Here is a 112,744-nt window from a genome sequence, read left to right on the forward strand (position 1 = left end):
GAGGTACAGTTTCAGGCTTTTGGATTCGACTAGCCAGGGACCCGGCGCATAATCGATTACCAGATGCGCAAAGTCCGGCTGCCCGGTAACCGGACAAAGCGAAGTAAATTCCGGCGCCACAAACCGCGTAAGGTACAGCGTCCCGGAATGCGGGTTTTCCACCCGCTCCAGCTGCGCCTCTTCGGGGCTCGCTGGCTGAACGGTGTGTTGGCCAAGCTGGCCAAGTTTTTGATAGATCGGATTGTCAGCCATTGGGGAATATCGCCGGTACAGGAATGAGATCGAACGTCAGGCCCATATAGAGCACGTACCCCAGGAGCAACACTGCGCCTTCCCAGCGCGCCAGCTTGCGGCCAGTCAGGGCGAACAGGAACAGCAGCGCCACTGACAAGACCAGCGCGCCTATATCCACCGAGCTGATGAGGCTGACCGGCTCACCGCCCGCCATCGCTTCTGCGCTGGCGTCGCCCCGCACGCTGAAGGGTTGAACCAACGCGGTAATCCCCAAAATACCCAATATATTGAATAGGTTAGATCCGATCACATTGCCCAGCGCCACATCGGCCTTCTTGCGGAAAGCCGCCACAACAGACGTCGCCAATTCCGGAAGGCTCGTGCCGATCGCAACAATTGTGAGGCCGATAACCGTCTCACTGATGCCGATTTGTCGGGCGAGTGTCACAGATCCCTCAACCAGCAGGTTGGCGCCCAGAACAACCCCGGCAAGACCCGCAATGGCAATGACAATGCCAACGACCAGTCCGTACTGAGCATCGACCACCTCCCCCTCTTCCTTGTGCATCTGAGCCGTTCCGTCCTGTCGGCGCTGATCCAGAACAATCGAAAGCACCAGATAGCCGATAAGCACCGCCAACATCAGGAAGCCGGATATCCGGCTGAACTGGTCAAACCAGATCAGCGCGCACAGCAACCCTGTAGCCCCAAGCATGAACAAGCCATCGCGCATGATCACATTAGGGTGAACGATGATGGGAGAGAGGATAACCGCAATCGCCAGCACCAACAGCACATTGGCGATGTTGGAGCCCACGACGTTGCCGATGGAAATACCCACGGCCCCCTGCCCCACAGCCTGCAAACTTGTAACGAGTTCAGGTACGGAGGTGCCGAAGCCGACGAGGGTGAGGCCGATAACCAGCTCTGAAATATTGAGCTTCCGCGCCACGCTGACCGACCCGCGCACGAGGGCTTCTCCCCCCACAAAAAGGAGGAACAACCCCGCTGCGATCATAAGATACATCATATGAATTTAATCCCACTGAAATCCGGACCTTATAAGAGCCCCCATATACGAGTTACATCTCCCCCCGGAAACTCGCCTCAAAGGATCGTAAACCTGAGCTTCATGCTTCCTTTAGGATGAATGGGCCAGTTCTTGCAGGGAAATAAATCAGCAGAAAGCTGAATATTGGTAACCATGATACGCGTCACCTCAAACTCTGGATTTGCTCGGCTCCGGCCGATCGCTGGCGCCTGTCTTCTTGGCGCTACGGCCGCCTGCGCGTCCTTCAATGGCACGCCGCGCGGCGCAGAGACGCCTACTGGAACCGTATCGCAGGGACACTTTCATCTGCAGGGCACACCGCCAGCACTCGCCTCACGCGCGAATGCACTTCTGAACACCGGCGACCCGGCCCCGAGAAGTGTGCTGGAGAAACGCAACCGCGCTCAGGCTTTGGCCCGCAGCGTTGAAGACCTTCTGGCCTCCGAGGGCTACCTGGCGGCCGAAGTTCGCCCCGAAGACATGACCACGCTGGAATCCAGCTCCGTTCTGACTGTTGATCCGGGACCGCGGTTCACGGTCGCATCGGTCCGCCTCGCTGGCGCAGATGCGCTTGATGCTGACACGCGCAAGCTGGTTGATGGCCATCTGGCAGAGCTCCCAGTCGGTTCGCCCGTCAGAACGGCCAATGTTGAACAAATTGAAGCAGAGCTGATCACGACCCTCCAGGCCCGTGGTTTCGCTTTCGCCTCAAGTCCCGGTATCGATGCTCTGGCATCCAGAGAGGATGCCAACGTAGAGATCACCTACACAATAGATACCGGCCCCCTCGTGCGCCTGGGCGACCTTGTCAGCGATGAAACAGACCCGCGGTCCCAAAAAGCCATTCAAGTGCTCAAAACCTGGCGGGAGGGTGCCACCTACAATCCGCGCACCATCGACCGCCTGCGCGGCCGCTTGCGGTCCAGCGGCCTTTACGAAGGCATTGGTGTCGTCGTCTCCGACCAGCCCGACGCAGACGGCTATCACACGGTTTCCCTTACGCTTGCAGAAGCCGACCCTCGGTCCGTTAGTTTTGGTGTCACGGCCTCAACCACCGAAGGCGTTGGTGCAGACGCGCTTTGGGAGCGGCGCAATGTCACCGGCCGCGCAGACAAGGTATCCGTTCTCGTGGAAGCCGCCACGCTCGCAAGAAGCGTGACTGTAGGTTACGAACGCCCAAACATCGGGCGCTTCGGTCGAACGCTTCTTACAGAGGTTGGCGTTCGTCAGGAAGAAACCCAGGCCTATGATCTGGACGGTGCCAAGATAGGGGCGACCCTTGCACAACCCTTCTCGCGCCAGCTGACATTGTCCGTCGGCGCAGAAATAGACGCGACCCGGATTACAGACCAGCGAACCCGTATTTACCTTGGTGAGCGCGAACAGGTCACCTTCTCCATCCCGGTCACAGCGACCTATACCGATGTTCGCGATCCCCTCGACCCGCAAGAAGGCATTCGGGCATTTGCGGCGGTAGAAAACGGCATCTCGCTCGGCGAAAGCACGCCGGGCTATACGCGCATGCAAATCTCTGGCGCGACCTATCGCAAGATTGCAGATGACCTCGTTGCCGCGGTACGCGCTGAGTACGGAGCTTTTTCAGGCTCCAATTCTGTGCCGACCGATCGTCTGTTCTTTGCCGGTGGCGGCGGCACAGTGCGCGGTTACGAATATCAATCGCTGTCACCCACTGATGAGTTTGGAGAGTTCCTGGGCGGGCGCAGCCTGTTCTCCGCATCGGCAGAGTTGCGCTGGCGCCGGTCCGAGCGGTTCGGTTACGCCGCATTTGTAGACATCGGCGCCGCAAGTGACGATGTCGGCTCGGTCTTTGGAGAATCGAAAGCCTCAGCCGGCCTCGGCATTCGCTACTATCCGGGTTTTGGTCCGATCAGATTTGATATTGCAGCACCACTGAATAAACGGGATGGGGATGCGCCGCTGCAGATCTATGTCTCTATTGGGCAAGCCTTCTGATGAAAGTGCCCGTTCTTCCCTTCAAGGATTGGCGCCGGCGTCATCCCTGGCTGACGGGCGCCATCATCGCTGCCGCTGGCGGCGCCGCAGTTATTGGCTCTCTCCGCATCTGGATCACGACTGACAGTGGACGGAATTTTATCGTCTCGCAGATTGATGGACTGGACCTGGCCGGATATGGCCAACTGCACATCGAAGGCCTGAAAGGCGACCCCCTGTCGGACCTGCGGGTCTCCAAGATCCAAGTGGTAAACGAAGGAGGCGTCTGGGCTGAAGCCCATAATCTGAGGCTTCGCTGGTCACCCCTTTCACTTCTATCGCGTTCAGTCGATATTTCGGAGCTGGATGTCGACACAGTTTCGATCTTTTCGCGCCCCGAACGAGCCCCCCAACCGCCGCCTGAAGGCGGTGGCGGCAATTGGCGGGTCAATCTCAACGCCCTCACCCTGGACCGGCTCGTGCTTGCCGATGGCGTGGCCGGCCCACAATCTGCCTCCGAAATAAGCGCCCGCTTTGTACAGCAGGCAAACGGCGCGCTGGACGCAGCGCTCCGTCTACGCCCCCTCGAAGGCCGCGGCGACCGGGTCGACCTGCTGATAGTCATGACTGCCTCCAATCGCTTTGACATCACAGTCATCGCCGACGCGCCTGCTGACGGCATGTTCGCCCATATGCTCGAATTGGAGCCTGGCTCGGCAGCGCGGCTGGAAGCCAATGGCGCGGGAGATTTGCGCAATGGGGTTGGTGAAGCCCGCTTTTCAATTGACCGCGAAGACAAAGCCTATCTGTCCGGCAAAATGGAAAATGGCCGCCTAAGCGCATCTGCAAAGCTGGATGCAACTTCCCTTCCGCTCCCGGATGATATTGTTGATCTTCTGGGCAACTCCGCTGAAGCTTCCCTCTCTGCCCGGCTCGACAACGAAGAGGCCCATTTCGAATTTGATGCGCTCGTGGCCGAGGGTGAAGTTCATCTCGCCGGCCTTGCAGACCTCGAGAACAACGAACTTATCGGCCCGGCCCATCTCAGCGCCGATCTAGCCTCCCTGCGCCCCTTTTGGGAGAACGGCGCTGGCATCTGGTTGAACGGCGAATTGACTTACGCCGACGGCAATCCGGGCTATTCGGGTGATATTCGTCTGGTTGCGGAAGAAGGTTCGGTTCTTCCGTTCGAAGCCGCATCCGGACAGGTGGCAGTCGGCCTGAAGGGCGCGGAGGTCCCGTTCTCTGGGAAGCTCGAATTCCTTGGTCCCTTCCCTATTGGCGATCTCGCCAGCACAGCGCTGGGGCCCGCCCCTACTGCGGAAATCAACGGGCGTTTCGACATCGCCTCGGGCGCACTCCTGGTTGATGGCGCTGAAGTTCGCCATGAAACAGGATCCATCAGCCTGGCTGGCCAGGTGGAAGCAGCCGGCGGGCACATGTCATTGGCAGGGCGCTTGAACCAATCCATCGCCCCCTTCGTTCCGGGTTTTGCTGGTTCGGCCAGCGGTATCATCAGCGTGGAGGGGCCATTCTCCTCCATTGATGTGGCGACCAACCTTTCGCTCCGCAATCTTTCCGGGCCGGATGCCGCGGCGGCGCTCATTGACGGAAATGGCAACGCTGCCGCCTCTCTGCGCATTGAAGGCGGCGACGTCACGGCACGGATGATCCGGCTGCGCCTTGCCGGCATCAATGCAGACGCTGTGGGCTCGCTGGCTGGCGCAGGAGGTCTGAACCTCGACGTCACCGCTGAGCAGACGGCAGATATTGTGGTCGGCGGAACGACGCTTAATCTCGGCGCACTGGACGGCAGTATTTCCCAACCCGGCGATACCCTGCTCATTACCGCCGATAGCGCGGACGGCCGCATCGTCAGCGGCACCAACACCATAAGCAACGTGGCAATTTCGACCTCGCTCGCACAATCTGGTGACAATATCGATGGACCGATCAGGGTCACCGGCGCTTATGGCGAAGAAGCAATTGAACTTTCCGCCCTTCTTCAACGCCGCGCAGGGAGCACACGGATCGATGATCTCGCCGGCTTCCTCGGGAAATTACAGGTTGGCGGCTATGGAGAGTTCAGCGATGACGGAGATCTCGACGCATTCGGCCGGTTGACTGGGAGTGACTTTATCGTCAGCGGCGTAAGCTTTGGTGGCGTCGCCGTCGAAGCCGCTATTCAACAGGAATCTGGCGATCCCCTCTCCGTCGTATTAGACGCAGATGTTCGTGATACCGTTCTGTCGGAAGACCTTCGCTTCGAGCGCATCAGCGCAAACATCCTTACCACGCAGAGCGGATACCAGTTTTCGGCACAGCTTGAAGATCCAACACGCAACCGCGAAACAAACATGATGGTTTCCGGCACCGCGTCTCTTTCGGAAGGCGCTCCGGAGGGAACGCTTGCCCTCGGCGGAATGATCTTTGGCCAGAATGTTTCAACGCGGCGCGATACCCGCTGGCGGCTTGGCGAAACGCCTGAAGTTGACGCTGACCTGGGCATATTTGGAGGTGGCCTCAAATTCTCGCTGGCCATGGCTGGCGCCTCTCCGCAGTTGAAGTTTGAACTCGACGATGTCGATGCCGGCCCCGTTCTTGCCTCTTTCGGCGCGCCCGTTTCTGCCGCGCGCATGGATGGCAGCGGAACATTCCGGCCGTATGGCATAGCCCCGAGCGGAACCTTCGACATCAGAACCAGCAGCCCGGTGGCGGGACTGGACGGCGCTGTTGACCTGGACATCGCCGGAAAGCTTGACGCGCGAATGCTCTCTGTTGAAGGTAACGCCAAATATGGACCGGCACTGGGCGGTACGTTCGCCATGGCGCTTCCGGTGACCGCCCAGGAAGGTGAGTTGGTAAGCCTGAACCGGCAAGCGGCGCTCCTCGGCCAGGCAAAGCTGAGCGGTGATCTCGAAGAATTGCGCCAGGTCGCGCTGGCCTATGGCCATGATATTGGCGGAAACATTGACGCCGGCATGCGAATTGGCGGAACGCTGGAAGCCCCGAAAATTGATGCGCATGCTGATATTTCTGATGGGCTGTATGAATACGGCGCCATGGGATTTCGCATTGCCCGGTTTGACATGAACGCCGGGCTTTCCGATGGCGCCATAACTGTCGATGCAACCGGCCAAGGCCCGGATGGCGGCACTTTGAAAGCTTCAGGCCGCCTGGATGAGGCGGGCGCCGCGAGGGTGGACATCGATCTCAACCGCCTGCTCGTCTACGACCGCAACTCTGACAATATGCGCTTGACTGGAAACGCGGCATTGACGGAGACGGAAACAGCACGCGTGGTCTCCGGTAGGCTGAATGTCGATGAAGCGAATTTCTCGCTGGATAACCTCCCGGCCTCAGGCGCCCGCCGACTCGATGTGCGTTGGCGTGAAGACCTGACGGATGAGCCGGTAGACCCAGTTCTGGAGAAGCCCATTCAGTTGGATTTTTCCATTCACTCAGATCGCCGCATATTCATTGATGGCCGTGGCCTGGAATCGGAATGGGGCGTCAATATCGACATTACCGGCTCACCCGCGGCCCCGCTCCTGAATGGACGGGCCACTTTGGTCCGCGGTGAACTTGAGCTTGCCCGCCGTCCGTTCGTTTTCGATACCGGCATCGTTACGTTCGATGGTCCCCTTGATTCCGCCCGCGTTGCGATTGGAGCTGCGCGCCAGGTGGATGGGTTTACAGCCCGGATCGACGTCACCGGCTCGCCCACAAACCCCCGCATAGAACTGACGAGCACGCCAGACCTTCCGCAGGACGAAATCCTGGCCCGCATGCTCTTTGGTCGCTCGGCAATGGACCTTTCCGCCCTTGAGGCGGCCGAACTGGCTGGCTCCATCGCGCGCCTCAGCGGCCAGGGAGGCGGGCTCGACCCTCTGGGTCAGATACAGGCCGGCCTTGGGCTCGACCGTTTGCGGCTCGGAACCAGCGTAGAGGGCAATACCGAGCTAGGCGTTGGGCAATACCTCGCTCCAGACGTCTATCTGGAGGTGACGACTGCTGGAGCTGCTGGTAATTCAGTTGAAGTTGAATGGCAGCCCCGCCCTCAGATTTCTGTGACCTCTGAAGCGCGCTCTACAGGTGAATCAAGGGTTTCCGTTCGTTGGAAACGAGATTACTAGTAATTAAAGGGAATTCTGCGTCGCAGGGTTATAAGGTCAGCGCTGTATAGGTCCTGTGCGTTAAACGGGGCCCCCTCGGCGTTTCAAATATTTGACAAGCGTTTCATAAATTTATGCACCGCATAACTTGCTACAACGCTTGTCAATTAGGAGACATAATAAAACCTAAAGGTGGAAAATGATGCAAGAAGAAATTCGGGCTGCCGGCTCCCGTTCTCCCACAAAGGTTGACCAACAGGTCGGCGAAAAAATCCGCGAACTCCGTATAGCCCAAAACTTCACGCTTTCTGAACTCGGTCAGGAGCTGGGTATCAGCCATCAACAGCTCCAGAAATACGAAACCGGTACCAACCGCCTCAGCGCCGGCATGTTGTCCAGCGTCGCTCGGGCGCTTCGGGTACCTATTGCCGAACTTTTCCAGACATCGGACGCGACCTCACAGGAAGCAAGGGACCCGGTGAGCGAATCGCGCGCCCGTTGCCACGCCCTGATCGATCGCACCAGCTCAGTCGGCAAGCTCGAAACGATGGCGAAGGTTTTGCGCGCTCTTTCGGCGGATTGAGTCGCCGCCGCAGACAAAAAAGAGCCGGAGCAGCGATGCTCCGGCTCTTTTTATGTTGGCACTAAGGCCGCCTTCAGTTCACACGAACATAAGGGCCGCGAAGGGTGTAAACGTCCATCCCCATGGCAACATCCAGATCCAGATACCCTTCAATCCCTGCCCCGTGCGGATCGCGAATACGCTCACCCGATCCCCGCAGCAGAGTTGCGCCCGATCCATCACTTACGGACCAGCTGACGGGAGTCATCCCCGGCTCCGCAAAGTCCACCCGGAGGCTGTCTGCCGCGCCGGCGTTTACCGGTAGGGGCTGCTCAAGCTGGCCTTCGACACGCGCAAAGAGCTGCACCACATACAGCCGCCCATCCTGCTCGACAGCGCCGATGCCGACATGATCAAAACCCGGCCGGAGAACGTTCTCGGCATTGAACGGATCAGACATAAGGGCAGCCAGAACGTCTGCGGCGCTGGTCTCAGCATCCACTATGGCAATCGCCGTCCCAAACGAGCTGTAAAGCGTCTGGCGGTCAGCCTGGCGCACAAAGTCCATCAATGTCAGCCCCTCGGGGGACACATCTGCCGCATAGTTCCGGCGCGCCATGTCGCGGGCATGCATCTCTGCCACCAAAGACAATGTCTGATGTTCGCTCAATGGGGAAACCCCTGCCCCCTGCCGCTCAGCGGTGACCGCGCGCAAAAGTAACGAGCTGACCTTTGACGCCTCTGGAGAGACGGTGGTCGCACTCGATTCGCCGGGCGACATCCGCGCCGTTGAGCTGGGTTCCGAAAGGGCCACTCCTGGCGCCGCAATCGCCAGAACGAGGAGTGACAATACTCTGTATTTCGCCTGTAACATAATTGTCACAATACATATTTTACAGTTTTGCGTCAAGGACATCCACGTATTTGTATATTCCGTGTAGGACCAGTTTTATTCCGTGCACGTCTTTGCTTCCCGCTTTGATTCCGGCGTCATTTGATCGTCACATCCCTGCACTATTCAGGTCACAAGGATGGTGCCGCAATGATGAAGACAACAGTGAGCGAGGAATGGCTAACCTACACTTGGGTTCGCCTGCGGTCAGGCGTGGAACCTCATGAGGTAAAGCGCCAGCTGATACAAAACGGATTTGATGACCAGGCGATCCGTTCACTCATGCGGGACGCATATAATGGCCGCCGCCCGATTTCAGATGTCGATCACGCAGCGCTGGCCAGGGCGCCCCTCACGCTTCGGGCAAAGTCGCACCCCCAGCTCCGCCGCATCCCCGCCCCAAAGGCCCAACTTTATGTCTGGCCAAATTTCCTGGCCCCGGAAACCTGCGACGCCTTGATCGCTCTCACGGATGAGCGCCTGCGGGCGTCCACAACTACCGACGCTTTTGCAGACCCGAAGATCCGCACATCCCGCTCCTCAGACATCGGCACGATGGGGCATAATCTGGTCATGCAACTCGACGAACTGATCGCTGAAGCACTTGGCATTCACTGGTCCTATTCAGATGCCACACAGACACAGCGTTATGACGTCAACCAGGAATACAAAGCCCACTACGACTACTTCACCCCCGGCACGCGGGATTATCAGGTTCATTGCCAGTTCACCGGCCAGCGCACCTGGACCTTCATGATCTACCTGAATGATGTCGAGGAAGGCGGCGGCACGCGTTTCCGGCGGCTAGAGAAAACGATCATGCCTGAAAAGGGAAAGGCCGTAATCTGGAACAATCTGAACCCGGACGGCAGCGTAAATCCGTATACGATCCATCATGGCATGAAAGTTCGATCCGGCGCTAAATATGTGATCACGAAATGGTTCCGCGAACGTGGCTGGGGAGAGATGTTTCCTGAGGACTACTCCAGAATTTCGTAATGTTGCCAAGGGGTCACACACGCACCGGCGAACGCTGGCTTCACATAAGCGTCATCTAAACTTCCCGTAAGTGTTGCAATCAAATCTTAAGGGTTCGCGCTGCGGGCAGATGACAAACATCGTCTGGAAAGCGCGGCGGGGGGAACCGTCTGCGCGCCCGCTCAGGGTTCATGACGGAGAGACTATATGTTGACCAATAACAAATTCCGCGCGGTGCTTCTCGGCTGCGCTGCAGTTGCGCTTCTCGGCGCATGCAGCGGCTCCGATGGCGTCGCCTCGCCTGGCGTTGGCGCGTTTGTCCCGCCGCCTTCCGCGCCGCCACCAGCCCCGCCCCCGCCGCCACCAGCGCCGCCTCCGGCGACCGGCGGCCCGGCGGCTGACTGCCCCGCTGATTTCTCAAACGTTGGTGTCATCTCTGACAACCGCATCTGCCAACTTCCCAGCAGGATTGAAGGCAACCTCGTCGTTCCTAAACGCGATGGCACCGTCTATTCCATCAGCGGCCGTACAGAAGTTGGCCGTGACCTCGGCGCTGATCCAAACGCGCCAGATCCAAACGGTGTCGCTGGCGTCCTGACCATCGAGCCCGGCGTAACCATTTTTGGCGACGTTGGCCTGAACTACATTCTCGTGAACCGCGGCTCCCAGATCTTTGCCGAGGGCACAGCTGATGAGCCGATCATCATGACCAGCCGCGAGCGCGTTGAAGGCACGGCGACTGAGAACACGATCGGTCGCTGGGGCGGTCTCGTCATCAACGGCCGCGCTCCGACAACGGATGGCTGCGCGGCTCTCCCGCCGCCGGATGCCTCCTGCGAAGCGCAGGTCGAAGGTTCCAACGCGTTCTTTGGTGGTAATTCGCCTTCAGACTCCAGCGGGCGCATTCGCTATCTTCAGCTCTCCTATTCCGGCTGGCGCATTGCACCGGACAACGAGCTGAACGGCATCACCTTTGCCGGCGTCGGCAACGGTACGACGGTCGACCACGTCCAGGTCCACAACAGCTCGGATGACGGCATCGAAATCTTCGGTGGCAACCTCAATCTCAGCCACCTCGTCCTGACCGGTAACGACGACGAAAGCTTCGACACCGACTCCGGTTGGCGCGGCGCTGCCCAGTTCGGTATCGTTTACCAGCGCGCCGATGGCGGTGACTACGGATGGGAAACCTCCTCTGCCGGCACCAATACGGCGACCTATTTCAGCCGCCCGACATATGCCAACTGGACCGTTGTAATGCGTGACGCCTCCACCCGCGACGGTATCATCCACAACTCTGGCCACACGGCTCGCGTTTATAACTCGGTGATCCGTAATCCGAGTGCGAACCAGTGCCTCCAGATTTCCGGCGCTGACACGATGGCGAACCCGAACGGCGTTGCCGGCAACGGCCCACTTTACAACTCGGTGTTCTTCTCCTGTGAAGGCGGCAACGTCGAGGGCTCCAACGGCACAACCACGCCAGATGTTGAAACGCTCATCAATGCCGGCGCCAACAACGTGCTGGACGGGGTCTCAACCCTCATCAATGGCTTCATCAACGGTGACAACGAGAACGCTGTAACTGCTTCGGCCTTCCCGGACGCTCTGAACGACGGTGACGGCCTGCCTGCAAACAGCTTCATCACCGACTTCCTGGAGCCGGTGGATTATATCGGTGCTGTCCGCGATGAAACGGACAACTGGTACGAAGGCTGGACCTGCAGCCTGCCCGGCCAGGCCACCTGCCACTAACGCATGATTTGGCGGAGGCCGCGGTTTCCGTGGCCTCCGCCTCAATCATATCTGCAGCATCCATTCAGGATCTCGTCACATGAAATTCAGCTCGCTGTCTCTCCGGGCACTGTTGATCGCCTCCACGGCAGTCCTTTCGCCCACTCTCGCATCGGCTCAGACCGAGACTACCTCTGACACTTCTGCGGAGGCGGCGGCTCCCGAAGCAGAAGATCTTAAACTCAATGAGGTTGTCGTCCTTGGCCGGTATATTCCAGAAGTGCTGCGCAGCACCTCGGAAGTCGCCGCGTTTCTGGCGCCCGAAGACCTTGCACGTCAGGGCGATTCCGACGCTGCCGCCGCTTTGGCGCGCGTGACCGGCATCAACATCGCGGAAGGCCGCTTTGTTTATGTCCGTGGCCTTGGGGAGCGCTATTCCGCTGCCCGGCTCAATGGCTCGCCGCTCCCCAGCCCCGAGCCACTCCAACGCGTAGTTCCACTTGACCTCTTCCCGACAAACATTCTCGAGAACGTACTCGTTCAGAAGACATATTCGGTGGAATATCCCGGCGAGTTCGGCGGCGGCATAATTGATCTCCGCACCCTGAACATCCCGCAGGAAAGCTTCCTCGATCTCAGCGTGTCCGGCAGCTACAATACGGAAACCACCGGCAAGAACGGCCTCACCTATTACGGTTCTGACACGGACGTGCTCGGTTTTGATGATGGCACGCGCAAACTGCCCGGCGCCGTCCGCCAGGCAATGTCCACCGGCCTTCTCGTCTCGTCTCCGAATTTCACGGACTCCGAAATTCAGGCCATGGGGCAAGCCTTCACGAATGCACCGATCAACCTCATCCAAAAGAACGACAGCATCCCGCTGAACGGAAGCTATGAAGCTTCCGGCGGCACCTCATTTGATCTCGGCAGCGCCGAGCTCGGCGTGATTGGTGTGCTCGGCTATTCCAACGACTGGCGCACACGCAATGCTGTTCAGGAAACCGGTCGCCTCAGCAACCAAGAGCTGATCCGCGCATCCGACTATGAGTATGTCTCGACCGAGCAGAATATCGGCTGGGATGCCCTGTTCGGCATGGGTGTGGATTTCGGCGATGACAAGATCGACTGGACCAACCTCTACATCCGCCGCACCACCAAGCAGGCGTATAGCCGGGAAGGCTATAACTTCCTGTCTGACCGTGATGTCCGCAACGACCGCACAGCCTGGTATGAACGGGAACTGTACAGCACACAGCTGAACGGCGAACACTTCCGTGGACCCTGGACATTGAACTGGCGCACCGCGCTGTCGCAGACCAAGCGCGACGCACCCTATGAGCGTGAGATCAACTATATCTTCAGTGATATAGCGAATTCCTACATCTACGATCCTTCGGGCTCGGGCTCATCGAACACCATTGGCTTCTCTTACCTTGACGACAAGGTCATCAGTGGTGGCGCGGACGTGAAGTACGTCCAAACCCTCTCTTCGGCGCGCGATATTGAATATTCTGCGGGTGTTGAAGCCTATCAGAACGAGCGTACCTCTCAGACGCGCCTCTTCAGTTTCGATATCGACAATCCCCCGCTGGATTTCCTGATCCAGCAACAACGTCCGGATTTCCTCTTCGCAAACTACAACATCAATCCCGATGTGTTTGTATTGCGTGAGACAACATCTTCCGAAGGGGCTGCCGCCTATGACGCAGACCTTGAGGTCCTCGCGGCCTATGCGAAGGTTGATGCAGAAATCTTCCCGTTGATCCGGACCGCAGTCGGCGTTCGTTTTGAAGACGCAACACAATCGACGACCCCCCTCTCGCTCCAGACATCGGCAACGCCGCCGAGCGTCCCGCCGGAACTGGAAAACCAGTACCTCCTGCCGGCCGGCACGCTGACCTGGAACTTCGCGGAAGATCAGCAGCTGCGTCTTGGCGCGTCCAAGAGCATCGGCCGTCCCCAATTCCGTGAGCTGGCGCCCCAGCAATACTATGACCCGGAGAGCAGCCGTATCTTTATCGGCAACCCCTACCTGGTCGACACAGAAATCCTGAACCTCGACGCACGCTACGAGAAATACTTCGATCGTGGTCAGGCGCTGACTGCAGGCGTGTTCTTCAAACAGCTCGACAGGCCGGTGGAATCCATCGTCATCGAACAGAGCGCTTCAATCTTTCAGACCTATCTGAACGCACCCGAAGCCGTGCTGTACGGCGCCGAAATCGACATCAAGCGGGTCTTTGACAGCCCGATCCGGGGCGCGTTCTTCGACACCAAGGAATTCCTCGTACAGGTGAACTACACCTACTCCACCTCCGAGGTAAAAGCCGGTCCCGGTGATGTTGTGTTTCCATTGCAGGCAGGCGGCCAGCCTCGCCCGGCAACCGAATACATCATCGATGGCACACGCCTCCAGGGCCAGTCAGAGCATATCGGAAACCTGCAGATTGGCTGGGATGACGAAGCTGCCCGCTCGCAGCTGACCCTCCTCCTCAACTATGCCAGCGAGCGGATTACGGCCCGCGCGCCGTCCGGTCAGCCAGACTTCATGCAGGACCCCGGCATCAATCTTGATCTGGTGTACAAGAAGGGCTTCGACCTGCGGGGACAAGCGTTCACCTTCGATGTCAAAGCCCGCAACCTGCTTGGCGAAGACTTCGAGGAATATCAAAGCGGCAACGGTGGTTACATCCGGGTCAACCAGTACGACCTGGGCACCACCTTCTCCCTTGGCCTCAGCGCCGAGTTCTAACTCTGGTTAATTTTCGCCCAACCGGAGAAGCCCGCTGAAAATAGAGGCGCAGCAAGGTATAACTGCCTGCTGCGCCTCACATTTTTAGTGAACCCGCGCCTGTTTCAGGCTACGGAAAAGCGGATACAGTTTGAGGGTAGAGAAGCTGAATTCCCGCATCCTCAGGGCAGCCTTCGTCTCAGAACTGTCGCACAAGTGTGATTTAGCATTCGGAACACCTCACAGGAGGCCATGGCAATGAAACTATTCGGACCAGAAAGCGGCGCCCGGCTGGCATATGGTTCGATTGGCCGGACTGCGGTTGAAGCTGTACTCGCCCTTACGACGGGTCTTCTTCTCGCACGATTTGCCTGGGTCATCGTCGCCCCCGGCAACGCCGCCGGCGCATTTCAGGCGCCTCCCCTTCCTGCCCTGGCTGACGCTTCGAGCGCTCCGTCATCCCTGTCGCTTCTAACTCAGACAGACCCGTTTCAGGCCGCGTCGCCCGATATGGCTCAGGCCGCCATCCCGACATCACTGAACCTCCAGATTGCTGGCCTTCGCTGGTCCGATGGCGAGGCTGGCACAAGCAGCGCCGTCCTCATCCTTCCCGACAATACGCAAAAGCGCGTTGCCGCTGGCGACCAGATCATTTCCGGCGCAATTCTGGAATCGGTTGCAGCCGACCGCGTGTTCCTGCGCTTTAATGGTCAGCTTCAGGAGCTTCTCCTGAAAGACCCCAACAAGCCGCTTTTCGCTGCTTCCAGCAATGAGAGCGGCGCGCCTGCGCCAACAACGTCTGCCCCGCAAACAGATCAAGGTCAGACGGCCACCTCCACACCGCAAACCGTAACCCCGGCTTTGCTCATGACCGACATTGATATGCAGCCCGAACTGCGCAACGGGGCTGTAACCGGCTATCGCCTGTCGCCCCGCGGTCAAGGCCATTTCCAAGCTGCGGGCCTGGAGACAGGCGATCTTGTTCTTCGCGTCAACGGAGCCAGCCTCGAAGGCATGGGGCCCGACGCCATTCAGGCGGCCGTCATGTCTTCGGATGTCATTGCGCTTGATGTTGTTCGCCGGGGCGCGATCGTCCGCCTACGGCTCTCTCCTGATTCCGGCCTTTCTCAATGACCAAGCGTATATTGTTCGCGGCGGTTGCCGCGCTCTCTGCCTCCCAGTTCGCGACAGCTCAGGCGCCCGCCCCTTCACAGGACAAGCACGTCCTGAACCTTGAAGATGTCGAGTTGAACACGCTCATCGAAGATATTTCGATGCTCACCGGCTACACGTTCATCACCCACCCGGATGTGCGCCGGGCGAAAGTGTCGGTCATTTCGCAAACGCCAATGACGACTACGGAACTTTTCCAGGTTTTCCTGACGACATTGCGAATTCAAGGTTTCGCGGCCGTTCCCGCCGGCAAGGACACTTACCGTATTGTGCCCCGCGCCATCGCGTCCACAGAAGCGCCCATGTCTGGCCCTGGCCCCAATGCATTCGTAACCGAAGTCATCAAGCTCGACCGCGCCAATGCAATGGAAGCGGCACAGATGATCAAGCCGTTGCTGGACGCTCAGGGGCAGGTTGTCGCCAATGCGGGAACCAACACGCTTGTCGTTGTCGACTATGCTTCAAATCTTGAGCGGGTCCGCCGCATCATTGAAACACTGGACCGCGATCAGACGGTTACGGAAACTGTACCGCTCACCAACGTTCCGGCCGTGGAGATTGAAACCGTCCTTACACGGCTGCAGGGCGATCCCTCGGCGCAACAGGGTCAAGCCCCGTCGCGCCTCTCGGCTGTTGCCTCCCTCACAAGCAACTCCATCATTCTCCGGGGCGACGCTACCTCCGTAGAGCGCGCAAAGCGCGTCGCGCTCGAACTGGACGCCACAAACCCTCAGCGGGATCACGTCCGGGTCATCACCCTGAACTATGCCGATGCAGAAGAAGTCGTGCCTATTCTGGAGCGCGTCGCAAACAGCATGGCGATGCAGCGCGCGCCTTCTGAAACGGCGCCCGTTGCCCAGACGATTGCCCATCACGGCCCCACCAACTCCCTGATCATCAGCGCCAACCCGGAGACCATCCTCGCGATGGAACGTGTCGTGACCGCGCTCGATGTCCGCCGGCCCCAGGTTATGGTGGAAGCGATTATCGTCGAGATGTCGGATGACGCAGCCCGTGAATTGGGCCTGCAATTCCTTCTGGCCGGCACAGGGGGCGACGTTCCCTTTGCCTCCACCAACTTCTCCCGCGCGGCGCCAAACCTCCTCGCACTGACAGGCGCGCTGGTTACCGATGCATTCGAAGACCCAGCCGCAGAAAACCCGTTTCGCGAAGCCGCCATCAGTTCACTGACCGGTTCTTCCGGCCTTACACTCGGCTTTGGCGGCACATCCGGCGACAATCTGTTCGGCGTCATTCTCAATGCAGTCGAAGACGATACCGCTTCACGCATCCTGTCCACGCCCTTTGGCATGACACTCAACAACGCAACATCCGCGCTGATTGTCGGCCAGGAGATTCCCGTAACAACGGGGCAGGTTCTGGGCGAGGCGAACTCGAATCCTTTCCGCACAGTTGAGCGCAAAGACATCGGCATCCAGCTCGAAGTCACCCCACGCATTGGCGAGAACGATACCGTTCGTCTTGACATTCGTCAGGAAGTTTCCAGCGTCTTCGGCAGCGTCGGAACCGTGACGCCGGATCTGATCCTCGACAAGCGGGAGATCCGCGCCAGCGTTCTCGCCGATGATGGCGAGATCATTGTGCTCGGCGGCCTGGTTGAGCAGACAGATACGCTCCGCGACACCAAGGTTCCGGTTCTGGGCGATATTCCGGGTGTCGGACGCCTCTTTCGCTCGGAGGGCAAGGCCGCGACGCGCCGCAACCTGATGGTCTTCATTCGCCCCACCATCGTTCGCAACAAGGCAGATGCGCAGGCCGTCACTCAGCAGAAATACCTCTACGTACAGGCTGAGGAGCTGATGCGGGAGCAATCCCCGGCCGGCTCCATTGACCAGTACATACGCGAAGTTCTGGGCACCGGCGGCCCGGCCACGCAACTGGTCCAGCCGCCGCAATAATCCTCTCATGGCGCGCGCTCAGGTCACCTACTCATTTGCCCGCGACAAGGGGATTGTTGTTATCCCCGGCCGGTCGGATTTGACGTTTGCCGTTCGCGAGGGCGCAGACCCGGCCGCGCTGCTTGAGGCGCGCCGCGTCACCGGACTCCCGGTGCATCTGGAAGCCATGAATTCTGCCCAGTACGAGCGCCAGTTGTCGGAGAGCTTCGGTCAAGGGCGGCTTGACGGCAGCGCTGCCGAAGCCGCCGCCGGAACGGGCGGCGACCTGGAAAGCCTGTTTGACGGCCTTCCGCAAACGGAAGACCTTTTGGCCGGTGACACCGAAGCCCCCATCATCACACTTATCAACGGCCTGCTTCAGGACGCCATCCGTCGCCGGGCATCTGATATTCATATTGATCCATTTGAAGACAAAATGTCTGTCCGTTACCGGATTGATGGCGAGCTACAGGAAGTCTTCACGGCGTCCCGCCGCGTTGCCGCCCCGCTGGTTTCACGCATCAAGGTGATGAGCCGCCTTGATATTGCAGAGAAACGCATGCCCCAGGACGGCCGCATCTCGTTGACGCTCGGTGGTCGCGCTCTGGATGTTCGTGTCGCGACCCTTCCAACACGCTACGGCGAACGGGTTGCCTTGCGTATACTCGATACCAAACAGGCATTGCTTGGTCTCGAAACCCTCGGCATGGACGAAAACACGGAGAAGCGTTTTCGCACGGCATTGAGCGAGCCCAACGGCGTGATCCTGGTAACCGGCCCCACGGGCTCGGGCAAAACCACCACGCTTTATTCCGCCCTTGCCCAGCTCAATACCGGTCGCGTCAATATCATGACGCTGGAAGACCCGGTAGAATACGGCCTCGACGGGATCAGCCAGACCCCGATGGATCACAAGGTCGGCCTCACCTTTGCCGCCACACTGCGCTCGATCCTCCGGAATGATCCCAACATCGTCATGGTCGGCGAAATTCGCGATGCGGAGACCGCCGAAGTTGCGCTTGAGTTTGCGCTGACCGGACGCCTCGCCCTGTCCACCATCCACACGAACAGCTCGGCAGGGGCGATCACGCGTCTGCGCGACATGGGCGTGGAAAGTTTTCTGCTTGCCTCCACGATGCGTGCAATCCTGGCCCAGCGGCTGGTGCGCCGCCTGTGCGTTCATTGTAAGGAAGCTTACGCCCCACCCCCAGCTCTGTTGGAGCGGCTGGGCCTTGAAGACCGGGCAGACCTGACCCTTTACCGGCCGGTCGGCTGCGCTTCGTGCGGGCAGACGGGTTATGAAGGCCGCCTCGGTGTTTATGAACTTCTGCTTGTGGATACCGCGATCCGCCGCATGATCCATGAGGGGGCAACCGAAGAGCAGATTGAGCGCTCAGCCTTCGCCAAATCTGATATGCTCTTCCAGAATGGACTGCGGCATGTGTTGAGCGGCGACTCAAGTGCTGAGGAGTTGCTGCACGTCTGCCGCCGGGAGGCGTGGTTCGGTGGCAGCGTTTGAATACAAAGCCCTGACAGCAGATGGCCGGCGCACCAGCGGCGTCATCTCGGCTGACACCGCCCGCGCCGCCCGGAAGGAACTCCGGGATCGCCAGCTGACGCCGGTCGCGCTCACGGAGGCGCGCGGCGAAAAAGCGCTGGGCTTCGCCGGGGCCGGCCGCCTCAGCGAAAAGGACCGCACCCTGCTGACCCGCCAGCTCGCCGTGCTCGTCTCCTCCGGCATGACCATCGAACAGGCTCTCACTGCTGCCGCGGGCGACAGCGACGCTTCTCCCCAGCGCGGCCTTCTCCTGGGTGTACGCTCGCAGGTTATGGAAGGCTCAACCCTCGCCGAAGCGATGCGCGCAGCGCCGCGCGCCTTCCCGCCCCTCTTCCGCGCAGTCGTTTCCTCTGGTGAGTCGTCGGGCCGCCTTGGCCTCGTCCTGGATCAACTCGCCCACCATCTTGAGCGCAGCTACCGGCTCCGCACCCTGGTGCGCTCGGCTCTGATCTATCCGGCGATCCTTGGCATCATGGCCACGCTGATGGTCACCGCCCTCATGGTATGGGTGGTGCCCAAGCTGGTAGAGCAGTTTGCGATGTTGGGCGCCGACGAGCTGCCGCCGCTGACCCGGTTTGTCATTGGACTGTCCGGATTTGTCCGCGATTGGGGGCTCTTTGTGCTCGTGGGGGGCGCGATTTGTCTCTATTTGTCCACGATTGTCCTGAAAGCGCCCGCCTGGAAACTGCGCTGGGATGCCTTCGTCCTGCGGATTCCCTTCTTCGGAGACATGGCGCGAAAAGTCTCCGCCGCGCGCTTCGCCCGCATCCATGCCACCATGTCCGGCGCCGGCGCGACAGTCTTGGAAAGCCTCTCTGGCGCCCGTAACGCAATGGGAAATATGGTGTTTCGCTCCGCGGCCGATCAAATCCTGGAGATCGTCCAGCGCGGCGGCGCACTCTCTTCGGCAATGAAATCCACAGGGGTCTTCCCCCAGATGATGGTCCACATGGTCGCCAGCGGCGAAGCCGCCCGCAACGTCCCCGCTATGATGAACCGCGCCGCCGATTTCCTCGAAGACGAATTTGAAACCGCCACCAATGTTGCCCTAGGACTCCTGGAACCCATGATCATTATTTTCCTGGGCGGGATCGTCGGCACAATCGTTCTATCGATCATGCTGCCCATCATGCAGCTCAACACTCTCGCCCTCGGATAAAGGAGCGTCTTCATGTCCCCCGAAACAGAAACAAAGACTGCAGAAGTCCGCCGCAGTGAGGCGGGTTTCTCCCTTGTCGAACTGATGGTGGTTGTTTTCATCATGGGCCTCCTGGCCACTTTGATCATCGTCAATGTCGCGCCCGTCGGCGATCGCTCACGCGTGACCAAAGCGCAGGCCGACATCTCAAACCTTGAGAATGCTCTCGAGCAGTACAGCCTCGACCTCTACTCCTATCCTTCCACGGATCAGGGCCTCGCCGCGCTGTCCAGCCCGCCCGCCGGCGTCGATGCCACGCTCTACCGTCCCGGTGGCTACATCCGCCGCGTTCAGGAAGACCCCTGGGGCAACCCCTACCAGTACACCTTCCCCGGCACGCGCTCGGGCGGCCGTTTTGACGTCTTCTCCTTCGGCGCGGATGGCCAACCCGGCGGCGAAGGGAATGACGCAGACATCGGCAACTGGGACTGACCCAAACCTTGATCGACATTTTCTCCCCTGCGAAGCATTCCGACGCTCAGGCACCTTTGCGTGATCCAGAGGCCGGGCTGTCGCTTGTCGAGATCATGGTAACGTTGTCCATAATCGGTGTGGCAACGACCCTTATCCTCCTGACCATCCCTGCCCGTCCGCTCCACAAGCAGGAAGCAGATCGTTTGCAGGAAGCCCTGGAGCAAACCGCCGGGCGCTCACTGGTCACGGGGCAGCCGATGGGGCTGATCATTGAGGGGCAAAGTTATACGCCCGCCATTTGGCAGAATGGAAACTGGCGCCCGCTCCAAAGCTATCAACTTCCGTCCGGCATCCGCTTTGAAATCGATGGCAAGGCTCCCATGGCTCCGGAAGAAGGTGAAACGGCGCTCCCTGCCGTCATCTTCGACCCTCTGGGCCATACGGCTCCCGTCTCGATCGAGCTTGTGCGCAACAACTCCAGAACGAGCCTTACCCTGTTGGCAGATGGCCGCGTCAGTACTGAGGTGCGCTGATGAATGATCAGCGCGGCTTCACCCTCATGGAAGCGCTCGTAGCGGTCGCAGTCTTCGCCACCGCCGCCATGGGACTCATATCTCTGAATACCAACAGCATACGCATCAGCGCACAGCTTGGAGACCGCACCCTGGCCCGCCTGGTCGCGGAAAATATTGCCGTCTCCACCGTCACCGATGCTCAATTGCAAGTCGTTGGCCGAACCGCAGGAGAAGCGTCCCAGCGCCGGCAAACCTTCGAGTGGGAGCGAACAATAACACCCGCCCAACGGGCTGACCTGATCCAGATTTCAATCCGTGTAAAGCTGAAAGGTGAGGAGGAATCCATCCTCAGCGAATTGACGCTTCTGCATCGTAGCGAGCGCGCGCCATGAGCTCCGCAGGCGCATCTCAGTCGGGCATCTCGCTCGTAGAAACAATGATCGCTCTTTTCGTGGTGGCGCTGCTTGCGACCGCTGGCGGTATCATGCTCACCCAATCCCTGCGCGGTGCCCGTCTTGTTGAGGATCGAGGCTCTGACGCGCAGGAACTACAGACGGCACTCTCCGTCATCCGGGACGATTTCTCCGCCTTTGTCGATCGCCCCAGCCGCTCCGACGCCACATCTGAATTGCCAACCCGCTTTGAGGGCCAGCCCGTCCGCTTCGACGGGCGGATCGTCACCTTCATTCGCAATGGTTGGCCCAATCCCGCCGGGCATCCTCGCAGCGACCTGCAACGCATTGAATATAGCTTCGTTGACGGCGCCTTGATCCGGCGGTCATGGAGCGCCCCGGATGCCGGGCCAGGCACGGATATTGCCGAACAGACATTGTTGAACGGCCTGGAAAATATAACCGTCCGCTATGGCCGCGAACAAGGCTGGCAGTCTGATTGGATCGTGCCGGCCTCATCGGCAGACACTCCGTTCCCGGACAAGATTGAACTGACGATGTCATTTGGCGAAGAAGACACACTGACTGCATTGTTTCGCCTAGGCCTGCGCGAATGATAAAACCTCATCCCCAACGCGGCGCTGCCCTGCTGTCCATACTCCTGATCGTTGCGGCCCTGGCTGTTGCAGCTCTCATCGCGACGACAGCGATTGCCCGGCAAACCGATCTGGCAAAAGCCGCCGCCCGCCGCTCCGACGCCAGCTGGGCAGCTTATTCGGCCGAAGCTCTGGCGCTCAGTGCTGTTGGTGAACTCTCCACCCTCACCAATGGACAGCTCACACCCCTGACGACCGGCCTCATGGAGCCTGTCGTTATTCCGGTGCGGGGCGGCGTTGTGTCTCTGGAAGTTTCGGACGCGTCCAACTGCTTCAATGTCAACGCTCTGGGTAGTCCAGATGAAGGCGCCGCTACACTCGCGCGCCTATCCTGGATCAGCCTCCTGGGCGACATGGAAATCCCCACCACTGACGCAGCCAGCCTCGCCAACGCGCTCAGTGATTGGCTTGATGCAGACAGTGACGCACGCCAGGGCGGCGCGGAGGACGGATATTATCTCACATTGCAGCCCGCCTACCGGGCTGCAAACCAGCTCATGGACAGCCCCCGCGAACTGGCCTCAGTATTGGGGTATTCCAAGGCCCTTCAGGACGCTTTGGAACCTTTCATTTGCGCCCGGCGGGAGCCTTTGATGTCGCGACTGAATATAAATACCCTCCGCCCGGATCAGGCACCGCTACTGCGCGCCAGCTATTCCGAGGCTCTCACTCTGGCGGCGGCAACACGCATACTCGAAAATCGGCCGGAAACAGGATGGCCGGGTGTTGACCAGTTCGAAGCACTCCCTGACATACGCACAATCCCTGAAGGTCAGAAGCGGACGGAAGCCTTGTCGACAACCAGCAGCATGTACCTGGCCGAAGGGCAAACAGTTCTGGACGGCGGAAGCTGGCCCTTCTCCTTCGTCATTTCCGCCGGTGGCGGAGCCGCCCCCACCATTGTCTGGCGCAGGACGGGGGAAGAATAATGAAATCTGTTCTCTATGTAGCCCTCCCTTCAGATGCGGATGGTTTGATCCAGATTGCCCAGGAACGCGGCGACCGCCTCGAGATTGTAAATCACCGCGGTCCTTTCGGTGCTGCCAGTTGCGTTGCTTTCGCTCCTGCCACTTCAGTCGGCCACTTCAGAGCCATTGTGCCAGGGCGAAACGAAACGGAAGCAACGCGGGCTGCGCTTTACGCCATTGAGGATGAACTCGCTCAGCCGGTCGAGGACGTTCATATCGTTCTTGGTCCGCGCCTTAAAGAGACGGCCGAACGCGATATTTATGTCGTCGACAGATCCTTGATGAAATCCTGGATCGATCTCCTGACCAAGGCCGGGCTAGCGCCTGAGAAAATCCTGTCGGAACAATGTCTGTTTACGGACATCGATCATCCCGTGAATTTGGGTGATCGCATCATCCAGCGAGAAGGCAACCGTATTGTCGGGATAGATGCCGCGCTCCCTCAGCAGGCGCGCGATGCGCTCTCCGCGCCCACCCTGGAGCCGTCGCTAGAGGACGGCCTCCATTTAATTCGCCTGGCGGAGCGCAGCACGACCCGTCCCGCCGTAAATCTCCGCACTGGCCCATTCACGCTTACAAAATCCGCAAAACAAGGCGTCAGCGCATGGCGCAAAGCCGCTGGCATCGCGATCGCCGCGGCTTCGGTCTGGACAGGCACACTTATCCTGGAGGCGCGTAATTATAACCACGCCAAGGAGGTAACAGAAAAGCGGGCCGCCGAACGCTACACCGCATTGTTTCCAGTCGCCGCCATCCCCACCAATATGGACCAAGCCACGCGGGAGATGCTCGCCGTTGCTGCAACACCCGACACGCTGGACTTCCGTACATCTGTTGCCGCGCTCTACGAAGCCGTCGCTCAAAGCACCAACACCCAGATAACAGCTCTGAAGTTTGAGGGAACCGACAACCGCCTGACAGTCGACCTTAGCAGTCCATCACCAGAAGCCTTGGGGGCGATAATCTCTTTCCTTCAAAGCAGAGGGTTTCAAGTTACGTCACCAGAGCCCGTAGCCGGCGACGAGAGCTCTACGACACAGATCATCCTGGAGCCCGTGCCATGACCGGCTGGTGGAACACGCGCACTCCGCGCGAGAAAATGCTGCTCGCGATTGCAGGGTTCATCCTGGCAGTCGCCGTCATCTGGCAACTCGTCCTGAACCCGGCGATCCACACCCTTGAAAGGGCAAAGCGCAGTCATGAGCAATCTGCGCAAACCTTGGCGCGTCTGGACCGCATAGAATCGTTGATGCAGCAAGGCGAAACAATCCTCCCTTACGCGACTGCACCGTCCACTCAGGATACGGCAGCCCTCCTGTCAGAGGCTGAACGGATGGCCCGTGAAGGCAACCTGCTGCTCAGCGGCTCGGAGCCTGCAAGCCCCTCTTCCTTCCGGGTGAAACTGTCAGCTGTGTCTGGACCTGCCTTCTTCCAGTGGGTTGAGCAGGTCGAAACGGGATTGGGCGTGTCTGTCAGCGCGGCGTCTCTTACACAGAATGCAGATGGCAGCATGGACGCAGACACTGAATTCAGCCTTGATGGTGTCTCATGATGCGTTTCCTGCTCCTCCTGGTCCTGATCGCTGGCTTTGTAATTGGCGTTGTCGCCTTTGCCCCCTTGAGTTTCATTCTGAAAACCAGTGGCGCCGAAGCGCGCGGCCTGAGCTGGACTTCGGCTGAAGGCACGTTGATGGGCGGCAGAATTACCGGCCTTAGAGCTGGCCAGGATGTGCTCGGTGATGCCACGTTGAAGCTCAATCCGGTCTCCCTTCTGGCTCTTGGCATAGAGTATGATTTCGACTGGGCCGGCCCTTCTGGCAAAGGTACCGGCAAAGCCGCAGCCTATGCGACGGGAACCACGGAGCTTCGAGACTTTAACATTGAACTCGACTTCGCCGCGCTCGATGGCGTTGCTGCGTGGATACGCCAATCTGGTGGCAAAGCTCGGCTCACCGGCGACATCATCCGCTTCCGGAAGGGTGCCTGCGATAAAGCCAACGGACAGGCGTGGAGCGACGCGCTGGGAAAAAACGCCGCCGTTTTAGGGCCCGGTTGGCCGGACATGGCAGGTGAACTTTCCTGTGACGGAGATGCGCTTCTGATACCCTTCAAGTCAGCAAATCCATCCGGCACACAACTCGACGCCACTGCCCGTTTCAATATTGATGGAAACGGCAATCTCGAGGCACGTGTCTCCGGCGTGATTCCGCAACAATACCAATACGGCCTGCCCATTGCCGGCTTCGTTCCTGACGGCAACACATACGTCTATCGCTATCCTGCTCTGCCTCGCGAGGTGCCAAGATGATCCGCTTACTGACTCCTGCATTCCTGGCGCTTTGCATCGGCGCATGTGCCAGTTCGCCTGCAGCTGAACAAGACAGCTCCCCTGCGTCGGCTATGGACTCGGTTGCCGCGGACATACCGGTAGAAGGCTTGCCGCCGCAAACGCTCGCCGCAGGCGAATGCGGCCTTTTTCTTTGGGGAATGGCGGCGCCGCGCCGCTTCACATTCTTCACCGAAGCCTCATCCGGTGAAGCCTTGATGCTTCATGAAGGCGCGCCGATGACGCTTGTGGTGACCGATAGCAATGGCGAAGTTTTCGGCCAGTTTTTCACCCAGATTCAGTATCTGTCAGCAGACGGCAAATGGTCGGTCAACCTCACCCTCAATCCAGGAGAAGTTCTGGAGGGAGGACAACGTGTAGAGTCCGGCCGCCTGGTTACGACCGGCGCTGACGGCTGGGAAACGGTGCTCCCTGTCACCGGGGTCCGCGCGTGTATTCCTGGATAATCGGGCCCGGATAATCGGCCTCCAATGATCAGGTAAGCAGGTCCACCGGCACTGCCAGCGCATCGGACAGGCGCTTGGCAGTCTTGAGGCCGTAGGACATGCCCCGCTCAATCGCGGAGATATGGTTCGGCCTGATCCCGCAAAGCTCGCCAAGTTCCTTCTGCGTCATCAACCGGAATTGGCGAACCACGCGAACCGGATGCTCCCCATCGCTGATCCGCTTCAGCAAGGCCGGCGGCAGAGGCACAATGTTGGGATCAGCCCCTTTTACGCGGCCGTTGGTTATCTCCTTGAGACTGCTCTCAAGTTCGGCCACCTTCTGCTCAAGGTCGATCACGCGCACCTCAAGCGAATAGACGAGTTTTGGATCGTGCATTTTGTCCGCTGCCCCTGTCATACAGGATGCAGCGCTACTGCGGTTCCGCTACACTTCGGTGTCGGCTGTGATAATGTTTTGTGTCAATGCACTAGCATTCGATCACATTGACCGCGAGACCGCCCTGGCTGGTCTCCTTATATTTGGATGACATGTCCAATCCGGTCTGCCGCATCGTCTCGATAACCTGATCCAGAGAGACTTTCGTCTGTTCGAGGGAATGCAGCGCCAGGCGGGCAGCATTGGCCGCTTTCACGGCGCCAATCGCGTTCCGCTCAATACAGGGAATTTGCACAAGGCCGCCTACAGGATCGCAGGTAAGCCCCAGATTGTGCTCCATCCCGATCTCCGCCGCATTAGCCACCTGTTGTGGCGTGCCGCCCCAAACCGCCGCAAGACCGCCCGCCGCCATCGAGCAAGCGACCCCCACCTCACCCTGGCATCCCATCTCAGCGCCCGAAATTGACGCCCGCTGCTTGTAAAGCAGCCCAATCCCGCCGGCGGTCAGCAGAAACTTCCGCATACGCTCCGGCGCGTCTTCGGTATCGGCACAATAATGCCGGATTACGGACGGTATGATACCGGCCGCGCCATTTGTTGGCGCCGTCACCACCTGCCCGCCCGCAGCGTTTTCTTCATTCACAGCCATGGCATAAACATTCAGCCAATCGAACAACTGCTCGCGCTCATTGGAGGGCGGGCCCTCCTGCAATTTCTGCCAGATCTCCGGGGCGCGGCGGCGAACCTTCAAGCCGCCCGGCAGCTCCCCCTTCCGCATCAATCCACGATCAATGCAAGCCATCATCACCGCCGCAATCCGGTCCAGCGCGGCTTCTGTTTTCTCGCGTGGCCGTTTGGCGTCTTCATTCGCCAGGATGACCTCATAAATGCCGAGGCCATTTGTCTGGCAGAGTTCCAGCAATTGAGCAGCCGAGGTAAAACCAAACGGCACAGGGTCCCCCACCGGCAGAATGTCATCCTCGACAGGCTTTTCCAGCTGTTTGCGCGTCGCGATAAATCCGCCTCCCGTGGAATACCACGTCTCGTCGGCAATCACTTCGCCGCCTTCGTCATATGCCTTGATCCGAAGCCCGTTCGGGTGCAGGTCTGGCATGACATCATAGGCAAACCGAATATCCGTCTCCGGATCGAATTTCATCTTCCGGCCATCGGGCAATGGCAGCACCTTCTGCTCATACGCTTGCGCGACCAGCCGGTCTGCTTCCTCCGCATCCAGCGTTTCAGGGTCGAGCCCCAGCAGACCCAGCACCACGGCTTTGGGCGTCGCGTGCCCCACACCCGTCAGCGCGAGTGACCCCTGCAACTCTGCCTCAATCCGTGCCGTTCGCGATAGCTTTTCCGAACTGGCCAGATGCGCCATGAACCGGTTTGCAATGCGGATCGGACCCACCGTGTGCGAACTCGAAGGCCCAATGCCAACCCGAAAAATATCCAATACCGACAACATCTGAAGGGGCCGTTTCCTCTGCGTAACACTTTTCAAAGTGGTGACCGAATTAGCCCGCCCCCGCAACCCGCGTCAGTCAGGCTCCGTCACATCAAGGCCATAGAGCCAATCATGGCGTCCATGCACGACCGAGGGAAGATACTTCCCCGCCATCCACATCGGACCATAGGTTCCAAGCTGGTAAAGCGGGTTGGACCGATGAAACAGCTGCGCGTTCTCGCGCGCAACATTCTGCACGCGCGTCGTCCGCGGTTTGCGTTTGGCCTCATACGCCTGCAGCGCCGCTTCCGGCTGCCCACCCCGCGCCAGCTCCCGCGACAGCACATACGCATCCTCGATCGCCATAACGGCGCCTTGCGCCATGAAGGGCAGCATCGGATGGCACGCATCCCCCAGCAGCACGACCCGGCCCTCCTGCCATCTGGGCAACTCCGGGCGGTCATACAGCGACCAGCGCATCAACAGGGGCGCCTCATCAATGATCCGTTGGACCACCGGATTCCAGCCTTTGAAATCCTTCAGCGCCTGCTCCCGCGCGCCTATTGCCGTCCAGGACTCGTCGCCAGGGTCATTGCACTCCACGACCCCGACAAAGTTGGCGAGACTGCCCCGGCGCAGGCGATAGGTCACCGCATGCCGGCGCTTGCCCGCCCAAACACATGCCGTCTCCGGCGGCGGATAATCGCCCAACTTGTTGACCGGAACCACTGCCCGCCAGGCAACATTCCCGGTATAGCGTGGCTTGTCTGGTCCCAGCATCTGCGTGCGAATGGCCGAGTGAATGCCATCGGCAGCGACCAGCAGATCACCGGACACTTTCTCACCGCTGCTGAGAACCGCCGTTACGCCCGCTTCGCTCTGCTCAAACCCGGTCACGCGCGCGCCCAGGCGGATCGCGTCAGGCGCGCGGTCCACCACACATCCGGTCAACGCTTCGATCAGGTCCGCGCGATGAATATGCAGATATTCGCCGCGCCATCTGGCCTGAGAGGCTTCGCGCAGCGGTATGCTGAATATCCGCGCGCCGCTTCGCCCCAACCGCAACTCCTGCGCCCGTGGTCGGAATGCGTCGCGTGCCACGCGCGCCGACGCGCCAAGCGCATCCAGAACCTTCATGCCATTGGGGCTGATCTGCAGGCCCGCGCCGACTTCAGCAATCTCCGGCGCCTGTTCCAGCACCGTCACGGAATGTCCCGCCTTCAGGAACGCCAGCGCCGCTGTCAGTCCGCCAATACCGCCGCCTGCAATCAGGATCTGCATGGGCTTCCCGCCGGTCCTGTTGGGGCCGCCTCCTTAGCGTACTTGTGAAGGGTCTTGCTTTCCGCCGATCAGAATAAACCGGCGATCGCAATATTTGCACTCGACGAAATCCTCGTCGCCCATCTCATACCATACCTTCGGATGGCCGAGGGCGCCGCCGCCTCCATTGCAGGAAACCTTGTGGCTCGAGACCATGGAAATCTCTGGCGGCGTAAAAACATCGCGTCTGGCGGGCATGCCTTGGGTTCTCCTGAATTGGCCGTGACGCGATTGCTTGCGACGCAGCCAGCGGCCCCCTAACTAAAGTCTGGGCATGGACCGCGCAAGGCGCCCTGCCATCGGGAAAATACTGACCATGCCAGACCCTACCTACGCGATTGAAGTCCGCGATCTGCGGAAGACCTATGCTGCCGCCGGTAAAATGCCGGAAAAACAAGCACTTAATGGAATCAATCTTGCAATTCCTACAGGATCGATCTTCGGCCTGCTCGGACCAAACGGCGCAGGCAAATCCACATTCATCAATATTCTTGCCGGCCTGGTCAAAAAAACATCAGGCACAGCGCGAATCTGGGGCCTCGACATCGACCAATCCCCCCGCCAGAGCCGCGCAGCCATAGGCGTCGTGAATCAGGAAGTCGTGGCAGACCCCTTTTTCACCCCCTTTGAAATGCTGGAACTTATGGCGGGCTTCTACGGCGTCCCGAAAGCAGAGCGCCGGACTGTGGAAATCCTCACCGCGCTTGGTCTCGCGGACAAGAAGGATGCCTATGTGCGTCAGCTTTCAGGCGGCATGAAGCGCCGGCTGATGGTCGCCAAGGCCCTCGTCCACAATCCCCCCGTTCTCATCCTTGATGAACCGACTGCGGGCGTGGATGTCGAGCTGCGCCGCCTCCTCTGGGATTATGTTCGGGAACTGCACGCACAGGGCACGACAATCATCCTCACCACACACTATCTCGAAGAGGCCGAGGAGCTCTGCGACACCATCGCGATCGTCAATCACGGCGAAATCGTCGCCTGCGAGCCTACGCCCCAGCTTCTCTCACGCCTCGATTACAAGACGCTCGTCATTTATCCGAAAGAGCCGCTAACGGCGGTGCCGGCAGACCTTGCCGGAATGGACGCCAAGCTCCGGCAAGATGGCGGACTCGCCATCACCTTCCGCACCAGTGAAACGGGAATCGGCCGTTTGCTGGAACGGGTCCGCACGGCCGGTATCAGCATTTCCGATCTCTCGACCGAAGCGCCGGATCTTGAAGATGTATTTATCTCGCTGACCAGCGAAACGGCCTGAAAGATATGGAAAAACAGAGCCTTAAAGGCTCTGTTTGATCCAATCCGTGAGGGCTTGCCGGTTCATGGCGCCATTGCGCGTCGCCGTGACCTTGCCGCCTTTGAACATCAGCAACGTTGGCAGGCCGCGCACGCCATAACGGGCGCCGACCAGTGGATAGTCGTCAACGTTTACTTTGACGATCTTCACCTTGCCGGTCATTTCCTCGGAAACGGCCTCCAGATGCGGTGACATCTGCTTACAGGGGCCACACCATTCGGCCCAGAAATCGACGACGACGGGTGTTTCCGACTCGGTGACGACGCCGTCGAAATCGTCTTCATTTACATTGATCGCTGCCATGGTTGCGGCTCCTTTGCCGTCATTCAAGATTTACAGTTGGGTACATAGGGACTCTTTGGGCAAGTCAAACCATCCCGCGCGCACTTGTGAGCACAGCTAAAAGCTGCGCTTCCGGCAGGCGCATCAGGCGCGGCCCATCTGTCCAGCACAGCGCAGCGACCACTTCCCGCTCGGGAAAGGCCGTCTTCAGCACAGCCCAGTACGCGGCCATCTGCGCCACATAGGTATCGGCTACATCCTCTGGCCGGTCGGGCGCAGGTTGGTCTGTCTTGAAGTCGATCACCCACACCCGCTCCGGTGTCACCACCAGCCGGTCCACGCGCCCATTGATCACCGTGCCTTCAGGCAAGTCTTTGGATTTACCGATGATGGCCGCTTCTGCGCGCCCACCCGGCTGAAAGATTGCGCCCAGCGCCGGATCGCGCATTACGCCCAAGGCCGCCGCCTTCATCTCTGCCCGCTGACCATCCGTCAGGTCCGCATCGCGTGAGAGATAGGCATCCGCCGCTGCCTCGCGCCCGTCTTCCGGCAGTTCCGGCAGATATTGCAGCAAGGCGTGGATGGCGCGCCCGCGCTTCAGGCGTTCCTCGCGGGCAGCATCGAATGGCGCAACAATCCGGGTCTTGGGGCCAAGCAGGCTTGTCGGTGCCGAGAGCTTCCGGGCCACCGGATCAATCGGCGCCGGTCTCAGCGCCCATTCCGGCAATCCCCCGACGCCCAAAGAGGAATCGGTATCAGCCTCTGCGACGGTCGTGACCTTTCCATACCGCCGCCCCTGATCGGTCTCCTCAAAAGGCAGCAAATCCATGGCGGCGTCGCAAAGGGCGTACCAGGAGTCCTTCTCATACCCGGTCTTGTCTTCGCCTGCCTGCCCCTGCCAATGCCCGGCGATGATCAAGCGGTCCTGCGCCCGCGTCAGCGCCACATACAGAAGCCGCCGGTGCTCCTCGCGCGCCTTGGCCTCCGCAATCGCCCGCGCCCGTTTGGACGCTTCCGCGTCCGTATCCTTGCGCGGCGACCAGACCACGGCGTTCGCGCTCTCCAATACCGACGGCGCGCTCGCCTTTGGTTTGAACGTCGTATCCGGCAGGATCACAATCGGCGCCTGCAACCCCTTGGCGCCGTGAACGGTCATCACGCGAACCTCCCGGCCAGCCTCCGCCAGGTCGCGTTTGATCTCGACATTTTCCGCTTCCATCGACGCGACAAACGACTGCAACGAAGACGGCCCCGCGCTGTCATGGCTCAGCGCGCGTGACAACAGCGCTTCAATCGGGTCGCGTGCAGGCATGCCCAGGCGCGCATTCAGCTGTTCCCATCCTGTCTGCCCGCCCTCTCCGACACGGTCGAGCACATGGCTCAGGAATTCATACGGCGGCAGATGCGCCCGGTCGAACAAGCCTTGAAGGAAACGTGCCGCCTGCTGAACATCCGGGTCATCACTCGCCTTGACGCGAGACCAAAGCGTCTCTCCCTTCGCCCGGCGCGAGGCCAGCGAGAACAGATACTGGTCATCATCCACCAGCCCGCAGAACGGCCCGCGCAAAATCTCTGCCAGAGTCAGGTCCCGCAGATCCAGCGTCGCAAACCGCATAAGGTTGAGGCAGTCCTGCACGCCGATGAAATCCGTCAGGATCAGCCGGTCGGCCCCTGCCACCGGCAGCCCTTCGGCCTTCAGCGCATTGATCAGAGAATCAAACAATCCGCCCTGCCGCTTGCTGACGAGAATGAGAACATCCTCCGGCCGCGTAGCCCGCTGCGCCTTGCCGTCCCACACCGTCTCGCCCCGGTCGATCATCCGCCGCACCGCGCGCGCCACAGACGTTGCCAGCTTCGCCTTCGGCGATGTTGCCCGCACCACATCCACCGGGCGTGCCCAGGCATCAGTCTCATCATCGGCAATCTTCGGATCAATCGGCCATATCTCGACGGCGCCATGCTCGTTCCAGCGGCGCGCCGTGTGCAGAGTATTGTCCGCCGTCCGCGGCGGCATACCGCCAATCCCCACATCAATCGGCGGAGAATTGTTCCACACCGTATCCACATAGGTCAGAACTTCCGGCACAGACCGGAACGACATCAGCATCTCGACACCCGCCGCGCCCGCCATCCGCTCTTCCAGCCGGCGCGTTTCCGTCAGCAAACGTTCCGGCTCAGCCCCTTGGAACGAGTAGATCGACTGCTTCTCGTCCCCCACGATGAACATCGTCCGCGGGTCCTGCGAATAATCGCGCCCCTCGCCTGATCCAAACTCATGCGTCAGCGCGCGGATAAGGTCCCACTGGTCCGGGCTCGTATCCTGCGCCTCGTCCAGCAACACGTGCGAAATGCTGCCATCCAGCTTGTAGAGCACCCAACTCGCCATGCCATCGGCTTCCAGCAAGGCTCGCGTCTTCTGGATCAGGTCATCAAAGTCCAGCGCCCCCCGGCGCGCCTTCTCATCCCGGTACGCCTCCAGCGCCGGCAACCCGATACGTATCAGCGCCGCCGTCCGCGCAAACGCCTTCGCCCGCTGCAATACCTCCACCAGTTCCCGAACCCGCGCCGTCTCCCGGCCTTCGCCATCCTTGATCTGGAAATACTCCGGCAACAGCGGACAAAGCTGCCCAGGCGTCTTGGTGTAGGGGTTCTGCTTCCGGAACTCTCCCTTGTCGGTCAGGAAGAAAGGCGCATACGCCGCCCAAATGGCCTCCGGCGTTTCCGCATTGAGAACCTTTTCCAGAACCTCCGCCCGTCCCTGGTCCGTTGCTGTTCCTTTCAGCAGCGCCAGCATGGCCTCCCGGATCACATCCCGTGGCAACCGGTCCCCCATCGCCGCCGCCAGTATTTCCGCCGGGCTTTCCACCGGCGCACCAAGGTCCGCCCGCAATGCCTCCATCATCCGTTCAAATACAAAATCATGCCGCTCGGCAAATCGCAGCACCGCCGCGCCGGAACCCTTCAACGCGTCCAGCGCGCTTGCCGCGCCTTCATTCATCGCCTCGCGCGCAATGAGTGCCAGCTCGTCCGGCGCGCTCTGCGCTGCCTCAAGGATCGCCCGGTCCTTTGCCGCCTGCCACAACGCCTTTGCGTCCCGGTCCTCCATCTCGGCAAAGCCGGGCACCACCCCGGCCTCCAATGGAAACCGCCTCAGGATACGCGCGCAGAACGCATGGATCGTCTCGATCCTCAGCCCGCCCGGCGTCTCCAGCGCGCGCGCAAACAGCCGCCGCGCATCGCGCAGGTCTTCCCTGGAATATTTCTCCGGCGCCCGCCCCTCCAGTTTCGACAAGGCTTCGCGCAGCTTGTCATCTTCCTTCACGGCCCAATCGCCCAGTGTCCGGAAAAGCCGGGTCAACATCTCGTTGGCCGCCGCGCGCGTATATGTAATGCAGAGAATGGAGTCTGGGTCTGCCCCCGGCCGCCCGTCCTCGCGCCGCAACAGCAGCCGCGCCACCCGGTCGATCAGAACCTTTGTCTTCCCGCTGCCAGCATTCGCCGTGGCGTAAGCCGACACATCCGGATTGGCCGCATCCGCCTGCGCCCGAATGGCCGCAGCAAAGGCGTCTCCTTCCGCCGTCTGATCACTCATCGCCGCCATCTCCGCCAGCCGTATCGCGGTTCCATTCCGCCCGCCGCGCCAGCAGGTTGTAGCCGTAATCATACTTCACGAATTGCACACGCGGCGCCGACGCAAACACCGCCTCCGGATCACGGTAGGCCGCAACCAGCCTCACATATCCATCGGCCGCCGCCGCTATCAGCTCCTCCAGCGTCTTCGGGCTGTTCTTGCTCTCGGCAATCCGGCGCGCTTCCGGCCGGCCACGAATGGCAACATATTCCAGCGCGGCCACAGGCGCGGCCCGTACATTCTTGAACCCGCCCTTGGAGGCTATGATCGCCTGCAACGGCATCTGCTGATCATAGCCGGCATCAATCGCCTTGTCCGTTGGCGGCTGCCCGGTCTTGAAGTCAACGATCACCAGTTCGCCAGTGGCCGTGCGTTCGATCCTGTCTGCGGTGGCGGAAAGCTCAAACGGGTGCCCGGCAATCTCGACGCTGATTTCCCCGCGCACCTCGCGCACAAACTTGCCGCCGATGTCCCGGCTGGCCCGCCACTCCAGATACCAGTCAGCCACATCCTGCCAGATCGCCAACCGTCCGGCCCAGGAAGACTCCGGCTCGCCCGTGCGCGCGAGTTCTACCCGGATCAGCTCCAGCAAGCTGCCGGCATCCTTGGCCACGCCCTCTTTCTCAAACGCGTCCAGCGCGGCATGGATCGCCGTGCCGCGCAGATTGCTGGCCAGCGGCGCGCCGAGCACATCCACCTGCCGCAGGCCCAGAACGGATTCCGCCCAGATCGAATAGGGATCGCGTTGCAGCCGGTCCACACGCGTCACCGAAAGCCGGGTGGGCCATTCTGCCGGCGTCCGCTTGCGGGGCGTTGGCTCTGCCGAAAAATCAGCCGGTAAAGTCCCCACGCCCCGCGTCTGCAACGCGCTTACCCAATCAAGCAGAGCGCCTGTTTCTCCCTTGAGAAGCTCTGCGGTGCGATCACCAAAGGCGCCCTCAGCCAGCGTGCGCAAACGCCAGACCCAGCGCGATTCGACCGACGGACTATCATCGCGCCGCGCCGCAGACAGCATCACCACATGCGGCGCCGCCGCCAGTTGGGCAAAGTCATGCGCCGACAGCCCCATCCGCTCCTCAGGATCGTTGAGACCCAGCGGAGCGCGAAAGCGACGCGGCAGGAATGCATCGGCAGGCGGTTTCTCCGGCCAGACATCCTCATTCAAACCAGCCAAAATCAACCGGTCCGCAGACTGAAGGCGCGCCTCGAGCGGCCCCCAGATGGAAAGCCTTGGATGCTCCGGCTCGCCAGTCTGAACAGGCAGGTTGGACGATTCTGCATCTACCAGATCTGCAAAGGCTTCAGGGCTCATCTCGCCCAGAAACGGCCCAAGCTCAGCCAGCCGTTGCAACAGGTTGGATGCGCCTGCGCCGTCTTCTCCTGCCCAGGGCATCGGCGTTTCGCTGATCGCGCCAGCCAGGTCCGCCACACGTTTGGCGGCGGCGTCCGCCGTCACACCATCGAGAATAGAAAAGTCCGCGCCGCTCTCCTCCATGATTTCCGAAAGGCGCTGCACGAGCAGGATCGCTTCATCCTGATCTTCCCGCTTGAAAGGCGAATGCGGCTCCAGCTTGTGCCGGATATCAATGCTGTGCGCCAGATCGTCCAAGCTTTTCCAACGCCTAGGGCCGCGCAAAAAGTAGAGATCAAGCAGACCCGAATCCATCTTTTTACGGACGAAAGGATGCTTCAATACCGCCGCCAGAACCGCTGGCTCTCCGGGATCTGCTGCCCATCGCGCACACAGGCCAATCAGGCTCCCTGCCTGCGTCCGGCCCAAAGGCACCGGCGCCGACGGGGGCACATGAATGCCCCAACGCCCCAGCAGCGCTGAGACGCGCCGCGCCAGACCAGCGTCTGGAGTGACCAGCGCCGCCGTCTGCCCCTCCCGCTCCAGAGTCTCGCGCATCAGAAGCGCGGCCGCTTCGGCTTCTGCCGCTTCGTTGGGCGTATTTGCGATACTCAGGCCCGTCAGGCCATCGCGTACAAATTCTTCAATCGGCTGGTTGCTCGCCGCGGCCAGTTCTTCCAGCGTCGCCCGCCAGTCGGCTGTTTCTTCTGCGGGCGCCAGCGCTTCATGGATCAGCCGCACGCGGGCGCGCGCCGGGCCATCTTCGCTGATCCCCGGCCACGGCGCCACGCTTTCGGGGGCCCGCCCCAACGCTCTCAGGGTCCGGATCAACGTGTTCTGCGGGTGTCCCGGCGCCTTGATAACGGACTCCCACTGTTTGTCGTTCAGCAGCGTATCCAACCCCGGCAGAACGATCAGCCCCTGCGGCAGGTCCAGCACCGCCCGCATCAGGATGCGTCCCGGCGGCGTCGCGCCGGTGGACCCCGCAATAATCACCGGCCCGGCAGGCGGCGCGTCCCGCCAATGATCGGCCAACGCCCGCGCCGCGCGCAGCCGTTCCTTATACGGATCAGACGCGCGATGCTCCGCCAGCCATTCCGGCCACAGCTCGGTAACAATCTTCAGAAAATCTGCCGACCGGCTCCAATGCGCCGCCATATCCCCGAGGCTCAGCGTCTCCAGCTTGCTCCAGTCCGCATTCTCGCTCATCGCCGCCTGTTCCAGCAGACGGCCTAGCTCGCGTGCCGCAGACAATGCAGAGGCCGGTGGCAGCTCCGTGCCCATGGCGTTCTGATAATAATGGCGCACCAGGGTCGCCAGCACGCCGAGCTGCTTGGCGCCAGATAGGGGCGGCGCCGCGCCGGACAGCGCCTGCTCCGCAATCGGCGGGGGCTCCCCGCTGTCGAGATCCCCCAGCGCCCGAATGTCCGGCGGCAGGATCGTCTGTTCCCCGGCCGCATCATACAGCGCCAGAGACAGGGCGCGCGCAGACCGGCGGTTGGGAACATAAATGATGGCATCCGCCAACGCGTCAGGCTTCGTTGCCAGAGATGTCTCGGCTGCCAGCGCGCGCGCCAGCTCCTTCACAAAGGCTGTGCCCGGCGCAATCGTCCGGATGCGCGGCGCATCCGGCCCGAACAGCGCATCAGCCGCCATGACAGGCCACCCACATCTCCGCATCCTTCAGGGCCTGCGGATCGCCCACATGAAGCCAGAAGGAATCGAGCGCCAGCCCGCGTGCCCGCCCTTGCGGTATCAGTTCATCCCACACCTTCACCGCCGAAAACCGCTCCACCGGCCGCCCGTCATAAACCTGAGGCTTCATGATCCGCACGCCGGCATACGCCCAGGGCGCAGACGCCGCCTCGCCCCGCCGCTTGAGGCGGCCATCGGCCTCCATGAAGAAGTCGCCCGGCCCATCAAAGCCCAGCGCGCGGCCAGTGTCGGCCACCAGCAGCCGCTCATCCTCCTGCGCCGGGTCAAAGGCCTCTGCCAATGCCAGAAGCGGGTCCGCCGTCTCGGGAGACCAGAACGCGTCGGTGTTCAGCACGAACACGGGATCGTCGCCAAGCAACCCCCTCGCTTTCGCCAGGCCCCCACCCGTCTCCAGAACTTCTCCCCGCTCATCGGAAACGATCACCTCAAAGTCCGTCAGCCCCTTCAGGTAGTCCTCAATCTGCTCAGGCAGGTAATGCACGTTCACGATGATGCGGCGAACGCCTGCCGCCTTCAGCGGCTCGATCACCCGGTCAATCAGCCTGCGCCCGCGCACCGCAATCAGCGGCTTGGGGCAAGCATCCGTGAGCGGCCGCATCCTCGTGCCCAGACCAGCGGCCAGCACCATCGCCGTATGCGGAACCGGAACACTCATGACTTGGCCTCAAAGACGAAAGGGGTCTGCTCGCGAACAAACGCCCGCATGCCGGCAAGCGACGGATGGGCGAGATTGCGGGCAAGAATGGAAAGCTGCCGGGGCTGGAATTCGCCATAGCGAGGTTTGTGGTCGCGGTGCTGAAGGCGGGAGAACACCCCGGCAATCCGTAGGGCGTTAAGAGCGCCGATCACGGCCAGCCGTTCGTCAAAATCTGTCCGGTTTTGTCCCGTTTTGTCCAGAAATGTCCCGATCGCGTCCTCGGATGCCGCGTGCGTGACCGCTCTGCGCGCGTCCTGGGTCAGCATTGCCATGTCCCAGGCATCCCATCCGCGCACCGCGTCCTGAAAATCCAGAAGCCCCACTCGCCCGCCAGGCAGCCAGAGAAGGTTCTCGGCATGATAGTCCCGCAGCGTGAAAGTCCTCGGAAAAGAAACGGCTTTTTCGATGAGGGCATCCCGCTCGCCTTCCCAGCGCGCGCGCGCCGCGCCGGTCAACTTCGTTCCACCCACTTCCAGCGGCAACCAGTCGGCATAAAGGTCCGCATTCGCCCCGAGCGCTACCGCGTCAAAGTCGAGGATCGGCCACTGAATGCCAGAATTATCAAGCAGTTGAGGTACAGGCGCGGCGTGGAGAACCGCAAGCGTCTCCGCCGCCGCACGGTAAAGCGCCCGTTCGTCGGCTTCTCCCCGCTCTATAACTCGCGCAAACTCAAGACCATCCCCAAAATCCTCAATCAATGCAAAGCCTTGCGTCGCATCGAAGGCGTACACTTCCGGCGCATTGAGCCCCAGGCTGCGCAGATGCCCGGCGATCAGCGCAAACGCCTCCACCCGCGACGCCGCCAGCCGCGTCATCGCATTCCAGCCCATCTGCTCCCGCAACGCCCGGTCAGCGCCGGGCGGACAGGGATCATCCTCCACCCGCGGCGCGTCCATCAGCAACGCCGTCACCCCATCTTCCCTGTGGAGTCGGATATACCGGCGGGTCGAAGCATCCTGGCTGAGGGGTTTGCGAATGGCCCGGTCCCATCCATCGCCCGCGCTGGCGAGGAACCGGTCTATCTCAAGCGTGCGCGAGTCAGTGGCTGAATCCATGCAGCCGTTCCTGCCAGCCTTCGCCCTTGGGTTCCAGTCTCACGCATCGCTGATCCCCGTGAATTTCAAGCAACACGTCCAGCCGCACCTGCGGCAGATGTCGCCCGGCATGTTCGGGCCACTCTACCAGCGCAACCCCTTCAACCGTTTCGTCCCAACCGAGTTCCTCCACCCCTTCGGGGTCTTCCAGCCGATAGAGATCGAAATGCCAAAGCGGAAAGTCTGGTCCGTCATACACCTGCACCAAAGTGTAAGTCGGGCTGGGCACCTCTTCCTGGCCGCCTAGAAGTGCCTGAATAATCCCCCGCGTGAGGGTCGTCTTGCCGGCGCCAAGGTCGCCATGCAGCGCCACAAAGTCTCCCACCCGCAGGATTCCTGCGATCGATTTGCCAAGCGACAGCGTGGCATCTTCATCCTCAAGCACAAAAGAGTCGGTCATACCTCTTCCTAGCCTTGCGCTGACCTTGCGCAACCTCGGTTTAACCTCAGTATGTGACGGAGTGACCCTGCTTGCACTGCTTGCGGGCTGCGCTAGAAGTGCTTAGAACCAGACAAAAGTTGACGCTTGCGTCATAAATCATATCAAGGGGGCGTCGTGGACCTTTCGGGCGCAAAACGGATTGTAATTGTCGGCGCTGGCCAGGCGGCTGCGCAGGCTGTTCAATCCTTGCGCCTGGGTGGTTATGCTGGCGAGCTCACAATCGTCGGTGAAGAGACGGCGCTTCCCTATCAGCGTCCCCCACTCTCGAAGGCTTACATGAAGGGCGAGATGGCGGAGGAGCGCCTCTATTTCCGCCCCGCGGCCTGGTACGAAGACAACAAGATCGAAGTGATGCTGGGCTCCCGCGTCACCTCCATTGATCGCGCCGCGCGCGTCGCCCATCTCGAACATGGCGCCGAACTGCCTTACGACGCGCTGGTCATCGCCACAGGTTCCCGCCCCCGCACGCTTCCCTGCCAGGGCGCTGATTTGACCGGCGTTCACGATCTGCGCAGCCTGTCGGATGTCGAACGCATCCGCCCGCAAATGGTCGAAGGCCGCCGCATGGTCATAATCGGCGCCGGCTATATCGGCCTTGAAGCGGCAGCTGTCGCACGCACCATGGGTCTGGATGTCACTGTTCTGGAAATGGCACCGCGCGTTCTGGCGCGCGTTACAAGCCCTGTAATGAGCGAATTCTACGCCGCCGAGCACATCGCCAAAGGCGTCAAGATCCTCACCAGCACGGCCCTGTCGCATCTCGAAGGCAAGGACGGCCATATCAACGCCGCCGCGCTGGCCGATGGCACGAAGCTCCCGGCCGACATCGTCCTCGTCGGCATCGGCATCCTGCCCAATGAAGAGCTTGCAAAAGACGCCGGCATCGCCTGTTCCAACGGCATCCTGACCGACCGGGACGGCCGCACATCCGACCCGCACGTGTTTGCGGCCGGTGACTGCGCCAGCCGTCCGCTGGTTCACTATGGCCGTACAGGGCGCCTCGAAAGCGTCCACAACGCCATCGAGCAGGGCAAGCTCGTCGCCGCTGCCATTCTTGGACAAAATCGGCCGGCAGAGGACTGCCCCTGGTTCTGGTCGGACCAATATGACCTCAAACTCCAGATCGCCGGACTCAGTACGGACTATGACACGATCGTCCTGCGCGGCGATCCTGAGGACCGCAAGTTTGCCGCTTTCTATCTGCGCAATGGCACCCTGATCGCCGTTGACGCCGTCAACAGCCCGCCAGAGTTCCTGGCATCCAAGAAACTCATCATGACAGGCGCAAAAATTGCCCCTGAAGTGCTCAGCGACACCTCAATCCCAATGAAAGACATCGCCGCAAAAGCTGCGGCCTGAAGGAGACGGAAATCCACATGGCAAAGATCACCTATGTTTCGCATGACGGCACCGAACGCACGGTGGAAGCGAAGAACGGCGAATCTGTAATGGAAGCGGCGATCAAGAATTCCATCCCCGGAATCGACGCTGACTGCGGCGGCGCCTGCGCCTGCGCCACCTGCCATGTCTATGTGGACGAGGCATTCCTCGACAAAGCCGGCACCCAGGAAGAGATGGAAAAGTCGATGCTCGACTTTGCCGAGAATGTGAAACCCAACTCGCGCCTCTCCTGCCAGATCAAGGTCAGCGATGCTCTTGATGGCCTGCGCGTCTCCACCCCGGAAAGCCAGCACTAAGGCTTGTCTGCCAAATCATTTCACGCCCCGGCCTGCCAGCCGGGGCGTTTTCATATGACGCAACGAAACCACTTGGTTCTTTTTCAGAACTGTGGTGCGTTTGGGTTCCACCCGCCCCTCCCAGGAGCCAAACAATGAACTATACCGACCTTCTGGCCTCCATCGCCGACGCCGGCCCCAATGCGCGAACAATGCTTGTCCCGGAAACCTGGATGCAGGGGCGCACCGCCTATGGCGGTTTGACCGCAGCGCTGTGTCTGGAAGCCGCCCGCCCGCTCGCGCCGGGTCTGCCGGTGCGGGCTGTCCAAGTTGCGTTCGTCGGCCCCGTAAATGGCGCGGTTACTTGTAAGGCTGAAGTGCTGCGGCAGGGCAAGAATACGGTGTTCGTTTCTGTGCGGATGACCGGAGACGATGGCGTCCTGGCCGACTGCATCATGACGTTTGGCGCCTCACGCCAATCCTCATTGAACTTTGCAGACCTCCCGGCGCCAGACGTTCCAAACCCCGAAGACGTCAAACCCTATTTCCGCAATCATCAGGGCCCCGCCTTCGCCCAGAACTTCGATCTGCTGATCGCCGGCGGCGCCCTTCCCTTGTCCGGCGCTGAGAAGGCTGATGTATCCATCTGGATGCGCCACAAGGATACCGCCACGCCGATGGACGCTGTGTCCTTGCTCGCCCTCGCGGATGCACCCCCACCCGCCGCCATGACCATGTTCAAGGAACCCGGCCGCATCAGCTCCATGACATGGATGGCCGAATTCCTCACCGAAGACATTGAAACCGAAGATCGCTGGTTTTTGGCACGGCATGTCGCCCAAACCGCACGGAATGGCTACTCCAGTCAGGAAATGCTGCTTTGGAACAAGGCGCGCCAGCCAATCATGGTGGGCCGTCAAACCATCGCGCTGTTCATTTGAGCACGATGTCAGCGCCAACAAAAAAGCCCCGGCTCAACGGCCGGGGCTTTTTTCGTTCTGCCGCTTGCTGATCAATTTGCCAGAGCGCTGCGCAGGCCCTCAAGGTAGGAAATCTGGTGCTCAAGCACGGCGCGCTTGGTATCACCCGCGTCGAGCTCGAGAAGCTTCAGCTTTGCAGCTTCGACCTCAACGTCGATTTCCTGAGCGCTCGCATCAGACAGATTGCGGGCTTCTTCAGCCAGGATGGTGAGGCCAGCAGGCGTCACGTCCGCAAACCCGCCACGCACATAGAAACGGTGCCGGACGACATCCCCTTCAAGCACACGGACAACGCCATTCTTGAGCGTCGTCATGAAGGGCGCATGGTTTACAAGAACGCCAAACTCACCTTCCGTACCCGGAGCGATCACATGATCAACCTGCCCCGAGAACAGCTCTCGGGCGGGCGATACGAGCGAGAAGTGCAGCTTGTCAGCCATCAACTAATTCCTCAGGCAGCGTCCGCCATCAGCTTCGCAGCTTTGGCTTTGGCTTCCTCGATGTTGCCGACCATGTAGAAGGCAGGCTCTGGCAGGTGGTCGAACTCGCCGCTGATCAGGCCTTTGAAGCCTTTGATCGTATCTTCGAGTTTCACCTGGACGCCTGGCGAACCGGTGAAGACCTGGGCAACGTCGAATGGCTGCGACAGGAAACGCTCAACTTTACGAGCGCGCGCAACGGTGACTTTGTCGTCTTCCGAAAGCTCGTCCATGCCGAGGATGGCGATGATGTCCTGAAGCTCTTTGTACTTCTGCAGGATCTGCTGAACGCCGCGAGCCACTTCGTAGTGCTCTTCGCCGACAACCATAGGGTCGAGAATACGCGAGGTGGAGTCAAGCGGGTCCACAGCAGGGTAGATGCCCTTCTCGGAGATCGCGCGGTTGAGAACCGTTGTCGCGTCAAGGTGAGCAAACGATGTGGCAGGCGCAGGGTCAGTAAGGTCGTCCGCAGGAACGTAGACGGCCTGGACCGACGTGATCGACCCTTTGTTGGTCGAGGTGATGCGCTCCTGAAGCGCGCCCATGTCAGTCGCCAGCGTCGGCTGGTAACCCACGGCCGAAGGAATACGGCCGAGCAGAGCGGACACTTCCGAACCTGCCTGGGTGAAGCGGAAGATGTTGTCGACGAAGAACAGCACGTCCTTGCCTTCCACATCGCGGAAGTATTCCGCTTGCGTCAGACCAGTCAGAGCAACCCGTGCACGGGCGCCTGGAGGCTCGTTCATCTGGCCATAAACCAGCGACATGCGGCTTTCGCCTTCGAGGTTGATAACGTTCGACTCGATCATCTCGTGATAGAGGTCGTTACCTTCACGGGTCCGCTCGCCGACGCCGGCAAACACCGAGTAGCCGCCGAACAGTTTCGCAATGTTGTTCACCAGTTCCATGATCAGAACCGTCTTGCCCACGCCGGCGCCGCCGAAGAGGCCGATCTTGCCGCCTTTCGCGTAGGGGCAGAGAAGGTCGATAACCTTGATACCGGTGACGAGTACTTCGGATTCCGTGGCCTGATCAACGAAGGCAGGCGCCTGAGCGTGGATCGGCATGTAGGTGTCGGCATTGACCGGGCCGCGCTCGTCAATCGGCTCGCCGATGACGTTCATGATGCGGCCAAGAGTGGCCGGGCCAACTGGAACCGTGATCGGCGTACCGATGTCCGACACGGGCTGCCCGCGAACCAGACCTTCGGTCGAGTCCATGGCGATCGTGCGGACAGTATTCTCGCCGAGGTGCTGGGCGACTTCGAGAACAAGGCGCGAGCCGTTGTTGAAGGTCTCGAGGGCGTTGAGGATCGATGGCAGCTCGCCGTCGAACTCAACGTCGACAACGGCGCCGATAACCTGGGAAATGCGGCCTTTGCCGTTTGCGGGGGTGCTCATCTGATCGTCTCCTCGGGAGATGAAGTATTCTGGTCTGGTTAAACGGTTAGAGGGCTTCAGCCCCGGAGATGATCTCGATCAGCTCCTTGGTAATCTGTGCCTGGCGCGCCCTGTTGTATTTCAGGTTCAGCGCTTTGATCAGGTCTTTGGCGTTGCGGGTCGCATTGTCCATTGCGGTCATGCGGCTCGCCTGCTCACCGGCCGAGCTTTCCAGCATGGCCGACAGGATCTGGGTATTGATGTAACGCGGCAGCAATGCCTCGAGGAGGGCTTCCTCAGAAGGCTCGTAGATGTATTGCGCGCCGCCCAGATCAATCACCGGTGCGCCTTCAGGCGCGGTCGCGGGGATGAGCTGTTGGGCGGTCGGAACCTGCGACAGAACGTTCTTGAACTGCGAGTAGATCAACGTCGCGACGTCGAACTCGCCGTTTTCAAAGCCCTTGGTCAGCATCTGGCCGACCGAAAGCGAAGCATCGGTGAAGTTGTTGCTCTTCACGTCCGAGAGGTTCACGTGCCCGGTAAACAGAGCGCTGTGCTCGCGTGCCAGAACTTCGCGGCCCTTCTTGCCGATGGTCAGGACCTTCACGGTCTTCCCTTCGGATTGAAGCTGCTGGATCTTCAGACGAGCGAGTTTGGCTACATAGGCGTTGAAACCGCCCGCGAGGCCGCGCTCAGCCGTCATGACGACGAGCAGATGTGTCTGGTCCGTGCCGTTACCGGTCAGCAGCTTTGGGCCACCTTGGCCGGTTGTTGCGGCAAGATTTGCCAGCACCGCAGCCAAACGCTCCGCATAGGGGCGCGCAGCCGTTGCGGCTTCTTGAGCGCGCTTCAGCTTGGCGGCAGCCACGAGCTGCATCGCCTTGGTGATCTTCTGCGTGGATTTCACGCTTCCGATCCGGTTCTTAAGGTCCTTCAAGCTGGGCATGTCAGGCCTTTACCGTCCTTGGTTCAGTCAACAGATCAGGCGAATTTCGAAGTGAAATCGTCCAGCGCTTTCTTGATCTCGTCTTCGATCTCGCTGGTGAGTTCTTTCTTCTCGCGAAGCTTGGCGAGAAGCTCTTTCTTCGCGCCGCGCATGTGCACGAGCAGTTCTTTCTCGTAGCGGGTCACGTCCTTGAGAGCGACCTTGTCGAGATAGCCACGCGTACCGGCGTAGATGATCACGACCTGCTCTTCCATCAGCAGCGGCGAATATTGCGGCTGTTTCAGGAGTTCGGTGAGGCGCGCGCCGCGGTTCAGAAGGCGCTGGGTTGCAGCGTCGAGGTCCGAACCGAATTTCGCAAAGGCGGCCATCTCGCGATACTGGGCGAGTTCACCCTTCATCGAGCCGGCAACTTTCTTCATTGCCTTCGTCTGAGCGGCCGAACCCACGCGGGAGACCGACAGACCGACGTTCACAGCTGGGCGGATACCCGAGTTGAACAGGTCGGTTTCAAGGAAGATCTGACCGTCGGTGATCGAGATCACGTTCGTCGGGATGTAGGCCGAAACGTCGTTTGCCTGGGTTTCGATAACCGGCAGAGCCGTCAGCGAGCCGTTACCATTGTCGTCGTTCAGCTTCGCAGCGCGCTCAAGGAGGCGCGAGTGGAGATAGAACACGTCGCCCGGATAGGCTTCGCGGCCTGGTGGGCGGCGGAGCAGCAGGGACATCTGACGATAAGCAACGGCCTGCTTGGAAAGGTCATCATAAATGATGAGGGCGTGCATACCGTTGTCACGGAACCACTCGCCCATGGTGCAACCGGTGAAGGGTGCGAGATACTGAAGCGGAGCCGATTCCGAAGCCGTTGCCGAAACAACAATCGTGTAATCCAGCGCGCCGCGCTCCTCGAGCACCTTCACAACCTGCGCCACAGTGGAGCGCTTCTGGCCGATAGCGACATAGACGCAGAACAGCTTGTCCTTGTCGGACTTGGCCGCGTCATTGGTCGGCTTCTGGTTCAGGATGGTGTCGATGCAGATAGCGGTCTTGCCGGTCTGACGGTCACCGATGATCAGCTCGCGCTGGCCACGGCCAACGGGGATCATGCCGTCGATGGCCTTGATGCCCGTCATCATCGGCTCATGAACCGATTTACGCGGGATGATGCCTGGCGCCTTGACGTCGACCTGCGAGCGCGCAGCAACATCTTTCAGGGGGCCCTTGCCGTCGATCGGCTCGCCCAGCGCGTTCACGACGCGGCCGAGAAGCGCTTTACCAACCGGCGCAGCAACGATCTCGGAGGTCCGCTTGACGGTGTCGCCCTCTTTGATGCTGCGGTCTTCGCCGAAGATCACGACGCCGACGTTATCTTTCTCGAGGTTCAGGGCCATGCCCTTGATGCCGCCGTTGAACTCAACGAGTTCGCCAGCCTGCACGCTGTCGAGGCCGTAGACACGAGCGATACCGTCGCCGACGGAAAGCACCTGGCCAACATCCGAGACTTCAGCTTCGACGCCGAAATTCTCGATCTGGGACTTCAGGATGCCCGAAATTTCTGCAGGTGAAATGTCCATCGAGCTTCTTATGCTCCCTTCATCACGGTGTTCATGCGTTCAAGTTTCTTGGCGACGCTGGCGTCCACGAGCTTGGAGCCCAGGCGCAGCTGAATGCCGCCAATCAGCGAGGGGTCAACCTCGCTTGTGAGTTCAACATCGCCGCCAACGACACGCGCGAGCAGCGATTCAATCCGGGACTTTTCAGCGCCGGTCATTTCTTTAGCTGTGCGAACTATCGCGCGCTGTACGCCGCGCTGTTTCGCATAGAATTGGTCAAACGCGAATTCGGCGCCCAGAATGTCGTTGGCGCGGCCATTGGTGGCCATCGTGCCGAGGAATTTTCCGAACAGGGGCGAATAGCCCGCTTTCTTGGCGATTTCAGCGAGCGCAGAAACCTTCACATCGCGGCTGAATGCGGGCGAGTCGAGCAGCTTGCGCAGATCGGCCGATGTTTTGATAAGTGCAGCGAAAGCCCTGAAATCTTTATGGATCGTGGCGAGGTCGCCCTTATCCTGCGCCAACTCAAAGAGTGCGCGGGCGTAGCGCTGGGCCGTTTCGCTTGTCTGGATCACGTTCGAGGCAGGCAAGGTCTTGAAATCCGTCTCAGTTAGGGGGCGGAAGTGCCCTAATAAAAGTCAGGCGGGCGATGCTCGCGAAACGGGCACCCCCCCAAGGATGTGCGGCGCTTATCATTAGAAATTCGCGCTGACAACAGCCCCGCCGTCAGGCGTCATGCGGCGAAATGGCCGCGAGTGAGGCCTTACGAGGGGAAAGGGCATTCAGAGAAAAGAATATGGGTCTATATCGATCGAAATCCGCACCTGAGACGGGAGTCTCAGGCGGGCGGTCCAGGCGGCCATATAGGCTGAAAGATCAATGATTCTCGGGCTCTTTACCAGGAACCGCCGGCGATGCCGGCCCCGCAGCACCGTAATCGGCGCCGGCGCCGGACCAAACACCTCTATGCCATCGCCGTTGGGCGCAGCGGCGGCGATATCCAAAGCCGCTTTATCCACAAGATCTGCAGACGGCGCCGACAGAATCATTGCTGCCAGCCGGCCGAAAGGGGGCAGGACAAGTTCGGAGCGGACATCCCGCTCGATCTGCAGGAAGCCGTCGCGGTCATTGGCGGCGAGCGCCTCCATGGCGGGGTTATCCGGGGCATAAGTCTGCACCAATGCCCGGCCGGGGCGCTCTGCGCGCCCTGCCCGGCCCGCCACCTGGCTCAGCAGCTGGTAGGTGCGCTCGCCCGCGCGCAGATCCCCGCCCTTGAGGCCGCTATCGGCGTCCACGACGCCCACCAGCGTCAGATTGGGGAAGTTGTGCCCTTTGGCCACGATCTGCGTGCCGATCATAACGTCGATCTCGCTGCGCTCCATACGCTCCACGAGACTGCGGGTAACATCGGCGCCCTGCGCTGTATCTGAAGAGAAAATCTCGATTCGGGCATGGGGCAGCAAGGTCCGAACCTCTTCGGCCACCCGCTCGACGCCCGGCCCGACGCCCATCAGCGAATCGGGCGCACCGCATTGGGGGCATTTGGTGGGCTTGGGGATGGAATAGCCGGTAACGTGGCAGACGAGGCGGCCGGAGTACCGGTGCTCGGTCAGCCAGTTCTCGGTGCCGGGCGTCTTCAGCCTTTCCCCGCAGGCCTTGCAGATGACCAGCGGGGCATAGCCGCGCCGGTTGAGGAAGAGGAGCGACTGCTCCCCATTGGCGAGGGTCTCCATCAACGCCCGCTCAAGCACGGGGGATAGCCACTTGCCTTTCCCCGGGGGGGCGGTTCGCAGATCGACCAGCTCAATATCCGGCAGGCGCGAGGCACCGGGGCGCGCGGCGAGCCTGAGGTGTACATATCGCCCGGCCTCAGCATTCACGGCAGTTTCCAGCGCTGGCGTTGCGGAGGCGAGGATGACTTGCCCCCCCTCCAGCTTGGCGCGCATCACCGCCAGATCGCGGGCGTGGTAGGTGACGCCGTCTTCCTGCTTGAAGGAGGTGTCGTGTTCCTCGTCGACGATGATGAGGCGCAGCTTGCGATAGGGCAGGAAAAGGGCTGAGCGGGCACCGATGACGATGCGGGCTCTCCCGTGGACAGCTTCACGCCAGGTGCGGCGGCGATCCTTGGGGCTGAGGCCGGAATGCCATGGCGCAGGCGCCGCGCCAAAGCGGGCTTCGAAGCGGGCGAGGATCGCCTGCGTCAGAGCAATTTCCGGCAACAGAACAAGGATCTGCGCCTCGGGGTCAGATTTCAGCGTTTCAGCAATCGCCTCGAAATAGACTTCCGTTTTGCCCGAGCCTGTCACGCCGTCCAGCAGGAAGGCCGAGAAGCCGCCGGCGTGGATAGCGGCCTTCAACTCCCCCGCCGCGACGGCCTGTTCGCCGGTCAGAACGGCGCCTTTGCGATCTGGATCGGGGATAGCGAAAGACGGGTCGGTCTCCAATTCGACCGCCTCCAGCACGCCCGCCTCGGCCAGTCCTTTGACTACGCCGGACGAGACATTTGCTGCACTGGCAAGGTCAACAGCCGACCAGAGCTGGTCATTTCTGGACAAATCGGGACAGTTCGGGACAGTTCGGGACACCTCCAGCACCTTCTGGCGCGCCGGCGTCATCCTATCCGGCAGCTTGCCGGTCGCGCGGTATCGGGTTTCGACCGGCGAGGGCAAAAGCCCCTCCCGCGCCCGCAGCGCCATCGCCAGAACCTGCCCCGGATGGGTGACCGTGTAACGCGCGACCCATGCCAGGAACTCGCGCATCGGAGCGCCCATCGGCGGGGCGTCATAGACGGCCGTGACCGTCTTGAGCTTGCGCCCGGTGGCCACGTCATCACCCAGCACGTCGACCACGATACCGAGCCGGTCATGCGGACCGACCGGCGCGGCAACATAGCTTCCGGGCTGAAGCGTCATGCCCTCGGGAACCGCGTAATCGAACGGTTCGGGCAGTGGCAGGGTGAAGAGGATTCGGGCGACGGCCATGGGCCCGGCTTAGACCTTTGACCGGGTGTCGTCATCCCATCGGAGCACTCAGGCCGGCATCAGGTTTGCGCGGCCTCGAAGAGGCGCTTTGCCTCGGCGGCGGCAAGCTTGAGCGGCTCGACGCTGCGCTGGACACGACACTGGATCATGCCGCCTTCGATCAGCATGATCGCCATCGATGCCAGGGCCTTGCTGCGCTCTGCTGAGATACCGTCTCTTTGGGCGGCCGCTTCCAAGATAGCTCCCCATGATTCGAACGCCGCCAGCGCGGCGCGGCGGATGGGCTCGTGCTCGGGCACGGTTTCCAGAAGGGTGGTTGTCAGCGGGCTGCCATCCCGAAAGCCGGACTGCTCCAGCCAGCCGCCCAGCAATTCGAAATAACGGGAGACGAGCTCTCCGGCATTGGGCGCACTGGCGGCGAGTTCGGTCAGCGTGGCGGCAACAGTTTCGCCGGCGCGCGTGATGGCCTTCTCGCCGATCTCGGGCTTGCCGCCGGGGAAGTAGTGATAGAGCGAGCCTTTCGGCGCGCCGCTGACCTCCAGGATTTCGGCCAGGCCGGTGGCTGCATAACCTTGCTGCCGGAAAAGGCGCACGGCGGCGGCCAGAATCGCTTCCCGATGTTTTCCCTGCGCTGCCATTCTGGCCCCCGTGTCGAACAAAATTATATAGACCGGTCTACTTGGATACTGTATCCATCGGATCGTTAAGGGACAATGAGGAAGAGCGATGGAAAGCAGCACCCCGGAAGGCTTTCAGCCCCATTTTCGCAAGAGCGGCCTTACCGACCCATGGGAGCCGCTCTATTCGCGCAACACAGGCGAGGCGATCTATCTTGGCCTCATCGCGACCCCTGCTCACGCCAATTCGCGCGGCCTTGTGCACGGCGCGCTGATGACGGCGCTGGCCGACAATGCGATGGGGCTCAGCTGCGCCTTGAAAGCAAATCCGGCTGGCGGGCTGGTCACCGTCAATCTGGCGATGGATTTTCTTGCCTCCGCACGTATGGGCCAATGGCTGGAAATCCGCCCGATTGTTCTCAAGGCAGGCAGTTCAATGGCATTTGCCTCTGCGACCATCCACGCAGACGATCAGCTGTGCGCCCGCGCGAATGCCACCTTCCGGCTCGCCAGTCCGCGCGCGGCTTAGCTCCCGGACGGGCGCCCTGCGAATTGCCCTAGCGTGAGTGCTTGCCACTCTTCCCGGCCCCCCCTACCCCTTAAGAATGGCAAAAGACGTGACTTCCGGCTACGAGCCGCTGACCTCGATCGAGGCAATCACCGCAGGGCTCGGCACCGCCGGCTATATCTCCACAGCGCAGATCTCGACGGCGGTTTATCTCGCCCATGGGCTGCGCAAGCCGATCCTGATCGAAGGCCCGGCGGGCGTGGGCAAAACCGATCTTGCCGCCTCGCTTGGCCGCTGGCTCGACCTGCCGATCATCCGCCTGCAGTGCTATGAAGGCCTCGATGAAGGCAAGGCGCTGTATGAATGGAAATACGGCAAGCAACTGCTCTACACGCAGATCCTGAAAGAGAAGCTCAACGAGCTGATCGGCGAGGCCGACAATCTCAGCAAGTCACTGGGCAAGCTCGCCGACTTTGAAGACCTGTTCTTCTCGCCACAATTCCTGGAAGCGCGCCCCCTGCTCCACGCCATGCAGCAGGACAGTGGCTCGATCCTGCTGATCGACGAAATCGACAAGTCAGATGAAGCGTTCGAGGCGTTCCTGCTGGAAGTGCTCTCTGATTATCAGGTCTCCGTGCCCGAAATCGGCACCATCCGGGCGAAAGTTCCGCCCATCGTGATCCTGACCTCGAACAATGTCCGCGAGCTGGGCGACGCACTGAAGCGGCGCTGCTTGCACTTGCATATCGGCTTCCCCGATCATGTCCGGGAACAGAAGATTGTGCGGGCACGTGTGGACGGAATTTCGGATACGCTGCTGAACCAGCTTGTGCGGTTTGTTCAGTCCGTTCGCGAGGCCGACATCAAGAAGCGGCCCTCCATCGCCGAGACGGTGGACTGGGCACGCACGCTGCTGCTGCTCCATTCCAGCAGCCTTGATGAACAGTTCGTGCGCGATACGCTCAACGTGCTGCTCAAGCATGAGAGCGACATTGCCGCGATCTCTCCGCAGATCCCCAAGATGGTGCGCGAAGCGATTGGCACGGATTCGGGCGGGCGGACGGCTTCCGGCTACCCGGACATCGGATAAGGCGGCGCGCCGATGGAGCGCCAGATTTCCAATTTCATCCGGGCCCTGAGGTCTGCTGATGTGAAGGTCTCGACCGGCGAAGCTTTGGACGCGGCGCGCACCGTGGCGATGATCGGCTATGGCGACCGGGCGCTGCTGAAGGATTCCCTCGCCTGCGTGCTGGCAAAGTCCGAAGCTGAAAAGGACATGCACGACAAGCTGTTCGAGCTGTACTTCACGGCGAGCAACAAGCGCAGCCAGCAGAACCAGAGTGAAGGGAGCGAAGACGGCGCCGAGGATGGCGGGAGCGAGGGCCAGGACGCGAGCGACGCCGCCGAGCAGATGATCTCGCTCACCCAGCCGGGCAATGAACAGGCGCTCGCCACAGCCGTGGAGCGCGCGGCCGAAGCCGCTGGCCTCAACGACATCCGGTTCTCCACACAGACAGCTTACTACGCGCAGCAGATGGTGCGCGCGATGGGCGGCGAGGCATTGCAGGCGCGCCTGCTCGAAGCGTTGCAGCGCTCAGGCGCGGAGGCGGACGCAGACGCGCAGCGCATGATTGATGCGCGCCGCGCCCTGACCATGGCGGCGCGTGAACGGGCCGAGCGGGCCTTTGAAGTCTTCGGCGCCGGCGAGACCGAGAAATTCCGCGATGATGTGGCCGCCACCAAACGCCTGACGGCGCTGGAAGCCCATGACATGGCGCGGATGAAAGTGCTGATCGCCAAGATCGCCAAACGGCTGGCCGTGAAACATTCGCGGCGGCGCAAGCGTACGTCGCGCGGCATACTCGATGTGCGCCGCACGATGCGGGCGAATGCCGGATATGACGGCGTTCCGTTCAATGTGATCTGGCGGCAGAAGAAAAAAGACCGGCCGAAGATTGTCGCGGTTTGCGACGTATCCGGATCAGTTGCGGCCTATGTGCGGTTTCTGCTGTTGCTGCTTTATTCGTTGAAAGAAGTGATCCCCGACCTTCACGCCTATGCGTTTTCCTACCGGCTTGGAGATGTCAGCGACATTCTCGAGCAGAATGAGTTTGACGGGGCGATGAAGAAGATCCTGCGGGAGTTTGGCCTTGGCTCGACGAGCTATGGCCAGGCCTGGTCGGACTTCAAGACAGACCATGAAACCGTGATTGACCGGCGCACGACGATCCTGGTGCTGGGCGATGGACGGTCAAACTATGGTGATCCGCGGCTCGACCTGTTCAGCGGCTTTGCGGGCCGCGCCAAGCAGACGATCTGGCTGAACCCGGAAGGCCCGGCCCTCTGGGGCACGGGCGACAGCGTGATCCCGCGCTATGCGCCCTATTGCAAACAGATGAGCCATGTGGCGACGATCAAGGATCTTGAGCGCGCCCTGGACGAGATTCTCACAAGCTATTCGTGAACGGAAGGTCTCAGGCGAGGCCCATCTCTTCACGGTAACGGCGGCGCAGAAGATCGATCGGCGCAAGGTCGCGCTTGTCGGTTTCGTAGTGCCAGTAAGTCCAGCCATTGCAGGCGGGGGCCTGCTGGACCTGCGCCCCGAGGCGGTGGATCGAGCCGGTGATGGCGCCTGTGGTGAGCGATCCATCGACGCGGATGCGGGCCTGGTGGCGGCGCTGGGCGGAGAAGAGGCGGTCGCCGGGCTTCAGCCAGCCGGTTTCGATCAGGGCGCCGAACGGCACGCGGGCGAGTGATTTCTTGCTGCGCTCTGTTTCCAGCACTTCGCCTTCCAGCGGCGTGATCGCGTTGATGCGGGCCCGCGAGAGGCGGGCGTAGCCCTCTTCGCGCTCGATGCCGATGAAATCGCGGCCGAGGCGGCGGGCAGCAGCGGCTGTCGTGCCGGTGCCGGAGAACGGATCAAGGACGAGATCGCGCGGATTGGACGTGGCAAGCAGGACGCGGTGAAGCAGGGATTCCGGTTTCTGGGTCGGATGCGCCTTGCGGCCGGCCTCATCTTTCAGACGCTCGCCACCGGTGCAGAGGGGGATCGTCCAGTCAGACCGCATCTGTTTGTCTTCATTGAAGGTTTTTAGCGCGTCATAGTTAAAGGTAACGCGGCTGTCCTTCGACTTGCCCGCCCAGATCAGCGTTTCATGCGCGTTCTGGAAGCGCGTGCCCTTGAAATTCGGCATCGGGTTTGATTTCAGCCAGATCACGTCATTCTGAATCCAGAAGCCCTGATCCTGAAGAACCGTCCCGACACGGAAAATATTGTGATAGGAGCCGATCACCCAGATGGCGCCGTCATCCTTCAGGACACGGCGGCATTCTTCCAGCCATTGATGCGTAAACAGATCATAGTCGTCAAAGCTGGCGAATTTGTCCCATTCGTCGTCAACACCGTCTACCACGGACTGATCCGGGCGCGTCAGCCCGCCGCCGAGCTGAAGGTTATACGGGGGATCGGCAAAGACGAGATCGACGGACTTGTCCGGAATACGGGACAGGACCTCGATGCAATCGCCCTGGATGATCGTGTTACGCTGAATGGTCATGGATCGTTCGCCCTGCGACTCTACTGTGAGTGTTGCAGACGACCCTGAATCGCGCCGGTTACTACTCAGTGAAGGAAACCCTGCCGAAAGGTTACCAGCGGCTTCGGGCATTAACGCCAGAAGGCTTGCCGGCGCCCCGTCTACGGGCTTAGCTCTGCGGCTGGCGCGCGGCGCCTTTCGGAGTGGCGACACATGATGCTGGCACTGGAACTTCTGGGCGGGATTGGCCTGTTCCTGCTGGGCATGTCGATGCTCACCGATGGCTTGAAGCTGGCCGCCGGTGACGGCTTGCGCGCCATCCTGCGCGGCTGGACCCGCACGCCGGCGCGGGGGCTGATTTCCGGCGCGCTGCTGACCGGGCTCGTGCAGTCGTCCAGCGCAGTTACCGTGGCAACAATCGGCTTTGTGAATGCCGGGCTGCTGACATTGCGCCATGCGGTGTGGGTGATCTTCGGGGCGAATGTCGGCACCACGATGACCGCCTGGCTGGTCGCGTTGATCGGTTTGAAGCTGGATATTGGCGCGTTTGCCCTGCCGATTATCGGCTTCGGGGTGATGGCGCAGATGCTGGGAGGCAAGCGGCCAAGGCTGGCAGGATTTGGACAGGCGCTGGCCGGATTTGGCCTCTTTTTCCTCGGTATCAGCGTTCTCAAGGGCGGGTTTGAGACCCTGCTGCCCTGGTTTGAGTCGCTTGATCTGGCAGAGGCAGGCTTCTTCGCCCCGTTTGCGTTTCTTCTCTTCGGGACCGCGCTGGCCGCGCTCGCGCAGTCCTCCAGCGCCGCGATTGCCATCATCCTGACGGCGACCGCAGGCGGCGGGCTTCCGCTGGAACTGGCCGGAGCGGGCATCATTGGCGCCAATATCGGCACGACCAGCACGGCGATATTCGCTTCCGCCGGGGCGACACCTGCGGCCAAGCGTGTGGCGCTGGCCCATATCGTTTTCAACTTCTATTCCGGGATTGCCGCCTTCCTGCTGCTCTATCCCCTCATCAATGCCAGCCACTGGCTGGCCGATCTGATACTGGCCGATACGCAGGATGAACCGCTGACGCTCGCACTGTTCAATACATTGCTCAACGTCTTCGGGGTGATCCTGATCTGGCCGTTTGCCTCACGGATGATCGATTGGCTGCAGGGGCGCTACAAGAGCGAGGACGAAACAATTGGCCGGCCGGCACATCTGGACCCGACACTGGCGGCAGTGCCGGCGCTCGCCTTGCGCGGACTGGTGCTGGAAATTGAGCGGATGATGAACCTTGCCTTTGAGCGCGCCGCCAAACGGCTTGGCGCTGAGGCCGGTCATACAAATGGCAATGGCGACGCGGGCATTCTGGCGCTCGGGCAATCTATCCGTGATTTTATTGCTGATCTGAGCCGTCAGTCCCTCCCGTCAGATGTGGTCAATGCCCTGCCCGACCTTATCCGCTCGATCCACCATGTGGAGGAGGCCGTGACCGAAGGCGCGGCCATCCATGACGGCGCGCAGCCGCCAGCCACCCTGATTACAGGTCCGGCGTGGGACCGGTTGAGAGACGGCGTCCTTGCTACGCTGGTGACCAGCGCCGGCGCGCCCGACGCCTTCAAGACCGAGTTTGACCAGGAAATGGATGAGGTCGATCAGGCCTATCAGGCGATCAAGAAAGACCTTCTGGAAAGCACGGCCGCCGGACACACCAGCGTGGAAGCGATGGAGCTTGCGCTCCTGCGTGCGCGGCGAATGCGGCGGCTGGCCGAAGCCGCCCTCAAGGCCGAACGCCGCCTCTGCCCCTGGGCGCCTGTTGCCTCAGGCCGGGTCGAAAATACGCCGGTGGCCCAAACCTAGAAATTCAGGCTGAGCTGAGCCGACGGCGCGCCGGGCGGGCGGAAAAGATCCGTTCTCAGAGGTTCTCTCGGCAGGTTCAGGTTAAGCCGGGTGGCGGCGCGGATGAAGCGGGCCCGGATAAGGTCTGCGACCGGCCCCTTGCCTGTTCCGCGTTCGAACCATTTGGCATCGTAATCCTGACCGCCGCGCATCTCGCGCAGGGTATTGATAACGCGCGCGGCCCGGTCCGGCGCATGCTGTACCAGCCATTCATGGAAGAGATCCTTGATCTCGAAAGGCAGCCTGAGAACCACATAGCCAACCCCACGTGCGCCATTTTCTGCGGCTGCCTGGATCAGGGCCTCGATCTCATGATCGTTGAGACCGGGAATGATCGGCGCCGTCATCACCATGACTGGAATACCGGCTTCGGAAAGCGCTCTCACCGTTTCCAGCCGACGCTCCGGCGTTGCCGCGCGCGGTTCCATCTTGCGGGCAAGCTTGCGGTCGAGCGTTGTGATCGACACGCCCACACGCGTCAGACCCATCGCGGCCATCGGTGCGAGGATGTCAATGTCGCGCTGGATAAGCGCTGATTTTGTCAGCAGGCTGACGGGGTGGTTATGTGCGGAGAGAATTTCCAGCAGCTGGCGTGTCAGGCGCTGTTCGCGCTCGATCGGCTGATAGGCATCGGTATTCATCCCCAGTGCGATGGGCCGGACGACATAGCCGGGACGCGACAGCTCCCGCACCAGAAGCTCGGTTGCGTTCGTCTTGCGGAACAGCTTGCTTTCAAAGTCGAGCCCAGCCGACAGCCCGGACCAGGCATGCGTCGGCCGCGCGAAACAATAGATGCAGCCATGTTCACACCCCCGGTAAGGGTTCACCGTCCGGTCAAAGGAGATGTCGGGAGATTTGTTGAAGGTGATGATCGTGCGGGCGACCTCATCGAACACCTGCGTGTCGAGGCGCTCTGCCCCGTTCTCGATCGTATCCCAGCCATCATCAAAGGCGGCGCGGGTTTCCCGCTCATACCGCCCGGTCTGGTTCGAGACCGCGCCGCGTCCGCGCTGCTCGAAACGCTCTGCCACGCTCGCCGTATCGAGAAGCGTGACCCGTCCTGATTTCTTCAGTTTCTGTCCCGTGCGCATGTCTGGGAGAAAGACAGAGAAACAAGAACAAAGCAAGAACTTTTGGACTTACTTCCTGTGGGATTTGCGCCGTGACAGGCGCCAGCTGTCCCAATCGGGGGCTGCATCAATGTCGATCAGCGGCGGCAGGAGCCAGACGCGCGCCGTCTCTGGCAAGTGGCTCCACACATCCTCCATCGCATGCGGGCCTGACCAGCGCACACGCCGGAAGGGAGACCGGGTCTGCGGCCCCTTATGCATCCCGAAAAGCCAGAAACCGCCATCCAGCGCCGGGCCAAACACAGCATCATGCTGCGCGAGGCCCCGCACCGCGCGCCGCAGCAAGCCGGGCGTTATGTCGGGCGCGTCAGAGCCGATGAAAAACACCATGCCGGGCGGCGCGTCATTGAGGCCCCGCTCCAGGCGCTCGGTCAGCGTACCTGGCCCCTGAGGGTGAACCGGCAGCCCCCCGAAAACGGCCCGGCCATTGGGTGTGTCCCCCATACGGTCAGGCGTCGTGTAGACCTTTACTTCCAGGCCGCTGGCCCGCGCGGCGCGCAGGGTTGAGGCAAGCGTGAAACTGGCAATCCGCCGCGCTTCAGTTGCTCCCAACCCTTCGGCCAGACGTGTCTTGGAAAGTCCCATCCGGGGCGGTTTGGCAAAAATCAGCAGGGATATTGTACGCATAGGGCCTTTGTTTTGCCGGAATAAAATCCGACACTGTAAGCACGGACACGAAAGCGCAATCCATGTTCAGCCTATTCCGTATCTTTGTTGCCGGGGGTGCTTGCCTGTTGCTCAGCGCCTGTTTCCTTTCGGAAAAGCCGCTGATTGGAGAAGGCGCCCAGATCCACAACGGCCCGCTCGCCTTTTGCCTGGATGCGGGCGAGCCCTGCCACCAGACAACCTTTCAGGAAGACGCCTATCTTGTCCTGCCCCATCCTGAGGATGGAGAGGAGAAGCCGGTCGCTGTCCGGTTTCGTCCGCTCATGAAGGCAGACGCCGACACGATCTGGCTGGGAGAGGCCAACCTGTCCGAAGAGGGGCATGAAGAAGCGTGGGCCTATGTGGTGGCCCGCAAGCTGAAGGACACCGATCTGGGCGTGCGGGAATATGAAGTTGCCGTGCCCGATTGCGGCAGCGCCAGCGATTCCGATCTGATCCGCTACGGCTTGGAAAAAGACGGGGTCTATGCCTGCAGGGTGACCAATATTGACGCCTTTGCCGAATATCTGCGCGAACGCCATGCGGCTGACTTTGCCAGCGATGCCTGGTGGGCAGAGGCGCGCTAGCGGTAAGCTCGCGCGAGGTCTTCCGGCTTTGCTCCCATCAGGAAGCGCGTGAGGAGGACGGCGTTCTTCCAACTGCGCCTGCGCCAGCCATCACGCTCATACTTCGCAGCAGACGTGCGCGCCTCGGCGTCCAGGATCACGAGGCGCTTCTTCCCCAGCGCGCGCACAAGGATCACATCTTCCATCAACGCAACGTCCTGGAACCCGCCCACTTCCTGATAAAGCTGGCGGGAGATCAGCAACCCCTGATCGCCATAGGGCAGCCCCATCCAGCGGGCGCGCCGGTTGGCCCGCGCTTCCAGCCAGCGGGCCGCGCGCGCGTCTGAGCGGTATTTGAGCGTGAAGGCCGCCGCGATGCCGGGCCTTGTGCCCATGTGCGATGCCGCGCGCTCGGGCCAGTCGCGGGAGAGAACCGTATCTGCATGCAGAAAGAGCAGCCATTCGCCCCGCGCGGCCGCGGCGCCCGCGATGAGTTGTTTCGCACGGCCCGGCGCGCTTTCGATAGGGGTGGCACCAGCAGAGCCTGCAATCTGCGCCGTCGCATCGGTTGATCCGCCGTCAACGACGATCACCTCCCGGATCAGACCTGCCTCGAGACCCGCCATCAGGCTTTCCAAGCAGAGTGGCAGGTCCGCAGCAGCGTTCAAAGCCGGAATGATAATGGAGAGCGGCGCGGGCATGGGGTTTCCGGTCAGTTAAACGGGCGCGTGGAACGCTTATGCGGGTCAGGCGTTCATTCAGCAGATTAGTCAAGGAGACACCGCTATGACCACGATTTATGAGAGACTGAAGTCTGATCATGACAAGCATCGCGACCTGCTTGCGAAGTTGGCCGACACGCAGGGCGATTCGCCTGAGCGCCGCGAGTTGTGGAAGACTTTTTATTATGATGTCGGCGCGCACGCTGCCGCTGAAGAAGAGTCGTTTTACAGCCCGTTGATGGCGAAATCTGATGGTCAGCCCGAGGGCCGCCACTCGGTTGCCGAGCATAAAGAGCTCGACGACATCCTCCAGGAACTCAACGAAATGGATATGGGCTCATCGGGCTGGCTGACACGTTTCAAAACGCTGAAAGACCGCTACGAGCACCATATCGAAGAGGAAGAGGAAGACATCTTCCCTGTCGCCAAAGAAGTGATCGGCCCTGACAAGAGCGGTGAAATCGAAGCGGAGTTCTCCGAACGCAAGAAGGAAGAACGCAAGCTCGTCGATGACAAGGCCGAAGAGGCGCTGGAGGAATAACTACTCCAGTTCGCCCAGCCGTTTTTCAATCAGGAGAAGGTCGCGCCATGCGCGGCTTTTATCCTGTGGGCGGCGCAGCAGATAGGCCGGATGCAGCATGGGAATCAGGGGAACGCGATAACCGCCCGGCGTCGTGTAACAGTATTCATTCCCGCGCAGCTTCATGATTCCCTCGCGGCTGCCGAGCAGCGAAACCGCCGGAATGCCCCCGGCCGCAACGATCAGCCTGGGCCTGGAAACCTCGATAAACCGGTCGACGAAGGGCCGGCATACGGCCAGTTCATCGGCCTCGGGGCTCCGGTTGCCCGGCGGGCGCCAGTAATTGACGTTGGTAATCAGGGCATTTTCCGCGCGGTTGCGGCCAATGGCGGCGAGCATCTTGTCGAGCAGCTGACCTGCCTTGCCGACAAAAGGCTTGCCCTGCCGGTCTTCCTGCGCGCCCGGCCCCTCCCCGATCACCAGTAGGCTGGCGCCGGGCGTTCCGTCGTAAACAACCGTATTCTCGCAGCTTGCCCTGAGAGGGCTGCCACTGAACTGGCCGGCTGCTGCCGTGAGTTCATCAAGGTTTGCGCAGCCCGCTGCAATTGTTTCTGCCTCCCGGACCCAATCGGCTACCGTGCGGGCGCCGCGCTTGCGCAGGGGGGCAGGCTCCAGCGCCTGCGCCTGTTCCGGTGCATCCGGAAGGGCGGGCGCTGCGGCCAGCAAAGCCTCCACCAGAGGCGCGTCCACAGCCACGCCCATAGCCTCCCACCAGTCGGTGAGGGCAGAAATTGGCGCTCTTGACGCAGGGGGTGACATTGCGGACAGGCTGGACCTTCGGGAAACAGGCTGTAAGTGCTAACCCGGATACAGATATAAGGCGCAAAGCGCAAACAAGGAGCAGCTTATGGCGGAGACCCCTGAGCGTGAGTCGATGGAGTTCGACCTGGTTATCGTTGGTGGCGGCCCCGCAGGGCTGTCTGCCGCGATCCGGTTCAAACAGCTCGCGAACGAAGCCGGTGAAGACCTTTCTGTGGTCGTCATCGAAAAAGGCGGCGAGATCGGCGCGCACATCCTATCGGGCGTGGTCATGGACCCGGTCGGCCTCGATCAGCTGATTCCCGACTGGCGGACCCGCGACGACCGGCCGCTGAAAACCGAAGTGGATGATGACAAGTTCATCTTCCTAGGCCCCAGCGGCGCAGCCGACATCTCCTGGCTGCCGATGCCCCCCTTCATGAAGAACCACGGCAACTTCACGGGCTCGCTGGCCAACGTCACCCGCTGGCTCGGCGCAGAAGCGGAAAAGCTCGGCGTGGAAGTCTTCCCCGGCTTTGCCGCTTCCGAACTCGTCTATGACGACAAGGGCGCCGTCAAAGGCATCGTCGCCGGCGTCATGGGCATCGGCGCCGATGGCCAGCCCAAGGACGACTACCAGCCCGGCATGGAACTGCTTGGCAAATATGTCCTCTTCGCCGAAGGCGCCCGCGGTTCGCTGACCAAGCAGCTGATCAACAAGTTCAATCTCGATGAAGGCCGCGATCCGCAGAAATACGGCATCGGCCTCAAAGAGGTGTGGTCTGTTCCGGAAGAGAACTTCAAGGAAGGCTATGTCCAGCACACGATGGGCTGGCCGCTCGACAACAAGACCGGCGGCGGCAGCTTCCTCTATCACTTCCGTGATAATGGCGAGCCGTTCATCACGGTCGGCTTCGTGGTCCACCTGAACTACGCCAACCCCTACATCTCGCCTTATGACGAGTTCCAGCGGTTCAAGCATCATGATGCCGTCTCGCCCTTCCTGAAGGGCGGCAAGCGCGTGGCTTACGGCGCGCGCGCGATCACCGAGGGTGGCTTCCAGTCGGTCCCCAAGCTCGCCTTCCCCGGCGGCGCGCTGATCGGCTGCGGCGCCGGTTTCGTCAACGTGCCGCGCATCAAGGGCAGCCACAACGCGATCCTCACCGGCATGATGGGCGCAGAAGCCGCCTTTGAAGCCATCCGCGAAGGCCGCTCGGGCGACACGCTGGACCATTACGAAGAGGCCTATGCGGGCTCCTCGGTCTACAAGGAACTCAAGACCGTGCGGAACGTGAAGCCGCTCTGGTCGAAACTCGGCACCGCGCTCGGCATTCCGATGGGCGGCCTGGACATGTGGACGAACACCCTCTTCGGCTTCTCCTTCTTCGGCACGCTCAGCCACGGCAAGACCGATGCCGCTTCGCTGAAACCGGCGAAGAACTTCAAGCCGATCGAGTATCCGCGTCCGGACGGCGTGCTCAGCTTCGACAAGCTGACCAACGTGTCCTTCACCAACACCTATCACGAGGAAGACCAGCCGGTTCACCTCAAGGTGAAGGATCTGGCTTTGCAGAAATCGTCCGAATACGACGTGTATGCCGGCCCTTCGGCGCGGTATTGCCCGGCGGGCGTGTATGAGTGGGTCAAAGATGAAGGCGGCGCGATGCGCTTCCAGATCAACTCGCAGAACTGCATCCACTGCAAGACCTGTGACATCAAGGACCCCAACCTAAACATCAACTGGACGGTTCCGGAAGGCGGCGGCGGGCCCGCCTATTCCAATACCTGATCCTTGACGGCTGACTGACGCCGCCCGCTTTGCGGGCGGCGTTTTCACCTTCACGTCATTCGAGCTGCGGCCGCCTTGCTCTTGCCTCAAGGGACTGCTTGACTGGGCTTTCCCTGATTAGGAGTGAGCGAATCTCCATGCGCCACAACTCCAACGCCGTCGCCGGCGTTCTTGCCTGTTTGCTGGCGTTTTCCGCCACTGCCTGTTCCAGCGTTCCCCATTTTGCGGCGCCGCCTCAATCGGGCGTGGAACCAGCAGCCGACACCGCCATCATCCCGGCATCTGTACAACTGTCAGACAATGCGCAGGTCACCGCCCTCCCCGATGAGAGCGGCGAAGCCGCCACATATCCGGCAGCCGAAGACGCGATCCGTGCAGGCGATACGGCAGGCCTTCTCACGGTTCTGGCGGCAATGCCTCAGGACGAGCGGCAAACCGACAACTTTGCGAACGCCTACCTGGCGCTCGACCGGGCTGCTGCCAGCGATTTTGCCGGCGCCCGCACGTATCTCGGCATTACGGGTGATCCGGAAACCGAAGCAGACCTGCCCGGATTTTATCTCTGGCTGGACGCCTGGTTCATCGCGCTGGAAGGCGACGCGGCGGGCGCGATCGAACGTCATCGCGATGTTGCGGGCAGCATGCCGGGCATTACCGCCGATCTTTCGCTTGCCGCCATGCTCGAGGCCGCCGGCCGCACGGACGAGGCGCTCGCCGTTTATGAGGCCCTGACGCCGACAACGATTGAGGCGCCCGAACATGAATTCGATCCGCGCAGCATCGTTTTCCAGCATGTGAGTTCGGTCATCGTCCGGCACGCACTGCTGCTGCAACGGCTCGGGCGGATTGATGAGGCGAAGGCAGCCTATGAACAGCTCGCCACCGCAGAGCCCGAACAGGCCACCAGCTACGCCGCCGCGATAGAAAGCCTGGAGACCGGCAAGAACCTCGACAATCAGCCGCTGACCTTCGTAACAGGCTTTTCACAATCCCTCTCCGATGTGGCGACCGCGCTTCAGCAGCAGCGCTACATCACGGCAGCCATCTCTGGCCGGGACCTCGTTGGCCTGGATGTCGAGCGCGCCGGATTCGATCTGATGACACTGGTGATCGACCCCGCCAATGAAGCCGTTCGCAGCGGGGTTATTGATGCGCTGTATGAAGAAGCCCTGTTCGATGGCGCCGCGCATGTCGCGCTCGTTGCGCCGGAAATGACACCTGCCCTGCAGATTTCAGCCGCTCAGGCGCTGATCATGGCAGACCGGGAAACGGAAGCCCGCGAGGCGATCTCGCAGGCCCTCGCCCTCTCGGATGATGATGAAAAACTTCAGACGCTGTATGGCGCGCTGCAATTGAGCACACTTCTGAATGACCGCGACAAGGCCATGTCACTGCTGCCCGAACTGATGCAGCTTGCAGGCAATCCGGCCGAGCTGGCGGCTGCCAACGGCCTTGCGAGTTCTATCTACAGCCATTTCGGTGAGACCGGTCAGGCCCTCGGTCATGCTGAAGAAGCCCGCCGCCTGGACGATACGCACGAGCGCCGCATGACGCTGGCCGATCTTCTCGGTCGCGAAGGCCGGGTGAATGAAGCCCTGGTCATCCTGCGCAGCGAGCGCCTGGCGCGGCCGAACGATCCTTACACGTTGAACTCGCTTGGCTATTTCCTCGTTACGCGGACAGACCGCGCCGATGAGGGTTACCGTGTCCTGGCCCGCGCAATGCTGCTGGCCGAAAGCGACCCCTACATTTCCGATTCCTTTGGCTGGGCCCTTTTCCAGTTCGGTGATCTGGAGCGGGCGCAACGCCTCATCGAAGGTTCACGCGAAGATCTGATGCCCCATCGCCATTGGGAGATCGAAGATCACCTGGGCGATATTTACTGGCATCAGGGAAAAAAGGACGAGGCGCGGGAAGCCTGGCAGATCGCTCTCGACAACCATCCGCCCAAGATCGAAGGCGACACGATCCGCCAAAAGCTGGCCGATGGCCTCACCACGCCGATGCCGGAAAAGAAGCCTTTGCCAGAAATCCGCATCGATGATGGCGAGATCAACCGCCGCGACATCTGACACCGGCCCCTTTTGCCCGCCACCGGCACGCCTTAGTATAGCCGGAATGGCGTGCGACCTCCCACGCTCGTAGAGTAGACTGTGGCCTCTGGCCCGTGATTCGCCGCAAGGTTTGCAGATGACAGACGCCCCACCGACATTCCAACCCTCCCGGAAGCCCGATCCGTATCGGGAACCAGGCAAGTACGACAATCTGTGGAAATGGCTGCGCCGCCTCGTCGTGCTCGGCCTTGTGCTGGGCGTCATCGGCATCATCGCGGTATGGGTCTACTTCGCCGCGCTTGGCCGAGACGTGCCCTCGATTGCGAAATTGAAACAGTATGAACCCCCGATCACCTCGCGCGTACACGGCGGTGATGGCGCACTGATTGCCGAATTCGCCAGCCAGCACCGGGTGTTCGTGCCCTACGAATCCATTCCGTCCCATGTGATCGAGGCGTTCGTCGCCGCCGAGGACAAAAACTTCTTCACCCATGACGGGCTCGACTATGTCGGCATCACCCGCGGCGCCGTGAATACGGCCAAGAACAAGGTGACCGGTTCAGGCGGCATGCAGGGCGGCTCCACGATCACCCAGCAGGTTGCCAAGAACATGCTGCTGACGCGCGACCAGAATATCGAGCGCAAGGCAAAAGAAGCCATCGTTGCCCAGCGCATGGAAAAAGAGTTCACCAAGGAGCAGATCCTCGAACTTTATCTCAACGAAATCTATCTGGGCGGCCAGTCCTACGGCGTCGCTTCGGCCGCGTTGAACTATTTCAACAAATCCCTGCCGGAGCTGGACCTGTCGGAAGCGGCGATCCTTGCCTCGCTGGCCAAGGCGCCGTCTGCCGTAAACCCCTATACCAACCCCGACCGCCTGCTCGCCCGCCGCAACTACGTGCTCGGCCGCATGGTCGAGGATGGCTACATCACGAAGGAAGAGTCCGCCGAGGCGCAAGATCGCCCGCTAACCACCACCCGCCGCCTGCGCGGGCCCGAATATGCCGCTGCCACCTATTTCGTGCAGGAACTGCGCCGTGAACTGATCGGCACCTATGGCGAGGACACCCTCGAACAGGGCGGCCTCTCCATCCGCACAACCATCGACACGCGCCTCCAGCTGGCTGCGCAGCAAGCACTCCAGGACGGACTTGTGGCCTATGACCGCCGCCATGGCTGGCGCGGGCCGCTGACGACGCTGCCGATGGATGAAAATTCTGCGGCCGCGCTCAAGGACGTCGAGCTGCCCGGCGGCTTCGGCACCTGGGAGGCCGCGCTCGTGTCCTCCGTTTCGGCCAACAGCGCCGAACTGCTGCTGACCGACGGCACGACGATCCGCCTGCCAGCCGAAGAAGTGAAATGGGCCGCCACCTACAAACCCGAAGAGGGCGCGGCCGGCCTCCAGAAGGGCCACGTCATCCTCGCCGAGTTCAAGCGTGAACCCTCCAAGGACGGCGCCAAGGCAACACCAGATGCCACCGCCGCAACCGAAGGCGCCGAAGACGAGGCCGCAGAAGGCCCGCTCGAACCGGTCATGGTGCCGGTGGGCAACGCCACCCTGCGCCAGATCCCGGAAGTTGACGGCTCCCTCATCGCGCTGGACCCGCATACCGGCCGTATTCTCGCGATGCAGGGCGGCTACTCATTCTTCAAGTCGAGCTTCAACCGGGTGACCCAGGCCAAGCGCCAGCCCGGCTCCAGCTTCAAGCCGTTTGTCTATGCTGCCGCGCTGGAAAAAGGCTACACGCCCGCCAGCCGCCTGCTGGACGCGCCGTTTGTATCCTTCGACGTGTCGACCCAGAAATACTGGACCCCGAAAAACTACACGGCCGGCCAGTCTTCCGGCATGGTCACCATGCGCGTCGCGCTGGAGAAATCGCTCAACATGGTCACCGCCAGGGTGGCTCAGGATATTGGCATGGAGGCGGTCTCTGACCTCTCGGAGCGCCTCGGCGTCTATGAAAAACTTCCGCCTTACGCCGCCATGTCGCTGGGCGCCGGCGATACGACGATGCTCGACCTGACGCGAGGCTATGCTGCCTTCGTCAATGGCGGCCGCCTCGTCACGCCCACCCTGCTCGACCGCGTGCAGGACCGTTATGGCCGCACCCTCTACAAACATGACACACGCGCCTGCGAAGGCTGTGACGCCGACGAATGGAACGGCGGAGAACCGCCCATCCTGCCCGACACCCGCGAACAGGTACTCGACCCGATCGTCGCCTATCAGGTCACCCACATGCTTGAGGGCGTTGTGGAGCGCGGCACGGCCCGCCGTGCCCTGCGCGTCGGCAAGCCGCTCGCCGGCAAAACCGGCACAACGGACGACTATCGCGACGCAGTCTTTGTCGGCTTCTCGCCAGACATGGTGGTCGGTATCCGCATCGGCTTCGATGACAACCGCTCGCTGGGCGAAGGCGAAGCCGGTGGCTCCGTCGCTGCGCCGATCTTCACCGACTTCATGGAAAAAGCTCTGGAAAAGGAACCGCCCACGCCGTTCCGCATTCCGCCGGGCGTCCGCCTCGTGAAGATCGATGCCCGGACCGGCGCGCTCGCCACGCCGGGCACATCCATCGTCATTGATGAAGCCTTCCGCCCTGGCACAGAGCCAGGTCTGACCGCCTTCAACAGCACCGAGGACTGCCTCTCGATCTCGGGTTCCTGTGGCCCGTCGAGCGATCCCTCCTCGCCCGTTGAGGAAGATACGGCCGACGCGGATCTCGGCGACGTCTTCTAGCGCGACAAACGCAGCTTTGACCCCATGCGGCGGCCCGGTTATAGGGTCCGCAGATACTTGCTTCTTTCAATCTTAAATTACAAAAGGTTCATCATGTCCGCAGAAATCCGTTCGCTGATCGAAAAGATCGAAAGTTCCGCCGCCCTGCTACGGAGGCGTCTTTGACTGGGATACAGCCACAAAACGCCTTGATGAGCTGACCGCCCTTTCCGAACGCCCCAACTTCTGGGACGACCCGCAGGAAGCGCAGGCCATGATGCGCGAGCGCCAGAAGCTCGCCGATGGTATCGCGCTGGTGCAAACCCTTGAAAAAGACGTGGCCGATGCGCCCGAGCTGATGGAGCTCGCCGAAGGCGACGCCAGTATGCTGGCAGACCTGGAAGCCACCCTTCGCCGCGCTGCCGCGCGCGCCGCCGAAGCCGAACTCGCCGCGCTCCTCTCGGGCGAAGCAGACGGCAACGACTGCTACCTGCAGATCAATGCAGGCGAAGGCGGCACGGAAAGCCAGGACTGGGCCTCCATCCTGCGCCGCATGTATGTCCGCTGGGCCGAGAAGCGCGGCTATGGCGTTGAGCTTCTGGATGAGCGCGACGGCGAAGAAGCAGGCATCAAATCCGCAACATTGCAGATCAAGGGCGAAAACGCTTATGGCTGGCTGAAGTCCGAACAGGGCGTCCACAGGCTGGTGCGCATTTCGCCGTTCGACTCCTCCGCCCGCCGGCACACCTCTTTCTCTTCCGTGGCGGTCTCTCCCGTCATCGACGACAAGATTGATGTCGAAATCAATCCATCGGATGTCCGTACAGACACATATCGCGCATCTGGCGCAGGGGGTCAGCACGTCAACCGGACGGACTCCGCCGTCCGCCTCACGCACATCCCGACGAACACCGTCGTCCAGTGCCAGGCCGGCCGCTCGCAGCACCAGAACCGCGATGAAGCGTGGAAGATGCTACGCTCGAAACTCTACGAACTGGAATTGCAGAAACGCAGGGCCGTGGCCGATGCTCAGTATGCCGACAAGAGCGCAATCGGATTTGGCCACCAGATCCGCTCTTACGTTCTCCAGCCCTACCAGATGGTCAAGGATCTCCGCACCGAGGTCGAAACCTCAGACACATCCGGTGTTCTTGACGGTGATATTGACCGTTTCCTCTCTGCGGCGCTGGCCGCATCGGTAAGCAAGGACCAGGACGCATGACCAAGCCAGCGGAGCCTCGCGCCTTCTCTGAAAGCAGTCCTCGTCAGGAGGGTCACCTTTCCGGCTGGAACGAGGCTCGCGGCTTCGGCTTTCTGAAGGCCGTTGATGGCGGGCCAGATGCCTTTGCCCATATCCGCGCCTTCGCCAAGGAAGAACGCCATATCGAAGAAGGCCATCTGTATAGCTATCAGACAGAGACCGACGAGGCCGGCCGTCTGCGCGCCGCAGACATCCGCCCCATCCGCCCGGTCCGTCCCGAGCCGGTTCAGCCCAGCCTGCTTCACAAACTGCTCTCGCGGTCTCCGCGGATACTGGTAATACCGGCATTCCTGTTCATTGCGATCGCCGTGGCCATTACCACGACAGTCTCGCCGGGATGGTTCATCGTATACGGCGTTGCCAGCATTGCCTGCTTCATCGGTTATGGATTGGACAAACGCGCCGCCACGCACAAGCAATGGCGCGTTTCAGAAACCATCCTGTTGATGGTTGGCCTGGTGGGCGGCTGGCCGGGGGCGATTCTGGCGCAGGAGTTTTTCCGTCACAAGACGAAAAAGCCCGCCTTCCGTACACTGTTCTGGATGAGCGTTGCCATCAACATGGCCGCCTTCGTTCAGATTGCCGCCTTTACCGGCGCCTGACCGTTCCGCCCGTCGCCAGGGCCAGCGCCTTGGCGAACACAGTCGGCAATCCGGTCTCCTCTGAAGGATCAGCCCATGTCCCCTCGCCCGCAGGGCTGTTGGAAACGTTGGCCCGCCAAACAGCCAGCCTCAAGGTGAAATGCGTAAAGACGTGACGCACCTCGCCCGCCGGCTGCCAGTCTGCATCCGAAGGCGGCGCCGGCTCCTGGGCCGCGCCCTCTTTCCAGACGCCCGATGGCAGCGCGAGCATTCCGCCAAGCAATCCTTCCGGAGGCCGCCGCACCAGCCACACCTTGTCTTTCTTCACATAAACCCAGGCATGACCGTGACGCACCGGCTTGGCGGTCTTGGCCGGCTTGACCGGATACTCGGCCGGACGCCCTTCTGCCCGCGCTTTACACAGCCCCGTCAGGGGACAGATCATGCAGTTGGGTGAAGTGGGTGTACAGATCGTTGCGCCAAGGTCCATCAGCGCTTCGGCAAAGTCGCCCGGCCGCTCCTCGGGCACCAGCGCGGCAACCTCGGCAGCAATGCGCTTCTTTTCCGCCGCCCACTCTCCCTTCAAGGCAAGCAGACGTGCAAACACGCGGTCAACATTCCCGTCAACGGCTGCCGCGCGCTCTCCGAATGCAATCGCTGCTATGGCGCCTGCCGTGTAGGGGCCAATGCCGGGCAGCTCCCGCAGACCGGCAGAGGTTTCCGGAAATCCGCCGCGCGCCGCCACCTCCCGCGCGCATTTCAGAAGGTTGCGCGCCCGCGCATAATATCCCAAGCCCGCCCAGGCCCGCATGACTTCCTCGTCCTGCGCCGCGGCCAGATCCTCCACTGTGGGCCATCGGCGCGTAAACGCCTCGAAATACGGCGCCGCATGGGGCACAGTCGTTTGCTGCAACATGATCTCGGCCAGCCACACCCTGTAGGGGTCTCGTTTCGTGCCGATGGGTGCCCGCCAGGGCAGCACACGCGCATTCTGGTCGAACCAGGCGAGAAGGATCGCAGCAAGTTCACGGAAATCTGAACGGCGGGTCATGCGTATAACTTTCCCTTGGGCGCGAAGCCGGGCAATGTAGCGCCCATGGTCCAGTTTACGAGCCTCGATCCCATCGCAGAAGCGCGCGCGCAGGTGAAGCTGCGTTATTCGCGCGCCCGGCCCGTCCGCGCGCCGATGAAGCCGCTGGGATTGATGGCAGAGCGCGTCGGCCGCAAGGCAGGCACGGCCAAGCTGCCCCCCTTGAAGCAGATGCAGATCAACTGGCGCCAGATTGTCGGCGAGCAGATCTGGCGCTGGAGCCAGCCGGAGAAGATCACCGCCTCGAAGGATGGCCGCGTGTTGACGCTGATGGTCCTTCCCCAGGCCGCCCCGATGATCCAGCACCAGTCGGAAATCATCCGCCAGCGTGTTTCGGTGGCTGCGGGGGGCGACATCACCTCCATCCGCATTGTCCAGGGGCAGGTTCGCCGCATTGGCCCCAGCGAGTTCCGCCGCCGTTACCGCACCCTCACCTCGGCCGAAAAAGCCGAAGTCGCCGCACATGCCGATCCGATCGACAATCCGCGCCTGCGCGCGGCAATTGTTGCGCTGGGCGAGGCTGTGCTATCCGCCACAGAGTAAACAGGATCGCCCGGTTTGTTAACCGTTTGGAAACCGGCGCGACTCATTCCTTAACGCGAGGCTTATGATCATGCTCACCCTTTCCCGGCGTTTCGCAGCAGTGGCGTTCTCCGCTCTGGCACTTGTTGCCTGTGGCGCGGCGGGCGACGGTGCCGGCACATCTGGCGCCAACCCGTCCGAGGCAAATGCTGATGGCGAACTCGGCCATGTCCTGGGGCAAGCCGACGCCCCGCTGACGATCATCGAATACGCCTCGCCCACCTGCCCCGCCTGTAAGTATTTCCACGACACGGTGAAACCCACGATCGAGGAAAAATACATCTCCACCGGCAAGGTGAAGTTCGTCTTCCGCGAATATCCGCTCAACGAGATTGACGTGGCCGCTTACGCGATGGCCCGCTGCGCCGGCGACGACAAGTTCTTCGACGTGCTGGATGATCTCTTCGAGAACCAGGAAGGCATCCGCTATGCCGCCCAGAACGGCGTTGTGAAAACCACCCTCGGCGCCATTGGCCAGCGCCACGGCATCGCCGATACCGCCACCTTCGAGGCCTGCCTCTCCAACAGCGAAATCCGCCAGGCTCTCGCAGACACCTACGCCACCTCCGAAAAGTGGGGCGTTGAAGGCACGCCAACCTTCATCATCGACGGCGTGAAGCACAACTTCCAGGGTGAATACACGACCGCTGAAGGCTTCTCGAAACAGATCGACGCGAAACTCGCCGAACTGGGCGCCCAGTAGCGATGAGGAACCGGCATGCAGATAACTGAACTCCGCATCGCCGGCTTCAAGTCGTTCGTTGACCCGCAAACCGTACCGATCGAGCCAGGGCTGACAGGCATTGTCGGCCCGAACGGCTGCGGCAAGTCCAACCTTCTCGAAGCGCTGCGCTGGGCCATGGGGGCAAACTCCGCCAAGGCCATGCGCGGCGGCGAGATGGACGACCTGATCTTCTCCGGCGCCGCCTCCCGCCCTGCACGCGAGACCGCCGAGGTCACTCTCGTCCTCGACAATTCCAAACGCACCGCCCCGCCGGAATTCAACGGCGCAGACCTCTTGGAGATCGAACGCAAGCTGAAACGCGGCGCCGGGTCCAGCTATCGCATCAATGGCCGCACCGTGCGCGGCAAGGACATCCAGCTCCTCTTTGCCGACGCTTCCACAGGCGCCAACTCGCCTGCCCTCGTTCGCCAGGGCCAGATCTCCGAACTGATCGGCTCCAAGCCCCAGAACCGCCGCCGCATCCTTGAAGAAGCCGCCGGCATCGCGGGCCTCAACACCCGGCGCCATGAAGCCGAACTGAAGCTCGACGCGGCCGAAGCCAATCTCCAGCGCCTCGCCGAAGTCTCCGCCGAGGTCGAGCGCCAGCTCACCAGCCTCAAGCGCCAGGCCGCCAAGGCCCGCCGCTACCGCCGCCTGTCGGAAGAAATCCACGGCCTCGAAGCCCTGCTCGCCCACCTGCGCTGGGCCGAGGCACGCCAGGCAACCGAAACCGCCCGCGCCCAGCTCGAAGTCTGCAAGCGAGAGGTGGAAGACCTGTCCCGCGAAGACGCCCTGCGCGAACGCGAGCGGATCGAGGCCGGCGAAGGCGTCGCCCCGCTGCGCGAAGCGGAAATGGCCGCTGCTGGCCGCCTCTCGCAAACCCGAATCACCCTCGCCAAGCTCGAAACCGAACGCCGCATCGCCGCCGACGCGCTTGCGCGCCTCGAAGCCGAAGCCGCTCGCCTTGAGGAAGACTTCGAGCGTGAGACCGCTGGCCGCGCCGAAGCAGACGCCGCCCTCGTCCATGCCCGCAACGAACTCGCCGCCCTCCCGGTAGAAGACGAAGACGCCAACAAGGCGCTCGAAACTGAAGCCCAGCAGGCGCTAGAAGCGGCCCGCGCGCGCCTCGCGGCAGCCGAATCAGCTGCCGACGATGCCCAGGCCCGCCTTTCCGAAGTCCGCGCCCGCCGCCGCGCCGCCGAAGAGACCGCCGCCCAGCAGGCCCGCCGCAAAACCCAGCTCACCGCCGAAGTCGACCGCCTGAAGAACGAGATGACCGGCCTCGAAGACGCCGCCATCCACGTCCTGCGCGTCCGCCAGGCCAAGAATGCCGAGGCCGAAGCCGAAGCCGCCCTCAACGACGCCGAACGCACCGTCGAACTCGCCGAGGCCGAAATCCTCCGCGCCCGCGACGCCGAAGCCGCAGCCCAGCCGCCGCAGGAACAGGTCAGCCACAATGTCCGCGCCCTCGAAGCGGAAATCGCCGGCCTCGAGAATCTCCTCCAGCGCGCTGACGCCGCCACCAGCGCCCCACCCGTGGTCGAGCGCATCCGCACGCGCGATGGCTACGAAAAAGCCGTCGCCGCCGCCCTGGGCGACGACATCTCCGCCTCCACCGACAAGGCCGCCGCGCTTTACTGGGGCGGCGCCAGCGTCACCTCGCTCAGCCTCCCGGCCGGCGCCGAGCCCCTTACCGGCTATGTAGACGCCCCCGGCGAACTCGCTGCGCGCCTTGCCCAGTGTGGCCTCGTCAGTGCCGCCGATGGCCCCCGCCTCATGGCCGAGCTCAAACCCGGCCAGCGCCTCGTCTCCCGCGAAGGCCACCTCTGGCGCTGGGATGGCTTCACCCGCACGCCCCAGGCCCCCGTCAGCGCCGCGGCGCGTCTGGAGCAGCAGGCCCGCCTCGAAACCGCCCGCGCCGACCTCGCCCCCCTCCAGGCTGATCTCATCGCCCGCACCGAAGCCCTCGAAGCCGCCCGCAAAGCCCGCCAGCAGGCCGAAGAGGCGCTCCGCCATGTCCGCCAGCTGATCGGCCCCGCCCAGAAAGCGCTCAGCGAAGCGCGCGCCTTCGCCGCCGAGGAAATCCAGGCCGCCGAACGCGCCAGCCTGCGCCGCGACACCGGCAACGAAGCCCTCACCCGCGCCGAGAATGAGCTCGCCGCCATCGCCGAGGCCATGTCCTTCGCCACTCCGCTCGCTGCGGATGAGGAGGCTGCCCTTGAGGCCGCCCTCAGCGCCGCCCGGAACGAACTCACCGCCGCCCGCGCCGCCGAAACCGAATCGCGTGGCCGGTTGACCGACCTGACCCGCGGCCGCGAACAGGCCGCCGCCCGGCGCGGCGCGCTCGCGCGTGACATCGACAACTGGACCGCCCGCCTGGGCAGCGCGGATGAGCGCCTCTCCCGCCTCTCTGAGCGCCGCGCAGACGTTGCCGCCACCGCGCTGAACGCCCGCCAGCGGCCGCAGGCCCTGAACGAAGAAATCGACGGCCTCTCCCGCGAACTCGACATGTTCGAGAATGAGCGCAAGGCCGCCGCCGATGCCCTCGCTGTCAAGGAAACCGCCATCCGCGAAGCCGACGCCGCCGCCCGCCGCGCCTCTGCCGCCGCCTCTCAGGCGCGTGAGCAACTCGCCGGCTGGAAGGTGAAGCTGGAAACGTCCGAAGCCCGCCTCGTCGAGGTCGTGGAAGTTGCTCGCAACCACTTCCAGCGCACCCCCGAAGGCCTGCTCGCCATCGCCGAGGGCCACCTGGACGCGGAAACGCTGGGCGCGTTCACGCCCCGTGAAGCTGAAACGCGCCTCGATTCGCTGCGCCGCGAGCGCGACCAGCTGGGCGGCGTCAACATGAACGCCGAAGAAGAAGCCGAGGAACTGGAAACCCGCCTGGGTGTCCAGATTGCCGAACGGGACGACCTCACCGGCGCCATCGCCAAGCTGCGCCAGGGCGTTGAAGCCCTCAACGCCGAAGGCCGCGAGCGCCTGGTGAAGGCCTTCGAAGCCGTCAACGAGCATTTCAAGGCCCTGTTCACCGCGCTGTTTGGCGGCGGCAATGCAGAACTCCGCCTGATCGACGCCGATGATCCGCTCAATGCCGGCCTCGAAATCTATGCCCAGCCCCCCGGCAAGAAGCTCGGCACGCTGAATCTCATGTCCGGCGGAGAGCAGGCCCTGACGGCCTCAGCGCTGATCTTCGCGGTGTTCCTCTCCCGCCCCGCGCCCATCTGCGTTCTGGACGAGGTGGACGCCCCGCTGGACGACGCCAACGTCGACCGGTTCTGCAACATGCTGAACGAAATGCGCCAGCGCACGGATACCCGTTTCGTCGTCATCACGCACAACCCGGTGACCATGAGCCGGATGGACCGTCTTTTCGGCGTAACCATGCGGGAAAAAGGCGTCTCGAAGCTCGTATCGGTGGACCTTGCCGGTGCCGAGGAGCTTGTTGCGGCGGAGTAGCGCACCGTGTTCGTCATTTTTTCAAATAAAAACAAAGCAATATCTTTTGCCATTCCCCGTTGACTTGGCAGGGGGGCGCCCATAGTTTGCGCCGAAATCCGGGGGGCTTCCCATCGGTGCGGATTCGCGTGCACGGAGCGCAAAAGCCCATGTCGAGCGAGCAACCAGATGATCTGAGCGATCGTATCGCGAAGGCGCTGGAAGAACGTGAGGCAAAGGCGGATGCGAAGCGGCGGAAACAGGCATCTGATGATGTAAGCGTCTCGGCCGGAGCGTATGCGCTGCGTTTCGGGATCGAATTTGTCGCGAGTGTCTTTGTCGGGGGCTTTCTGGGCTTCTGGATCGACAAGTTCGCCGGCACTCATCCCTGGGGTCTCCTGGTGATGGGCATGTTTGGTCTCGCTGCGGGCATACGTGCAGTCATCCGGGCCTATCATGAGCTGAATGCTCGGGCTCAAAAGCTTTCACCGGGGCCGGCCAAGGCCCCCGACGACGGAACGAACGACGCATGAACCTGATGCCGGCCATCGCGCTTGACCCGATCCACCAGTTCGAAGTCACCAAATGGCTCGATCTGCGCCTGGGTAATATCGACATCTCGTTCACGAACGCCTCGGGCTTCATGCTCCTGGGCGTCGTGCTGGTAATCGGCTTCTTCAGCATGGCCACCCGCAAGGGCGAGCTTGTGCCCTCGCGCCTCCAGTCGGTCGCAGAGATGGGCTACGGCTTCATCGCCGACATGGTGCGCAGCGCGGCGGGCGAAGAAGGCCTGAAATTCTTCCCCTTCGTCTTCACGCTGTTCTTCTTCATCCTGTTCGCAAACCTCATCGGCATGGTGCCGTATGCGTTCACCACTACCAGCCACATCATCGTCACCGGCGCCCTCGCCATGACCGTGATCCTGATGGTCATCGTGGTCGGCCTGATCAAGAATGGCCTTGGCTTTTTCAAGCTGTTCGCCCCCTCGGGCGCCCCGCTGCCGATCTACATCATTCTCACGCCAATCGAGATCATCTCCTTCCTGGCGCGCCCCCTCACGCTCGGCCTGCGTCTCTTCGCAAACATGCTGGCGGGCCACATCATGCTGAAACTGTTCGCCGGTTTCACGGTGATGCTGATCGGCGCAGGCGCCATCTACATTCCGGTTGCGGCTCTGGCATTTGCGATGGGCGTTGCGCTCAACGCGCTGGAGTTCCTCGTCGCGGGCCTTCAGGCCTATGTCTTCGCCATTCTTACATGCGTCTACCTCAACGACGCCCTTCACGCGGACGCCCACTAAGGGAGCCGCGGGAGTGCGTCATGATACCCCGCATCAAACTGCTTGACGGCGCCTAACGAACACGCTTCACGGGCGTCAAACTACCCTAAACCCTTTTCCCTCAAAGGAGATACCTGATGGAAGGTAACATCACAGACGGCCTGAAGTATGTCGGCGCTGGCCTGGCTACGCTCGGCATGATCGGTTCGGCACTTGGCGTTGGCAACATCTTCGCCAGCTTCCTCGACGCCGCAATGCGCAACCCGTCGGCTGCCCCGCAGCAGACCGGTAACCTCTTCATCGGTATGGCGCTCGCAGAAGCTCTGGGTATCTTCTCGGTGCTGATCGCCATCCTGATCCTGTTCGTCGCCTAATCATCCGCCGGATTCGGCTGGTTCTGACCGCGACGGAGATACGCCATGATAATCGCTTTCCTTGCTGAGACTGCCATTCCAGGCGCAGAAGCGGCGGCTTTCCCGCCCTTCGAAACCTGGCACATGCCGTCCCAGCTGTTCTGGCTGGCGGTGCTGTTCACGGCACTTTATATCGCCCTCTCGCGGTTCATCCTGCCGAAGATGTCGGATACGATCGAAAAGCGCGCCAATCGCGTCGCTTCCGATCTCGACGAAGCAGCGCGCCTGAACAATCAGGCCATCGAAGCCCAGAAGGCTCTGGAACTGCGCCTGGCGCAGGCCCGCGCCAAAGCACGCGACACGGCTGAGAAGGCCCGTGAGAAGACCGAAGCGGAACTCGCTTCGGAAACTGCACGGGTCGACGCCGATCTCGCCAAGAAGCTCGAAACCGCTGACGCCCGCATCTCCAAGCTGCGCGCCGATGCCATGACCAATGTCGAGCAGATTGCTGTGGATACCGCCGATGCCATGATCGCCCGTTTCGGCGTCAAGGCTTCCCCGGCAGACCTCAAGAAGGCCGTCTCGGCGGCCCTGGAACAGGCATGATGAAGAAGACCACGTCTCTCCTGATCGCCGCGCTCGCGGTTGCCCCGCTGGCCCATGCAGCAGAAGGCGGCTTCGTCGGCGGCCTGATGTATGCAGCAACGGACCCGGTGACCTTTGTCGCCTTCCTGTGCATGGTCACCTTCCTCCTGATCGCCGCCCGCATGGGCGCTTTCAAGACGATCCTGGGTGGCCTCGATACTCGCGCCTCCAACATCCGCAAGGAACTCGAGGAAGCTGCCAGCCTGCGCGAGCAGGCCGCAGAGGCCTTGGCCCTGGCTGAGCGCCGCGCTCAGGATGCCGACAAGGAAGCCGAAGCGATCATCGATCAGGCCAAGCGCGACGCCAAGGCGATGCTCGAGGAGGCCCGCCGTGACCTCGCCGAGAAGATCTCCCGCCGCGAAGCCCAGGCCGCTGCCCGCATCACACGCGCCGAGACCGAAGCGACCAGCGAAGTCCGCCGCGCAGCTGCTGACGCAGCCACCGCTGCCGCCCGCCGCATCCTCTCCGAGCAGACCTCGGTGGATCAGTTCGAGGCAGCTGCCCGCGACATTGAGCGTGCGCTGAGCTGATCAACCTCTCCTTGCGAGAGCAAAAAAGCCGCCCTTCCGGGCGGCTTTTTTTTCTGTCCTGAAGTGTCCCATTTTGTCCTGGTTTGTCCAAGTTTGTCCCGATTTGTCCGCCCCGTGACCCGGATTTGGCTCACTCTGGCGGGCTTGTGTCGTCGATGATCTGGGGCTGGGTATCGTCCACGATCGGCCCGGTTTCCAACACATGCAGAAGCGATCTCGGCACTGTCCCGGCCGGGCAAGTCACCGTCGCCACCCGCGCATTGGCAATGGAATGGGCCGACGCCGCCATCTCGGGCGACGCATCAGACCGGAACACCCAGGCCATCACCAGCATCCCCACAATCGCTGCAGAGACAGCCGCAATCGCGCCCCAGCCTGCCCCCAGCTCAACGAGCGGATTGGGCTGGGCTGTCGCCACGGGAATAGCCATGGACTGAGGCGCAGGGCTCTTGGTGCCATTCGTCTTGAGCGAGGCCGCCGCCAGTGCCGCAGCGCCGATGGCGTCGCGGGCAGGTGCCGGCTTAATACCTAGATCTTTCTCACGTTTTTTGCGCGCATCCACAGAGATCGGGTCATTCGGGTGGGCCGCAACCCAGTCTGCCCGCTTGTCATCATCCTTGGACCCGAAATTCATCCAGGCGCGCAGGTCAGCGCGGCCATCCCGGCGGCCAAGTTCTTCAATTAACTGGAAAAATCCATCCGGCGTCTTGCGCGAAGTCATGCCCTCGATCGAGTAGCGCTTCTCCTGCCGGAAGGGCTCATAGGGGATCGTTTTATCGATCGCCGCCTGAATCAGTGTGCCGGGACGGGAATTGCCAACCGACGCAGCGGCCCGCACCCAATCACTTTTCACAGCATTTTCAGACCACAAGACCAGAACGGACTGTGAATTGGTGGCATCTCGGGCATCTTTGGGGTCGAAAGTCTCATCGACCTGGCTCTGATTGAACGCCACGCGGAATTTCAGCGACCGCAACCGGCGCACCACCAGCTTGGCAATGTCCCGGTCTGCTACAGCAGAAACCAGAAAGACATCATAACTCATCGCACTCTACCTCGCATACGGCTCATCCTGACGATACTACACAACGCCTGAACGCCAGTCCCGCTGCATCCTAGCGATTTTTGTGCCTGTTTTTCAGCTGCGAAAGCGGCTAAGGCGCCCTTTCAGGAATTTTAGAGGTATTCGCCCCATGGGCTTCAAATGCGGTATCGTTGGCCTGCCGAATGTCGGCAAGTCCACCCTTTTCAATGCTCTGACGCAGACAGCAGCCGCTCAGGCCGCCAATTATCCGTTCTGTACCATTGAGCCGAACGTTGGAGAAGTGGCAGTCCCGGAAGCCCGGCTGACCAAGCTGGCCGCCGTGGCCGGGTCGAAGGAAATCATTCCCGCCCGCATGAACTTCGTCGACATTGCCGGCCTGGTCGAAGGCGCCAGCCAGGGCGAGGGCCTCGGCAACAAATTCCTCGCCAACATCCGCGAGACGGACGCCGTGATCTACGTCCTGCGCTGTTTCGAGAATGACGACATCACCCATGTCCGCGGCAAGGTGGACCCCATCGCAGACTTCGAGATCGTCGAGACCGAACTGATGCTGGCCGACCTCGAGAGCCTCGAGAAGCGCAAGGCCAACATCGTCAAGCGCGCCAACACGGGTGACAAGGAAGCCAAGGCACAGGTCGCCCTGATGGATCTGGCGCTGAACGAGCTGCGTGAAGGCCGCCCTGCCCGCTATGCGAAAGTGCCGGCCGACGACGTCAAAGCCTGGAACATGCTCCAGCTCCTCACGGCAAAGCCGATCCTGTTTGTCGCCAATGTGGACGAGGCAAGCGCGGCGACGGGCAATGCCTTCTCGAAGCTTGTTGAAGAGCGCGCCAAGAAGGAAGGCGCTCTGGCCGTCGTCATCTCGGCGCAGATCGAGTCCGAACTGGCCATGCTGGACGAAGCAGAGGGCAAGGAATTCCTTGAAACCCTTGGCCTGGAAGAGCCTGGCCTCACGCGCCTCATCCGCACCGGCTATGAGCTGCTTGGCCTGCAGACCTATTTCACCGCCGGGCCGAAAGAAAGCCGCGCGTGGACCATCCGGAAGGGCTGGACGGCGCCAAAGGCTGCCGGTGTGATCCATGGTGATTTCGAGAAAGGTTTCATCCGCGCCGAAACCATCGCCTTTGAAGACTATGTCGCCTGTGGCGGCGAAGTGGGCGCCAAGGAAGCCGGCAAGATGCGCTCGGAAGGCAAGGAATACATTGTTCAGGACGGCGATGTGATGCTGTTCCGCTTCAACGTCTGAAGCAGGAACGCTTTCCAAAGAAAAAGGCCGGGCCTCGATGAGGTCCGGCTTTTTTCTTGTGCACCAGTTAATGCGTCCGCGTTACGGCATTGCCTCAAAGCCCGGCGTATCTTCCACCGGCTTGCGATTGATGTCGACGCCGAGCATCAGAACGATGGCCGCTGCGAAGTAGATCGACGAATACGTGCCGATGATAATGCCCCAGATCATGGCGACGCTCATGCCCTGAAGCACCGGGCCACCAAAGATCGCAATCGCCAGGATCGCGATCAGCGTCGTGCCGCCTGTCAGGAAGGTGCGCGAAAGGGTCTGGTTGGTTGCAATGTCGATAACTTCGGTCGCCGGCATCTGTTTATATTTCCGGCGGATCTCGCGGATCCGGTCGAACACGACAACCGAGTCGTTGACCGAATAGCCGATGATCGTCAACAGAGCGGCGATCGTCGTCAGATCGAACTGGATCTGCAGCAGCGAGAACAGTCCGATCGTTCCGATCGCGTCATGGATGAGCGCCGCAATACCGCCGACAGCATACGACCAGCTGTACCGGAAGGCGATGTAGAGGAACATCATGATGGTCGCCACGCCCAGCGCGATCAGACCCTCACGGAAAAGTTCGCCCGACACTTTGGGACCAACTGAATCGTTCCGGAGGATGTCCTGGTCGGTCAGCCCAAACTCCTGCTTGAGCGTGTTCACAACGAAGGTGTTGGAGGCCGCCGATGCGCGATCTGCCTTTTCCTCATCTGTCAGCTCGGCGAATTCCGGCCCCAGGAGGGATGCATCGACCTCACCGAACCGGATGACCACCAGTTCGGCGCCATTGCTGTCCGTCGCCGAGTTCACCGTCAGGCCGCCGGGTATCCGGTCGCGGACATCAGCAACCGTCACGCTGTCGGTCTGACGCAGTTCGACCACCGAACCGCCGGCAAAGTCGACGCCGAGGTTCAGCCCCCGTGTCATGACGAGATAGACCGAAGCCACCATCATGATCACGGACAGCACCACCCCGACATAGCGATACCGCATGAAGGGAATTTTGGTTTCAGTTGGCCAGTATTTGATCAGCATGTGTCTGTCCTCAACGGCCTAGATAGCGAAGCGTTTGGTCTTGAAGGTCTTCATCCAGAAGATCGTCAGCATCCGGGTGAACACAAAGGCGGTGAACACTGACGTGATGATCCCCAGTGCCAGCGTCACGGCAAAGCCTTTCACCGGACCAGACCCAAGCGAATAAAGGATCACAGCGGCAAACAATGTCGTGATGTTGGCGTCAAGAATGGTGATCAGCGCCCGCTCATAACCCGCCTGCACAGCCGTCCAGACCGACCGGCCATTCTGCTGTTCTTCACGTATCCGCTCGAACACGAGCACGTTCGCATCCACCGCCATACCGATGGTCAGGATGATGCCGGCAATGCCGGGGAGGGTCAGCGTCGCCCCGAGCAGAGAGAGCGCGGCGAAGATGAGGACGATGTTGGCGACCAGTGAGAAGACGGCAAAAATGCCCTGCAGACCATATGCAAGGATCATGAAGAACGCCACGAGCGCCAACCCCACGATCGCGGCGCGGTATCCGGATTCGATGGAGTCCTCGCCCAGCGTGGACGAGACAACGCGCTGATCGAGAAACTGTACCTTCGCGGGCATCTCACCGGCGGCAATGATCGCTGCCAGATCCTGCGCTTCGGTCATCGTGAAGGTGCCGGTAATCCGAACGCTCCCGCCGGGAATGGGCTCGTTGATCCGCGGCGCGGACATGATCACGTCATCCAGAACGATGGCAAACAGCTGGCCGGAATTGTTGCGCGTCGTTTCGTAAAATTTGCGCGCACCATTGGCGTTGAGACGGAAATTGATCTGCGGGCGATTGGCCTCGTCATTCCCCTGGCTGGCCGTTGCGATATCAGAGCCGACGACTTCCGGGATTTCCCGGACCAGCAGCGGGCCTGTCTCCGGCCCTTCCAGCAGGCGATACCCCGGCTTGACGATGCCCGCCTGCGCCGAAGCGATCTCTGCCGGGCTGGATTCGACCAGATTGAACGTCATGCGCCCATCGCGGCTCAGCAGGGTCTTCAGCCGTTCTGGATCAGGCTCGCCCGGCGCTTCAAGAACGATCCGGTTGTTGCCCGACGGGGTCAGCGAAATCTCGGCGACGCCTTCAGGGTCCACGCGCCGGCGAACAATCGTCATGGTTTTGGACAGCGCATCTTCCAGCATGGCGGATTCAGACGCCGACGAGACCGATACGAGGATACCATCCTGCCCTGCGCGCGTAATCTCGAAGGTCTTGCCACCGGCGAGGCCGCCCTCAATCGGGCCATTGATCCGGTCCAGCCGCCGCAAGGCTTCCTCGACCGGATAGTTGCCATCAGCATCGGGCCGGCTGAGCTTGATCAGCATGGTGCGGCCGCGCAGTTCCGGCTGGAAATAGATCGGCTCGCGGTCCGCGGTGCGGGCAAAGGCCGAGCGCACATCCCGCGCAAACACGCTGAGACGGCTGCTGATGACTTCCGCAGGCGGGATTTCCATTTCGAGGTACACGCCGCCGCGCAAATCCAGGCCGAGGTTAACCGCCTGTTTGGGCATGAAGCCCGGCGCATTCGACATATTCACGGCATTCGGGAGCGCCATCACGACGCCCCACACGAGCACCCCTAATACAAGCAGTACTTTCCACGCAGGGAACTGAAGCATTGCGCTTTCCTATAGCTTTGGCCGAGGGCCAGAAGGTCAGTCGTTCGCTGGAACCGGTTCAGCCTTGTTGCGAACTTCGATCACCATCGACTTGATGACGCGAACGCGAACGTTTTCAGCAAGATCAACAGAGATCTCTGTGTCGCTGACCTTGTTCACCTTGCCGATCAGGCCGCCCGAGGTGACGACCGTGTCGCCGCGCTTGATGGCGCTGATCATGGCGGTGTGCTTCTTGGCGCGCTGCTGCTGCGGGCGGATCAGAAGGAAGTAGAAGATCAGGATGAGCGGGAGGAACATCACCAGCTGCATCATGAGGCCGCCGCCAGGCGCAGCAGCCGGCGCAGCCTGCGCTGCGGCCGGCAGGGCCATCGCCGTGGAGATGAGGGCAAGTGTCAGAAAACGGGCGGACATGTCGGCATTCTCCAGAAAATTCTGCGGCGGTAACAGGGAACTTGAGGCGTATAGCGGCGCGGCTGCGCCTTGGCAAACTACCCCTGCAGGCGATTCCCCCTGCAATCAAAGCACTTGCGCGCGTCCCTCGATAAGCGGCGGCACCCATTGAAACAGCGGCCGTCTGTCCAGCTCGCTTCCCGAGGCAGTCACGCGCAAAAGATTCGCCTGCCCAGCCCCCTCATTGATGGGGGCCACCAGCACCCCGCCCCGCGTCAACTGCGCGGTCAGCCCTTCCGGGACGGCGGGAACGGCGCCCGCCAGCACGATCGCGTCAAATGGGCCCTGCTCGGCCCATCCATGCAGGCCATCACGATGGGACAGCGTCACATTCTCCACGCCAAGCCGCGCGAGCCGGACCCGCCCCTCTTCCGTCAGACGGGCAAAGCGCTCGACCGCAAACACATGCGCGGCAAGCTGGGAGAGCAGCGCCGCCATATAGCCCGAACCAAAACCGATCAGCAGCACGCGCCCTTCCTGGCCGCGCTTCAATCCCATGGCCTGGATCAGATGCCCCGTCGCCGAGGGGCGCAACATCACCTGGCCACAAGGTATCGGGATGATCGAATCTTCGAAGGAAAGCGCCTCAAGCCCGGCATCGTCCACAAACGCCGCCCGGCCGATCGTTTCCATGGCCGCCAGAACGCTGGGATCAGTCACCCCCTCCTGCCTCAGCGAGAGCAGCAGCCGCGCGGCGCGGAAGGGATCAGCGATCAGCTCTGCCATGACTCCTTCAGCGTTTTCAGGAACGGCTCATGCGTCAAGTCCACATGCAGCGGGGAGATCGAGACGTAGCCGTCATAGATTGCCCGGATGTCAGTGCCTTCGTCGGGCTTGGACAGCTTCCCGCGATAGCCGATCCAGTAATAATCGTTTCCGCGCAGGTCTTCGCGCCGGTCGGTGTGGATAATCGCCTCATCGCGGAAACCCTGCCGGGTGATCTGAATACCGCGTACATCGCCGGGCTCCACATCCGGAAAGTTGACGTTCATCACAACGTCTTTGGGCCAGCGCATCTCCAGCAGCGGCCGGATCGCCTTGGCGCCCCAGGCTTTCGAGGTCTCCCAGGACAGCGACCCGCGCTCGCGGAAATTCTGCGCCTGGCTGAGCGCGATGGAGGGCACGCCCAGCTGCATGCCGAACATGGCCGCCGCGATGGTGCCGGAAAAGCTCGTATCCTCGGCAATATTCTGGCCGCGATTGACGCCCGACAGCACCAGGTCGGGCATATCCGGCATCAGGTCGCGCGTGGCCAGCAGCACCGCGTCCGACGGCGTGCCCGAAACGGCCCACGCCTTCGCGCCCACCTTGCGCACCCGCACCGGATGGGTCAGCGAAATCGCGCGGCCCTTGCCGGACTGTTCCTCTTCAGGCGCGGCAATCCAGATGTCGTCAGAAATTTCCTTGGCAATCTCCTCCAGCACGGAGAGGCCGGGGGCGTTGATGCCGTCATCATTGGTCAGGAGAATTCTCATATCCGTCCTTTCGTTCCCCCTCCCCAAGGAAGAAGGGACTTAGTTTATAACCTCAACCCCGCCCATATAGGGCACCAGCGCCTTGGGCACAGTGATCGATCCGTCCGCATTCTGATAATTTTCAAGTACCGCCACCAGCGTGCGGCCCACCGCGAGGCCCGAACCGTTCAGCGTGTGAACATATTCGGGCTTGGCCTTGGGTTCGGGCCGATAGCGCGCATCCATGCGGCGGGCCTGGAAGTCGCCGCAATAGGAGCAGGACGAAATCTCGCGATAGGTGTTCTGCGAGGGCAGCCAGACTTCAAGATCATAGGTCTTGCGCGCGCCAGCGCCCATATCGCCGGTGCAGAGCAGCATGCGGCGGAAGGGCAGTTCCAGGCGTTTGAGCACTTCTTCAGCGCAGCCGGTCATCCGCTCCAGCTCAGCCAGCCCCTCTGCCTCATTCGCCACGATGGAGACCAGCTCCACCTTGTTGAACTGGTGCTGGCGGATCATGCCCTTGGTATCGCGCCCCGCACTGCCCGCTTCGGAGCGGAAGCAGGGCGTGTGGGCGGTGAAGCGGAGGGGGAGTTGTGCCGCATCTAGGATCTGTTCACGGACGAGATTTGTTAGAGAAACTTCTGCGGTTGGTGTAAGCCAATGATCTACAGTCGTGCGAAACAAATCCTCCGCGAACTTCGGCAACTGCCCCGTGCCATAGAGCGCCTGATCGCGCACCAGCACCGGCACGCTCATCTCCTCATACCCATGCTCCGTTGTCTGAAGGTCAAGCATGAAGTTCGCCAGCGCCCGCTCCAGCCGGGTGAGCTTGCCGCGTAGGGCCACAAAGCGCGCGCCGCTCATCCGGGCGGCGGCTTCAAAGTCCATCATCGGGAAGCCGCCCTGCCCTTTCAGGGCTTCGCCCAGATCCGCATGGTCCTTGGGATCATTGATGAGCTTCGGCTCGCCCCATGTGTGCTGCTCAACATTGCCATGCTCGTCACTGCCCTCGGGCACTTCATCCAGCGGCAGGTTCGGCAGGCCCATCAGCAGATCGTCCAGCGCCTTGCGGGCGTTGTCCTCGGCTTCACCGGCCTGTTCCATTGTGGTCTTCGCTTCGGCGACAAGCGCCATCAGGCGCGCGGCTTCCGCCTCGTCCTTCTTGGCCTTCGCCTGACCGATCAGCTTGGAATTGGCATTACGGGCGCTTTCGGCGTCCTGCTTGGCGGTGGTCGCCTCGCGCCATTGGGCATCCAGCTTCAGAATGTCGTCCACCACGGAGCCCAATCCAGACTTCCGCCGGTTCCAGGCATTGCGGAAAGCGTCGGGATTGTCGCGGATGGCGCGGATGTCGAACATGGGAAGCCTCAGGCTCTGGTGTCAGTGGGTATCGGGGAAGCGTCTAATCTGCGCCGCCCCCTCCTGTCCACAGGTCAGGCCCGGCTGTTGGCCACCTCGGCCTCGGCATCTTCGTCCTCGTCTACCTCATCGGCGGCCCCATCTTCGGCCTCGTCTTGAGCCTCGTAGTCGGCCTCGATTTCCATCTCATCGGCCGGCTCCGGCAGATCGGCGTCCTTGGCCGCCTCCGCCAACAGCGCCAGCGGCGTCCGCTCGCGCGGCAGCAGGCGCAGCTCTGGCTCCTCCTCCGCTTCTGGCTCCGGCTCCGGCGCTCTGGCCCTCGCCGGGGGCAGCTCCGCCGGCTCCCGCCAGATCGTCTCCACCTTGTTCTTGCCCACAGTGGTCACTTCGATTGCGGGCTGTATCTGCGACAGGCGGCGCATCATGGCGGCAAAGTTCTTGTGGCCAAACCAGGGGCGAAGGCCCGCCTGATAGGTCGGCGAGAATTCCTGGATCACGCTGAGCGCCCGCACGATCCGCGTCTTGGAAAGCGGCTGGTCGGGCATCCGCTCGCCCACTTCCTTGATGAGGGAGACCGCGCGCATCACTTCGGGCGGCGGCCCGTCCTTGGGCGTTTCGCTCGTGGCCAGGGCCGAGCGCACGCGCCCCATCAGGGCCGAGCGGCGCTCTTTCTGGAGCGTCAACGGCGCAATCACCGGCGGCGGCGAGCGGAAACGATACCATTTGCGCTTGGCGCGCTCATAGTTGAACGCCGCCTTCAGCGCGCCCACATGCATCACGGCGTCGGCATACTGGTTGAACAGGTCATAGGTCGGATCGGTTTCCTTGCCGCAGGTCACTACCCGCAGCTCCCCTGCCTGCACCCGGTTCACAACGGGGACAAAATCGGAGTCGGTCGTCAGGATCACGACCTCCTCGACATCCTCGTTCACCAGCGCAATTTCGATGGCATCCATCGTCAGCACGATGTCAGCCGAGCTCTTGCCCGCACTGATCTTGCGCTTGGCCAGCGCGCGGCAGTTGAAGGCGGAGAACCCTGCCCGCTCAAACTCCGGGCGGTATTTGTCGAATTGGAGATTCCAGTAGACGCGCTTGTCGATGAACCGGCGGCGGCGGTTCTTTACGGAGAACGCACCATCCTCCAGCCAGAGCAGCCAATTGGACAGCCCGCTGACAACCTCTTCACTGGTCGCGCCATAGATGTTGTCGAAATCGACGAGCAGGACGCTTTTAACGCGCGACACTAAGAGGCTCCTCGTTTCTCGGGAGACGTTGGGTTTCTATCCGTCGCCTAAGTTCAACACCTCACCGCAAAAGGCAACGCCGCGGCTGCAGGGAAAATCACTCTGCGGCCGTAGCGGCCTCTTCCTTCTCGGCTTTCTTCTCGATCAGGCGCACGCAAAAGATCGAAATCTCGTAGAGACAGTAGACCGGCACCGCGAGAAGAAGCTGTGAAATTGCATCCGGCGGCGTGAACACCGCAGCAAAAGCCAGGATGCCAACGATGGCATATTTGCGCCCCTTGCCCAGGCCTTCGGACGTCACGATCCCGATCTTGGCCAGCAATGTGAGGATCACCGGCAGCTGGAACGAAATGCCAAAGGCCAGCATCAGCGACATCACCAGCGCCAGGTAATCGCTCACCCGCGGCATCATCTTGATCGTCGTCTGCGCCGCGTCGACCTGCTCCATCGAAATGGTGAAGCGCGCCAGCATCGGCAGCATTATGAAATAGACGAACGCCGCTCCCAGTGAGAACAACAGAGGCGCGAACACCAGGTAGGGCCAGAACGCGCCCCGCTCGTTTTTATAGAGCCCCGGCGCGACGAAGGCATAGACCTGCCAGGCAATAACGGGGAATGCGAGGAAGACGCCCGCAAACAGCGCAAGCTTCAGCTTGGCGAAGAAAAATTCCATCGGCGCGGTGAAGATGAATTCCAGCTTCGAGCCACGTACATCTTCCGCCATCGAGGCAAAGGGCGCGACCAGCAGGTTGTAAATCTGATCGGCGAAGAAGAACGCAAAGATGGTCGCCGTGCCCAGCGCCAGCAGAATCTTGATCAGCCGCCCGCGCAGCTCGATCAGATGGGTCAGCAACGGCGCGCGGCTCGACTCCACCTCATCATCCAGAATTTCTGGCTGCTCATCTTTTGGCGGCAACTGGTTCATGTCCGGTCGCCCTTTGCCGGATCAGCTTCCGGCGGCGCATTCTGGCTGTCAGCATGCGGGGCAGCCTCAGGGGGCAGCTCCGCCGGAGGGGCTGGCGGAGTAGCTGGCGGCGGGGGCGAAACAGGATGCTCCCGCATCACCGCCGAATTCACATCCGCCTCATAGGCCGCCAGATCATCCTGCGCCGACTTGAAGGTGTTGGACTGGCGCAGGTCCTGAATTTCCTTCTTCAGCTCGTCCAGCTCGCTCTGGCGCGCGATGTCGTCGAACGCCGCCTGAAACTCGCGCGCCATACGGCGGCCTTTGCCCATAAGCTGGCCCAGCGTGCGCATCATCATCGGCAGATCCTTGGGACCAATGATGATGAGGGCCGCAAGACCAATCAGCAATAATTCGGAAAACCCGATGCCGGGCAGCATGGCTATGCGCCCTCCGCGTCAGTCATCAGGACGAAGTCTTCGACTCGTCCTTCTTGGGCGTGATGTCCATGAGGTCTTCTTTGGCCACCGGCTTGGTTTCCTCATCCTTGAGGCCCTTGCGGAAAGCACCGATACCCTTGGCCATGTCGCCCATGATCGAGGAAATGCGCCCGCGCCCGCCAAACAACAGCAGGGCAACGACCACCACGATCAGCAATTGAATCCAGCTTGGCGCCATGAACGCGACTCCTCAGGTTTGGGTGAATATAGAGCCCGACTGCTGCTGGAACAATGGGACGAAGCTGCTTAAGAGGTTACCGCATGCGTATAGCGACCTGGAATGTCAATTCGATGAAGGCCCGCCTGCAGACTGTTCTGCAGGTGCTGACCGATATTAATGCAGATGTTGTCTGCCTGCAGGAACTGAAGTGCGAGACAGACGCCTTTCCCTATCTCGAAATAGAGGAGCTGGGCTGGAACTGCGCGGTTCACGGCCAGAAAAGCTATAACGGCGTCGCCCTGCTCTCGAAATTCCCCTTGCAGGATGTCACGCGGGAGATGTCCACCCTGAAGGACGATCAGGCCCGCTACATCGAGGCCACCGTGCTGACCGACAAGCCGGTCCGCGTCGGCGGTCTCTATCTGCCCAACGGCAACCCGGCGCCCGGCCCGAAATATGACTACAAGCTCGAATGGGTCGCCGCGCTGGAAGACCACGCCCGCAGTCTGCTCAAGGCCGAGGAGCCTTTCGTACTTTGCGGCGATTACAACGCCATCCCTGCGCCGGAAGATTGCTGGGACGATACGGTCTGGAACACCGACGCCCTCGGCCTGCCCGAAACACGCGCCGCCTGGCGCCAGCTCAAGCATCTCGGCCTCACCGATGCCTTCGAGGTCTGTGATGGGCGCGCCCATCAATACACGTTCTGGGATTATCAGGGCGGCGCCTTCCAGAAAGATCATGGCATCCGCATCGACCATATCCTCGCCTGCCCCCGCATGACCGACCGGCTCACCGCCATCGAAATCTACCGCAAGGCCCGCGCGATGGACAAACCTTCCGACCATGTGCCGATGATCGCGATATTTGAGGACTGACCCCGTTTAGCTTCCGGAGCCCCGCATGCCCCCGCATGTTTTGCCAATTGTCCTTCTGTCGATCTCCAACCTCTTCATGACCATGGCCTGGTATGGTCATCTCAAGTTCAAAGCCGCACCGCTGGTGCTGGTCATTCTGGCCAGTTGGGGCATCGCCCTCATCGAATACATCTTCGCCGTGCCCGCCAACCGCTGGGGCAATTCGGTCTATTCAGCTGCAGAGCTGAAGACGATTCAGGAGGTCATCACCCTGATCGTGTTTGCCGGATTTTCGGTGTGGGTCCTGAAGGAACCGCTCGGCTGGAACCACGCAGTCGGGTTCGGCCTGATTGCGCTGGGCGCCTGGTTCATCTTTCAGGGAAAGTAAGATCAGGCGGCAGCACAGAGCGCGCCGCCGCCTGAGGAAACATTACTCGGTGATGTCTTCTTTGACTTCGACAGCGGTGTCTTCGACAGCCTGGCCACCGGCCTTAACATCTTTGCCAACGCCTTCAATCGTGTTGCAGGCGGCAAGCGCCGGCAGGACGGCAACTGCGAGCAGAGCAGCAACTACTTTTTTCATGGTGAGAATCTCCCGTTTGTGGTGGGTTGAAGATGGCGTGCCGCTCTATTTTCGGCAAGCCATATACTTTACGAACAACGGGTTATGTGGCTGAAAAGCCTCACTGTGCTGCGCCCGTCATTCCCGTTTCCAAACCGCCCGACTCTTTGCTAAAGAGCGCCCATGAAATCTGCTGTTATCGTCTTTCCAGGCTCCAACTGTGATCGTGACGCGCATGACGCGTTGAAGAAGCTGACCGGCAATGCGCCCGCGATGGTCTGGCACAAGGATGGGGAAATCCCTGCCGGAACAGACCTGGTGATGGTGCCCGGCGGCTTTTCCTACGGCGATTACCTGCGCTGCGGCGCCATGGCGGGCAATTCGCCCATCATCGCTCAGCTGAAAGCCCATGCCGAACGCGGCGGCTATATCCTCGGCGTCTGCAACGGCTTCCAGATCCTCACCGAGACCGGCCTGCTGCCCGGCGCGCTGGTGCGTAACGCCTCGCTCCATTTCGTCTGCCGCCCGCAGAAACTGAAGGTCGAGAGCAGCAACACCGCCTTCACCAGCGCCTATACCGGCGGCAGCGAAGTGGTCATCCCGATCGCCCATGCCGAAGGCAACTTCTTTGCCGACGACACCATGCTTGATCGTCTCGAAGGCGAAGGCCGCGTGGCCTTCCGCTATGCCAGCGGCGAAAACCCCAACGGCGCTGCTCGCGACATTGCCGGCATCCTCTCGGAAAACGGCCGCGTCCTCGGCATGATGCCCCACCCGGAACGCGCTATCGGCAACCATGAAGGCGGCAGCGACGGCGCGGCACTCTTCAAAAGCCTGATGGCGGCGGCATGAAAGCGCCCGGCAGCCAGACGGACCTGATCCGCCGCCTGCCCAAGGCCGAACTTCACCTGCACATCGAAGGCAGCTTCGAACCAGAACAGATGATGGCGCTGGCAGAGCGCAACAAGATCGTCCTGCCTTTCAAGACGCTGGAAGACGCAAAAGCGGCTTACGCTTTCTCCAACCTCCAGGAATTTCTCGACCTCTACTATCAGGGCATGCAGGTGCTGCGCACCGAGGAAGACTTCTTCGACCTGACCTGGGCGTATCTCCAGCGGGCCAAGGCCGACAATGTCCGCCATGTGGAGATGTTCTACGATCCCCAGGCCCATACCGAGCGGGGCGTGCCCTTCGGCGTGGTCACGGACGGCATCCTCGCCGCCATCAAGAAGGGTGAGCAGGAACTCGGCATCACTTCCTACCTCATCATGAGTTTCCTGCGCCATCTTTCGGAAGAGGACGGCTTTGACCTGCTGGTCGAGTCCGAGCCTTGGCATGACAAGTTTATCGGCGTCGGCCTCGACTCCTCAGAAATGGGCCACCCGCCCCTGAAGTTCGAGCGGCTCTATCAGCGCTGCCGCGAAATCGGCTTCAAGCTGAGCATGCATGCCGGCGAAGAAGGCCCGCCGTCCTACGTTCGCGAAGCCCTGCTCGACATCGGCGTCGACCGGATCGACCACGGCAACCGCTGTATGGAAGACCCCGAACTCGTCAGTATCCTCCGCGAAATGCAGGTGCCGCTGACCAACTGCCCGCTGTCGAACCTGTCGCTCTGCGTCATTGATGATCTGAAAAAAAGCCCCGTCAAAGCGCAGCTCGAACAAGGTCTCTTGGTCACAGTCAATTCTGACGACCCGGCCTATTTCGGCGGCTATATCGGCCGCAATTACGAGCAAACCGCAGCGGCGCTTGATCTGTCAGACAGTCAGCTTATCCAGCTCGCCCGTAATAGCTTCACAGCCAGTTTTCTTCTCGATGCAGACAAACAGCGTCACCTGGCTGAAGTAGACGCGGCCGCCTGAAATACAGACGGCCGCTTTCTTACTGCGTCAGCTATTGGTTTCGGCCTCTTCAGCCGCGTCTTCTGAATCGGCCTCAGCCTCTTCATCCGGGGCTTCAGCCTGCGCGGCTTCGAGATTCGCCATATGGTCAGGCTGGCAATCGCGGATCAGACTTTTCAGCATCGGGTCGGTGTCGAAAATGATACCGCGTGAGCCCGAAACAATCCGCATCTCACCCGCGCCGGAGGCCAGAACATAGGTCGGCTGGCTGACGGTTTCCGTCATCCCTGCGGCGGTATCAGGCGCCACATCCGGCCCGGCGGGCACCCGCGCGTTGCCTGCCGAGGTGAAAATGTCGATCGCACCGACCGTGTCGTCACTCGACGCCGCCTTGATCTGAACAATGCGATCACCGAATTCAGTATCGGCGATCATGCAGGTTGCGGAGAACAGGGTTTCGCCCTCGTTGGAGGTGTATGTAACCGTCTCACGTCCGCCTTCAGTGCTGCGCGTCCACGATCCTGCCGCTTCAGTCGTTTGCACTTGCGGGGGCGGCGGCGCCTTTTCAGCTTCAGCATCCGGCTCCGCTCCGGCCTCTGCTTCAGTCGCGGCATCAGGCTGCTCAGCCGGTGCCGGATCGGCAGGCTGCGTTTCCTGTTGCGCATAGGCCGCGCCGGCAATCAGCACGGCAGGGATAAGGGCGATCAATGGGGTTCTCATGACATTGCTCCTGTGATGCGTGGCTTCCCATTGCCGAACGCATCAAGGGACCTCAGGTTTCGCCCGCCGCAAAATCACCCCGAAAACGCCATGTTTCCCCAGCCGCGCTGACGATCAGCCTGCAAATGTCACGAAGCTCGCCCGTTCCGCCAGCGCCGCGTGCCCGTCCACCATCCGGGTGAGTTCCGCCTCGCTTATGTCCATCGACGCGTCACCCCGCCCATGGCTCCCTCCGAGGACCAATCCTGTTTTGCGGGGAAACATGTAAAGCACGCCGCCCTGCCCTGAAGCAGTGTAGGAATAATCGACCTCCGGCTGCGGCAGCAGATGGCTCAGCTGCCCCCGGATGGGCATCAGGGTTTCATCCCCGAACAGTTTTGCCGCGCCCAGGCCGGTGCAATTGACGATCACAGGCTGTGGCAGGGCGAGAACCTCCTCAAGGCTCTCAAACCGGCGCGCCACAAATCTGGCGCCCGCCAGCTGGCCATCCTTCATCAGCATGTCGAGATAATAATCCGGATCAATCATCAGCGTGTTGTATCGCTCCTCATACGCAAAGCCGAAGCGTGTCTCGGTCGTGCGCACATCCAGATCCGGATAGAGATCATCACCCCCCGGCAGTGCCCAGCGCGGCTCGCGTACGCGCGGAGATACTTCCGAGTGGCGCACCCAGCTCACCCCATATCCCGGCCGGTTCACATAGGGCAGAAACCCCCGATGCGCCTCGCGTGTCACCTGCCAGTTGAGGCGCAGGAATTCCTCGCTCGCCACATCGCGGTCAAACAGGCTGGAGGGCAGCCAGAGCGCGCCGGCGATGTTCGAGGTCGTGTTGGGGTGCATCACATCCGCATAAACCGTCACATCATGGCCCCGCCGCGCGAGGATCAGCGCGCTGGTCAGCCCCATGACACCCCCGCCCAGGATGGCCACATCTTGCCGGCCCGTCTCTCCGGCCATCACGGCGGCGCGCTGACAGGTGCCCCATGAAAGGGTCACACCGCAGCCGCCATGGCCGTAATTGTGAATGACCGTTTTGTCCCCGAACCGCTCGGCTTCCAGGCGAAACCCCTGCGGGCGGAAGGGACGAAGGCCAACCACTGTCCGCGTTATCCGGTCGCGCTGGGACAACACCTTCGGAAAGGTCCGTGCCGCCGGTGGCGGCGCCATGGCAGCAGGCTGGCTGACACAGGCGGTGAGCGCGCTGGCCCCGAGGCCAAGAAGAACAGATCGGCGGGCAAGCTCAGGCATCGGTCAGCACTCCAAATGAAGCTCCTGTCTAGCCGCCCCCGATGCCGCCCGCCAACCTTGGTGTCAGGACTGGCAAGGGTAATTTGCGCATCTGCCCGAACTCAACGCATTGTGCCCTATGGCGATATTCGCCTTTCGAGGCTAAACGGCACCCTATGACAGACGCTCGCCAGCAAGAACTCCTGACCACCGCTTCCCGCCTGCGCGCCGAGGGGCGGGTTCCTGAAGCCATTACAGCCTATCAGGCGCTTCTGAGCGCCTATCCCGCCTTGCCTGACAGCTGGTACAATCTGGGTTGGCTGCTCCGTCAGGCAGGACGCGGGCAAGAGGCTCTGGCCGCCTATGATGAGGCCCTCAGCCAGGGCGTCAAAGGGGCCGAAGAAATTCACCTCAACCGCGCCGCCATCTTCTCCGATTTGCTGGCCCGGCCGGACGACGCCAAGGCGGAACTTCTCAAAGCCGTAGCGGCAAACCCGTCCTACGCCGCCGCCTATCTGAACCTCGGTAACCTGCACGAAGACCTGGGCGAGCGGGCAGAGGCGAAAGCCGCGTATGACAAGGCCCACGCCATCAATCCCGGCAGCGCCGTCATCCTCTCCCGCCTGGCCGGCCTGGGGAAAGCCACCTCCCTGGACGATCCGATGATTGCCAAGCTGCGCGCCTTGATTGCCGGCGGCACGCTGTTTCCCGCCGATCTGGCCGTCGCTCACTACGCACTTGGCCGCCTCTATGACAGCTGCGGCGCCTATGACGCGGCGGCGCAGTCTTTTGCAGCGGCGAATGCCGGCGCGCGCATTGCGGCGGGGGGCGGCGTTGCGCCGTATGAGCTGAAAGCCGACCTCTACCGCGCCGATCAGACCGGCCGCGCCTTCGTCAGCCTTCGGGAAGCCAAAAGCGGCATAACAGAACCAGACCCGCAGCCGGTGTTTATCCTCGGCATGTTCCGCTCCGGCTCTACGCTCGTGGAACAGATCATCGGCGCCCATTCCAAAGTTACCCCGGCAGGTGAGCTGGGCCTGATCCAGACAATCTATCGCAATCTCGGCGGCACACCGGCGCGGGTGGCCGCGGCGCCGGAATCCACCATCCAGCAATATGCCGAAGCCTATCTGAAACATCTCCGCACGCTGCATCCCGGTGCAAGCGTGGTGACAGACAAGCATCCGGAGAATTTCTGGCAAATCGGCCTCATCCGCCGGATGTTCCCGAATGCCAGGATCATCAACACCGTGCGCGAGCCGCTGGACAATCTGATCTCGGTCTGGGGCCTGCACCTCGACAATTCCCAGAATTACGGCTTTACGCCGCAGGACATCGCCAGCCGCATTCATGCCGAACGGCGCATGATGATCCATTGGAACCGGATTTATCCGGGCACCATCCTGTCTGTGAAATACGAAGACGTGATCCGCCAGCCCGAGCAGGAAGTGCGCCGCGTGCTGGATTTCCTGGGCTTGCCCTTTGAACCGGCCTGCCTCGAATTCCACAAGGCCAGCGGCCCGGTCAAGACAGCCTCCGTCTGGCAGGTCCGCGAAGCGCTGCACGATCGTTCGATCGGCCGCTGGAAGCATTATGAAACCTACCTGCGTTCCCTGCCCTCGCATGCTGCGCTGGATGCGTTGCTGGCAGTTGAACAGCCGGGCAAACCGGCCTAGCGCTGCGCCAAATCTCAAACACGGGCTGATGTGATGACCGATACTGCCGCCATTCTCTCCCATCTCACAGCCGAGCAGGACGCCGCCTCCGGTGTCGGGCACGGCATCAAGGCCGATGAATGGGAACGCCTGGTCAGCCGCCTGGGCCGTAATCCCAATCTGGTGGAACTCGGCATCTATTCGGTGATGTGGTCAGAGCACTGCTCCTACAAATCCTCCCGCCGCCACTTGTCGAAATTCCCGACCAAAGGCCCCCGCGTCATCCAGGGGCCGGGCGAAAACGCCGGCGTCATCGACATCGGCGATGGCCAGGCCGCCATCTTCAAGATGGAGAGCCACAACCACCCCTCTTACATCGAGCCGTATCAAGGCGCGGCGACCGGCGTCGGCGGCATCCTGCGCGACGTCTTCACGATGGGCGCCCGGCCCGTTGCCCTCGTCAACGCCCTGCGCTTCGGTGACCCCAGCCATCCGAAAACCCGCCAGCTTGTGGCAGGTGTCGTCGCTGGCATCGGTGGCTATGGCAACTGTGTCGGCGTGCCCACCGTTGCCGGTGAAACCCAGTTCGACGAAGGCTATAACGGCAACATCCTCGTCAATGCGATGGCTGTTGGCCTCGCCGATCAGGACAAGATCTTCTACGCCCGCGGCGCCCTGCCCGGCCTGCAGATCCTTTATGTCGGTTCCAAGACGGGCCGCGACGGCATCCACGGCGCCACCATGGCCTCGGCAGAATTCACCGAAGGCGAGGAAGACAACCGCCCCACGGTCCAGGTCGGCGACCCCTTCACGGAAAAACTGCTGATCGAAGCCTGCCTCGAATTGATGGCCACCGACGCCATCCAGTCCATCCAGGACATGGGCGCTGCTGGCCTCACCTCCTCCTCGGTCGAAATGGCTGATAAAGGCGGCGTCGGCATCGAGATGGATCTCGACAAGGTGCCCCAGCGCGAAACCGGCATGACGGCCTATGAAATCATGCTGTCGGAAAGCCAGGAGCGTATGCTGATGATCCTCAAGCCCGGCAAGGAAGCCGTGGCCAAGAAGATCTTCGACAAATGGGACCTCGACGCCGAAGTGATCGGCGTGACCACAGACTCCGGACGCCTTGTACTCAAACAGTTCGGCGAAGTGGTGTGCGATATTCCGGTCGCGCCGCTCGGCGAAGACGCGCCCAACTATGACCGTCCGTGGACGGAGCCGCCGAAACGCCCGGATTTCGACATTTCAAAACATCCTGCCCCGGCGAACTATGCCGAAGTGCTGACGAAGCTGATGTCGACCCCCGACATGGCCTCCAAACGCTGGGTCTGGGAACAGTATGACCGGCACGTGATGAACGATACGATCGACTCGTCACAGTCGGGCGGCGACGCCGCTATCGTGCGCGTTCACGGCACCAACAAGGCCCTCGCCATCTGTTCGGACTGCAACCCCCATTACGTTGCTGCCGACCCGTATGAAGGCGGCAAGCAGGCCGTGGCCGAAGCCTACCGCAACCTCTCCGCCGTCGGCGCCACGCCGATTGCGATCACGGACAACCTCAACTTCGGCAACCCCGAAAAGCCCGCCACAATGGGCTATATCGTCAAGGCCATCGAAGGCATGGCCGAAGCGTGCCGGGTGCTGAACTTCCCGGTCGTCTCGGGCAACGTCTCGCTCTACAACGAGACCGATGGCAAGGCCATTCCGCCCACCCCCGTCGTCGGCGGCGTCGGCCTGATCGACGACCTCTCCAAAATTGCCACCCTGAAAGGCGCCCAGCCGGGCGACGCGCTGATTATCATTGGCGAAAACGCAGCTGACTTTGGCGCCTCGCTCTATGCCCGCAAATGGCTTGGCCTGAAGGGCGACGACCTCGGCCCGCCCCCGCCGGTTGATCTCGAAGACGAAATCCAGACCTCGGCCATCGTCCGCGAGCTGATTGCCAAGGGACTGGTCCACGCAGTCCACGACATCAGCGATGGCGGCCTGGCAGTCGCCGCTGCTGAAATGGCGCTGGCCGGCAATGTCGGCATCATGCTCGACGCGCAGGCCGACCGCCTAGGCAGCCTCAGCCCACTGGCATACCTCTTCAGCGAAACGCAGGGCCGCTACCTCGTTGCCGCAAAGAATGAAGACGAAGTGTTCGACCTGCTCGGCGACATCCCGGCCCTCTTTGCAGGCACAGTGGAAAATACCGGCGCCATCACCTTGATCCATGATCTGCGCAAGAGCGAAAAAACTGTCCTGCCGCTGCAGGATCTCCGCGCAGCCCATGAAGGCTGGCTGCCCGGCTACATGAACGCTGTTTGAAGCATCACACAAATGACGCCCCCTCCCGGATAAGCGGAAGGGGGCGCCCTTTTGTCAGCTAAGCCTGATCAGGATCTGATTAGAACTTGTAGCCAACACCCAGCATCACACCGCTCGTGTCGGTATTGTCGAACGAGTAGTAGGTGTAATCACCTTTCAGATAGAGATTTTCCGAAAGGTCATAGCTCATGCCGGCGCCGAAGGCTGGGCCGTCGGCAGAGTCCTCAACGCTGATCACGTTGCCACCAGGGGTCACAAGCGATGCGTCAAGGTCAACATAGGCATAACCTGCGCGGGCATAGGCATCCAGGCGCTCAGTGAGCGGAAGGTTTGCCTTGCCATAGATACCGGTCAGATAGTTGAGGCCAACATCGCCGGAAGCTCCAATAACATCGCCGAGGTCACCATCATTGTTGTCGTCAAAATTGAATTCGTCTTCATCGACATTGTAGTCGAATTCGCCGTCTTCAATACCGGTCGCAAGTTCAGCCTCGAGGCTGAATACATTGTTGAACTGATACCCGGCGCGTGCCGCAATACCGTTCGTGTCGACACCGCTTTCTGCGCCATCGGGCTTGATGTCGAGATACTGGTAGCCGCCTTCCAGATAGAGGCCGGAATCCTGAGCGTGAGCTGCAGCAGCAAGACCGGTCGCAGCCGTCGCAATAAGCAGGGATCTGAACATGTTTTCTCCTTCAAGAAACGCTACTTGAGTTTCGTGCACGCCGTTCGGGCGAGACAGGCAGACAACGGGCTGAGTGGAGAAGAAGTTCCAGTGAAAAATCAGCAAAACTCATGTGTTGCAGGAAGGCCACACCCCTGTATTTGCGGATATTTTTGCAGTTGTAGCCAGCAAAGCATTGATTTCAAACGAAAGCGGCAGGCCCCTCAGCCTGCCGTTTCAATTTCTGACTATTCCGTAATCAGATTAATGACAGAGATGTCATTCAACCGGCACCAGATAGTCCCGTTTACCGATGTTCAAACCCTGCGCCCGCAGAAGAGCGTAGGCGATAGCGGCATGGAAATGCAGGTTGGTCAGAATGAAGCCCGAAAGATAGGCCCGGCCTTCCATCGGCATTGTATTGGGGCCCATCGGAATTTGCAGCGTCACATTGGTATTGGCATCGATCTTGGCATCGTCGATGCCTTTCACATACGCCATCGCCTTGTCACACCGCGCAATCAGTTCGGCGAAGGTCTGTTCCGTATCCGGAAATTCCGGCATGTCGAGTCCGGCCAGCCGCGCCGCGCCGCGCGCCACCGTATCGCACGCAATCTGCACCTGGCGCGTCAAGGCAAACATGTCCGGATAGAGGCGATGGGACAGGATCACCCCGTCCTCAACATTCAGCTTGCGGGCATAAGCCTCGCCCTTGATCAGCATGCCTTTCAGCGCGCCGAGGGTCTGCCCCGTCGAAGCCTTGAGGATGTGGGAGACCGTCGTGGTGGTCATTGAGCGTTTCCTTCTGGTTGATCTGCTTCTGCGACCGGGCTGCGGCGCAGGGAATGTATCTGGGGAAGCTCGGCGTCCACCGCCAGTGCCGCCATAACCAGCGTGTCGGCAGCGCGCACGAAAAAGTCGAGCGTCAGGAATTCAAAGTCATCGCCGGGATTGTGGTAACCCGGATGGTCCTCCACCCCGAAATAGAGGATCGGCAACCCCGCCTGATGAAACACCCCATGATCGGACTGCAACGTCCAGTCATTCGGGCCGTCCTCCGGCCGGTCATGCCCCATCCGCAGCGTAACCGGCGCCCCCTCGGCCACCGCCTCCATCACCGGCACCAGCTCGGGCGCATGATACGTCCCCGCCACATAAAGCTCACCCGCTTCGGAACGCCCCACCATGTCGAAATTCATGTTCAGCGCCACCCGCGAAAGGTTCAGCCCCTCCATCCGTGCCAGCGCCCGTGCGCCCAGCAGGCCGATTTCCTCGGCGTCCAGCGCCGCAATGATGATGTCATGCTCGGGCCGGTGCAGCGCGAAATACTCCGCCACCGCCACCAGGGCCGAAGCCCCCGAGGCATTGTCATCCGCGCCATTGTATATCTCGCCCTCGCGCACGCCCAGATGATCATAGTGCGCCGTGATCAGCAGCGCCGGCCCCTCGCCCGGCGTCCGGCCGGGGATGTAGCCAATCAGATTTGCTCCGATGATCGGCGCGGCGTCTGCCTCCCGCGGCACGATGGGAAAGGTGTGCGTATAGGCGCTGAACCCCGGCAGGGGCAGCAGGCCGATCTCCTCAAAGCGCTTGTGGATAAACCCGCGCGCTGCCTCATTGCCGCCCGTGCCGCTCGCCCGTCCCTCCAGCGCGTCGGAGGACAGCACCTGCGCCAGATGCAGCATCTCCCCGGCATCAACATACACGGGCCGATAGCTGACACCGGGCAGCGCCTCTTCGCCATCCGGCCAGAACAGCCAGGCGCCTAGGATGATGGCCAGCACCACGCCGCCGCCGATCAGCATGTCCCGCGCGCCGAAACGCAAGTGCGGTTTAAAGGGTTTCTTGTCGCTCATGCCTTGACCCTTAAGACGCGCCGCCGCATGTGCCTAGTCACCTGATTGACCCGGAGACCCGCCATGGGCATGAGCCGCGAAACGCTGACGAAATACCTGACAGAAGCGTTCCCGGATGCTGAAATCACGCTCACCGACCTCGCCGGCGATGACAATCACTGGCAGGCCGAGATCGTCAGCGCGCAATTTGCCGGCGTCCCGCGCGTGCGCCAGCATCAGATGGTCTATGACGCCCTGAAGGGAGAAATGGGCGGTGTGCTGCACGCCCTCGCCCTGAAGACCCGCGCACCCGCCTGATCCTTCAAGAGAGGCGGTTGACGCAAGGGCCAGTTCACGGTCTCCTGATTGGCATATGCCTTGGGAGGGCTCTGTCATGATGCGTCACGTTTTCAAACCTGCCTTGAAGTCTGCCAGCCTGATCGCTATCGGGCTCGCCCTCGCCGCATGCGGCCCGGCGAAAACAACGATCGACCCTGACGCCATCGCCATGGAAGAGCGCGCCATTGAAGCCCGCGCCTTCCTGGACGACGCGGAAAGCCAGATCGCCGCCAAGAGCCACATCGCTGCCCAGGCCTATTGGGACCAGGCCACCAATATCACCCCGGAAACCAGCGCGGCCGCTGCCCAGCAGGGCGCCGAATTCACCAAGCTGGTCGTAAGTCTCGCCAACGCCTCGAAAGACTTCGACGTGTCAGAACTGCCACCCGCAGAAGCCCGCAAGCTTCAGATCCTGCGCAGCGGCATCACCCTGCCTGCCCCCTCCCGCGAAGGCGCCGCCGAGGAACTGGCGGACATCACCACAAAGCTGGACGCCACCTACTCAACCGGCAAATTCATGTTCCAGGGCCGCGAGATCGACCTGCTGGAAGCCTCCCGCATCATCCAGGAATCGCGCGATCCCGAGGAATTGAAAGCCGTATGGGAAGGCTGGCATTCCATCGCCGCGCCCATGGCGCCCGATTACACCCGCATGGTGGAAATCGCCAATGAGGGCGCGCGCGAACTTGGCTATCCCAGCCTCGACCAGATGTGGCTGTCCAACTACGACATGCCGCCCGCCCAGATGGAAGCCGAAGTCCAGCGCCTCTGGTCGCAGGTAGAGCCGCTCTACAAGGAGCTGCACTGCTACACGCGCGGCCGCCTCAACTCCTATTATGGCGAGGCCGTCCAGCCTGCCGCCGGCCCCATCCGGGCAGACCTGCTCGGTAATATGTGGGCCCAGCAATGGTCGGGCGTCTACGACATCCTCCAGACCGACACCCCCGGCCCCAGCTATGACCTCAGCGAACGCCTGAACGAAAAGGGCTACACCCCGCTCCAGATGGTGCAGACCGCCGAAGCTTTCTTCACCTCGCTCGGCCTTCAGGCCCTGCCCCAGACCTTCTGGGAGCGCTCAATGATCACCAAGCCGGAAGGCCGCGAGGTGGTCTGCCACGCGTCCGCCTGGGATCTCGATGATTTCGAAGATGTCCGCATCAAGATGTGTACGCAGGTGAACGCCGAAGACTTCCAGACGGTCCACCACGAACTCGGCCACAACTATTATCAGCTCGCCTATCGCAACCAGGATCACCTCTACAAGAACGGCGCCCATGACGGCTTCCACGAAGCCATCGGGGACTTCGTCGCTCTGTCGATCACGCCGGAATATCTCGAACAGATCGGCCTGATCACGGCGGAAGAAAAGCCCGGCGCAGACGCCGACACCGCGCTGCTCCTCAACACCGCGCTCGACAAGATCGCCTTCCTGCCTTTCGCTCTCTCGGTCGACAGCTGGCGCTGGGATGTGCTCTCCGGCGAAACCGCGCCTGAGAATTATAACCAGTCCTGGACCGACATCCGCCTGAAAAACCAGGGCATCATCCCGCCCGGCCCCCGCCCGGCGGACGCCTTCGACCCCGGCGCGAAATACCACATCCCTGGCAACACGCCGTACCTGCGCTACTTCCTCAGCTTCATCATGCAGTTCCAGTTCCACAAGGCCGCCTGCGAACAGGCCGGCTGGGAAGGTCCGCTCCACCGCTGCTCGATCTACGGCAACAAGGAAGTCGGCCGCCGCTTCGAGGAAATGATGGAAGCCGGCATGTCCCAACCCTGGCCCGACACGCTCGAAAAATTCACCGGCACCCGCGAAATGGACGGCAGCGCCATCATCGAATATTTCGACCCGCTGATGGTCTACCTGAAGGAAGAAAACGCCGGGCAAAGCTGCGGCTGGTGATCTGACACCAAAACCAGTCCCCAAACTGAGAGCCCCCCCACCCCAACCCTCCCCACCTCCGTGGGCAGGGGGCCAGTCGCGCCCTGAGAAAAACAAACCTCTCCAACTGCACACCACGTCCCCTCCCCATGACTATGGGGAGGGATAGCAACTGTTGTTCGGGTCAGATTCCAGGGCGGTAGTTTCTCTGTTCTCGGAGGATGGCGTTGAGCTGGGTGAGAAGGACGCGGGCGACGGCGATTATGGCGACCTTGAAGGGTTTTCCGGCGTCCTGCAGTCTCTGGCGCAAGGCCTTCAGGGCGGGGTCGTAGCGGCTGGCGATGAAGGCGGCCTGATAGAGGCTGGTGCGCACGTCCTTGCGTCCGCCCCAGATGCGGCGCTGGCCGCGCATCTGCCCGCTGTTGCAGGCATGCGGGGCGAGGCCCGCGAGGTTGGCGATAGCGCCGCGGCTGACATGGCCAAGCTCCGGCAGCCGGGCGATCAGGCTGGCGGCTGTGATGGGACCGATGCCGGGGGCTGATCGCAGGCGCGCTTCGGCCTCGGCCAGAGGTGCATGGGCCTTGATCAGGGCAGTGATCTCCGCCTCAAGCCGGGCAATGCGGCGCTTGAGTATCCCGATCAGGCTGGTGATGTCGGCGCGCACGAACGCATCGCGTGCCTGCCTCAGGCGGCAGGCTTCCCGCGCCGCTTCTCCGGTGAGATCGTCCCGCCGGGCCATCAGCGCCGCCAGCCGGGTGCGAGCCGGATCGGGCGGCGGCGTCGGTGACAGCTCCAGCGCCCGGCCCATGCGCGCGAGGACTTGGGCATCCACCCGGTCGGTCTTGGCCAGGCGCCCGGTGGCGCGGGCAAACTCGCGGGCCTGCCGGGGGTTGATCCGGGCATGGGCGACGCCAGCCGCGCCCAGCGCCTCAGCAAGCGGGCGCTCATAACCGCCGGAGGCTTCAAACACGACGAGCGCGCCGCCGCAGCGCCGGGCAAAGGCTTTCAGGGCGCGGGGCGTCATCTCCAGACGGCCCGATCGGCCGCTGTCGAGGCAATGGGTGTCGATCCAGTCTTTGGCAATATCGACGCCGATGACATTCTGAGGCATGGTGTTCCTGTCCTTGTCATGCGGGGCCGGGCGCTTCCAACACCCGCCCCTGTCAACTGTTCAGGGCGAACTCAAACTGACAGGCGGGCCGTTCGCTAACTCGCGGTCCTCAAAGACCAAGGGTGGGGACAGACCCCGCCTGTCACCCAATCCCTACACCAAAATCACAATACAAGGGTGGGGCTGCGGGAGGAGAAGCGCGCCCCTATCCAACACGCGCCCACCCCTCCCCCCGTCATCCCGGAATTTGCAAAGCAAATGTCCGGGACCCAGAAAACCCAGCAATATCAAGCCCTCTCTGGGTCCCGGTCTTTGCCTAGGGCAAAATCGGGAAGACGACCCGAAAGATTTTCCAGAAAACTTATCCGCCGGGGTCCCCTTCTCCCCCACATTAAGCGCATCCTCCTCACAGGAGCCGCGCCGGTACCGTTCGGTTTGTGGGAAGGTCGCCCCGGAGGATGGGAGCGGCTGGGTGTTACGGTCCAGCTTCTCTCTAGGGACGTTGATCCAGGCAAGCCGGACCAAAAAGCCGGTAGAGAATCCCCACTGGCCCGCCTCTCATCTGAGAGGTCACGAGAGTTGATGGTAAGTGGTCAAGGCCTGGCAGCGCCGAAGTCATCCCGAATCCTACTGCCCGAAACTCCGGCGGCAGTGCGCGGCGGGCGATAGCGCCCAATCCGCAACACTAACCTAACCAAAGGGCGCCGCGGCGCCCGCCGCGCACAGGCTCCACCTCGCGGAGCCACCTGAACACTCCGCAAACCCGGATGGCGCCGCCAGTCCGGACACTGCCATATGGCGCGCCCTCTTGACCCTCACGCCTCGCCGCATCACATGTGCGCTGAACGCGGAGACACCCCTATGACTGACCAGGCCACCCTCGACGCCATCGAAAAAGCCGTCAAAAGCAATGACGTTGTCCTCTTCATGAAGGGCACGCCCACCTTCCCGCAATGCGGATTTTCCTCCACTGTGGTGCAGATCCTGGACTATCTGGGCGTCGAATATGTCGCCACCAACGTGCTGGAAGACCAGAACGTCCGCGAAGGCATCAAGCAATACGCCAACTGGCCGACCATCCCCCAACTCTACGTGAAGGGCGAATTCGTCGGCGGCTGCGACATCCTCAAAGAGATGTTCGAAAACGGCGAACTGCGCGACCTGATGGCCGAAAACGGCATCGAACTGGCCGAATAGGTCTCGCCCGTCCCGTTATGGCGGGAATTTATAGGGCCGCCTGACCTGCTTTTGTCAAAAGCTGCGCCTCTCCTTGTAGGGTTACAAGGAGACCTTAGCGATGTACTTCACGGCACCATCCAGCGCCCAGCAGGGCGATCGTATCCAGGTAACCGTCAACGGACTGCCAAACGGCACCGAAGGCGTGAAGTTCATCACCTCGGGCAATTCAGGGATCGACATCGTCACCGCGTCCGGCGGCAGCGCAAGCTTCACAATCTCCCTCGACCTGCCCGGCACCACGACGATCGAGGCCATTGCGCAGGACAAATACGGCGGCACCCTCGCCAGCATCAGCCACGCGATCTCCGTCAAAGACAAAAGCTTTGACGCAGCCGCCGCGCCACTTCACCGTTTCGGAATGGGCGGCTCGCTCAGCGGAATTTCTGAAGCCATCGTCGGCACTCTGACGGACATTTACGCACAAGGCAGCGGCGAAGCAGAACAGGTCGAATTCTCCGCCTCCAACGCTGATATGGGCTGGATGATGCCGGTGCAGATTTCGCCGGGCGGTTCCACCAGCGCTTCAGTCCGGCTGAATTCGGAAGGCACGGCAACCATCTACGCCAAGTTCATGGACAAGCTCGGCAACGTTCTCGGCCAGGCATCCCACGCGATTCGCGTTGTCGCCGACCCTGCCAAAAAACAGGGCAGCACAGACCTGGCCGCCCTGATGAATTCAAGAGCAGAGGACATCCTCAGACGGCTCGGTAACAAATCCTGATACCCACTCCTCATTGCAAAGCCGTGCGGGTAGCGCTTTTCTAAGCGCCTGTTTCAGGATAGCAGGGCGCCCATGACCCTCAATCTCGACCGCCCGGCGCCTCTGCGCCCCAAAACCCAGCCGAAAGTCGGCATCGTTTCCCTTGGCTGCCCCAAGGCGCTGGTCGATTCCGAACGCATCATCACGCGCCTGCGCGCCGAGGGCTATCAGATCGCGCCCGACTATGCGGGAGCGGACCTTGTTCTGGTCAACACCTGCGGCTTCCTCGACTCCGCCCGCGATGAAAGCCTCGCGGCCATCGGCGAGGCAATCGAAGCGAACGGCAAAGTCATCGTCACCGGCTGCCTCGGCGCTGAGCCGGAGGTGATCCAGCGGGCCCACCCCAAGGTACTCGCCGTCACGGGCCCCCATCAGTACGAAGCGGTGATGGACGCCGTCCACACCCACCTCACCCCGCCGCACAATCCGCACATGGACCTGGTGCCCGAGAGCGGCCTGCGCCTGACACCCCGCCATTATGCGTATTTGAAAATCTCCGAAGGCTGCAACAATCGCTGCTCCTTCTGCATCATCCCGAAACTGCGCGGCGATCTCGCCTCACGCCCCATTCATCACGTGCTGATGGAAGCGGAAAAACTGGTCGCCGCCGGCGTGAAGGAACTTCTCGTCATCAGCCAGGATACCTCCGCCTACGGACTGGACATTCGCTACAAGCCGGAAACCTGGCGCGGCAGCGAATACGAAACCCGTTTCCTCGATCTTGCCAAAGGCCTCGGCAGCCTCGGCGTCTGGACACGGATGCACTACGTCTACCCCTATCCGCATGTGGACAATGTCATCCCCCTGATGGCCGAAGGCCTGATCACGCCCTATCTCGACATCCCGTTCCAGCACGCCTCCGCGCCCGTCCTCAAAGCCATGAAACGCCCTGGAAATCAGGATAAAGTGCTCGGCCGCATCGCCAAATGGCGCGAGCAGGTGCCAGACCTCGCCATCCGCTCAACCTTCATCGTCGGCTTCCCCGGTGAAACGGAAGAAGACTTCCAGATCCTGCTGGACTTCATCCGTGAAGCGAAGATCGACCGCGCCGGCTGCTTCAAATACGAGAACGTCGCCCATGCCGAAAGCGGCAAGCTGGAGGGTCATGTTCCCGAAGAAGTCAAAGAAGAACGCTGGCACCGCTTCATGACGGCGCAGGCAGAAGTCTCTGCCGCCCGCGCGGAAGCCCAGGTTGGCCGCACGCTGGACGTCATCATCGACGGCCCCGGCGAAGAGGCCGGCGAGATGATCGCCCGCACGCAGGCCGATGCGCCCGAAGTCGACGCGGTGGTCTATCTGGAAAACGCCGCCCACCTGAAGGCAGGCGACATCATCCGGGCAGAAATCACCGGCGCCGACGATTACGACCTCTACGCAACGCCCGCCTGATTATGGGCGAGCCCGCATCCGGGCGCCCGCCTCCTGCGCTTCGGCAAGCCTCTGCCCCATCGCCTTGTCCATATTGGCGGCAACGCGTGAAAGTGTGTCATGGTCGGCCAGCTCCGGCCGCCCTGCGCTGAACGGCGGCGACGGCGCATATTCCAGACCAAGCGTAAGCGCCTTTGCATAGCCCTCCCCGGCGATCTCGGCGACCATCGTGAAGGCAAAGTCGATCCCCGCCGTAACGCCGCCACCGGTAAACACATTGCCGTCGCGCACCACGCGGCCATCATCCGGGATCGCCCCAAACTCCGGCAACAGACCCCGCCACGCCCAATGGCACGCTGCGCGCTTACCTTGCAGAAGCCCTGCCGCCCCCAGGATCAACGAACCGGTACAAACCGATGTGATATATTGCGCGCCGAGCGCCAGACGGCGCACTTCCGAAACAAACGCTTCATCCAGCGCCACTTCGGTGGCCGTCATTCCACCGGGCACGCAGATCAGGTCGCACTGTTCAATCTCCGATAATTTCCGTGTGCGGCCGATGACAAGCCCGCCCTCCGCCACTATCTCCCCGCCATCCCGGCTGGCAACGATGGTTGTTGCACCGGGCAGGCGGCACAGCACCTGATGTGGCCCGGTAAAATCTAGATGGGTAAGATCGGGGTAAATCGCGAAAACGGTGGTGAAGGGTTTCTGGCTCATGGCGGCCTCCTTGCTGACAAGGCTTTTGTCGCTTAAAAGCCGACTGGCAGAAAGGACATTGTTCCCATGTTTTCCGCCAAACACGCGCCCTTGGAGATTGGTGTCCTCATCTTTGACGGATTCCAGCTACTTGATGCCGCCGGGCCCATCAGCGTTTTTGAAATGCCCGCCCGCGGGATCACCCCTTCGCCCTATCGGCTTACGCTCTACTCCTTTCAGGGCGGTCCGGTCAGGGCCTCCTCCGGCGTTCAGATGCACTCAGAAAAGCTACCCCCTGGCCTGGCCCTCGACACGCTGATCGTTTCAGGCGGTGAAGGCACACGGGAAGCCATGAGCGACGAGGCCCTCCTCAACGCCATACGCGCGCTCTCCGAACGCACGCGGCGAACCTGCTCTGTCTGCTCGGGGGCCTTCCTGCTTGCTGCCGCCGGCCTGCTGGAGGGACGCCGCGCGACAACCCACTGGCGGCGCTCCGAAGGGTTCGCAAGGCTCTATCCGGGCATCCATCTGGATGCGGACAGAATATTCGTGCGCGATGGCAAATTCTGGACGTCGGCCGGCATCACGGCGGGCATCGACCTGGCATTGGCCCTGGTGGAAGACGACCTTGGCGATGACGTAGCCCTGCGCGCCGCGCGGGAACTTGTTGTCCATCAGCGCCGCCATGGCGGTCAGTCGCAATTCTCGGTCATGCAGGACGTCAAGCTCGCCTCAGGGCGGTTTGACGAGATGATCGGCTGGATCCGGATGAACCTCCCCGCAGACATCCGTGTGGAAACCATGGCGGAACAGGCCGGCATGAGCCCGCGAAACTTTGCCCGGGTGTTCAGAACCGAAACCGGAACGACCCCCGCCCGCTTCGTTGAAAAACTGCGGCTGGAAGCGGCGCGCCAAAGCGTTGAAACGACGAGGCTGCCCCTCCAGAAAATCGCAACGGATACCGGGTTCTGCGATCCTGAAAGGATGCGTGTTGCCTTCGTAAAGGCTTATGGGCAGCCTCCGATGGTTCTAAGGCGTCAGAGCAAAAGGATTTGAGAAATCCCAGAATTATCGAAAAACAACGATTGACATATCGTATTTCGATAATTCATATGGACTTCAACAAGCTCCCAGCCCCCAGGAGGCCAAAATGTTGAAAACGCTCACAGCCACGGCAATCATCGCCCTTGCCACGTCGCCGCTCGCTTATGCCGGCACGAAAGCCGTCAATGTTGACGGGTTCGACCGGATCGAAGCCAAAGGCGCGATGAACGTGGTCTATACCGCCGGCCCTGAAACCTCAGTGGTGATCGAAACGGACGGCAACGACTTCTCGGATGCGGAAGTGTCCGTGGACGGAGATACTCTGGTCATTACGCGCGTGAGCATAGATAAGCGCGGCTTCTTCGGCGGCAGTGCCAATCTGAAGATCTCGGATGACGGCAGAACCGTCCGTGTAAATGGCAAGAAAGTGCCGTATTATACCGTGCGCGTCACCAGCCCGGACCTAAGCGGCATCAAGGTTGCGCAATCCTCAAGCGGCAATGCGAGCGGCATCAATTCGGCTGAATTCACCGCCAAGGCGTCGTCTTCCGCATCGCTGACATTGTCTGGCCGCGCAACAAGCGCCGAAATTGGGGCTTCTTCATCCGCTGACGTTGACGCTGTCAATTTTGAGACCGGATCGCTGGACGTCAGCGCCTCCTCTTCCGGTGAAGTCGACGCTACGGCGGCGGGCACAGGAGAGGTGATAGTGTCGGCATCCTCGTCGGGCGAAGTCTCTCTCCGCTCCACCCAAGCCGCAAGCTTCAGTGTAAGCGCGTCCAGCGGCGGTGAAGTCGATCTTGCAGGTGTCTGCGCCAGCATCGACATCTCGGCCTCTTCGGGCGCCGACGTAGACGCGGGCAAGCTGCAATGCGAAACGGCTGTCGCGAGCGCCTCCAGCGGCGCGAATGTTGATGCCTTTGCATCTGTCTCGGCCGATGGCAGCGCATCGAGCGGCGGGGACGTCTCCTTTGATGGCGCGCCGGCGCAAAAGGAGGCCAGAGAGTCCAGCGGCGGAGACGTGTCGTTCAACTGAACATCACGCGTCTGATTGTACTTTCAAATCTCGTAGGACCCCGGATCAAGTCCGGGGTCTTTCCATTTGAGGTCCATGTCCTCCAGCGCGCCTCGCACGAGACGCGCAATCATCGCATTGCGGCGCGTTCTGCTGTCAGCGGGAATGACGTACCAGGGGGAATGCTTGGTGGAGCACCGTGTAACAGCGGTCTCATAGGCCTGCATGAATTGTGGCCAGAGCGAACGATCATCAAGATCGCCCGGATTAAACTTCCACAGCTTGTGCGGCTCAACCAGGCGCTCCTTGAGGCGGATACCCTGTTCCTCATAGCCGATGTTCAGCATGCATTTGACGATCGTGTAGCCGTTCTCCGAGAGGTGCTTCTCAAACGCGTTGATCTGGCTGTAACGCTGCTCAATGGCGTCTGCCGGGGCAAAGCCACGCACTTTCGCCACCAGCACATCCTCATAATGTGACCGGTCGAAAATGCCGACATGCCCCCGCCGGGGCACTGCGTTGTGAACGCGCCAAAGATAGTCGCGCGCCATTTCCTCACTGCTCGGCGCCTTGAATGCCTTCACTTCCATGCCGAGCGGCGTTGTGTCAGCGAAAACAGATTTGATGGTGCCCGACTTCCCCGCCGTATCCATACCTTGCAACACAACAAGCAGCGCGCGCTTGCCCTCGGCATAAAGCTTGTCTTTCAGGTCATTGATGCAGGCCGCATCCTTCTTGAGGCTGGTCTTGGCCTCTTCCTTGTCGTCAAACAACTCGCGATCGGCGGTCGGCCGATCCTTGATCTCGAATGGCTTGCCCGGCCGCGCGATGAGGGTCTTGCGAACTGCTGCTATGGACGGAATGGCCAAGGAGATCTCCCCGAAAATGAAAAGGCCGCACCAGTCTGGCGCGGCCTTCCCGAAAGTACAAGAAAAACAGGTCTCTTACGAGGAGTAGAACTCGACCACCTGAGCCGGTTCCATTTTCACCGGATACGGCACGTCGGCCAGGGCCGGTACGCGCTTGTACGTGGCGGTCATCGCCTTGGGGTCGACTTCCACATATTCCGGGATGTCACGCTCTGGGCTGCCGAGAGCTTCGAGCACGAGGGCGAGGTTGCGCGACTTCTCGCGAACCTGAACCACATCGCCCGGCTTCAGGCGGGCCGAACCGATATTGCAACGGCGACCGTTCACCATGACGTGGCCATGGTTGATGAACTGGCGAGCCGCAAAGACGGTCGGTACAAATTTCGCGCGGTAAACCACGGCATCGAGGCGCGACTCCAGGAGACCAATGAGGTTCTCGGCGGAGTTGCCCTTCATGCGGGCGGCTTCGACATAGGTTTTTGCGAACTGCTTCTCGGTGATGTCACCGTAGTAAGCCTTCAGCTTCTGCTTCGCCATGAGCTGCATACCAAAGTCGGAGACTTTGTTGCGGCGGTTCTGGCCGTGCTGACCTGGCTTGTAGTTGCGTTTGTTGAAGGGCGACTTGGCGCGGCCCCAGATGTTTTCACCGACGCGGCGGTCGATCTTGTATTTCGCACTGTGGCGACGAGACATATCAATGTCCTCATTCTCAACGCGGGCCGGTGGGCTTTGCTCGATATAAAGAGCCCACGATTACAACGGCGGCACCGCATCACCCCGTCATGAAGCGGCGGGTAAAACACCAATAATACCCTCGCGTCAAGCGCGTTGGCTGCTGGTCTTCGGCCCAAAAGCTGGCCAGAACTGGGCAAAACATAACATAGGTAGGGAGGACTCAATGGCATCAGTTAAAGGCAAGGTCTCAATCGTCACTGGCGGAGCGAGCGGCATAGGCCGCTCCGCTGCGCTGGTTCTGGCGCGTGAAGGCGCGGCCGTTATGGTTACCGACATCGACGAGGCTGGGGCGCAATCGGTAGCCGCCGAGATCAACAAGGCCGGCGGCAAAGCAGCTGCCATGAAGCAGGACGTGACCGACGAAGCTGTCTGGGACGGCGTATTTGCCGACACCAAGAGCCTGCTCGGCATGCCGTCCATCCTCGTCAACAATGCCGGGATCGCCATTGGCGGGGCCATCATGGACTATTCGCTGGCTGATTGGCGCAAGCAGATGGAGGTAAATACCGACAGCGTGTTTCTGGGCACCCGCGCTGCGATGCGCACGATGAAGGGCACCGGCGGATCAATCGTGAACATCTCGTCTGTGGCGGGTCTTCGCGGCGCGTCCGGAGCAAGCGCCTACTGTGCCTCCAAGGGGGCCGTGCGCCTGTTCACCAAGGCTGCCGCTATGGAATGCGCGCAGCTTGGCCTGAATATCCGCGTGAACTCGGTTCATCCCGGCATCATCGACACGCCGATCTGGCAGAAATCGCTGACCCGCATGACCGAGACGATGCAGAAAGAACAATCGGCTGTGATCACGGCGGCCTTCGGTGGCAATGGACTGGACCCGAAAGTAATTGCGGCGGGCAGCGCGCCGATGGGGCGGCCCGGCGCGCCGGACGAGGTGGCTGAGCTGATCCTGTTCCTCGCCTCGGATGCCTCCAGCTACATCACGGGTCAGGAGCATGTTGTGGATGGCGGGCTGACAGCACGCTAGAAAGGCGTGCCATCCTTTCGTGTGTAGAGAGGCGGCGTGTCATCATACCGGCCCGAATGCAGGTGCATATCGATATCGGAATAGCCGCACTCGTCACGATTATCGCGTGAGCCGGCGATCAGGAGTTTCGCCGGCCGGCTCCCCTCATTGATGAAATGATGGCCGTCCTTTGATCCGGCGGGAAACCCCGCGCAATCCCCCGCTCGCAGGGTTTCCCGTCCGGCATCCGTCACCATAACGACCTCACCCTCAACGATCCATACAAACTCATCCTCATGGGTGTGCCAGTGCCGCTGGGAGGACCAGATGCCGGGCTCAAGCGTCAAGAGATTCACACCGAACTGCGTGAGGCCAGCCGCATTTCCGAGCGCCCTCCAATGACGCTGCGCACACGGATCACCATGCGGAGATGGATAGCGCGTTCCCTTACCTTGTGGCGCTGAAGGGATATCGATCTTTGGCATCTGTTTTACCTTCGTTTCAGATTATCCCGCTGGCACGAAGCTTCTCGACCTGCTCTGGGGTCAGGTCCAGCAGCTCTG

At 61.4% G+C, this 112,744-nt stretch carries 106 protein-coding genes (2 of these 106 running past the window's edge); 57 read left to right on the forward strand and 49 right to left on the reverse strand.

All coding sequences use genetic code 11. The features are described 5' to 3' along the window. Together queF and HNE_RS09175 are read right to left on the reverse strand one after the other, a co-directional pair. On the reverse strand, positions 1–252 hold the 5' portion of the coding sequence (queF, locus tag HNE_RS09170; RefSeq protein WP_011646856.1) for a preQ(1) synthase. Its footprint begins 216 nt before the window's first position; only the first 252 of its 468 coding nucleotides appear in the window; its start codon is at positions 250–252; its stop codon lies off the left edge, out of view. Further along, positions 245–1,264 (reverse strand): calcium/sodium antiporter, encoded by a 1,020-nt coding sequence (locus HNE_RS09175; RefSeq protein WP_011646857.1) that lies wholly within the window; start codon positions 1,262–1,264, stop codon positions 245–247. The genes queF and HNE_RS09175 overlap by 8 nt, the downstream gene beginning before the upstream one ends. A gap of 174 nt (positions 1,265–1,438) precedes the next feature. On the opposite strand from HNE_RS09175, the gene HNE_RS09180 reads away from it, so the two are divergent. The 3 genes from HNE_RS09180 (at position 1,439) to HNE_RS17990 (ending at position 7,936) form a co-directional block, all read left to right on the forward strand. Next, positions 1,439–3,259 carry an autotransporter assembly complex protein TamA gene (locus HNE_RS09180; RefSeq protein ID WP_011646858.1) on the forward strand — a complete coding sequence of 607 codons (1,821 nt, stop codon included), beginning with the start codon at positions 1,439–1,441 and terminating at the stop codon, positions 3,257–3,259. Further along, positions 3,259–7,374 carry a translocation/assembly module TamB domain-containing protein gene (locus tag HNE_RS09185; RefSeq protein ID WP_011646859.1) on the forward strand — a complete coding sequence of 1,372 codons (4,116 nt, stop codon included), beginning with the start codon at positions 3,259–3,261 and terminating at the stop codon, positions 7,372–7,374. Before HNE_RS09180 ends, HNE_RS09185 begins: the two co-directional genes overlap by 1 nt. A 178-nt stretch (positions 7,375–7,552) precedes the next feature. Continuing rightward, on the forward strand, positions 7,553–7,936 hold the full coding sequence (locus tag HNE_RS17990; protein WP_011646860.1) for a helix-turn-helix domain-containing protein: 384 nt from the start codon (positions 7,553–7,555) through the stop codon (positions 7,934–7,936). A gap of 73 nt (positions 7,937–8,009) precedes the next feature. Here HNE_RS17990 and HNE_RS09195 read toward each other — a convergent pair whose 3' ends face one another. Further along, positions 8,010–8,831, reverse strand: a complete 822-nt coding sequence (locus HNE_RS09195) for a CAP domain-containing protein (RefSeq protein ID WP_011646861.1) — start codon at positions 8,829–8,831, stop codon at positions 8,010–8,012. A gap of 126 nt (positions 8,832–8,957) precedes the next feature. Between HNE_RS09195 and HNE_RS09205 the strand changes: the two genes are divergently transcribed. From HNE_RS09205 to HNE_RS09280, 16 genes are all read left to right on the forward strand, one after another. Beyond that, positions 8,958–9,806, forward strand: coding sequence for a prolyl hydroxylase family protein (locus HNE_RS09205; protein WP_198022871.1), 849 nt, complete (start codon positions 8,958–8,960; stop codon positions 9,804–9,806). 186 nt (positions 9,807–9,992) lie between these two features. Next, positions 9,993–11,540 (forward strand): hypothetical protein, encoded by a 1,548-nt coding sequence (locus HNE_RS09210; protein WP_011646863.1) that lies wholly within the window; start codon positions 9,993–9,995, stop codon positions 11,538–11,540. A 79-nt stretch (positions 11,541–11,619) separates the two neighbouring features. Then, on the forward strand, positions 11,620–14,271 hold the full coding sequence (locus HNE_RS09215; protein WP_011646864.1) for a TonB-dependent receptor plug domain-containing protein: 2,652 nt from the start codon (positions 11,620–11,622) through the stop codon (positions 14,269–14,271). 237 nt (positions 14,272–14,508) lie between these two features. Beyond that, a complete protein-coding gene (locus HNE_RS09220; RefSeq protein ID WP_011646865.1) occupies positions 14,509–15,384 on the forward strand; it encodes a type II secretion system protein N in 876 nt (291 codons plus the stop codon). Further along, positions 15,381–17,342, forward strand: a complete 1,962-nt coding sequence (gspD, locus tag HNE_RS09225) for a type II secretion system secretin GspD (RefSeq protein ID WP_011646866.1) — start codon at positions 15,381–15,383, stop codon at positions 17,340–17,342. The genes HNE_RS09220 and gspD overlap by 4 nt, the downstream gene beginning before the upstream one ends. Positions 17,343–17,349: 7 nt before the next feature. After that, positions 17,350–18,840, forward strand: a complete 1,491-nt coding sequence (locus HNE_RS09230) for a GspE/PulE family protein (RefSeq protein ID WP_011646867.1) — start codon at positions 17,350–17,352, stop codon at positions 18,838–18,840. Further along, positions 18,827–20,038, forward strand: coding sequence for a type II secretion system F family protein (locus HNE_RS09235; RefSeq protein ID WP_011646868.1), 1,212 nt, complete (start codon positions 18,827–18,829; stop codon positions 20,036–20,038). The genes HNE_RS09230 and HNE_RS09235 overlap by 14 nt, the downstream gene beginning before the upstream one ends. Positions 20,039–20,050: 12 nt before the next feature. Next, positions 20,051–20,509, forward strand: coding sequence for a type II secretion system major pseudopilin GspG (gspG, locus tag HNE_RS09240; protein ID WP_011646869.1), 459 nt, complete (start codon positions 20,051–20,053; stop codon positions 20,507–20,509). An 8-nt stretch (positions 20,510–20,517) separates the two neighbouring features. Then, positions 20,518–21,024 carry a GspH/FimT family pseudopilin gene (locus tag HNE_RS09245; protein ID WP_011646870.1) on the forward strand — a complete coding sequence of 169 codons (507 nt, stop codon included), beginning with the start codon at positions 20,518–20,520 and terminating at the stop codon, positions 21,022–21,024. Then, positions 21,024–21,398, forward strand: coding sequence for a type II secretion system minor pseudopilin GspI (gene gspI / locus HNE_RS09250; protein WP_011646871.1), 375 nt, complete (start codon positions 21,024–21,026; stop codon positions 21,396–21,398). Before HNE_RS09245 ends, gspI begins: the two co-directional genes overlap by 1 nt. Next, a complete protein-coding gene (gene gspJ / locus HNE_RS09255) occupies positions 21,395–22,015 on the forward strand; it encodes a type II secretion system minor pseudopilin GspJ (RefSeq protein WP_011646872.1) in 621 nt (206 codons plus the stop codon). The genes gspI and gspJ overlap by 4 nt, the downstream gene beginning before the upstream one ends. Further along, positions 22,012–22,983, forward strand: a complete 972-nt coding sequence (gene gspK, locus HNE_RS09260) for a type II secretion system minor pseudopilin GspK (RefSeq protein WP_011646873.1) — start codon at positions 22,012–22,014, stop codon at positions 22,981–22,983. Before gspJ ends, gspK begins: the two co-directional genes overlap by 4 nt. Continuing rightward, on the forward strand, positions 22,983–24,086 hold the full coding sequence (gene gspL, locus HNE_RS09265; RefSeq protein WP_011646874.1) for a type II secretion system protein GspL: 1,104 nt from the start codon (positions 22,983–22,985) through the stop codon (positions 24,084–24,086). The genes gspK and gspL overlap by 1 nt, the downstream gene beginning before the upstream one ends. Continuing rightward, a complete protein-coding gene (gspM, locus tag HNE_RS09270; protein WP_011646875.1) occupies positions 24,083–24,574 on the forward strand; it encodes a type II secretion system protein GspM in 492 nt (163 codons plus the stop codon). The genes gspL and gspM overlap by 4 nt, the downstream gene beginning before the upstream one ends. Further along, positions 24,571–25,329 carry a type II secretion system protein N gene (gspN, locus tag HNE_RS09275; RefSeq protein WP_035591167.1) on the forward strand — a complete coding sequence of 253 codons (759 nt, stop codon included), beginning with the start codon at positions 24,571–24,573 and terminating at the stop codon, positions 25,327–25,329. Before gspM ends, gspN begins: the two co-directional genes overlap by 4 nt. Beyond that, positions 25,326–25,814 carry a hypothetical protein gene (locus HNE_RS09280; protein WP_011646877.1) on the forward strand — a complete coding sequence of 163 codons (489 nt, stop codon included), beginning with the start codon at positions 25,326–25,328 and terminating at the stop codon, positions 25,812–25,814. Before gspN ends, HNE_RS09280 begins: the two co-directional genes overlap by 4 nt. 28 nt (positions 25,815–25,842) lie before the next feature. On the opposite strand, the gene HNE_RS17995 is transcribed toward HNE_RS09280, so the two are convergent. The 4 genes from HNE_RS17995 to HNE_RS09300 form a co-directional block, all read right to left on the reverse strand. Then, positions 25,843–26,190: a helix-turn-helix transcriptional regulator gene (locus HNE_RS17995; RefSeq protein ID WP_011646878.1), complete on the reverse strand. Its 348-nt coding sequence runs from the start codon at positions 26,188–26,190 to the stop codon at positions 25,843–25,845. Between the two features lie 91 nt (positions 26,191–26,281). Continuing rightward, positions 26,282–27,658 carry an L-serine ammonia-lyase gene (locus HNE_RS09290; RefSeq protein ID WP_011646879.1) on the reverse strand — a complete coding sequence of 459 codons (1,377 nt, stop codon included), beginning with the start codon at positions 27,656–27,658 and terminating at the stop codon, positions 26,282–26,284. Between the two features lie 72 nt (positions 27,659–27,730). Next, positions 27,731–28,918: an FAD-dependent monooxygenase gene (locus tag HNE_RS09295; RefSeq protein WP_011646880.1), complete on the reverse strand. Its 1,188-nt coding sequence runs from the start codon at positions 28,916–28,918 to the stop codon at positions 27,731–27,733. Between the two features lie 33 nt (positions 28,919–28,951). Beyond that, positions 28,952–29,155: a zinc-finger domain-containing protein gene (locus tag HNE_RS09300; protein ID WP_011646881.1), complete on the reverse strand. Its 204-nt coding sequence runs from the start codon at positions 29,153–29,155 to the stop codon at positions 28,952–28,954. Between the two features lie 118 nt (positions 29,156–29,273). Here HNE_RS09300 and HNE_RS09305 point away from each other — a divergent pair, with 118 nt between their 5' ends. Next, positions 29,274–30,215, forward strand: a complete 942-nt coding sequence (locus tag HNE_RS09305) for an ABC transporter ATP-binding protein (protein WP_011646882.1) — start codon at positions 29,274–29,276, stop codon at positions 30,213–30,215. A 21-nt stretch (positions 30,216–30,236) separates the two neighbouring features. Here the strand turns inward: HNE_RS09305 and trxA are convergent, their stop codons facing one another. The 6 genes from trxA to tsaE form a co-directional block, all read right to left on the reverse strand. Continuing rightward, on the reverse strand, positions 30,237–30,557 hold the full coding sequence (gene trxA, locus HNE_RS09310) for a thioredoxin (protein ID WP_011646883.1): 321 nt from the start codon (positions 30,555–30,557) through the stop codon (positions 30,237–30,239). Positions 30,558–30,621: 64 nt separating this feature from the next. Next, a complete protein-coding gene (gene addA / locus HNE_RS09315) occupies positions 30,622–34,128 on the reverse strand; it encodes a double-strand break repair helicase AddA (protein WP_011646884.1) in 3,507 nt (1,168 codons plus the stop codon). Continuing rightward, positions 34,121–37,174, reverse strand: coding sequence for a double-strand break repair protein AddB (gene addB, locus HNE_RS09320; RefSeq protein WP_011646885.1), 3,054 nt, complete (start codon positions 37,172–37,174; stop codon positions 34,121–34,123). The genes addA and addB overlap by 8 nt, the downstream gene beginning before the upstream one ends. Continuing rightward, positions 37,164–37,889 carry a nucleotidyltransferase family protein gene (locus HNE_RS09325; protein ID WP_011646886.1) on the reverse strand — a complete coding sequence of 242 codons (726 nt, stop codon included), beginning with the start codon at positions 37,887–37,889 and terminating at the stop codon, positions 37,164–37,166. Before HNE_RS09325 ends, addB begins: the two co-directional genes overlap by 11 nt. Continuing rightward, a complete protein-coding gene (locus HNE_RS09330) occupies positions 37,886–38,986 on the reverse strand; it encodes an aminoglycoside phosphotransferase family protein (RefSeq protein ID WP_011646887.1) in 1,101 nt (366 codons plus the stop codon). Before HNE_RS09330 ends, HNE_RS09325 begins: the two co-directional genes overlap by 4 nt. After that, positions 38,970–39,425 carry a tRNA (adenosine(37)-N6)-threonylcarbamoyltransferase complex ATPase subunit type 1 TsaE gene (tsaE, locus tag HNE_RS09335; protein WP_011646888.1) on the reverse strand — a complete coding sequence of 152 codons (456 nt, stop codon included), beginning with the start codon at positions 39,423–39,425 and terminating at the stop codon, positions 38,970–38,972. Before tsaE ends, HNE_RS09330 begins: the two co-directional genes overlap by 17 nt. A gap of 126 nt (positions 39,426–39,551) precedes the next feature. Here tsaE and HNE_RS09340 point away from each other — a divergent pair, with 126 nt between their 5' ends. From HNE_RS09340 to HNE_RS09350, 3 genes are all read left to right on the forward strand, one after another. After that, positions 39,552–40,826, forward strand: coding sequence for an NAD(P)/FAD-dependent oxidoreductase (locus HNE_RS09340; protein WP_233351890.1), 1,275 nt, complete (start codon positions 39,552–39,554; stop codon positions 40,824–40,826). Between the two features lie 17 nt (positions 40,827–40,843). Continuing rightward, positions 40,844–41,164, forward strand: a complete 321-nt coding sequence (locus HNE_RS09345) for a 2Fe-2S iron-sulfur cluster-binding protein (protein WP_011646890.1) — start codon at positions 40,844–40,846, stop codon at positions 41,162–41,164. A gap of 134 nt (positions 41,165–41,298) precedes the next feature. Then, positions 41,299–42,084, forward strand: coding sequence for a thioesterase family protein (locus HNE_RS09350; protein ID WP_011646891.1), 786 nt, complete (start codon positions 41,299–41,301; stop codon positions 42,082–42,084). A 71-nt stretch (positions 42,085–42,155) separates the two neighbouring features. Here HNE_RS09350 and HNE_RS09355 read toward each other — a convergent pair whose 3' ends face one another. From HNE_RS09355 to HNE_RS09385, 7 genes are all read right to left on the reverse strand, one after another. Continuing rightward, a complete protein-coding gene (locus HNE_RS09355) occupies positions 42,156–42,563 on the reverse strand; it encodes a F0F1 ATP synthase subunit epsilon (RefSeq protein WP_011646892.1) in 408 nt (135 codons plus the stop codon). A gap of 11 nt (positions 42,564–42,574) precedes the next feature. After that, positions 42,575–44,002, reverse strand: coding sequence for a F0F1 ATP synthase subunit beta (gene atpD / locus HNE_RS09360; protein ID WP_011646893.1), 1,428 nt, complete (start codon positions 44,000–44,002; stop codon positions 42,575–42,577). Positions 44,003–44,048: 46 nt separating this feature from the next. After that, positions 44,049–44,927, reverse strand: coding sequence for a F0F1 ATP synthase subunit gamma (locus HNE_RS09365; RefSeq protein WP_011646894.1), 879 nt, complete (start codon positions 44,925–44,927; stop codon positions 44,049–44,051). 35 nt (positions 44,928–44,962) lie between these two features. Then, on the reverse strand, positions 44,963–46,498 hold the full coding sequence (gene atpA / locus HNE_RS09370; protein ID WP_011646895.1) for a F0F1 ATP synthase subunit alpha: 1,536 nt from the start codon (positions 46,496–46,498) through the stop codon (positions 44,963–44,965). 8 nt (positions 46,499–46,506) lie between these two features. After that, positions 46,507–47,052 carry an ATP synthase F1 subunit delta gene (gene atpH / locus HNE_RS09375; RefSeq protein ID WP_011646896.1) on the reverse strand — a complete coding sequence of 182 codons (546 nt, stop codon included), beginning with the start codon at positions 47,050–47,052 and terminating at the stop codon, positions 46,507–46,509. A 207-nt stretch (positions 47,053–47,259) separates the two neighbouring features. Beyond that, positions 47,260–49,458, reverse strand: coding sequence for a primosomal protein N' (locus HNE_RS09380; protein WP_011646897.1), 2,199 nt, complete (start codon positions 49,456–49,458; stop codon positions 47,260–47,262). Between the two features lie 59 nt (positions 49,459–49,517). Further along, complete coding sequence (locus HNE_RS09385; protein ID WP_011646898.1) at positions 49,518–50,096, reverse strand: TetR/AcrR family transcriptional regulator; 579 nt, start codon at positions 50,094–50,096, stop codon at positions 49,518–49,520. Between the two features lie 88 nt (positions 50,097–50,184). On the opposite strand from HNE_RS09385, the gene HNE_RS09390 reads away from it, so the two are divergent. The 3 genes from HNE_RS09390 (at position 50,185) to HNE_RS09400 (ending at position 53,047) form a co-directional block, all read left to right on the forward strand. Next, complete coding sequence (locus tag HNE_RS09390; protein ID WP_011646899.1) at positions 50,185–50,604, forward strand: PaaI family thioesterase; 420 nt, start codon at positions 50,185–50,187, stop codon at positions 50,602–50,604. A gap of 76 nt (positions 50,605–50,680) precedes the next feature. Continuing rightward, positions 50,681–51,673 carry an AAA family ATPase gene (locus tag HNE_RS09395; protein WP_011646900.1) on the forward strand — a complete coding sequence of 331 codons (993 nt, stop codon included), beginning with the start codon at positions 50,681–50,683 and terminating at the stop codon, positions 51,671–51,673. A gap of 12 nt (positions 51,674–51,685) precedes the next feature. Further along, entirely contained in the window at positions 51,686–53,047 is a 1,362-nt protein-coding gene (locus HNE_RS09400; RefSeq protein ID WP_011646901.1) for a vWA domain-containing protein, read from the forward strand. A gap of 10 nt (positions 53,048–53,057) precedes the next feature. On the opposite strand, the gene HNE_RS09405 is transcribed toward HNE_RS09400, so the two are convergent. After that, the gene (locus tag HNE_RS09405; protein WP_011646902.1) at positions 53,058–54,140 is read right to left on the reverse strand and encodes a site-specific DNA-methyltransferase; all 1,083 of its coding nucleotides are present in this window, start codon (positions 54,138–54,140) and stop codon (positions 53,058–53,060) included. Positions 54,141–54,332: 192 nt separating this feature from the next. Between HNE_RS09405 and HNE_RS09410 the strand changes: the two genes are divergently transcribed. Next, positions 54,333–55,964, forward strand: coding sequence for a Na/Pi cotransporter family protein (locus HNE_RS09410; protein ID WP_011646903.1), 1,632 nt, complete (start codon positions 54,333–54,335; stop codon positions 55,962–55,964). On the opposite strand, the gene HNE_RS09415 is transcribed toward HNE_RS09410, so the two are convergent. Next, positions 55,961–57,094, reverse strand: a complete 1,134-nt coding sequence (locus HNE_RS09415) for a PA0069 family radical SAM protein (RefSeq protein ID WP_049755239.1) — start codon at positions 57,092–57,094, stop codon at positions 55,961–55,963. The two genes, HNE_RS09410 and HNE_RS09415, sit on opposite strands and share 4 nt — an antisense overlap. A 48-nt stretch (positions 57,095–57,142) precedes the next feature. After that, on the reverse strand, positions 57,143–57,760 hold the full coding sequence (locus tag HNE_RS09420; protein ID WP_011646905.1) for a TIGR04282 family arsenosugar biosynthesis glycosyltransferase: 618 nt from the start codon (positions 57,758–57,760) through the stop codon (positions 57,143–57,145). Between the two features lie 62 nt (positions 57,761–57,822). On the opposite strand from HNE_RS09420, the gene HNE_RS09425 reads away from it, so the two are divergent. Then, positions 57,823–58,365 (forward strand): hypothetical protein, encoded by a 543-nt coding sequence (locus HNE_RS09425; RefSeq protein ID WP_035591160.1) that lies wholly within the window; start codon positions 57,823–57,825, stop codon positions 58,363–58,365. Here the strand turns inward: HNE_RS09425 and HNE_RS09430 are convergent. Continuing rightward, positions 58,362–59,045 carry a TIGR04283 family arsenosugar biosynthesis glycosyltransferase gene (locus tag HNE_RS09430; RefSeq protein WP_011646907.1) on the reverse strand — a complete coding sequence of 228 codons (684 nt, stop codon included), beginning with the start codon at positions 59,043–59,045 and terminating at the stop codon, positions 58,362–58,364. The genes HNE_RS09425 and HNE_RS09430 overlap by 4 nt on opposite strands. 85 nt (positions 59,046–59,130) lie before the next feature. Between HNE_RS09430 and HNE_RS09435 the strand changes: the two genes are divergently transcribed. Beyond that, positions 59,131–59,607, forward strand: coding sequence for a hemerythrin domain-containing protein (locus tag HNE_RS09435; protein WP_011646908.1), 477 nt, complete (start codon positions 59,131–59,133; stop codon positions 59,605–59,607). On the opposite strand, the gene HNE_RS09440 is transcribed toward HNE_RS09435, so the two are convergent. Further along, positions 59,608–60,405: a uracil-DNA glycosylase gene (locus tag HNE_RS09440; RefSeq protein WP_035591158.1), complete on the reverse strand. Its 798-nt coding sequence runs from the start codon at positions 60,403–60,405 to the stop codon at positions 59,608–59,610. Positions 60,406–60,493: 88 nt separating this feature from the next. On the opposite strand from HNE_RS09440, the gene HNE_RS09445 reads away from it, so the two are divergent. The 5 genes from HNE_RS09445 (at position 60,494) to HNE_RS09465 (ending at position 68,806) form a co-directional block, all read left to right on the forward strand. Further along, positions 60,494–62,173: an electron transfer flavoprotein-ubiquinone oxidoreductase gene (locus HNE_RS09445; protein ID WP_011646910.1), complete on the forward strand. Its 1,680-nt coding sequence runs from the start codon at positions 60,494–60,496 to the stop codon at positions 62,171–62,173. A 137-nt stretch (positions 62,174–62,310) separates the two neighbouring features. Beyond that, complete coding sequence (locus HNE_RS09450; protein ID WP_011646911.1) at positions 62,311–64,245, forward strand: tetratricopeptide repeat protein; 1,935 nt, start codon at positions 62,311–62,313, stop codon at positions 64,243–64,245. A gap of 118 nt (positions 64,246–64,363) precedes the next feature. Beyond that, positions 64,364–66,964, forward strand: coding sequence for a penicillin-binding protein 1A (locus HNE_RS09455; protein WP_148205856.1), 2,601 nt, complete (start codon positions 64,364–64,366; stop codon positions 66,962–66,964). Between the two features lie 93 nt (positions 66,965–67,057). After that, a protein-coding gene (prfB, locus tag HNE_RS09460; protein WP_011646913.1) for a peptide chain release factor 2 occupies positions 67,058–68,165 on the forward strand; the annotation gives its coding sequence in 2 pieces (ribosomal slippage) (positions 67,058–67,126 and positions 67,128–68,165; 1,107 coding nt in all). Further along, positions 68,162–68,806: a DUF1294 domain-containing protein gene (locus tag HNE_RS09465; RefSeq protein ID WP_011646914.1), complete on the forward strand. Its 645-nt coding sequence runs from the start codon at positions 68,162–68,164 to the stop codon at positions 68,804–68,806. Before prfB ends, HNE_RS09465 begins: the two co-directional genes overlap by 4 nt. On the opposite strand, the gene mutY is transcribed toward HNE_RS09465, so the two are convergent. Next, positions 68,793–69,836, reverse strand: coding sequence for an A/G-specific adenine glycosylase (gene mutY / locus HNE_RS09470; RefSeq protein ID WP_011646915.1), 1,044 nt, complete (start codon positions 69,834–69,836; stop codon positions 68,793–68,795). The genes HNE_RS09465 and mutY overlap by 14 nt on opposite strands. 45 nt (positions 69,837–69,881) lie before the next feature. Between mutY and HNE_RS09475 the strand changes: the two genes are divergently transcribed. The 8 genes from HNE_RS09475 to HNE_RS09510 all read left to right on the forward strand — a co-directional run bounded on the left by HNE_RS09475 (position 69,882) and on the right by HNE_RS09510 (position 77,423). Then, complete coding sequence (locus HNE_RS09475) at positions 69,882–70,418, forward strand: DUF721 domain-containing protein (protein ID WP_011646916.1); 537 nt, start codon at positions 69,882–69,884, stop codon at positions 70,416–70,418. Between the two features lie 70 nt (positions 70,419–70,488). Next, positions 70,489–71,160 carry a thioredoxin domain-containing protein gene (locus tag HNE_RS09480; protein ID WP_011646917.1) on the forward strand — a complete coding sequence of 224 codons (672 nt, stop codon included), beginning with the start codon at positions 70,489–70,491 and terminating at the stop codon, positions 71,158–71,160. Positions 71,161–71,175: 15 nt separating this feature from the next. Next, positions 71,176–74,637: an AAA family ATPase gene (locus HNE_RS09485; RefSeq protein WP_011646918.1), complete on the forward strand. Its 3,462-nt coding sequence runs from the start codon at positions 71,176–71,178 to the stop codon at positions 74,635–74,637. A gap of 149 nt (positions 74,638–74,786) precedes the next feature. After that, on the forward strand, positions 74,787–75,149 hold the full coding sequence (locus HNE_RS09490; RefSeq protein WP_011646919.1) for an AtpZ/AtpI family protein: 363 nt from the start codon (positions 74,787–74,789) through the stop codon (positions 75,147–75,149). A gap of 5 nt (positions 75,150–75,154) precedes the next feature. Then, entirely contained in the window at positions 75,155–75,916 is a 762-nt protein-coding gene (locus HNE_RS09495) for a F0F1 ATP synthase subunit A (protein ID WP_011646920.1), read from the forward strand. A 116-nt stretch (positions 75,917–76,032) separates the two neighbouring features. Further along, positions 76,033–76,269 carry a F0F1 ATP synthase subunit C gene (locus HNE_RS09500; RefSeq protein WP_011646921.1) on the forward strand — a complete coding sequence of 79 codons (237 nt, stop codon included), beginning with the start codon at positions 76,033–76,035 and terminating at the stop codon, positions 76,267–76,269. Positions 76,270–76,314: 45 nt separating this feature from the next. Next, complete coding sequence (locus HNE_RS09505; protein ID WP_011646922.1) at positions 76,315–76,854, forward strand: ATP synthase F0 subunit B family protein; 540 nt, start codon at positions 76,315–76,317, stop codon at positions 76,852–76,854. Further along, positions 76,851–77,423, forward strand: coding sequence for a hypothetical protein (locus HNE_RS09510; protein ID WP_083759064.1), 573 nt, complete (start codon positions 76,851–76,853; stop codon positions 77,421–77,423). Before HNE_RS09505 ends, HNE_RS09510 begins: the two co-directional genes overlap by 4 nt. 130 nt (positions 77,424–77,553) lie before the next feature. Here HNE_RS09510 and HNE_RS09515 read toward each other — a convergent pair whose 3' ends face one another. Next, the gene (locus HNE_RS09515; RefSeq protein WP_011646924.1) at positions 77,554–78,468 is read right to left on the reverse strand and encodes a toll/interleukin-1 receptor domain-containing protein; all 915 of its coding nucleotides are present in this window, start codon (positions 78,466–78,468) and stop codon (positions 77,554–77,556) included. 148 nt (positions 78,469–78,616) lie between these two features. Here HNE_RS09515 and ychF point away from each other — a divergent pair, with 148 nt between their 5' ends. Beyond that, positions 78,617–79,714, forward strand: a complete 1,098-nt coding sequence (ychF, locus tag HNE_RS09520) for a redox-regulated ATPase YchF (RefSeq protein ID WP_011646925.1) — start codon at positions 78,617–78,619, stop codon at positions 79,712–79,714. Positions 79,715–79,795: 81 nt separating this feature from the next. Here ychF and secF read toward each other — a convergent pair whose 3' ends face one another. The 10 genes from secF to tatA form a co-directional block, all read right to left on the reverse strand. Next, complete coding sequence (gene secF / locus HNE_RS09525) at positions 79,796–80,785, reverse strand: protein translocase subunit SecF (RefSeq protein WP_011646926.1); 990 nt, start codon at positions 80,783–80,785, stop codon at positions 79,796–79,798. A gap of 18 nt (positions 80,786–80,803) precedes the next feature. Then, positions 80,804–82,411 (reverse strand): protein translocase subunit SecD, encoded by a 1,608-nt coding sequence (gene secD / locus HNE_RS09530; RefSeq protein ID WP_011646927.1) that lies wholly within the window; start codon positions 82,409–82,411, stop codon positions 80,804–80,806. A gap of 36 nt (positions 82,412–82,447) precedes the next feature. After that, entirely contained in the window at positions 82,448–82,822 is a 375-nt protein-coding gene (yajC, locus tag HNE_RS09535; RefSeq protein ID WP_011646928.1) for a preprotein translocase subunit YajC, read from the reverse strand. Between the two features lie 105 nt (positions 82,823–82,927). Then, positions 82,928–83,587, reverse strand: coding sequence for a protein-L-isoaspartate O-methyltransferase family protein (locus HNE_RS09540; protein WP_011646929.1), 660 nt, complete (start codon positions 83,585–83,587; stop codon positions 82,928–82,930). Further along, a complete protein-coding gene (surE, locus tag HNE_RS09545; RefSeq protein WP_011646930.1) occupies positions 83,575–84,336 on the reverse strand; it encodes a 5'/3'-nucleotidase SurE in 762 nt (253 codons plus the stop codon). The genes HNE_RS09540 and surE overlap by 13 nt, the downstream gene beginning before the upstream one ends. Positions 84,337–84,375: 39 nt before the next feature. Further along, positions 84,376–85,674: a serine--tRNA ligase gene (gene serS, locus HNE_RS09550; protein WP_011646931.1), complete on the reverse strand. Its 1,299-nt coding sequence runs from the start codon at positions 85,672–85,674 to the stop codon at positions 84,376–84,378. A gap of 74 nt (positions 85,675–85,748) precedes the next feature. Then, positions 85,749–86,918 (reverse strand): NYN domain-containing protein, encoded by a 1,170-nt coding sequence (locus HNE_RS09555; RefSeq protein ID WP_035591152.1) that lies wholly within the window; start codon positions 86,916–86,918, stop codon positions 85,749–85,751. Between the two features lie 97 nt (positions 86,919–87,015). After that, positions 87,016–87,843 (reverse strand): twin-arginine translocase subunit TatC, encoded by an 828-nt coding sequence (gene tatC / locus HNE_RS09560; protein WP_011646933.1) that lies wholly within the window; start codon positions 87,841–87,843, stop codon positions 87,016–87,018. After that, entirely contained in the window at positions 87,840–88,262 is a 423-nt protein-coding gene (gene tatB, locus HNE_RS18950; RefSeq protein ID WP_011646934.1) for a Sec-independent protein translocase protein TatB, read from the reverse strand. The genes tatC and tatB overlap by 4 nt, the downstream gene beginning before the upstream one ends. Positions 88,263–88,287: 25 nt before the next feature. Next, on the reverse strand, positions 88,288–88,500 hold the full coding sequence (tatA, locus tag HNE_RS09570; protein ID WP_011646935.1) for a twin-arginine translocase TatA/TatE family subunit: 213 nt from the start codon (positions 88,498–88,500) through the stop codon (positions 88,288–88,290). An 83-nt stretch (positions 88,501–88,583) separates the two neighbouring features. On the opposite strand from tatA, the gene HNE_RS09575 reads away from it, so the two are divergent. Both HNE_RS09575 and HNE_RS09580 read left to right on the forward strand, forming a co-directional pair. Then, complete coding sequence (locus HNE_RS09575) at positions 88,584–89,360, forward strand: exodeoxyribonuclease III (protein WP_011646936.1); 777 nt, start codon at positions 88,584–88,586, stop codon at positions 89,358–89,360. Between the two features lie 25 nt (positions 89,361–89,385). Further along, positions 89,386–89,727, forward strand: coding sequence for a DMT family protein (locus HNE_RS09580; RefSeq protein WP_011646937.1), 342 nt, complete (start codon positions 89,386–89,388; stop codon positions 89,725–89,727). Positions 89,728–89,769: 42 nt separating this feature from the next. On the opposite strand, the gene HNE_RS18380 is transcribed toward HNE_RS09580, so the two are convergent. After that, a complete protein-coding gene (locus tag HNE_RS18380; RefSeq protein ID WP_083759065.1) occupies positions 89,770–89,922 on the reverse strand; it encodes an entericidin A/B family lipoprotein in 153 nt (50 codons plus the stop codon). Positions 89,923–90,084: 162 nt separating this feature from the next. Here HNE_RS18380 and purQ point away from each other — a divergent pair, with 162 nt between their 5' ends. Both purQ and HNE_RS09590 read left to right on the forward strand, forming a co-directional pair. Then, positions 90,085–90,753, forward strand: a complete 669-nt coding sequence (gene purQ, locus HNE_RS09585; RefSeq protein ID WP_011646938.1) for a phosphoribosylformylglycinamidine synthase subunit PurQ — start codon at positions 90,085–90,087, stop codon at positions 90,751–90,753. After that, on the forward strand, positions 90,750–91,763 hold the full coding sequence (locus HNE_RS09590; protein WP_011646939.1) for an adenosine deaminase: 1,014 nt from the start codon (positions 90,750–90,752) through the stop codon (positions 91,761–91,763). The genes purQ and HNE_RS09590 overlap by 4 nt, the downstream gene beginning before the upstream one ends. A 27-nt stretch (positions 91,764–91,790) precedes the next feature. On the opposite strand, the gene HNE_RS18000 is transcribed toward HNE_RS09590, so the two are convergent. Further along, positions 91,791–92,462 (reverse strand): hypothetical protein, encoded by a 672-nt coding sequence (locus HNE_RS18000; RefSeq protein WP_011646940.1) that lies wholly within the window; start codon positions 92,460–92,462, stop codon positions 91,791–91,793. Positions 92,463–92,576: 114 nt separating this feature from the next. Then, a complete protein-coding gene (locus HNE_RS09600; protein WP_011646941.1) occupies positions 92,577–93,710 on the reverse strand; it encodes an FAD-dependent oxidoreductase in 1,134 nt (377 codons plus the stop codon). A gap of 155 nt (positions 93,711–93,865) precedes the next feature. Here HNE_RS09600 and HNE_RS09605 point away from each other — a divergent pair, with 155 nt between their 5' ends. After that, complete coding sequence (locus tag HNE_RS09605; RefSeq protein WP_035591147.1) at positions 93,866–95,365, forward strand: tetratricopeptide repeat-containing sulfotransferase family protein; 1,500 nt, start codon at positions 93,866–93,868, stop codon at positions 95,363–95,365. Positions 95,366–95,398: 33 nt separating this feature from the next. Next, positions 95,399–97,660 (forward strand): phosphoribosylformylglycinamidine synthase subunit PurL, encoded by a 2,262-nt coding sequence (gene purL / locus HNE_RS09610; protein WP_011646943.1) that lies wholly within the window; start codon positions 95,399–95,401, stop codon positions 97,658–97,660. A gap of 79 nt (positions 97,661–97,739) precedes the next feature. Here purL and HNE_RS09615 read toward each other — a convergent pair whose 3' ends face one another. The 3 genes from HNE_RS09615 to HNE_RS09625 all read right to left on the reverse strand — a co-directional run bounded on the left by HNE_RS09615 (position 97,740) and on the right by HNE_RS09625 (position 100,180). After that, complete coding sequence (locus HNE_RS09615; protein ID WP_011646944.1) at positions 97,740–98,345, reverse strand: outer membrane protein; 606 nt, start codon at positions 98,343–98,345, stop codon at positions 97,740–97,742. 258 nt (positions 98,346–98,603) lie between these two features. Next, entirely contained in the window at positions 98,604–99,116 is a 513-nt protein-coding gene (locus tag HNE_RS09620) for a DUF1993 domain-containing protein (RefSeq protein ID WP_011646945.1), read from the reverse strand. Beyond that, the gene (locus tag HNE_RS09625; RefSeq protein WP_051593752.1) at positions 99,113–100,180 is read right to left on the reverse strand and encodes a M28 family peptidase; all 1,068 of its coding nucleotides are present in this window, start codon (positions 100,178–100,180) and stop codon (positions 99,113–99,115) included. The genes HNE_RS09620 and HNE_RS09625 overlap by 4 nt, the downstream gene beginning before the upstream one ends. A gap of 63 nt (positions 100,181–100,243) precedes the next feature. Here HNE_RS09625 and HNE_RS09630 point away from each other — a divergent pair, with 63 nt between their 5' ends. Both HNE_RS09630 and HNE_RS09635 read left to right on the forward strand, forming a co-directional pair. Further along, complete coding sequence (locus tag HNE_RS09630; RefSeq protein WP_011646947.1) at positions 100,244–100,477, forward strand: BolA/IbaG family iron-sulfur metabolism protein; 234 nt, start codon at positions 100,244–100,246, stop codon at positions 100,475–100,477. A gap of 76 nt (positions 100,478–100,553) precedes the next feature. Beyond that, the gene (locus tag HNE_RS09635; RefSeq protein ID WP_011646948.1) at positions 100,554–102,401 is read left to right on the forward strand and encodes a M2 family metallopeptidase; all 1,848 of its coding nucleotides are present in this window, start codon (positions 100,554–100,556) and stop codon (positions 102,399–102,401) included. A gap of 163 nt (positions 102,402–102,564) precedes the next feature. On the opposite strand, the gene HNE_RS09640 is transcribed toward HNE_RS09635, so the two are convergent. After that, positions 102,565–103,491, reverse strand: a complete 927-nt coding sequence (locus tag HNE_RS09640; protein ID WP_011646949.1) for an IS110-like element ISHne4 family transposase — start codon at positions 103,489–103,491, stop codon at positions 102,565–102,567. A gap of 861 nt (positions 103,492–104,352) precedes the next feature. On the opposite strand from HNE_RS09640, the gene grxD reads away from it, so the two are divergent. From grxD to rimO, 3 genes are all read left to right on the forward strand, one after another. Next, complete coding sequence (gene grxD / locus HNE_RS09645; RefSeq protein ID WP_011646950.1) at positions 104,353–104,688, forward strand: Grx4 family monothiol glutaredoxin; 336 nt, start codon at positions 104,353–104,355, stop codon at positions 104,686–104,688. A gap of 100 nt (positions 104,689–104,788) precedes the next feature. Continuing rightward, on the forward strand, positions 104,789–105,451 hold the full coding sequence (locus tag HNE_RS09650) for a hypothetical protein (protein ID WP_011646951.1): 663 nt from the start codon (positions 104,789–104,791) through the stop codon (positions 105,449–105,451). Positions 105,452–105,523: 72 nt separating this feature from the next. After that, positions 105,524–106,879, forward strand: a complete 1,356-nt coding sequence (gene rimO / locus HNE_RS09655; protein WP_011646952.1) for a 30S ribosomal protein S12 methylthiotransferase RimO — start codon at positions 105,524–105,526, stop codon at positions 106,877–106,879. On the opposite strand, the gene HNE_RS09660 is transcribed toward rimO, so the two are convergent. Beyond that, on the reverse strand, positions 106,880–107,578 hold the full coding sequence (locus HNE_RS09660) for a DJ-1/PfpI family protein (RefSeq protein ID WP_011646953.1): 699 nt from the start codon (positions 107,576–107,578) through the stop codon (positions 106,880–106,882). It lies immediately after the preceding gene. A gap of 66 nt (positions 107,579–107,644) precedes the next feature. On the opposite strand from HNE_RS09660, the gene HNE_RS09665 reads away from it, so the two are divergent. Together HNE_RS09665 and HNE_RS18005 are read left to right on the forward strand one after the other, a co-directional pair. After that, complete coding sequence (locus tag HNE_RS09665; protein WP_011646954.1) at positions 107,645–108,613, forward strand: GlxA family transcriptional regulator; 969 nt, start codon at positions 107,645–107,647, stop codon at positions 108,611–108,613. A 94-nt stretch (positions 108,614–108,707) separates the two neighbouring features. Continuing rightward, positions 108,708–109,637, forward strand: coding sequence for a GIN domain-containing protein (locus tag HNE_RS18005; protein WP_011646955.1), 930 nt, complete (start codon positions 108,708–108,710; stop codon positions 109,635–109,637). A gap of 23 nt (positions 109,638–109,660) precedes the next feature. On the opposite strand, the gene HNE_RS09675 is transcribed toward HNE_RS18005, so the two are convergent. Beyond that, on the reverse strand, positions 109,661–110,485 hold the full coding sequence (locus tag HNE_RS09675; RefSeq protein WP_011646956.1) for a polyphosphate kinase 2 family protein: 825 nt from the start codon (positions 110,483–110,485) through the stop codon (positions 109,661–109,663). A 75-nt stretch (positions 110,486–110,560) separates the two neighbouring features. Continuing rightward, a complete protein-coding gene (gene rpsD, locus HNE_RS09680; RefSeq protein WP_011646957.1) occupies positions 110,561–111,178 on the reverse strand; it encodes a 30S ribosomal protein S4 in 618 nt (205 codons plus the stop codon). Between the two features lie 205 nt (positions 111,179–111,383). On the opposite strand from rpsD, the gene HNE_RS09685 reads away from it, so the two are divergent. After that, entirely contained in the window at positions 111,384–112,202 is an 819-nt protein-coding gene (locus HNE_RS09685) for an SDR family NAD(P)-dependent oxidoreductase (RefSeq protein ID WP_011646958.1), read from the forward strand. Here the strand turns inward: HNE_RS09685 and HNE_RS09690 are convergent. Both HNE_RS09690 and HNE_RS09695 read right to left on the reverse strand, forming a co-directional pair. Next, positions 112,199–112,666, reverse strand: a complete 468-nt coding sequence (locus tag HNE_RS09690) for a cupin domain-containing protein (protein ID WP_011646959.1) — start codon at positions 112,664–112,666, stop codon at positions 112,199–112,201. The genes HNE_RS09685 and HNE_RS09690 overlap by 4 nt on opposite strands. 16 nt (positions 112,667–112,682) lie before the next feature. After that, a protein-coding gene (locus HNE_RS09695) for a CaiB/BaiF CoA transferase family protein (protein ID WP_011646960.1) crosses the window boundary here: on the reverse strand, positions 112,683–112,744 show its 3' end. It continues 1,141 nt past the right edge of the window; the window shows 62 of its 1,203 coding nt (coding positions 1,142–1,203); its start codon lies beyond the right edge, outside the window — the gene reads right to left on this strand; it ends in the stop codon at positions 112,683–112,685.

Source organism: Hyphomonas neptunium ATCC 15444 (assembly GCF_000013025.1).
Taxonomy (GTDB): domain Bacteria; phylum Pseudomonadota; class Alphaproteobacteria; order Caulobacterales; family Hyphomonadaceae; genus Hyphomonas; species Hyphomonas neptunia.

Excerpts from the sequence above, each read along its gene's own strand:
- HNE_RS09175 (WP_011646857.1), bottom strand. The coding sequence starts at position 1,264 with ATGATGTATCTTATGATCGCAGCGGGGTTGTTCCTCCTTTTTGTGGGG.
- HNE_RS09180 (WP_011646858.1), top strand. The coding sequence starts at position 1,439 with ATGATACGCGTCACCTCAAACTCTGGATTTGCTCGGCTCCGGCCGATC.
- HNE_RS09185 (WP_011646859.1), top strand. The coding sequence starts at position 3,259 with ATGAAAGTGCCCGTTCTTCCCTTCAAGGATTGGCGCCGGCGTCATCCC.
- HNE_RS17990 (WP_011646860.1), top strand. The coding sequence starts at position 7,553 with ATGATGCAAGAAGAAATTCGGGCTGCCGGCTCCCGTTCTCCCACAAAG.
- HNE_RS09195 (WP_011646861.1), bottom strand. The coding sequence starts at position 8,831 with ATGTCCTTGACGCAAAACTGTAAAATATGTATTGTGACAATTATGTTA.
- HNE_RS09205 (WP_198022871.1), top strand. The coding sequence starts at position 8,958 with ATGATGAAGACAACAGTGAGCGAGGAATGGCTAACCTACACTTGGGTT.
- HNE_RS09210 (WP_011646863.1), top strand. The coding sequence starts at position 9,993 with ATGTTGACCAATAACAAATTCCGCGCGGTGCTTCTCGGCTGCGCTGCA.
- HNE_RS09215 (WP_011646864.1), top strand. The coding sequence starts at position 11,620 with ATGAAATTCAGCTCGCTGTCTCTCCGGGCACTGTTGATCGCCTCCACG.
- HNE_RS09220 (WP_011646865.1), top strand. The coding sequence starts at position 14,509 with ATGAAACTATTCGGACCAGAAAGCGGCGCCCGGCTGGCATATGGTTCG.
- gspD (WP_011646866.1), top strand. The coding sequence starts at position 15,381 with ATGACCAAGCGTATATTGTTCGCGGCGGTTGCCGCGCTCTCTGCCTCC.
- HNE_RS09230 (WP_011646867.1), top strand. The coding sequence starts at position 17,350 with ATGGCGCGCGCTCAGGTCACCTACTCATTTGCCCGCGACAAGGGGATT.
- gspG (WP_011646869.1), top strand. The coding sequence starts at position 20,051 with ATGTCCCCCGAAACAGAAACAAAGACTGCAGAAGTCCGCCGCAGTGAG.
- gspI (WP_011646871.1), top strand. The coding sequence starts at position 21,024 with ATGAATGATCAGCGCGGCTTCACCCTCATGGAAGCGCTCGTAGCGGTC.
- gspJ (WP_011646872.1), top strand. The coding sequence starts at position 21,395 with ATGAGCTCCGCAGGCGCATCTCAGTCGGGCATCTCGCTCGTAGAAACA.
- gspK (WP_011646873.1), top strand. The coding sequence starts at position 22,012 with ATGATAAAACCTCATCCCCAACGCGGCGCTGCCCTGCTGTCCATACTC.
- gspL (WP_011646874.1), top strand. The coding sequence starts at position 22,983 with ATGAAATCTGTTCTCTATGTAGCCCTCCCTTCAGATGCGGATGGTTTG.
- gspM (WP_011646875.1), top strand. The coding sequence starts at position 24,083 with ATGACCGGCTGGTGGAACACGCGCACTCCGCGCGAGAAAATGCTGCTC.
- gspN (WP_035591167.1), top strand. The coding sequence starts at position 24,571 with ATGATGCGTTTCCTGCTCCTCCTGGTCCTGATCGCTGGCTTTGTAATT.
- HNE_RS09280 (WP_011646877.1), top strand. The coding sequence starts at position 25,326 with ATGATCCGCTTACTGACTCCTGCATTCCTGGCGCTTTGCATCGGCGCA.
- HNE_RS17995 (WP_011646878.1), bottom strand. The coding sequence starts at position 26,190 with ATGCACGATCCAAAACTCGTCTATTCGCTTGAGGTGCGCGTGATCGAC.
- HNE_RS09290 (WP_011646879.1), bottom strand. The coding sequence starts at position 27,658 with ATGTTGTCGGTATTGGATATTTTTCGGGTTGGCATTGGGCCTTCGAGT.
- HNE_RS09295 (WP_011646880.1), bottom strand. The coding sequence starts at position 28,918 with ATGCAGATCCTGATTGCAGGCGGCGGTATTGGCGGACTGACAGCGGCG.
- HNE_RS09300 (WP_011646881.1), bottom strand. The coding sequence starts at position 29,155 with ATGCCCGCCAGACGCGATGTTTTTACGCCGCCAGAGATTTCCATGGTC.
- HNE_RS09305 (WP_011646882.1), top strand. The coding sequence starts at position 29,274 with ATGCCAGACCCTACCTACGCGATTGAAGTCCGCGATCTGCGGAAGACC.
- trxA (WP_011646883.1), bottom strand. The coding sequence starts at position 30,557 with ATGGCAGCGATCAATGTAAATGAAGACGATTTCGACGGCGTCGTCACC.
- addA (WP_011646884.1), bottom strand. The coding sequence starts at position 34,128 with ATGAGTGATCAGACGGCGGAAGGAGACGCCTTTGCTGCGGCCATTCGG.
- addB (WP_011646885.1), bottom strand. The coding sequence starts at position 37,174 with ATGGCGGCTGATGCGCTGTTCGGGCCGGATGCGCCGCGCATCCGGACG.
- HNE_RS09325 (WP_011646886.1), bottom strand. The coding sequence starts at position 37,889 with ATGAGTGTTCCGGTTCCGCATACGGCGATGGTGCTGGCCGCTGGTCTG.
- HNE_RS09330 (WP_011646887.1), bottom strand. The coding sequence starts at position 38,986 with ATGGATTCAGCCACTGACTCGCGCACGCTTGAGATAGACCGGTTCCTC.
- tsaE (WP_011646888.1), bottom strand. The coding sequence starts at position 39,425 with ATGACCGACTCTTTTGTGCTTGAGGATGAAGATGCCACGCTGTCGCTT.
- HNE_RS09345 (WP_011646890.1), top strand. The coding sequence starts at position 40,844 with ATGGCAAAGATCACCTATGTTTCGCATGACGGCACCGAACGCACGGTG.
- HNE_RS09350 (WP_011646891.1), top strand. The coding sequence starts at position 41,299 with ATGAACTATACCGACCTTCTGGCCTCCATCGCCGACGCCGGCCCCAAT.
- HNE_RS09355 (WP_011646892.1), bottom strand. The coding sequence starts at position 42,563 with ATGGCTGACAAGCTGCACTTCTCGCTCGTATCGCCCGCCCGAGAGCTG.
- atpD (WP_011646893.1), bottom strand. The coding sequence starts at position 44,002 with ATGAGCACCCCCGCAAACGGCAAAGGCCGCATTTCCCAGGTTATCGGC.
- HNE_RS09365 (WP_011646894.1), bottom strand. The coding sequence starts at position 44,927 with ATGCCCAGCTTGAAGGACCTTAAGAACCGGATCGGAAGCGTGAAATCC.
- atpA (WP_011646895.1), bottom strand. The coding sequence starts at position 46,498 with ATGGACATTTCACCTGCAGAAATTTCGGGCATCCTGAAGTCCCAGATC.
- HNE_RS09380 (WP_011646897.1), bottom strand. The coding sequence starts at position 49,458 with ATGGCCGTCGCCCGAATCCTCTTCACCCTGCCACTGCCCGAACCGTTC.
- HNE_RS09385 (WP_011646898.1), bottom strand. The coding sequence starts at position 50,096 with ATGGCAGCGCAGGGAAAACATCGGGAAGCGATTCTGGCCGCCGCCGTG.
- HNE_RS09390 (WP_011646899.1), top strand. The coding sequence starts at position 50,185 with ATGGAAAGCAGCACCCCGGAAGGCTTTCAGCCCCATTTTCGCAAGAGC.
- HNE_RS09395 (WP_011646900.1), top strand. The coding sequence starts at position 50,681 with ATGGCAAAAGACGTGACTTCCGGCTACGAGCCGCTGACCTCGATCGAG.
- HNE_RS09400 (WP_011646901.1), top strand. The coding sequence starts at position 51,686 with ATGGAGCGCCAGATTTCCAATTTCATCCGGGCCCTGAGGTCTGCTGAT.
- HNE_RS09405 (WP_011646902.1), bottom strand. The coding sequence starts at position 54,140 with ATGACCATTCAGCGTAACACGATCATCCAGGGCGATTGCATCGAGGTC.
- HNE_RS09410 (WP_011646903.1), top strand. The coding sequence starts at position 54,333 with ATGATGCTGGCACTGGAACTTCTGGGCGGGATTGGCCTGTTCCTGCTG.
- HNE_RS09415 (WP_049755239.1), bottom strand. The coding sequence starts at position 57,094 with ATGCGCACGGGACAGAAACTGAAGAAATCAGGACGGGTCACGCTTCTC.
- HNE_RS09420 (WP_011646905.1), bottom strand. The coding sequence starts at position 57,760 with ATGCGTACAATATCCCTGCTGATTTTTGCCAAACCGCCCCGGATGGGA.
- HNE_RS09425 (WP_035591160.1), top strand. The coding sequence starts at position 57,823 with ATGTTCAGCCTATTCCGTATCTTTGTTGCCGGGGGTGCTTGCCTGTTG.
- HNE_RS09430 (WP_011646907.1), bottom strand. The coding sequence starts at position 59,045 with ATGCCCGCGCCGCTCTCCATTATCATTCCGGCTTTGAACGCTGCTGCG.
- HNE_RS09435 (WP_011646908.1), top strand. The coding sequence starts at position 59,131 with ATGACCACGATTTATGAGAGACTGAAGTCTGATCATGACAAGCATCGC.
- HNE_RS09440 (WP_035591158.1), bottom strand. The coding sequence starts at position 60,405 with ATGTCACCCCCTGCGTCAAGAGCGCCAATTTCTGCCCTCACCGACTGG.
- HNE_RS09445 (WP_011646910.1), top strand. The coding sequence starts at position 60,494 with ATGGCGGAGACCCCTGAGCGTGAGTCGATGGAGTTCGACCTGGTTATC.
- HNE_RS09450 (WP_011646911.1), top strand. The coding sequence starts at position 62,311 with ATGCGCCACAACTCCAACGCCGTCGCCGGCGTTCTTGCCTGTTTGCTG.
- HNE_RS09455 (WP_148205856.1), top strand. The coding sequence starts at position 64,364 with ATGACAGACGCCCCACCGACATTCCAACCCTCCCGGAAGCCCGATCCG.
- HNE_RS09465 (WP_011646914.1), top strand. The coding sequence starts at position 68,162 with ATGACCAAGCCAGCGGAGCCTCGCGCCTTCTCTGAAAGCAGTCCTCGT.
- mutY (WP_011646915.1), bottom strand. The coding sequence starts at position 69,836 with ATGACCCGCCGTTCAGATTTCCGTGAACTTGCTGCGATCCTTCTCGCC.
- HNE_RS09475 (WP_011646916.1), top strand. The coding sequence starts at position 69,882 with ATGGTCCAGTTTACGAGCCTCGATCCCATCGCAGAAGCGCGCGCGCAG.
- HNE_RS09480 (WP_011646917.1), top strand. The coding sequence starts at position 70,489 with ATGCTCACCCTTTCCCGGCGTTTCGCAGCAGTGGCGTTCTCCGCTCTG.
- HNE_RS09485 (WP_011646918.1), top strand. The coding sequence starts at position 71,176 with ATGCAGATAACTGAACTCCGCATCGCCGGCTTCAAGTCGTTCGTTGAC.
- HNE_RS09490 (WP_011646919.1), top strand. The coding sequence starts at position 74,787 with ATGTCGAGCGAGCAACCAGATGATCTGAGCGATCGTATCGCGAAGGCG.
- HNE_RS09495 (WP_011646920.1), top strand. The coding sequence starts at position 75,155 with ATGCCGGCCATCGCGCTTGACCCGATCCACCAGTTCGAAGTCACCAAA.
- HNE_RS09500 (WP_011646921.1), top strand. The coding sequence starts at position 76,033 with ATGGAAGGTAACATCACAGACGGCCTGAAGTATGTCGGCGCTGGCCTG.
- HNE_RS09505 (WP_011646922.1), top strand. The coding sequence starts at position 76,315 with ATGATAATCGCTTTCCTTGCTGAGACTGCCATTCCAGGCGCAGAAGCG.
- HNE_RS09510 (WP_083759064.1), top strand. The coding sequence starts at position 76,851 with ATGATGAAGAAGACCACGTCTCTCCTGATCGCCGCGCTCGCGGTTGCC.
- HNE_RS09515 (WP_011646924.1), bottom strand. The coding sequence starts at position 78,468 with ATGAGTTATGATGTCTTTCTGGTTTCTGCTGTAGCAGACCGGGACATT.
- ychF (WP_011646925.1), top strand. The coding sequence starts at position 78,617 with ATGGGCTTCAAATGCGGTATCGTTGGCCTGCCGAATGTCGGCAAGTCC.
- secF (WP_011646926.1), bottom strand. The coding sequence starts at position 80,785 with ATGCTGATCAAATACTGGCCAACTGAAACCAAAATTCCCTTCATGCGG.
- secD (WP_011646927.1), bottom strand. The coding sequence starts at position 82,411 with ATGCTTCAGTTCCCTGCGTGGAAAGTACTGCTTGTATTAGGGGTGCTC.
- yajC (WP_011646928.1), bottom strand. The coding sequence starts at position 82,822 with ATGTCCGCCCGTTTTCTGACACTTGCCCTCATCTCCACGGCGATGGCC.
- HNE_RS09540 (WP_011646929.1), bottom strand. The coding sequence starts at position 83,587 with ATGGCAGAGCTGATCGCTGATCCCTTCCGCGCCGCGCGGCTGCTGCTC.
- surE (WP_011646930.1), bottom strand. The coding sequence starts at position 84,336 with ATGAGAATTCTCCTGACCAATGATGACGGCATCAACGCCCCCGGCCTC.
- serS (WP_011646931.1), bottom strand. The coding sequence starts at position 85,674 with ATGTTCGACATCCGCGCCATCCGCGACAATCCCGACGCTTTCCGCAAT.
- tatC (WP_011646933.1), bottom strand. The coding sequence starts at position 87,843 with ATGAACCAGTTGCCGCCAAAAGATGAGCAGCCAGAAATTCTGGATGAT.
- tatB (WP_011646934.1), bottom strand. The coding sequence starts at position 88,262 with ATGCTGCCCGGCATCGGGTTTTCCGAATTATTGCTGATTGGTCTTGCG.
- tatA (WP_011646935.1), bottom strand. The coding sequence starts at position 88,500 with ATGGCGCCAAGCTGGATTCAATTGCTGATCGTGGTGGTCGTTGCCCTG.
- HNE_RS09575 (WP_011646936.1), top strand. The coding sequence starts at position 88,584 with ATGCGTATAGCGACCTGGAATGTCAATTCGATGAAGGCCCGCCTGCAG.
- HNE_RS09580 (WP_011646937.1), top strand. The coding sequence starts at position 89,386 with ATGCCCCCGCATGTTTTGCCAATTGTCCTTCTGTCGATCTCCAACCTC.
- HNE_RS18380 (WP_083759065.1), bottom strand. The coding sequence starts at position 89,922 with ATGAAAAAAGTAGTTGCTGCTCTGCTCGCAGTTGCCGTCCTGCCGGCG.
- purQ (WP_011646938.1), top strand. The coding sequence starts at position 90,085 with ATGAAATCTGCTGTTATCGTCTTTCCAGGCTCCAACTGTGATCGTGAC.
- HNE_RS09590 (WP_011646939.1), top strand. The coding sequence starts at position 90,750 with ATGAAAGCGCCCGGCAGCCAGACGGACCTGATCCGCCGCCTGCCCAAG.
- HNE_RS18000 (WP_011646940.1), bottom strand. The coding sequence starts at position 92,462 with ATGAGAACCCCATTGATCGCCCTTATCCCTGCCGTGCTGATTGCCGGC.
- HNE_RS09600 (WP_011646941.1), bottom strand. The coding sequence starts at position 93,710 with ATGCCTGAGCTTGCCCGCCGATCTGTTCTTCTTGGCCTCGGGGCCAGC.
- HNE_RS09605 (WP_035591147.1), top strand. The coding sequence starts at position 93,866 with ATGACAGACGCTCGCCAGCAAGAACTCCTGACCACCGCTTCCCGCCTG.
- purL (WP_011646943.1), top strand. The coding sequence starts at position 95,399 with ATGACCGATACTGCCGCCATTCTCTCCCATCTCACAGCCGAGCAGGAC.
- HNE_RS09615 (WP_011646944.1), bottom strand. The coding sequence starts at position 98,345 with ATGTTCAGATCCCTGCTTATTGCGACGGCTGCGACCGGTCTTGCTGCT.
- HNE_RS09620 (WP_011646945.1), bottom strand. The coding sequence starts at position 99,116 with ATGACCACCACGACGGTCTCCCACATCCTCAAGGCTTCGACGGGGCAG.
- HNE_RS09625 (WP_051593752.1), bottom strand. The coding sequence starts at position 100,180 with ATGAGCGACAAGAAACCCTTTAAACCGCACTTGCGTTTCGGCGCGCGG.
- HNE_RS09630 (WP_011646947.1), top strand. The coding sequence starts at position 100,244 with ATGGGCATGAGCCGCGAAACGCTGACGAAATACCTGACAGAAGCGTTC.
- HNE_RS09635 (WP_011646948.1), top strand. The coding sequence starts at position 100,554 with ATGATGCGTCACGTTTTCAAACCTGCCTTGAAGTCTGCCAGCCTGATC.
- HNE_RS09640 (WP_011646949.1), bottom strand. The coding sequence starts at position 103,491 with ATGCCTCAGAATGTCATCGGCGTCGATATTGCCAAAGACTGGATCGAC.
- grxD (WP_011646950.1), top strand. The coding sequence starts at position 104,353 with ATGACTGACCAGGCCACCCTCGACGCCATCGAAAAAGCCGTCAAAAGC.
- HNE_RS09650 (WP_011646951.1), top strand. The coding sequence starts at position 104,789 with ATGTACTTCACGGCACCATCCAGCGCCCAGCAGGGCGATCGTATCCAG.
- rimO (WP_011646952.1), top strand. The coding sequence starts at position 105,524 with ATGACCCTCAATCTCGACCGCCCGGCGCCTCTGCGCCCCAAAACCCAG.
- HNE_RS09660 (WP_011646953.1), bottom strand. The coding sequence starts at position 107,578 with ATGAGCCAGAAACCCTTCACCACCGTTTTCGCGATTTACCCCGATCTT.
- HNE_RS09665 (WP_011646954.1), top strand. The coding sequence starts at position 107,645 with ATGTTTTCCGCCAAACACGCGCCCTTGGAGATTGGTGTCCTCATCTTT.
- HNE_RS18005 (WP_011646955.1), top strand. The coding sequence starts at position 108,708 with ATGTTGAAAACGCTCACAGCCACGGCAATCATCGCCCTTGCCACGTCG.
- rpsD (WP_011646957.1), bottom strand. The coding sequence starts at position 111,178 with ATGTCTCGTCGCCACAGTGCGAAATACAAGATCGACCGCCGCGTCGGT.
- HNE_RS09685 (WP_011646958.1), top strand. The coding sequence starts at position 111,384 with ATGGCATCAGTTAAAGGCAAGGTCTCAATCGTCACTGGCGGAGCGAGC.
- HNE_RS09690 (WP_011646959.1), bottom strand. The coding sequence starts at position 112,666 with ATGCCAAAGATCGATATCCCTTCAGCGCCACAAGGTAAGGGAACGCGC.